This window comes from Streptomyces sp. NPDC107654, assembly GCF_055639035.1.
Genome location: NZ_JBVKBI010000011.1, coordinates 56,168 through 168,445, shown reverse-complemented (window position 1 = coordinate 168,445; position 112,278 = coordinate 56,168). Strand labels below are relative to the sequence as shown.

Here is a 112,278-nt window from a genome sequence, read left to right as displayed (position 1 = left end):
CTCGCGCCGCAGTACCGCCTCGTCCAGAACGGCGCTGAGCACCAGCGGCGGGTCCGAACGGAGCACGTCCTGCCGGGCGAGCCGCACCTCCACCAGCGTGTCCAGGCGGTCCTCGTCCAGGTCCTTCACCGCCGCCCGGGTCACCGCGCGGGCGTACTCGGCCGTCTGGAGCAGTCCCGGCACGACCGTGGTCTCCAGGGTGCGCATCGCGCCGGCCTGCGACTCCAGACTGATGAAGTCGCGGTACGTGGGCGGCAGCACCCCGCGGTAGGCGTGCCACCAGCGGTGCCGGCCGCCCGCGTCCTCCGCCCCGGCCAGCATCAGCAGCAACTCGCGCAGATGTCCGTCCCGGACCCCGTAGGCGTCCAGCAGTAATTCCAGATCCGCCGCTTTCACGCCGCTGGAACCGGTCTCGATGCGGCTGACCTTCGACTGGTGCCAGCCGACCAGCCGTGCGGCCTCACCGCTCGTGAGCCCGGCGCCGGTACGCAGCATGCGCAGTTCGGCGCCCAGTTTGCGGCGCCGCACCGCCGGACCGTTCTGCATGGGCTTCTCCTTACTCCTTCCGGGCCGCCCCAATACGGTCTCCCGTCGCAGAGTTCACCGCTTCGAGCGACAGATATATGCATATCTTGGTGGATCGCCCACCGTGACCGGCCCGTTGGTGGCAGTCTGGCGAACAAGCACCAGTCCGGGACCGTACTCGAACCCCCCGCCGCCTGTCGGACCGCGGTCCCGTGGGAAAGGGACGACGTCGCCATGGCAGACCACCTGGAAGCATCCGTCACTCTGCCGAGCGATCCCGCCTCGGTCTCCGCCGCCCGCTCCTACGTCGTCGGCACCCTCGCGGAGTGGGGTCTGCCGTCGGACACCGAGACGGCCGACGCCGTCCGGCTCATCGTCTCCGAACTCGCCACGAACGCCGTGCAGCACACCTTCGGCCAGTCACCCACCTTCACGGTCGACATCGCGCTGCACCATGACGAACACCTGCGCATCGGCGTCACGGACAGCCACCCCCGCTTCCCGAAGAGACTGCCCGCCGCCGTCCAGCAGGACAACGGTCGCGGCATGGTCATCATCCGCTGGCTCACCGCGGAGTGCGGCGGCAGACTCCGCATCCGCCCCACCCGCGAGGGCGGCAAGACGGTCTCCATCGAACTCCCCTGGACCATCCCGGCCGCCCCGGTCCCGGCGGGCCGGCCGGAGCAGTGACCCTCCCGCACGGGGCCACGCCGGTGCTTCGAGGCCCCACCGGACACGTCGCGCACGGCACTTTCCCCGAGGCCTCGGCCCGGGCCGGCAACCGGTGGCCCGCGCACCGGCGCGCTCAGCCGCCCGTGCTCCTCCCCGCCCGCCCGAACGCCCCCCGCAGCAGCGCCCGGAAGGCGTCCGCCGCCGGATTCGTCTCGTCCGCCCGGTACGCCACCGAGATCGTGCGCCGCAGCCGCCCGCCCTCCAGCGGCCGTACCCCGACCGGCGTCGTCGCGGTCCGCGCCACCATCTCCGGTACGACGGCCACCCCCAGCCCGGCACTGACCAGCGCGCACACCACTGCGTAACCGGGGGTCGGCACCAGCAGCGCCGGTGTGGCACCCGCCTCGGCGAGCAGGGCCTCGATCTCCCGCCGGGCCGCATGGTGCGGCGCCATGCTGATCAGCGGCTGTCCGGACAGCTCCGTCAGGGGCAGCCGGGCCGAGGCACTGGCGAGCGCGTGCCCCGGGGCGGTCACCGGTACCAGTTCCTCCACCAGGACCGGCTCCAGCCGCACCGCCGCCGGCACCGGGACGGGCTCCGCCGGATGGTAGGTGTGGGTGAGTGCCAGGTCCACCTCGCCGGCCGCCACCGCGATGACCCCGGACGGCGGGTCGTAGTCCGCCACCGAGAGCCGTACGTCGGGATGCGCCCGGCGGAACGCGCTCAGCGCGGGCGGCAGGAGGTGCACCCCGGCCGTCGGGAAGGTGCCGAGCCGCAGCGCGCCGCCGGTGAGACCGGTCAGCCGCGCCAGTTCGTGCCGGGCCCGCTCCAGTTCGTCCAGCACCCGGCGGGCATGGGCCACCAGAACCTCCCCGGCCTCGGTCAGCCGGGCCCCGCGATGGTGGCGCACCAGCAGCGCCGCCCCCGCCTCCCGCTCCAGCTTGGCCAGCTGCTGGGAGAGAGCGGGCGGCGTGTAGCCGAGCCGGTCCGCGGCCCGGGTGATCGAACCGGCCTCCGCGACGGCCACCAGCGCGGCGAGCCGGGTCGGGTCGTACATGCCCTCAGGCTAAAGCACTGCTTAAGGCCGACCCAGCTGATCCGAAGTACCTGCTGAAGGCTCCTCCCCGGCAGGCTGGACGGCATGGACGCACAGCTCATCGCCTTCACCGGGATCGCCGCGGCCCTGGTCGCCATGCCGGGCGCCGACTTCGCCGTGGTCGTACGCAACGCGCTCGTCTCGCGCCGGGCCGGTGCGGTCTGCGGGCTGGGCATCGCCGGCGGGCTCCTGGTGCACACCACCCTCGCGGTGGCTGGCGTCGCCGCCGTCCTGGTCGCCGTGCCCGCGCTGTTCCACGCCCTGCAGCTGCTGGGCGGCGCCTACGTGCTCCAGCTCGGCGTACGCACCCTGTGGGGGCTGCGGCGGCCCGCCCGGACGTCCGGGGGGACCACGGCCGGAGCCGCCCACCCGCTCCGGCAGGGCTTCGTCACCAACGTGCTCAACCCGAAGGCCTCGCTGACCTTCCTGAGCCTGCTGCCGCAGTTCGTGCCGGCGGGCAGTCCGGCCCTGCCGCGGACCCTGCTGCTGGCGCTGCTGTGGTTCCAGCTGGTCGCCCTGCTGGTGGAGCGCCTCGGCACCCGGCTGCGCCGGCCCCGGGCCGCCCGTGGGCTGGAGGCGGGCACCGGGGTGGCGCTGACGGTCCTGGGAGCGGCCCTGCTGCTGGAGCCGCTCCTGGCCTGAGGACGGGTCAGCTGACCCGGCCGTACCAGACGCTCCTCGTCCAGATCTTCTGCAGCCGCACCACGTCGCCGGTCTTCGGAGCGTGCCAGATCTTCCCGTGACCGGCGTAGATGCCGACGTGGTAGACGTACGAACCCGAGTGGAAGAAGACCAGGTCACCCGCCTTGCGGCTGCGGGCGGAGATGTGGTGGGTCTTGTTGTACTGCTGCGCGGCCGTGCGCGGCAGCTTCTTGCCGGCCTTCTTGTAGGAGTAGAGCGTCAGCCCCGAGCAGTCGAATCTGCGCGGCCCGGTGGCTCCCCAGGCGTAGGGGGCGCCCTTCTTGGAGGCCGCGATCCGCAGCGCTTTGGTCGCCGTGGTCGCCGCCGAGGCCTCACCCGCGAGGCCGGGCACCACGATCGAGCCGCCGACGGCGGCGAGAGTGAGAGCCGAGGCCGTGCCGGCCCGGGCCATCAGCGACGGGACACGATTGAGCGCAGTCATGCGCAACCCTTCGTCAGCCGCCTGTGAAGGATGACCTGTCGGATTCGGGCTGGCGAAGTTGCCCGGCCGCGTTGCCACGGCTTCACCCCAAGGATTGCTCGGAACCTCACGCCCGTCCGTGTCGGACGGACATCCGTTCCGGCGACCCGTCTTGCTTGGGTCCTCCACTCCTGCCGATCCACTCCGTCGACCGGTCACCCGGGCGGCGGCAGGACTCGGCGTCCGCCCGGATCGCCCCGCCGCGGTGGCGGGGGCTTGTCGTCAGACAGGGATCTTGGCTCACTCCTGTCCGAAAATCCCAACGGAACCGAGGATTTGTGGTGTTACTCACCACTCACCCGTTCGGGTGGACACTGCTCTGTTCGAGCCCCCGTCAGTTTCCCTACGTAGCCCCCGACCTGGGACGAAGCGTTGTCACGCGAGCCACGGACCCGCCTGCCGCGCAACTCGGGAGGCCCGGAAATCGATCTGGATGTACACCGGTCGGCGGTACGTCGTTCGGGCCGTTTCAACTCCCGTCCGAACGACGTCCGTCGACGCCCGGGTGTCCCGGGCCGGCCGGGTGTCCGCCTCAGCCGACGCCGTCCGGCGGGAGCGCGACGCGAGCGACCCTGCGCTCACCGTCGAGCACCCGCAGGGCCCGTGCCAGCGTGTCCCCGTGCAGCTCCGTCTCGCCCCGCTCGTGCATCAGCGCGAGCGCGTCGCGCAGCTCTGCCGCCTTGCGCACCAGGGCCTGCGCCGCGCGCAGCCCGTGGTACGTGCCCCCGGGCCGGGCCGGGTTGACGCGGCCGAGCAGGTCGACCGCCTCCAGGTAACGGTCGACCAGCTCGCCCTCGGCGCGGGTCAGGGCGGGCAGCGGCGGTAGGTCCGGCAGCACGGTCGGCTCACCTCGCGTCCGGTGCGCCGGGCGTGTCCCGGCGGCTGGGCACGATGCCGTCCACCAGACCGTAGGCGACCGCTCCGGAGGCGTCCAGGATCAGGTCACGCTCCAGGTCGGCGTCGACCTGCTCGGCCGTGCGCCCTGTGTGCCGGACGAGCATCTCGCGGAGCGTCCCGCGGGTCCGCACCAACTCCTCGGCCTGGAGGAGCAGGTCGCTGGGCTGACCGCGCACCGGCTCGGGCAGCGCGGGCTGTTCGATCACCACGCGTGCACCCGGAAGGGTGAACCGCTTGCCCGGGGCGCCGGCCGCGAGCAGCACCGCGGCCGAGGCTGCGGCCTGGCCCAGACAGTAGGTGACGACGTCACAGCTGATGTACCGCATCGTGTCGTAGATCGCCGTCATGGCGTCGAAGGAACCGCCCGGCGAGTTCACGTACAGCGTGATGTCCCGCTCGGGGGCCGCGTGTTCGAGGTACATCAGCTGGGCCGTCACGTCGGTCGCCGCCGCGGCGTCCACCGGCGTGCCGAGGAAGACGATCCGGTCCTCGAAGAGCTTCGCGTACGGATCGAGGGTACGGACGGCGCTCCCCGTGCGCTCGGTGAACTCGGGCAGGACATGCCGGGCTGCCGCTCGGTGCATGGACATACGCCTCCTCATGACGAGGCCCCCTTGGGCTCGACTTCTGTAAAAAATGTACAGGACGTACGTGACGTTATGATGGGGGTATGGCCTACGAGATTCCGGTGACGCAAGCCAGGGCTGAGCTCGCCGACCTGATCAACCGCGTGGTGTACGGCGGTGAGCGCGTCGTCGTGACCCGGCACGGCAAGCCGCTGGTCGCCCTGGTCTCGGCAGCCGATCTGGAGCGCCTCGACGCGCTGGAGGCGCCGGCCGACGAGCAGGTCGTCAGCTCGGTGTCCGCGGTCCGCGAGGCCGGTTCCGTACCCCGTGAGCAGCAGCGCTTCGGGATCGCGGCGGAGCACCGCCGGCCGGGCGCGTCCTGAGCCGTTCCCTTCGTCTGCGGGAGACCATCGGCCGGTCATGGGCCGATCAAAGTCTGGTTAACGTCGTTGAAACTCCGGCGCCCTAGCCTGCCGATCCACGTCACCAGGGGTTTTTCTGCCCGGAATGCTGTGTCTCCGGGGATTTGTCTGTGTGTTACACCTATCCCCGCCGTGGTGGCTGCGGCAACCGGACCCCGCACGGTCCGGAGCAAGGACTGTGAGGTGGGACGTGCAACTGACCCCGCACGAGCAAGAGAGGCTGCTGATCCACGTGGCGGCCGACGTGGCCGAGAAGCGCAGGGCCCGCGGGCTGCGGCTCAACCACCCGGAGGCGGTCGCCCTCATCACGTCGCACATCCTGGAGGGCGCGCGGGACGGCCGTACCGTCGCCGAACTGATGTCCTCCGGCCGCAAGATCCTGACCCGGGACGACGTGATGGACGGCGTCGCCGAGATGATCCACGACGTCCAGGTCGAGGCCACCTTCCCGGACGGCACCAAGCTCGTCACCGTCCACGAGCCGATCATCTGAGGGGGCCGCGATGATTCCCGGAGAGATCCTGTTCGCGGACGACCCCGTCGTCTGCAACGCGGGCCGTGAGGTCACCCGGCTCACCGTCCTGAACGCCGCCGACCGGCCGGTCCAGGTCGGCTCCCACTACCACTTCGCCGAGGCCAACCCCGGCCTGGAGTTCGACCGCGCCGCCGCCCGCGGCAAGCGGCTGAACGTCGCCGCCGGCACCGCCGTCCGCTTCGAGCCCGGCATCCCCGTGGAGATCGAGCTGGTGCCGCTCACCGGCGCCCGCATCGTGCCCGGGCTGCGCGGGGAGACCGGAGGCGCCCTCGATGCCTGAGATCTCCCGCGACGCCTACGCCGACCTGTTCGGCCCCACCACCGGCGACCGCATCCGGCTCGCCGACACCGACCTGCTGATCGAGATCGAGGAGGACCGCTCCGGCGGCCCCGGAAGCTCCGGCGACGAGGCGGTCTTCGGCGGCGGCAAGGTCATCCGCGAGTCCATGGGACAGTCCCGCGCCACCCGCGCCGAGGGCACCCCCGACACCGTGATCACCGGTGCCGTCGTCATCGACCACTGGGGCATCGTCAAGGCCGACGTCGGCATCCGCGACGGCCGGATCACCGCCCTCGGCAAGGCCGGCAACCCGGACACCATGGACGGCGTCCACCCCGACCTCGTCATCGGCCCCGAGACCGAGGTCATCGCGGGCAACGGGCGCCTCCTCACCGCCGGCGCCATCGACGCGCACGTCCACTTCATCTGCCCGCAGGTCGCCGACGAGGCACTGGCCTCCGGCGTCACCACCCTGGTCGGCGGCGGCACCGGCCCCGCCGAGGGCTCCAAGGCCACCACCGTCACCCCCGGCCCCTGGCACCTGGCCCGGATGCTGGAGGCGATGGAGGCCTACCCGGTCAACGTCGGCCTCCTCGGCAAGGGCAACACCGTCAGCCACGAGGCGATGCTCTCCCAGATCCGCGGCGGCGCCGTCGGCCTGAAGCTGCACGAGGACTGGGGCTCCACGCCAGCCGTCATCGACGCCGCGCTCACCGTCGCCGACCGCACCGGCGTCCAGGTCGCCATCCACACCGACACCCTGAACGAGGCGGGCTTCGTCGGCGACACCCTCGCCGCGATCGCGGGCCGGGGCATCCACTCGTACCACACCGAGGGTGCCGGCGGCGGCCACGCCCCGGACATCATGACGGTCGTCTCGCAGCCGAACGTGCTGCCCAGCTCCACCAACCCGACCCGGCCCTTCACCGTCAACACGACCGAGGAACACCTCGACATGCTGATGGTGTGCCACCACCTCAACCCGGCCGTGCCGGAGGACCTCGCCTTCGCCGAGTCCCGGATCCGCCCCTCCACCATCGGCGCGGAGGACATCCTGCACGACCTCGGCGCGATCTCGATCATCTCCTCCGATTCCCAGGCCATGGGCCGCGTCGGCGAGGTCGTCCTGCGCACCTGGCAGACCGCGCACGTCATGAAGCGCCGGCGGGGCGCCCTGCCCGGCGACGGCCGCGCCGACAACCACCGGGTACGGCGCTACGTCGCCAAGTACACGATCAACCCGGCGCTCGCCCAGGGTCTCGCCGCCGAGATCGGCTCCGTGGAGAGCGGCAAGCTCGCCGACCTGGTGCTGTGGGAGCCGGCGTTCTTCGGCGTCAAGCCGCTCCTCGTCATCAAGGGCGGGCAGATCGCGTACGCCCAGATGGGCGACGCCAACGCCTCCATCCCCACCCCGCAGCCGATCCTGCCCCGCCCGATGTACGGCGCGATCGGCCGCGCCCCGGCCGCCAACTCCGTCAACTTCGTCTCGGAGCCGGCGATCGAGGACGGGCTGCCGGAGCGGCTGGGACTCGGCAAGCGGTTCACGGCGATCGAGTCCACGCGCGCGGTCACCAAGGCCGACATGCGGGAGAACGACGCCCGGCCCGACGTCCGGATCGACCCCGACAGCTTCGCCGTGCACATCGACGGCGAACTGGTCGAGGCCGCCCCGGCCGCCGAACTGCCCATGGCCCAGCGTTACTTCCTCTTCTGAGGGCGGTGTGATGTCACGGGCGGCACTGCTGGTCCTGGCCGACGGCCGCTTCCCCGCCGGAGGACACGCGCACTCCGGCGGGGCCGAGGCGGCCGTCAAGGCGGGCCGCATCACCGACGCCGCGAGCCTGGAGGACTTCTGCCGGGGCCGGCTGCACACCGCCGGACTGGTCGCGGGCGCGCTCGCGGCCGCGGCCGTGCTCGGCGCCGACCCGGGCGAGCTGGACGCGGCGGCCGACGCCCGCACGCCGTCCCCGGCCCTGCGGGCCGTCGCGCGCCGGCTCGGCCGACAGCTGCTGCGGGCGGCGCGGGCGGCCTGGCCGTCCGCCGAACTCGACGCCGTCGCGCGGCGGTTCCCCAAGGGAGCCCACCAGCCGGTGGTCCTGGGACTCGCCGCACGGGCGGCCGGACTCGCGCCGGAGGACGCGGCCCACTGCGCGGCGTACGAGAGCGTGAGCGGGCCGGCGACGGCCACCGTGCGGTTGCTGAGCCTGGACCCGTTCGACGCGACCGCGGTGCTCGCCCGGCTGACGCCCGAGCTGGACCGCGTGGCGGACGCCGCCGTGGCGGCGGCGCGGAGCACGGCCGAGGAAGGGGTTGACGCGCTGCCGGCCGCGTCGGCCCCCGTGCTGGAGGTCATGGCCGAGGCGCACGCCGCCTGGCCGGTTCGGCTGTTCGCCTCCTGAGCCCGCCCCACCACCCGCGCACCCCACTCGCCCGGCTGAAGACCTACCGACCACAGGAGCCGTCCCCATGCACCTCGACCACCCCCACCCCGGACCCGCCGCCGTCAGCGCGGACGCACACCGCCCCGACGGCACCTGCCGCGCCCTGCGCATCGGGCTCGGCGGCCCCGTCGGATCGGGCAAGACCGCCACCGTCGCCGCGCTCTGCCGGGCGCTGCGCGACGAGCTGTCCCTCGCGGTCGTCACCAACGACATCTACACCCGCGAGGACGCCGAGTTCCTGCTCCGGGAGGCCGTGCTGCCGCCCGAGCGGATCACCGCCGTCGAGACGGGCGCCTGCCCGCACACCGCGATCCGCGACGACATCTCCGCCAACCTCGAAGCCGTCGAGGACCTGGAGGACGCGGTCGGCCCGCTGGACCTGATCCTCGTCGAGTCCGGCGGCGACAACCTCACCGCCACCTTCTCCAAGGGGCTCGTGGACGCCCAGATCTTCGTCATCGACGTGGCCGGCGGCGACGACATCCCGCGCAAGGGCGGACCCGGCGTCACCACCGCCGACCTGCTCGTCGTCAACAAGACCGACCTCGCCCCGTACGTCGGCTCCGACCTCGCCCGGATGGCCGCCGACGCCAAGGCGCAGCGGGCCGCACTTCCCGTCGTCCTCCAGTCGCTGCGCGGCGGGACCGGCGTCGCCGACGTGGCCGCCTGGGTCCGCGAACGGCTCGCCGCGTGGACGGCGTGACCGCCACCGGGGTCAGGGCCGGCGTGGGGGACGTGTCCGTCGGCGGCGCCCGGGCGGGAGTGGACGGCGTGTCCGCCTCCGGGGTCCGGGCGAGCGCCAGGATCGTCGCACGCCCCGACGGCGGCGGCGGAACGGCCCTGCCCGTCCTGGACGGCGAGGGCCCGCTGGCCCTGCGCCGCACCCGGTCCACCGGAGCCGGCGCGAAGGTCATGGTCGTCGGCGCGATGAGCGGGCCGCTCGGCGGCGACCGCTTCACGCTGTCCGCACGGGTGGAGGAGGGCGCCCGGCTGCACGTCGGCTCGGCCGCCGCCACTCTCGCCCTGCCGGGCCAGGCCGGGGGAGAGGCTCGCTACGACGTCCGGCTCGACGTGACCGCGGGCGCCGAACTGCACTGGCTGCCCGAGCAGTTGATCTCCGCCGACGGAAGCGACCTGTACGTCACCACGCGGGCCGAACTCGCCGTGGGCGCCCGCCTCGTCCTGCGCGAGGAGCAGGTCCTGGGACGGGCCGGCGAGCCCCCCGGCCGGCTCACCAGCCGCCTCACCGTGCGCGTCGCGGGCCGGACCGTACTGGACCAGGAGCTGTCCTGCGGCCCCGGAGCACCGGGCGGCTGGGACGGGCCGGCGGTGCTGGCGGGCCACCGGGCGGTCGGGCAGCTGGTCGTCGTCCGCCCCGAGTTCGCGGAGCGTGCGGTACCGGCCCGGATGCTGGGGGAGAACGCGGCCCTGATACCGCTGGCCGGTCCGGCCGTTCTGGTCAGCGCCGTCGCGTCCGACGCCCTGCGTCTGCGACGGCTCCTGGACGAGGCGCTCGCCGGGCTCGACTGAGGCGGACGGGCGGTTCGCGGCTCGAACATGATCATCCGGTTATCGGATTGGTAAAGAAGACCGGCAAACCCTGTTCCCCGTGCGCCCACAGCCGAGAGGATCCCCGCCTGACAACTCACAGCGAGGTACGGGGAGGGGCCCCACTTGAGGGAGAACAGTCCGAAGAGCCGCCTGCTGGCGCTCGGTTCGGCCGGAGCACTCGTCACCGCCACCCTGATCGCCGGCGTCGTGTCGGCGCCCACGGCCGGCGCCGTCGGCCGCACCGCGCCGGACCGCGAGGCCAAGGGTGCGGAGATTGCCGCCGCCCGCGCCGCCAAGGCCGGCGTCAAGTGGCAGGACTGCCCGGACGACTGGGGGCTGGAGAAGCCCATCCAGTGCGGCTGGGTCAGCGTGCCGCTCGACTACGCCCACCCCTACGGCAAGCAGATCAAGCTCGCCGTGGACCGCATCGGCAACACCGGCACCAAGAAGGAGCGCCAGGGCGCGCTCGTCTACAACCCGGGCGGCCCCGGAGGCTCCGGCCTGCGCTTCCCGCGCCGGGTCACCACCAAGAACGCCGTCTGGGCGAACGTGGCCAAGGCCTACGACTTCGTCGGCTTCGACCCGCGCGGTGTCGGCCACTCGGCGCCCATCTCCTGCATCGACCCGCAGGAGTTCGTCAAGGCGCCCAAGATGGACCCGGTGCCGGACAGCCGGGCCGACAAGACCGCGCAGCGCAAGCTGGCCCGCGCCTACGCGGACGGCTGCGCCGAGCGCAGCGGCCGGATGCTGCCGCACATGACCACGCCGAACACCGCCCGCGACCTGGACGTCATCCGTGCCGCCCTGGGCGAGAGGAAGCTCAACTACCTCGGCGTCTCCTACGGCACCTACCTCGGCGCCGTCTACGGCACCCTCTTCCCGGGCCACCTGCGCCGCATGGTCGTCGACAGCGTGGTCAACCCCTCGCGGGAGAACATCTGGTACCAGGCCAACCTGGACCAGGACGTCGCCTTCGAGGGCCGCTGGAAGGACTGGCAGGACTGGGTCGCCGCCAACGACGCCGCCTTCCACCTCGGCACCACCCGCGCCGCCGTCCAGGCCAAGTGGCTGGACCTGCGGGCCACCGCGAAGAAGCACCCGATCGGCGGGGTCGTCGGCCCGGCCGAGCTGATCTCCTTCTTCCAGAGCGCGCCGTACTACGACTCCTCGTGGGTGCCGGTCGCCACCGTCTTCAGCAAGTACGTCGCCGGTGACACCCAGGCGCTGGTCGACGCGGCCGCCCCGGACCTGTCGGACACCGCGGGCAACATCTCCGCGGAGAACAGCAACGCCGTCTACACGGCCGTCGAGTGCGCCGACGCCAAGTGGCCCACCAGCTGGCGGAAGTGGGACCGGGACAACACCCGGCTCGACAAGAACTACCCGTTCCTGACCTGGGCCAACGCCTGGATGAACCTGCCGTGCGCCACCTGGTCGGCCAAGCAGCACACCCCGGTCGAGGTCGGGACCCACAAGGGCCTGCCCCAGGTCCTGATCGTGCAGTCCACCCGTGACGCCGCCACCCCGTACGACGGCGCCGTCGAACTGCACAAGCGCTTCAAGGGCTCCCGCCTGATCACCGAGAAGGACGCGGGCTCCCATGGTGTGACCGGCCTCGTCAACCCGTGCATCAACCAGCGCGTCGACGCCTACCTGCTCGACGGCACGCTGGACGGCAGGGACGTGACCTGCGCCCCGCACGCCACGCCCAAGCCGTAACCGCACCGGTACGGTGACGAGGGGCGGCCGGACTCTCCCGGCCGCCCCTCTCCCGCGCGCCCGCCAGGCCGCCAGCGCAGCGTCCTTGTGGACGGCAGGGATCAGGCGAACGGCGCCCGCGGGAACCTCCGTTCCCTCGCCCGCTGCTCCGCCGCGTGCCGTTCCTTGACGACCGACGCGTACTCGTCGACGTACTCCTGCCCGGACAGCGTCAGGATCGCGTGGACGATCTCGTCGGTGACCGCCCGCAGCACGGCCTTCTCGTTCTCCATGCCGGCAAAGCGGGAGAAGTCCAGAGGCTCGCCGAAGCGGATGGTCACCGGGCGGATCCGGGGGACGACCTTGCCGGGCGGCTGGGCCTCGAACGTGCCGATCATCGCGCAGGGCACCACCGGCACCCCCGCCGTCAGGGCCATGACGGCGACCCCGACCTTGCCCTTGTACAGCCTGCCGTCGTGCGAACGCGTGCCCTCCGGGTAGATGCCGAGCAGCTCCCCCCTGCGCAGCACTGCGAGCCCCTCGCGGATGGCGGCCTGCCCCGCCTCCTTGCCCGAGCGGTCCACCGGGATCTGACCGGCGCTGCGGAAGAAGAACGCGGTGAGCCGGCCCTTCACCCCCGGCCCGGTGAAGTACTCCGCCTTGGCGAGGAAGGTGATGCGGCGTCTGAGGATCGCCGGCATCAGGAAGTGGTCGGAGAAGGACAGGTGGTTCCCGGCGACGATGGCCGGCCCCGACGCGGGCACGTGCTCCAGGCCCTCGATCCGGGGACGGAAGACCAGTCTGAGCGGCGGCCCCAGGAACACGTACTTGAGCAGGTAGTAGAACACGGCTCGTTCCTCACTCCAGCAGGTCCGCTGCTGGCCAGGATGTGCGCAGGTCAACGCATGGATTCACCAAGTGGGACCAGGTGCATCTGCAGTCATCTGTAACCACGTTCGGCAGTACTCATGCTGACTCATCGCCGAGTTCGCTGATTCTCCGTCAGTCGGCGGCTGCCGCTCAGAGCCTGTGCGGCAGTGGTCGACGTCGCATACGTTCAGCGTGGGCGGGCCGGTGCGGCCCTCGAAGCTCCGCCCTCGGCTGCGGACTCACGCCGTAACCATGTGCCCTTGCAGCCCCTTCCGCTGACAGGCGTCCCGCACAGGCGTCGGCCGGAGCGGCGGACCATCGGTGATGCGAGAAGCGGGCAGCTCCCGCCTCGTGCTCAATTACTCTCTATGACTATGGAGTTACCCGAGCAGCGTGCTCTCGAGGCGAGCAGCGCCGAGGTCTGCGACGATGCCGCGGAGGCGGTGGCCGGGATCACCGGTCTGGTGCTGACGGCGACGGGGTGGGCACGTGTGAGGCGTGCGCTCGACCGGATGGAGAGGGCGGTCGAGTCGGGGAGCGCGGACGTTCTGAACGCCGCGACGGCACAGCTGGAGCTCGCAACGCCCGCGCGGATCCGAACACTGCTCGGCGAGGAGGGGGAGCCGGCCCCGCACGACGTGGTCGAACGGGCCAACCGGCTGGTACACGCGCTGCGCAGCGAAGCCGGGGACGGCGATCGCGTGGAGGGTGAGCCGACCGGTGACGGCCCTCACTGACCAGTCCCTCGTCGTCCATCTGTTCATCGCCACCACCGGACGGCGTGCCGCTGTGTCGTACCGGCGGCTGCGCGAGGTGTGGGAGGCGTTCGGAACGGATCTCGGTATGACGCGACCCGTAGCGGCGACCGGACTGCCCGACGTGCTCCCCGAAGAGCTGACCGATCTACCTGCGACTGCGGAACTGGGGGCGCGGCGCAGCCGCGACGGTTTGTCGCAGGCGATCCTGCGACGTCACCATGACCTGTTGTGCCTGTCGGTGGCACTCTCGCCCCCTGCGGCTGCCGAGGCGTCGTGGGCGGAATGGGATCGGCGATGGGCGCAGGTCGTGGGTACGACGGGAGACTGGGCCCTCGGCGAGGCACGGCTGCTCGTCGCCTACCGTGCCGCGATGGACGAGACCCCGGTGGACGAGACCCCGGTGGACGTCCGGCTGATGGAGGAGTCGATCCGGTCGGCGTTGTCGTGTGTGGATCCGCTGCCGCGGCTGGGGCCCGTTGTCGGCGTGGTCCGCCCGCCGGTCACCGTGTGGGAAGCGGGCGACAGCTCCGAGACCCGGCAGCTACGCCGGTTCGTCGCTGTTGCCGTCGACCGTGGGAGCGAGCCGCAGGAGGCCGAGCGCTGGCTGTGGAGCCAGGGGGGCAGCGCACCACCGTCGTTCGTCCGGTATCTCGCGAACGCGGCCAAGCTTCGATACCAGATCAGGGTTCACGCGGCCGACGAGAGGGACGCGGGCTCCGACGTGGGGGCGATCGTGGACGCTGCGCTGGCGGTTCTGGACAGGTCCTCGACGGCCGGCGAGGACCAGCCGGACGCACGCGGTGAGGAATTGGCCGTGTGGCGTCACCGGCTGCTGGCGCTGACCGCCGGCTCCGCCGGGCTCACCCAGCGGATCACCCGCTTGAGGGAGATGCACGCCACCGCACAGATCGCCGAGGCCAATATCCGTTCCCTGAGGGACGATGCCGGGGTGCCCGCCGATGCGCCCGGCGTGTTCGCGGAGGACAGCGCTCTGGCCGGCCGATTCATCCAGCGCCTGGCCGACGAACTGGTCTACCTGGAAGCGGACCGGGAACGTGCGCGAGATGCGCTGGCGGCCGTGGCGGCCGAGGCGGAGCATGCCGTGCAGCGTCGCCGGGAGATCTCCCAGGAACGGGCCGACACCCTCCAGCGGCGGCAGAGCGAGACGAATCTGATGCAGACGGCCCTACTCGGCGCCGTGCTGATGGTCCTGGCCGCCGCGCAGACCTTCGAGTACCGGATCCCCCTGCTGCCCAGACCCGCGATTCCCGCCCTCATCGCACTGCTCGGCGCGGCCGCCCTCCTGTTGGGCAGCATCGTGCTGTGGCTCGTTGTCCCGTCACAGACCGCCGGACAGGGCCGGGGACGGAGGCGGGTCGGCGCTGTGTTCGCCGGCCTGGTCGGCGCCGCCGCAGGCTGGCTGGCCGTCACCGTGTTCGTGTACGCAGTCACCGGCAGGGCCTCGCCGGTCGCGCTGACGCTGGCTGTGGCAGTGCCTGCATGCGGTTGTGCTTGCTTCATCATGCACCGCCACCTGGGCGATGACCGGGATTGACCGGTGGCGAACGAATTCGGCGGAGAGACCCTGGTTCGCCCAGCCAGGTACTGACGATGTCCTGCTGAGTGTGGGGAGGGAGAAGCATGCGGGAGGAGCGTGCTGCGGCCGTAGCCGCGCGTGTGCGCCGATTCGAGACGGATCGGGACCTGTCGGCGGTACTGGACCCAGAGGCGCTGGCCGATGCGCGCCGACTCGCTGAAGCCTTGCGGGACGACGAGGTCGGTGAGCACAGGGCCACGCTCGGTTCCCTGTACTGGTACAGGTCGTGGGCGCTGCAGTGGGAGGGCCGCCCGAACGACGAGGAAATCAAGGCGGCGGTACAAATCCTTGTGCCGTGTTTCGTGGCGGGCGGCATATCGCTGCCCGAGCTCTTGCTGCCTCTGATCGCCCGTGCCGCCGTCCCCGTCGCGCTGGCCATGCTCCGTCAAATGCGGGAAGAAGCGGGCCCCGATCTGTGCGCCACCGTCCCGGGCCTGTGGGGCCGTATTGTGGAAGCCACGCCCCCCATAGTCGCCGCATCCCGTGCCTTCAGCTTGGCCAAGCTCAGTGAAGCTCTACTGCTGCGCTTCAAGAAGGAGGGAGCGAAGCCCGATCTCGAGGCAGCGGTCGCCGTCGCCCGGGAAGCCGTGCAGCAGGTCGACTCCGAGGATCCGAGCCGTGCGTGGTACCTGCACACTCTGGGCGAGGCGCTGCGGGCACGGCACCAGGACACGGACGACCCGAACGTACTCGGCGAGGCAGTCACCCTCTTCCGCCAAGCCGTACGGACCGCGCATCCCGACGACCCGGGCCAGGTGATGTACCGGGCCTATCTGGCGGACTCCCTGCTGGAACAGTTCCGCAAAAGCAGGACGACGGAGCACCTCGACGAGGCCATTGAGGCGCACGCACTGGCAGTGCACCCCGCACACCACGACCATCAGGATCCAGAGCGGGCGTGGTTGCTGGGCAACCTCGGCACTCTCCTACGGGAACGCTTCGAACGCACCGGGGAGCCCGGGTATCTCCACGAGGCCGTCGCGGCGAGTCGCAAGGCCCTGGAGGCTGCCCCCGACAACGCCCTCCTCCGGGCGGCTGTCCTGTCGAATCTGGGTTCATCCCTTCGGAACCAGTTCGGAATCACCGGTCAGCAGGAACTTCTCGACGAGGCCGTCCTCCTGCTGCGCGAGGCGGTGAGCCTGACTCCACGTGAAGACGCCGGCCGAGTCGTATTCCTCTCCAACCTGGGGGCAGCGCTCGGAGACCGGTTCGTACGCACTGGCGCGCAGACCGACCTCCACGAAGCGATCGAACTCACGCGCGAGGCCGTCCAGCGTGCTGTGCCGTCGGACAGGGACGAGCCGGAAGCGAGTGTGCGCTGGGCCAACCTGAGCGGTCTTCTGAGGAGGCGTTTCGAGCGCTTCGGTGATGCGGCGGACCTGGACGAATCGATCGCCGCCGGTCGGCGAGCCGTGGGCTTCACCCCCGACGATCACCCCAACCGGGCTATGAACCTTTCCGCTCTGGCAGCCGCTCTCGGTTATCAGGCCGACACATCCACCAGCCGACCGCCCCACCTGGAGGAACTGGTCGACACATGTCGCCAAGCCCTTCGCGCGGCGCCTCGCGGCCACCCGCTCCACGTCCTGTGCCTCTCCAATCTCAGTGACGCCCTCCGCCTCCAGCATCAGCGCACCGGCGGGGACACCGGAACCCTGAACGAAGCAGTCGATACGGCCCGAGCGGCAGTCCAGGCCGGATCCGAAACCGATCCCTACAGGGTCGTTCACCAGTACAACCTGGGACGGGCTCTTTGGGCTCGCGCTCACGCAAGCGCGGACGCCGCGGACCTGGACGCGGCGACAGAGGCTTACGCCGCCGCCGCGTCGAACGCCGCCGGCGCGCCCACCTGGAGGATCGGCGCAGCGGGTTCGGCCGCGAAACTGGCCCAGGAACAGGGTGACACCCGCTACGCCGCCGAGCTCCTGGAGAACGCCGTGCGTCTGCTTCCGGACACCGTCCCGCGCCGACTCGCTCGTGCCGACCAGCAGCACGCCTTGAGAAGCCTCTCGGGATTGGCTGGCGATGCCGCTGCCCTCGCTCTGGCCGCCCATGGCCAATCCGGCGCCGCACGGGCGCTGGGGCTGCTGGAGCAAGGCAGAACAGTGCTGCTCAGTCAGGCACTTGACAGCCGCAGTGACCTGACCGACCTGCGGCAGCGCCATCCCGCTCTGGCAGCCCGCTATGCGGAGTTGCGCGACCGGCTGCACGCCTTTGGGGCTCCCGCGCACTTCGGCAGCGCGTGGCCGGCAACGAACTCACCGACGCACGTGCTCCTCGACAGGCACGGACTCTCCACCCAGTTCGCCGAGACCGTCGACGAGATTCGAGGGCTCGACGACTTCCACACCTTCCATCTCCCGCCCAGCACAGAGCAGCTCGTGCAGGAGGCGTATGACGGTCCCGTCGCGGTGCTCAACGTCAGTTCGCATCGCAGCGACGCCATTCTTGTGCGGACACGAGGAATCACCAGCGTCGAGCTGCCCTCGCTCACTGTGGAAAGCGTCAGTGAAAAGCTCTCCCAGTTCCACAAGTCGCTTGCCGACGTCAACGATCCCGGCCTTGGAGAAGAGGAACAGGATCGTGCACAGGGCGCGCTGCACGATGTCCTGGAATGGCTGTGGGAAGCGGCTGCCGAACCTGTCCTCGAAGGACTGGAGATCCGCGGACCATCCTCGGAGGGAGCGGTTTTGCCGCGGATGTGGTGGGTCCTCGCAGGCCCGCTCGGCCTACTGCCCATCCACGCTGCCGGACGCCACCGGCAAAGGACCGGCCACACTGTCATGGACCGCGTCGTCTCTTCCTACACTCCGACGATCCGCGCCCTGAGCCACGCGCGACGAGCGACCCCGCCAACGACTTCTCCGGGCAAAGCGCTGATTGTGGCCATGTCGAACACACCCGGGGCTCGCCCGCTGCCCTACGTACGCAGCGAGGTCGAGAGCATCGCAAGGCGACTGCCTGAGCACGTCGTCCTCACGGACGATCCAGACACCAGCGCGGAGCGAACATACGGTGCATTGGCCACCGCGGCCAATGTCTTCTCTCACCTGGCCGACTGCACCATCGCACATTTCGCCTGCCACGCTGTCAGCGATGCCGCGGACCCTTCTCGCAGTGGCCTGTTGCTCCACGACCACCGTGAGACACCGATGTCCGTCGCCGATCTCGCCTCGGCCAGTCTGGACCACGCTCGACTGGCCTATCTGTCGGCGTGCCGGACCGCGATCACGGCAGATTTCCGCCTTGTGGACGAGGCGATCCACCTCACTTCCGCGTTCCAACTCGCCGGGTTCCGTCACGTGATCGGTACTCTCTGGGAAGTGAACGACAGGCTGGCCGCCCGAGTCTCGGACCGCTTCTACGCCAGTCTGCTGGACCTTACGGACAGGATTGAAGACGACAGGGTCGCCTCCGCGTTGCACCACACGATGCGCGCGCAACGCGATAGATACGTCGGTACGCCGTCTCTGTGGGCAGCCCATGTCCATGTCGGGCCGTGACCCACTCTGCGCGCTCCCGGACATGTGTGGTTCTCCGGCGAAGCGGTGAGTCCAAGCCGACGGCGAATCAGGGGCCCTTCGAGCGCATCCGGCCGGTTCACGCCCGCTCCGCCGCGTCGACGAGTTCAGGCGGAGTTCGCGTCCTCGCGGGTGCCCGTGCGGCCGGGCGCGGCGGGTGCGGTGGGCTCGTGGAGGGCGGCGTCCGCCGTGGGGAAGACGGGGAGCAGGGGGTTCAGGCCGAGGATGTCCCACACGTGCCGGTAGTGCTCGTTGAGAGCGGCGAGACGCAGGCTGCCGGCGCGGTCCTCGAGTGTGTGCCACAGCGTGATGAGCATACTGACACCCGACGAGTCGAGATACTCGAGCCGGAACGCGTCCAGCACCAGGGTGGTGCACCCCTGCCTGATCAGGTCCTCGCATTGGGCAGCGGCGAGTGGGGCGGTGTCGTAGTCGATCTCCGCCGGCAGTTGTGCGACTGTCGCGTTCTCGCCTTGCATCCGCACGGTGAGCATGGGTGAAGTGCTCCCATCTTGACCGTTTGTCTCGTCCAGTCCCGTATGGGTACCGTCCTACGCCTACCCACCGCCCCGCCGGCCACGCGCCAGGGGTGTCGGGGCGCCGTAGGGACCCGGACGGCACCGGCGGATCACTCGGACAGCGCGGTGTGCAACCGTATCGCCGTGCCCTCGTGCGTCCTCGCTCCACGTCCGCAGCACACCCTGACCGCGGCCGTGGCGGATGCTGATGGTGGCCCATTCGGTGGCGGCGAGGTGCAGCTCGCGCGGGCGCCGGCCCGTCAGGCCGTGCTGTTCGGCGCAGGCGGCGATCTCCTCGCGCACGGCGGACAGATCACCCTTGGAGTAGGTGAACACGTCGTACGGATCACAGGGGGCGGTGAGAGGCGAGAACGCGAACGGTGCCCCGGGGTCGTACGTCTCGCACGGTACCGTCCGGCCGCCCTCGCGCAGCTCGGGGTGGCAGTCGGCCATCAGCGCGAGCAGCCACTTGTGGTAGCGCAGTTCCTGCGCCTCGGCCCGGCTGCGGACCGAGTCCCAGGGCGATTCGCCGATCCCGCGGACGGGCCGGCCTTCCGAGGCGTACTCCTGGAGCCGCGGCGGTCAGCCGACCCGGTTGGTGCGCCACCCGGCTCGTGTCGACGGAGCGCACGGCGTCGTCCTGGCGGATCCCGGCGCGCAGCAGGAGCCAGTGGGCATGCACGCACGCGATCTGCTGGAGGTCGCAGTGCGCGGCGCTTTCACCTCCCCTTCCCGACCTCCTCACCCCGCTCTGCCGGCAGACCGTGAGGCCAGGGTCCGCAGAATCGCGCTCCGCCCGCGGTCCGGCACCGTCCACAGCGTCTGTCCCCGCACCCTCCACCGCTCCAGCAGGGCGTTGGCCGCGAGGAAACCGCTCGTCGCCGCCCGCTCCATGAGCGCCACGGGCAGACCGGTGCGGACCAGGTCGCCGGCCACGACCAGTCGGGGGTGCGGGGTGCGGACGGTGGGACGGTCGCCGTACCCGCCGACCGGGAACAGGGGACAGTCCGCGTGCCACTCGTGGCGGGCGTCGACGACCGTGGCGGCGCGGGTCTCCGGATAGACGCGGTGCAGTTGGCCGACGAGACGCTCCTGTTCGGCCTCCCGGACCGATCCGGACGGTACGGCGTAGGCGTGCAGCTCGACCACGGAGCCGCCGGTGCGTGCGCTCCAGCGGGCCGCCTCGTCCTCGTAGCGTTCCAGCACGCTGATGTTGTCGAGGGTGCCGAAGCCGCTGGTACCGAGGAAGCCGGGGCGGTCCGGCGCGACGGGCCGGTCCAGCCACAGGCGGCTCACCAGGAAGGGCGGGGCGGTGCGCAGCCGTCCGATCCGCTCGCGCCAGGCCGTGTCGCCCAGCTGCCCGCAGCGCTCGACCAGTGAGCGCAGGCCCGCGCAGTCCAGGGCCAGGACGACCCCGTCGTGGCGCCGCTCCTCCCGGCCGGAGGCGACCAGCAGCCCGCCGTCCGGAACGGGCGCGACGTGCTCGACGGCCGTGCCGGTGCGCACCTCCGCGCCGTGCCGGGCCAGGTAGCCGGCGAGCGGGTCCCACAGGGCGGGGAACGGGGAGCGGGGCACGTCGAACAGCAGCCCTTCGGCGGAACCGAGGAAGTAGATGTGGAACATCAGCGCCATCTCGGCCGCCGACAGCTCCCGCGGGTCGGCGAAGAAGCTCCGGGAGAACACCTCGAAGGCCAGGTGACGGGCGTTCTCGGGGAAGCGTACGGCGTTCAGGAAGGCGTGGGCGCTGGTGCCGTCCAGACGCTCGTACACCTCCGGCACCCGCACGTCGAGCAGCGGCAGGGCCGCCAGCGGGTCCATCGCGCGCAGGTCCGCGAGCCGGAAGGAGGGACTGAGGGCGACGAAGCCGAGCGCGCTGAGCGGCGGGGTGCGCGGGACGTGCCGGAAGCTGTCGCGCAGACCGCCGGCGTGGAGCAGCGGGTAGTCCGGGAGGGCGGCGAGCCGTTCGAGGCCGGGGTCGGTCCGGCGCAGCAGTCCGCGCAGGTTGTAGTACTGGCGGAAGAACGCGTGGAAGCCGCGGCTCATGGTCACCGTGGTGCCGTCACCCAGTTCGGTCGGCCATCCGCCCACCCGTCCGCCGAGGTACGGCTGTTTCTCGTACACGGTGACGGCCACCCCCCGCTCGGCCAGCACGGTGGCGGCGGCCAGGCCGGCGATGCCCGCGCCGACCACCGCCACCGACGGCGGGGTTCCCCGCACCCGGGAAGCGGCGGGCCTGGCGGGCAGGATCCGGGCCCGGCGGTCGCGTCCCCGGCGCGCGCCGTCCTGCCGCGGGGTCCTCACGCCCCCTCCTCGGGGCCGTCCGGCCGGCGGGCGACGAAGGTGTGGGTGATGCCCGTCTGCCAGCCCGGCAGCGGTACGGCGCGCACCTGGTCGAACCCGGCCTCGGCGAGCCGCCGCGTGAAGCGTCCGGCCGTGTCGAACTCGACGACGCTGCGCCACAGGTGCCGGTACAGCGGCCCGTCCCCGAGCAGGGTCGCCACGGGCTGTACGACACCGCGGCACACCAGCGCCCAGACCGCGCGGTCGGCGCGGCGCCCGCCGAGGGTGTACTCGTGCACCCCGAGCCGGCCGCCCGGCCGCAGCAGCCCGCGCACGGTGGCGAGGACGGCGTCGGGGTCGGTGACGTTGCGCAGGAGGTAGGCGGCGAACACCGCGTCGAAGGGGCCACGCACCCCGGCCTCGGACAGCCGTTCGGCGGGGGCGTGCACGAAGGTCACCCCGTCCGCCCAGGGCTTGGCGGCGGCCCGCCGCAGCATGCCGGCCGAGGCGTCCACGGCCGTGATCGCGGCGGCGGGCAGGACGGAACGCAGGGCGGCGGTGGAGGCGCCGGTCCCGCAGCCGAGGTCGAGCAGGCGCAGCCCCTGCCCCTGCCCCGGCAGGCGGAGCCGGCGCACCGAGCGGCGCAGGTGGGCGTGGTAGCCGGGGTTGGCGGCCACGAGTGTGTCGTAGGTGCGGGAGGCGTGGTCGAAGGCGGCGGCGAGGTGCTCGTCGCGCAGCAGCGTCATGCGGTCTCCGTCGGGGGGAGGTGCGAGGCGGCGGGAAGGGCCGGGGGATGCGGGGGCGTGGGCAGGTCGAAGGGGCGGCGGGGCAGGCGGGGCAGCTCCAGCGCGGAACGCAGCATGGGTCCGACGGGCGTGCGCAGGCCGATGCCCAGGTCCTCGTCCAGGCGGGTGCTCCCGTCGAGGAAGCGCAGCAGCCGTGCCATGGGCACACGGGCGAACAGGCGGCCGAAGAGCTCGGGACCGTCGGCCCGGCCGCTGTCCAGGGCGCGGAGCAGAACGGCGTCCATGGCACGCGAGCGCGCCCGATGGGCGGCGGGCGGCACCGGGCGTCGCCCACGGCGCAGGGCGTCGGCGACGGCCCTGGTCTGACGCTGCAGGCCGGCGAAGGTGTAACCGGTGGCGGGGCGGGTCGCCCCGCCGGCGGCGCCGATGCGGAAGACCGAGGCCCCGGTCTGCCGCGGGACCGGCGCGTCGGTCATCGGGATCACGCCGGTCTCCCTGGCCAGGACCTGCCGGTCGCCGAGCCGCAGCACCTCGTCGGCGTAGTGCCGTACGGCGGCCTCGTACTGGTCCCCCGGGAGCGTGTGCGGGGAGAACTCGGTGTACTCGACGAGCGCCTCGCACGGGCCGGTCGGCAGGACGTAGCCGAAGGACAGGCCGTGGGCGGGCTGCGGGGTGCGGAAGTCCATCAGCTCTGCCGTGGCCGGGTCGAACGCGGGCCGGGCCGTACGCACGAACCAGCCGTGGAAGTGCTGCAGCAGGACGGTGCGCGCGGCCGGGAGGCTGCCGAGAGGGCGGGAGTCGAGTACCCAGCGGGCACTGAGCACCCGCACCCGGCCGTCCGGGTCCCTCAGATGGACGTGCGCCCCGCCGGGCACGTCCTCGACCGCTTCGACGGTCGCTTCGAGGCGCCGGACGTTGGGGGCGCGGGCCAGGTCCCGGAGGACCATGCGCTCGAAGTCGTCCGAACGGATCATGCGGTACGTCAGAGGGGTGATGTCCCCCTCGACCGGGGCGCCGGTGCGCGGGCGCACCCTGAGCCGCTGCCACTGGGCCCGCACCACCGCGTCGAACCGTCCCGGTCCCGCCGCCCAGTAGCACCAGGTACGCGGTGGCGGCCGCAGCGGGCCGGGCGGCGCGTCCACCAGGACGACGGACGGTGTCCGCAGGCCGGGAACGCCCCCGGCGAGCCGGTGGGCCAGCGACAGCCCGGCCGCGCCCGCGCCCACGATGGCCACGTCCGCTTCGGGCACGGCGTCTCCCTTCGTACGGCGGTGAGATGGGCCGGCGGGCCCGGTGCCCGCTCTCGGTTGCCCCGGTCCGGTCTTCCGGAGTCTTTACCCCGGCGGATGCAGGGCACCCCCTGACGGCGAGCGGTCGGACGCCGGGTGCAGCACGGTGGAGGGGGCGGATCCCCGGTGGTCCCCGCGATCGAGTGGGGCGTTCGCGCATCCGTCCGAGCCGCCCGGGCGGAAGCAGTCGGGTGACGGGAACGACGGACACGGAGACGACGGAGGGAACCGGGATGCGTCCCACCCAGGCGAAGGACCACCCCGCGGCCTCGCCGCCGCGGCCGGTCGCGGCGGCGCCCGGCGCGGCGTTTCCGCGCAGGCCGGTGACCGGCGGAGGGGAGGGCCATGAGGGGGCGGAGGCGGGCCCCGTGAGGAGGGGGCCGTTTGTGGACGGGGCCGTCGAGGTGCGGGGGATCGACGTGCCGGTGACGGGCGGCGGGGAGGGTCATGACGGGACGGAGACGGGCCACGCGGGGAGCGGGCCGTTTGTGGACGGGGCCGTCGAGGTGCGGGGGATCGACGCCGACGTGCCCGGTGCCGTCGGCCGGATGCTCGACGAGGTGCTGCGGGAGCGGCTGCGCCGCGCACGGCTGGCGGATCCCCTGTTCGCGGAGGACGTGGCCGAACGGGTGGCGCGCTTCACCCTCCGGGGTGGCAAGCGCACCCGCGCGCGGCTGGTGTGGTGGGCCATGCGGGCCTGCGCCGGCCGGGACCCCGCCGCCGCGGCGGCGGCCCTGCGGATCGCGGGCGCCCTGGAACTGCTCCAGACGTGCGCGCTCGTCCAGGACGACGTGATGGACCGGGCCGTCCTGCGCCGGGGCCGGCCCACGCTGCACACGGATCTGACGGCCGGCCACGCCGACCGGGTGGGGCCCGAGCGGGCCCGGAGGTTCGGGCAGTCGGCGGCGGTGCTCGCCGGGGACCTGGCGCTCGCCTGGGCCGACGATCTGCTGGCGGAGACACCGATGGCGGCATGGACCGGGGTGGTGGTGCGGCGGCTGTGGAGCGACATGCGCACGGAGATGGTGGCGGGCCAGTACCTGGACGTGCAGGGCGAGGTCACCGCGGCCTGGTCCCTGCCCCGCGTGCTGCGCGCCGCCCGCCTGAAGAGCGCCCTGTACTCGGTCGAGCGGCCCCTCGCGCTGGGAGCCGCCGTGGCCGGCGCGGACGACGCGACGCTGCGCCGGCTGTGCGACGCCGGACGCTGCGTGGGCCTGGCGTTCCAGTTGCGCGACGACCTGGACGACGTCTTCGGCGATCCGGGGGAGACCGGCAAGACGCCCGGCGGGGACATCCGGGAGGGCAAGCCCACCTATCTGGCCGCGGTCGCCCGCGCGCGGGCCGAGGCCGCCGGCGACAGCGCCGCGCTCGCCGTGCTGGACCGGCGGCTCGGTGACGCGACCCTCACCGGGCGTGCGCTGGACGAGGTGCGGGAGGTGCTGGTCGCGACGGGCGCCCGCGCCACCGTGGAGACCAAGATCGACCGGCTTGCCGCGCAGGGACTGCGGCACTTCGACGGCGCGGCCCTCGATCCGGAGGGCGCCGGCCCGCTGCGCGCCCTGCTGCTCACGACGGCCGGGGTGCGGCCGGGCGGGGCACGGTCGGGCGGGGCGCCGTCGGCCGGGACACAGCAGCGCGGGGCGCGGCCGGGCGCGGAGGCCGCCGTGCGTCCGGGGCCCGTACCCGAGCCGTACGCCACACCGGCCCACGGCGGCGCGGGAGGCGGCCGGTGACCCGCGCCCTGCCCGGTCCCACGGACCACGTGGTGGTGGTCGGCGCCGGACTCGCCGGGCTGTCGGCGGCGTTGCACCTGCTGGGCGCCGGACGCCGGGTCACCGTGGTCGAACGGGACGAGCTGCCCGGCGGCCGCGCCGGACGCGTCGACCTGGCCGGGTACCGGATCGACACCGGACCCACCGTGCTGACCATGCCCGACCTCGCCGAGGAGGCGTTCGCCGCCGTCGGCGACAGCCTCTACGACCGGGTCGAACTGATCCCCCTGCACCCGGCCTACCGGGCCTGCTTCGCGGACGGCAGCAGCCTCGACGTGCACACCGGCGCGGACGCGATGGCCGCGGAGGTGGAGCGGTTCGCCGGGCCGGCCGAGGCGGCGGGCTACCGGCGGCTGCGCGACTGGCTCCAGCGGCTGTACCGGGCCCAGATGCGCCGGTTCGTCGACGCCAACTTCGACTCGCCGCTCGGCCTGCTCAACGCCGATCTCGCCCGGCTGGCCGCCCTCGGCGGCTTCGGCCGGCTGGACGCCCGGATCGGCCGGTTCCTCGGCGACGAGCGGCTGCGCCGGGTGTTCTCCTTCCAGGCCCTGTACGCGGGTGTGCCCCCGGCGCGGGCACTGGCCGCCTATGCGGTCATCGCCTACATGGACACCGTCGCCGGCGTGTACTTCCCCCGGGGCGGCATGCACGCCCTGCCGCGGGCGATGGCGGACGCCGCCGCCGCGGCCGGTGCCGATCTGCGGTTCGGTCAGCGGGTGACCCGTCTGGAGCGGTCGGGCGAGCGCGTGACGGCCGTCGTCACGGACGCCGACCGCATCCCCTGCGACGCGGTCGTCCTCACCCCGGACCTGCCCGTCGCCTACCGGCTGCTCGGCCGCCGGCCGCGCAGACCGCTCCGGCTGCGCCACTCGCCCTCCGCGGTGGTGCTGCACGCCGGCACCGACCGCACGTGGCCCCGGCTCGCCCACCACACGATCTCCTTCGGCGCGGCGTGGCACTCGACGTTCGACGAACTCACCCGCGCCGGGCGGCTGATGAGCGACCCGTCCCTGCTCGTCACCCGCCCCACCGCCACCGACCCCACCCTCGCGCCGCCGGGCCGCCACCTGCACTACATCCTCGCCCCCTGCCCCAACACCGACATCGGCCCGGACCCGACGGCCTGGTCCGACCTCGGCCCGCGCTACCGGGACATGCTGCTGCGGGAACTGGAGCGGCGCGGTCTGGACGGCATCGGAGCCGCTGTCGAGCAGGAGTGTCTGGTCACCCCGGCCGACTGGCATGCCCAGGGACACGCCGCCGGAACCCCCTTCTCGGCCGCCCACACCTTCGCGCAGACCGGGCCGTTCCGGCCGCGCAACCTGGTGCGCGGCACAGAGAACGCGGTCCTGGCCGGCTGCGGCACCACACCGGGTGTCGGCGTGCCGACCGTGCTGCTGTCGGGGAAGCTGGCCGCGGCCCGCGTCACGGGGCCGCCCGGGCGGGGGAGCGCCCGCGCACGCCCCTCCACCCCCCTCGGACGGACCCGCGCCGCGGCTCCCTCCGTCTCCCCGGCTCCCGCCCCGCACGCGCACCGAGCCGCCGGACCGGAGTCGGCGGCCGGACCGGAGCCGACGGCCGGACCGCGGGCGCACGGGACACCGCGCACCCGTGCCGCCGCCGCGCGGGAGTCGTCGGTCCGCCCGCCGGTTTCCCCGGTCGCCGCGGGGGAGTCGTCGGTCCGCCCGCCGGATTCCCCGGCCGCCGCGAGGCGGCCCGCACCGCAGCACCCGCCGGCCGGCCCCACGGCCCCCGAGACCGAAGGCAGGGCAGGATGACCGTTCGAGAACTGGACGCGGCGGGGATCACCGATCCGGCGTTGCGCGCTGCCTACCGCCACTGCCGCGACCTCAACGCCCGGCACGGCAGGACCTACTTCCTCGCCACGCGGCTGCTGCCCGTGGAGCGCCGGCCCGCCGTGCACGCGCTGTACGGCTTCGCCCGCTGGGCCGACGACATCGTCGACTCCCTGGCTCCCGGTGCCGGAACGGAGGCGCGGGCGCGGGCACTGACCCGGCTCCAGGCGGAGATGGAGGAGGGGCTGCGGCGGGGCCGGGGCGCGGAGCCCGTCGTACACGCCCTCGCCGACACGGCCCGCCGCTACGCCATCGACCACGCCCACTTCCGGGACTTCATGACCGCGATGCGCTCCGACCTGAACGTGACGGCGTATCCCACCTACGCCGACCTGAACGCGTACATGCACGGCTCGGCCGCGGTGATCGGGCTCCAGATGCTGCCGGTGCTGGGCACGGTGGTGCCGCGGGAGGAGGCCGAGCCGTACGCCGCGGCGCTCGGCGTCGCCTTCCAGCTGAGCAACTTCCTGCGGGACGTCGGCGAGGACCTGGACCGCGGGCGCGTCTACCTGCCCGCCGATCTGCTCGGCGGGCACGGTGTCGACCGGGAGCTGCTGCTCTGGAGCCGTACGACGGGCCGCCCGGACCGCCGTGTCGTCGCCGCCCTCCGGGAGTTCGAGGCACTGACCCGAGGGGTGTACCGGGAGGCGGTGCCCGGTATCGAGCTGCTCGAACCGGTGGCGCGGCCCTGCATCCGCACCGCGGCCGTCCTGTACGGCGGCATCCTCGACGCCGTCGCCCGCGACGGCTGGTCCGTGCTGCACCGGCGGTCGGTCGTACGGCGCCGGCGCAGGGCCGTGGTCGCCGCCGACGGGCTGGCCCGGGTGGCGGCGGCCCGGCTGCGCGCGCGGTCCGGTCCCGGACACCGGCCGGCCGCCCGCGCCGGTGCCCTGTCCGTGGCCGCGCTCTCGCCGGCGGGGGCCGTCCGCTCACCCGAGGAGGTGGCGTGAACCGCCGTCGTCCGCCGCTGTCCCTGCGCCGGCACGCCGTGCCCTGGGAGAACCAGCGGCCCACCTGGCGCGAGGCGCGGCCCGCGGTGATCGCCGCGGCCCTGAAACGGGCGCAGGCCCGCCCGTCCGGGAACTGGTACGTCGTCGGCGCCTCCCGCGCCCTGCGCGGGGACGGCAAGCTGGCCCTGACCGTGGCGGGGCAGGAGGTCGTGGTCTGGCGGGGGCCCGGCGGCCGCCTCGTCGGCGGACCGGGGATCTGCCCGCACCTGGGGGCGCCGCTGCGGGACAGTCCGGTGCGCTGCGGCACGCTGGTGTGCCACTGGCACGGACTGGCCCTGGACGGCGCCCCGTACGCGGGCTGGTCGCCGCTGCCCGTGCACGACGACGGGGTACTGGTGTGGGTACGGCTGGACGCGGTGGGGGGCGAGGAGCCGCTGGACGCACCGGTCGTACCGCTGCGGCCCCGGCCCGCGCGCGCCCTGACGGCCGTCTACACCGGTACGGGTCGCTGCGAGCCCGAGGACGTGGTGGCCAACCGGCTCGATCCGTGGCACGGAGCGTGGTTCCACCCGTACTCGTTCGTCGACCTGACGGTGGTGGACGTACCCGGCCCGGACGGCGCGGAGGACGAGAGCCGGGACGCCCTGACCGTCGACGTGTCCTTCAAGGTGGCGGGCCGGCTGGTGGTGCCGGTCCGCGCGGTCTTCACCGCGCCCGAGCCCCGCACGGTCGTCATGCGCATCACCGCGGGCGAGGGCGTGGGCTCCGTCGTGGAGACGCATGTGACACCGCTCGGTGCCGACCGGACGGGCCGGCCGCGGACCGCCGTCGTCGAGGCGGTGGTGGCAGCCTCCCACCGTCCCGGCTTCGCCGCCGCCCGCCGGGCCGCACCGCTGCTGCGCCCTGTGATGCGGGCCGCGGCCGGGCGGCTGTGGCGGGACGACCTGGCCTATGCCGAGCGCCGCTGGCAGCTGCGGTCCACGGGCCGCTTCCCCGGCTGAAAGGGGAAACGGGCGTTCCCGTGGCCGTCCTCGCACCGGGGAGTTCACCGGCCCAGGAAAGCGCGGCGGATGGCCCTGCGCTGGCTCGCGGTCGTGTCGCCCCAGACACCGTCCGTCTCGCCGTGGCGGACGGCCCAGTCGCGGCAGGCGACCAGCACGGAACACCGTCGGCACATCGCGCGGGCGGGCGCCGTGGCGGCGTCCGTCTCCGTGACGGGGAAGAACAGCTCCGGGTCCTCGCCGGCACAGAGCGCCCGTACACGCCAGTCGGGTTCGGGATTCGGGGACGCCGGTGAACGCGTCATGTCGCACCTCCGCGGGCGGGACAGGGCATCGGTGTCACCGCGGCAGGAAAGCCACGGTCCCGGCAGAGGCGGACGCCATGCTAACGCCGCACGGCCAAGGAAGGCCATAGCCGACTTTCGCGGACATACCGGTCGTGATCGCCAGGCGGTCCGGGACCGAACGGGGGACTGCCGGCGCCACACCGCATCCGTCACCGGCGTACGGGGTGAATCCATCCGAGAGTGACCTCACCGGAAGCGGAAGTGAGCCCCATGCAGACCTCGGTCGTCGTCTTCACCTGCGATCTGCGCCTGTCGGACCATCCTCCGCTGCGCGCGGCCGTGCACGGAGGCGGCCGGGTGGTACCGCTGTTCGTGCGCGACCCCGCCGTGGACAGAGCCGGTTTCGCCGCGCCCAACCGGCTGGCGTTCCTCGCCGACTGCCTGCGGGACCTGGACGCCCGGCTGCGGGAGCGGGGCGGCCGGCTGGTGCTGCGCGAGGGCGACACGGTCACCGAGGTGTGCCGGGTGGCCGCCGAGACGGACGCCGACGAGGTGCACATCGCGGGCGACGTCAGCGCGTTCGCGCACGCACGCGAACGGCGGCTGCGGCGGGCGCTGGAGGCCGACGGGCGGCGCCTGTACGTCCACGAGACGGTGAGCACCGCCGTGGCACCGGGCGCGGTGACCCCGGCCTCCTCCGACCACTTCGCGGTGTTCACCCCGTACTACCGCTGCTGGTCCGCGCAGGGCATGCGGGCCGTACTGGACGCGCCGCGGGCGATCACCGTGCCGCAGGAGGCGGGCTCCGCCCCGCTGCCGGAGCGCGGCGACGTGAGCGGTGTGTCGCCGGGGCTGTGCGCGGGCGGAGAGACGGTGGGCCGGCGCCTGCTCACCGCGTGGCTGCGGTCGGGCGTGGACGCCTACGAGGAACGGCACGACGACCTGGCGGGCGACGCCACCTCCCGGCTCTCCCCCCACCTGCACTTCGGCACGTTGTCACCCGTGGAGGTGGTGCACCGGGCCCGCGGGGCCGGCGGCGCGGGCCCGGAGGCGTTCGTACGGCAGCTCGCCTGGCGCGACTTCAACCGGCAGCTGCTCGCCGCACGCCCCGACGCCGCCGCACACGACTACCGCACCCACGGCGACCGGTGGCGCCGCGGCAAGGACGCGGAGGCGGACACCGAGGCGTGGCGGCAGGGCCGTACCGGCTACCCGGTGGTGGACGCGGCGATGCGGCAGCTGCGCCACGAGGGCTGGATGCACAACCGGGGCCGGCTGCTGTCGGCCAGCTTCCTCAGCAAGACGCTGTACGTCGACTGGCGGGTGGGCGCCCGGCACTTCCTCGACCTGCTGGTCGACGGCGACATGGCGAACAACCAGATGAACTGGCAGTGGATGGCCGGCACGGGCACCGACACCCGGCCCTACCGCGTCCTCAACCCCGTCACCCAGGGCAAGCGGTACGACCCGGACGGGACGTACGTGCGGCGCTGGGTGGAGGAACTGGCGGACGTGGCGGGCGGAGCCGTGCACGAACCGTGGAAGCTTCCCGCACCGGTGCGCTCCGGCACCGGTTATCCCGAGCCGATCGTGACCCTGGCGGAGGGCCTGGACCGCTTCAAACGAGCCCGGGGACGGGCGTGACGCCCCGAGAGCGCGTCCGCCGGGCCGCCGCCCGCCCGCACGACACCCCGCAGGCGTACGCCACCCCCTCAGCGCACGGAAGGCACCCCCCATGCCCACCGCACACTGGATCTTCGGAGACCAGCTCGGCCCGCACTTCCTCACCCCGGCCGGCGAGGACGGGCCCGACCGGGGGGCGCCCGTGGTGATGGTCGAGGCCAGGTCGGTCTTCCGGCGGCGCCGCTTCCACCGCGCCAAGGCGCACCTGGTGCTGTCCGCGATGCGGCACCGCGCGGCGGAACTGGGCGAGCGCGTCACCTACGTACGGGCCGACACCTACCGCGAGGGCCTGCGCCGCGCGGTCGGCGGCGCGCCGGTCACGGTGTGCCACCCCACCTCGTACGCGGCCCTGCGGCTGGTGCGGTCCCTGCCGGCGGTCCGGGTGCTGCCCGCCCGGGGCTTCCTGGTGGCGCACGCGGAGTTCGCCGGCTGGGCCGAGGGGCGCGGCGGACGGCGGCTGCTCCAGGAGGACTTCTACCACTGGGTGCGCCGGCAGCACGACCTGCTGATGGAGGCCGGTCACCCGGCCGGGGGCCGGTTCAACCACGACCACGCCAACCGCGAGCCCCCGCCGGCCGGGGCTCCGGAGCTGGACGTGCCGGCACCGTACCGGCCGCGGGAGGACGAGATCGACGCCGAGGTGCGCGACGACCTCGACCGGTGGGAACGCGAGGACGGGGTGCGGTTCGTCGGCAGGGACGGACCCCGCCGCTTCCCCGCGACCCGGCGGGAGGCCCTGTCGGCCCTGCGCCGGTTCACGGAGCACCGGCTGGCCTCCTTCGGGCCGTACGAGGACGCGATGCTCGCCGGTGACCCGGTGATGAGCCACAGCCTGCTGTCGTCCTCGCTGAACCTGGGGCTGCTGCACCCGGCGGAGTGCGTGGAGCGGGCCGAGCACGCCTGGCGGACGGGCGCCGTGCCGGTGAACAGCGCGGAGGGCTTCGTGCGGCAGGTCGCGGGGTGGCGGGAGTACGTGTGGCAGCTGTACTGGCACTTCGGCGAGGCCTACCGGCAGGGCAACGCGCTCGGGCACACGGAGAGCCTGCCCGAGTACTTCGCCGAGCTGGACGCGGACGCCGTCACCGCCCGCTGCCTGGCCACCGTGCTCGCCCAGGTGCGCGACACGGGGTGGACGCACCACATCCCCCGCCTGATGGTGCTGGGCGGTCACGCGCTGCAGCGCGGCTGGGACCCGGTCGCGGTGACCGACTGGTTCCACCGCTGCTTCGTCGACGGCTACGACTGGGTGATGGTGCCGAACGTGGTGGGCATGTCCCAGTACGCGGACGGCGGCCGGATGACCACCAAGCCCTACACGTCGGGCGGCGCCTACATCCACCGCATGAGCGACCTGTGCGCCGGCTGCGCCTACCGGCCCTCCGACCGCACCGGCCCGCGCGCCTGCCCCTACACCGCCGGGTACTGGGCCTTCCTGCACCGGCACCGGCGGCTGCTGGCCGGGAACACCCGCATGCGGCGTGCGGTACAGGGTCTGGACCGGCTCGGCGACCTCGACGAGGTGCTGCGGCAGGAGCGGCGGCGCGCACAGGGGACGCCGTGAACCTGCGGTGCGGGGGAGGCCGGGTGCGGCCCCGGCTCACCCCGTCGTGCACAGCGCGCGCAACGCCTCCACCGCCTGTGCCAGCCCGGTGGGCCTGAGCACGCCGGCGGGCCGGGACCGGCTCCAGCCGGGGCCGCCCAGCAGCACCGCCGGACCGCGCCGCGTCCCCTGCATGCCCCAGCGCAGACCGGCGACGTGCCGGGCCAGGGCGGGGGCCGCGCGGGCGCTCTCCTGGGCCCACAGCACGACCGCGACCGGGCCGAGCCGGCGCACCGCCGCGTCCAGCGCCTCGACGGGCAACGCGGCTCCCATCATGCGCACCGGCACCCCCTCCCGCACGAGCGCCGCGTGCAGGGCCTCCAGGGGCAGGGTGTGCTGTTCGCCGGGGACACAGGCCAGCAGGACGCAGCCGGCCCCGGGGGAGGAGACGGCCGGAGCGGGCGGTGCGCTGCGGCGCAGCACGGTGGAGACGTGCCAGGCGAGCAGGTGCTCCACCTCCACGTACTGGTCGCCGGAGGAGGCCCAGCGGCGTCCCACGGCGTGCAGGGTGGGGACCATCACCTCCTGCCAGGCGACCACGAGGCCGTACTGCTCGACGGCGGCGACGAGCTGCTTCTCCAGCGCCGGGGCGTCCAGTCGTACGGCGGCGCGCGCCAGGCCCCGGCACTCCAGACGCACGTCACCGAGGGGCAGCGCACCGGCGGCCCGCGACCTGACCGCGGGAGCCGGGGACGGCGCGGCGGTGGCGGCCTCCGCCGCGACGGGCGGCCCCGCGGCGGACGCACGGGCGGCGCGGGCCGCCTCCGCCGGCGGAATCCCGGTCGCCGTCAGCCGGCACATCTCCTCGACCGTCGCCACGTCCGCCGCGGACCAGCGTCGGTGGCCGCCCCCGGTGCGTGCGGCCGGCCCGATGCCGTAGCGGCGGTCCCACGAGCGCAGGGTCATCGGCGACACGCCGAGGCGGCGGGCCAGCACGCCGGTGGTCAGCCCGGCGCCGGCCGGTACGGCGGGCGGCCCGGGGGCCGGCTGGGCATCGGAGTTCACGGCGGTCACGTGGTCCTCTTCCGTCAAGTGCGCTCACTCCGTGGCATCGGGGTCCAGGCTCCGCCCCAGACGCAGCAGGCCGCGCCGGGTGTGGCTCTTGACCGTACCCAGCGGCCAGCCGGTGACGTGGGCGATCTGGGTCTGGGTCAGGTCTCCGTAGAAGGCCAGGCACAGCACCCGCCGCTGCGCCTCGGGCAGGCGACGCAGTTCCCGCGTCAGGTGGACGCGGTCCAGCACGGCGTCCTGCGCGTACGACGTCTCCGGCGAGGGGGGCGACTCGCGCGCCGTCGCCGCGGCGACGTCCGTGCGCCGGGTGCGGGCGGACAGAGCGTCGGCGATCTTGCGCCGGGTGATGCCCACGAGCCAGGCGGGCAGCGGTCCACGGCCGGGACGGTAGCCCCGGCGTCCGCGCCAGGCCGCGAGGAAGACGGTCTGGGTGACGTCCTCGGCCTCCGCGCCGTCGCCCAGGGACTGCCGCGCCAGGGACAGCACGAGTGGGGCCCAGCGGCGGTAGACCGCCTCCACGCCGTCCTCGTCGCCGGCCGCGAACCGCGAGGCCAGCTCTTCCTCCTGGTGCGCGACGGGCACGGGCTCGGATCCGGTCACAGCGAGTGCGGTCATGGCCTGCTCCCTTGTCCGGGGTGGCTCCCCGTCAGACGGCCACGGTCCGTCCGGCACCGCTGCGACGGCAACTCGCATCGACTGTGCATCGACCTGCACACGCGGAGAGCGTGGGTTCCGGCGGTCGCGGCCGCGACCGCCGGAGGGGGTTCCCGCTCCGGTGCGCCCTGCGCGGCGGCCGATCCCCGCCCCCGTACGATGTCCCCCGATGACCGGCATCCGAGCGCACACCCCGCGACCGCCCCGGCGGCGGCGCCGCGCGCTGCTCGTGCTGGCCGTGCTGGCCGGGCTGCTCGGCATGCACGCCCTCGCGCCAGGCGGGGGTATGGGACACGCCGGACACCCCCGGGCCGCGCACGGTGCGGTCGCCGTCACCGCGCCGGACGACTGTCCGGGCGGAGCCGGTCACTGCGGCGGACACCGGCTGCACCACGCCGACCCCAGCTGCGCCTCGGGTGCGCCGGACGGCGGTCCGCAGCTGCCCGCGCCGGCCCCCGGCCCGGTGACCGCTCCCGCGCCGGCCCCTTGTCCGCGCTCCGGTCCGGCCACGGCACCGGACAGCGCCCGCGCCCCGCCCGACCTCGCCGAACTCCAGATCCTGCGGATCTAGAGGCCGCCCCGGCCGTCCGCCCCGCCCTGCGCGGTGCGGCGGTCGTGCTCACGCGTGCCCACATCCCCGGAGAACGACAGGAGTTCCCCGCATGACCTTCCGTACCCTGACCCGCCGTGCCGTCCTCGCCACGGTCGCCGTGACCGGCGCCCTCGTCCTGGCCGCGTGCGGCAGCGGCAGCGGCAGCGACAGCGCTCACCCCGCCCACGGCGCGCCGGCCGGCGCGAGCGCGTCGGCCGGCGCGCACAACGCGCAGGACGTCGCCTTCGCACAGGGCATGATCCCGCACCACCAGCAGGCCCTGGAGATGGCGGGACTCGCCGACGGCCGGGCCGCCTCGGCCGAGGTGAAGGACCTCGCCGCGCGCATCGAGAAGGCACAGGACCCGGAGATCCGCACCATGACCGGCTGGCTGAAGTCCTGGGGCGAGGACGTCCCCATGGCCGGCATGGACCACTCCGGCCACGCCGGCATGTCCGGGACGTCCGAGTCGTCGGGCATGCCCGGGATGATGAGCGAGGCCGACATGGCGGCCCTGGAGAAGGCCCGGGGCGAGGACTTCGACACCCGGTTCCTGACCCTGATGGTCGAGCACCACCAGGGCGCCGTCACGATGGCCACCACCGAGAGGGACAAGGGCCGTTACGGCGCCGCCACGGCCATGGCCGACGGCATCGTCACCGCGCAGAACGCCGAGATCAAGGAGATGGAGAAGCTCCTCGGCGAGAAGTGACGCACGCGGCGGGCGGGGGCCGGTCGTCCCACCGGCCCCCGCCCGCCGTCCCCCGGACCAGTACCCTCCCGGTCCCTCAGACCAGCACCTTCTCCAGCGCGGCCAGCGCCGACCGCAGCTCCTCCGCCGTGATGGTCAGCGGCGGCGCCAGCCGGATCGTGGAGCCGTGGGTGTCCTTGACCAGGATCCCCTCGCGCATCAGGCGCTCACTGACCTCCCGGCCGGTGCCGAGCGCCGGGTCGACGTCCACGCCGGCCCACAGCCCGCGCGAACGGAACCCGGTCACGCCCCTGCCCACCAGTTCGGTCAGCCCGTCCCGCAGGACCACCCCCAGTTCGGCCGCCCGGCGCTGGAACTCACCGGTCTCCAGCAGCTCGACCACGGCCGTGCCGACCGCCGCCGCGAGCGGGTTGCCGCCGAACGTCGAGCCGTGCTCACCGGGGTGCAGCACCCCCAGCACCTCGCGCCGGGCGACCACCGCCGACACCGGCACGATGCCGCCGCCCAGCGCCTTGCCGAGCAGCAGCACGTCCGGGACGACGCCCTCGTGCTCGACGGCGAGGGTACGGCCCGTGCGGCCGAGGCCCGACTGGATCTCGTCCGCGATGAACAGGCACCCCTTGCGGCGGGTCAGCTCGCGCACCCCGGCGAGATAGCCCTCGTCCGGGATGACCACCCCGGCCTCGCCCTGGACCGGCTCGATCAGCACCGCCGCCGTGGTGTCGTCCACGGCCTCCTCCAGCGCGGCCAGGTCGTTGTACGGCACGACCCGGAAGCCGGGCGTGAAGGGGCCGAAGCCGGAGCGGGCCGTCTCGTCCGTGGAGAAGCTGACGATGGTCGTCGTGCGGCCGTGGAAGTTCTCCGCCGCGACCACGATCGTCGCCCGGTCGGCCGGGACGCCCTTCACGTCGTACGCCCACTTGCGGGCCACCTTGATGCCGCTCTCCACCGCCTCCGCGCCGGTGTTCATCGGCAGCACCATGTCCAGGCCGGTCAGCGCTGTCAGCCGCTCGGCGAACTCGGCGAGCCGGTCGTTGTGGAAGGCGCGGGAGGTCAGCGTCAGCTGGTCGAGCTGGCGGTGGGCCGCCTCGATCAGCGCCGGGTGCCGGTGGCCGAAGTTGAGCGCCGAGTAGCCGGCCAGCATGTCGAGGTAGCGGTTGCCCTCGACGTCCTCCACCCAGGTGCCCTCGGCGCGGGCCACGACGACGGGCAGCGGGTGGTAGTTGTGCGCGAGAACCGGCTCCTCCGCGCGGATCAGCTCGTCGGACGTACGGGTGCGCGCGGGTGCGGTCATCAGCGGATCTCCTGGGTGCAGCACTTGATGCCGCCGCCGGCCTTGTGGAACTCGGACAGGTCGACGGGGACGGGGACGTAACCGTGGCCGGCGAGGCGCTCGGCCAGCGCCTCGGCCCGGGGGGCGATGAAGACGTGCCGGCCGTCGGAGACGGAGTTCAGGCCGAACGCCATGGCGTCCTCGCGGGTGGCGAGCACCGCGTCCGGGTACAGGCGCCGCAGCACCTCCCGGCTGCCCGGCGAGAACGCCTCCGGGTAGTAGCAGACGTTGTCGTCGTCGAGGACGAACAGCGCGGTGTCCAGGTGGTAGAAGTACGGGTCCACCAGGGTCAGGCCGATCACCGGGTGGCCGAGGAACTCCTGCGCCTCCCGGTGGGCCTCGCGGGTGGTGCGGAACCCGGTGCCGGCGAGCACGTACCGGCCCGTCCACACCAGGTCGCCCTCGCCCTCGGTCACCGACTCGGGACGGTACACGTCGTAGCCCGCCGCCTTGAACCAGGTGTCGTAGTGCACCGACTCCGGGCGCCGCTCCGGGGCGTGGAACAGCGAGCCGAACACCCGGCCGCCGACGACGAAGGCCGCGTTCGCGGCGAACACCATGTCCGGGAGGTCCGGGACCGGATCGACCGTGTCGACGGTGTGGCCGTGGGCCCGGTAGGCGCGGATCAGCGCCTGCCACTGCTCCTGGGCCAGGTCCACGTCGACCGGCTTGTCGGGATGCATCCAGGGGTTGATCGCGTACTGCACGGCGAAGTGCCTGGGTTCGCAGACCAGGAAGCGCCGGGAACGCGGCACACGGTTGTCGGGCACAGAGGGTTTCCTCCGCTTTCCTGTGTGTCACTGAGGGGTGCCACCACGGTAGGAAGAGAGGAAGACGGACGACAAGCGAGAATGGCTGCGCGGACGCGCAGCATCGCTGCGTTCTCGGCGCAGGTCACGCAGGACTCCTGCGCATGACCGGGCTCACTGGGGGGCCGGATGGGTGGCGCCCGCCTCCGGGCTTTCCGGGAGCAGATGGGACAGCACCATCACGCTGATCGTCTTCCGGATGAACGGCTCGGCGCGGATCCGCTCCAGCACCTCCTCGAAGTGCTCCACGTCCCGGGCGCGCACGTGCAGCAGCGCGTCGGCGCCGCCGGTGACGGTCATCGCCGCCGCGATCTCCGGGTGGTTGCGGACGACCTCCGCCAGCCGCCGGGGCGGCGCCGCGCCCTCGCAGTAGACCTCGACGTACGCCTCGGTGCGCCAGCCCAGCGCCGACGGCTTGACCGTGGCCGTGAACCCGGTGATCACCCCGGTCTCGCGCAGCCGGTCCACACGCCGTTTCACCGCCGTCGCGGACAGCCCGATCACCGCTCCGATCTCGGCGAAGCTGGTGCGGGCGTTCGCCATGAGCGCGGTGATGATCTTGCCGTCGAGGTCGTCGAAGGACGCAGCCCTGCTGTTCATGCGGGCACTGTAATCAGCCAGGCCCGCGGGAGCGGTGCTACGCCTGGGTGACCACCAGGGCGAGGGTCAGCAGCCCCAGCACCACCCACCCGAACCACAGCCAGCCGTTGCTGCCGAGCGCGACCGTGTAGGCGGTCACGAGGACCAGGCCGCCGACCGTGAGCGCCCCCATCGCCTTGGTGGAACCGTTCGTGGAACCGGGCATCGCGACACCCTCCTCTGGTCCGTCTGAGACCATGGTGCCCCCGTTCGGGCCAGGAGGGGACCGGTACGACTAGCCTTCGCGTGCGTTCAGCGAGGCCAGATAGGCGTTGTACGCCTCCAGCTCGGTGTCGCCGTCCCGGTCGGCGGCCCGGTCCTTGCGCTTGGCCTGCCGCTGTTCGGAGCGGTACCACTGGAACAGCAGGGCGATCAGCACCAGCACCGACGGGATCTCGCTGAACGCCCAGGCGATGCCGCCGGCCGCGCTCTGGTCGGACAGCGCCTCGATGCCGAGGGAGGCGGGCGGGTCCCGGAAGGTGTCCACCATCGGCGTCGACGCCATCATCAGCGCGATGCCGAAGAACGCGTGGAACGGCATGCCCGCGAACAGTTCCAGCATCCGCATCAGGTGACCGGGCCGGTGCGGGCCCGGGTCGACCCCGATGATCGGCCAGAAGAACACCACGCCGACCGCGAGGAAGTGCACCATCATCGCGATGTGCCCGGCCCTGGAGCCCATCAGGAAGTCGAACAGCGGGGTGAAGTACAGGGCGTACAGGCTCGCGATGAACAGCGGGATGGTGAACGCCGGGTGGGTGACGACCCGCATGTACCGGCTGTGCAGCAGCATCAGCAGCAGCTCGCGCGGGCCCCTGCGGCCCTTCCCGGCGGCCGGCAGCGCGCGCAGCGCCAGGGTGACCGGGGCGCCGAGCAGGATCAGGATCGGCGACAGCATGCTGATCACCATGTGCTGCACCATGTGCACGCTGAACATGACCATGCCGTAGTCGTTCAGCTTGGTGCACATCATCAGCGCGATGGTGAGCACGCCGACGACGTACGAGACGGTACGGCTCACCGGCCAGGCGTCCCCGCGCCGCCGCAGCCGCACGACGCCCCAGGCGTACAGGGCGAGACCGGCCAGGCAGGCGATGAGGAAGAAGGGGTCGGCCGACCACGCGAGCCCTCGCCCCAGCGTGAACGGCGGCAGATCCATGGTCATGCCGTGCCCGCTGTGATCCATCCGCCGGCTCCTGTTTCGTGGGGGTTGTGCGAGTTGTCCGCCCCCAAGAGTAGAACCGCCCCCGGTCAGGGCCGTGACCGGGGGCGGGTTGTTCTCGGGTGAACTACAGGACGCACTCCGCCTCGTCGTACCGCTCCGCCGGAACGGTCTTCAGCGTCTCGACCGCCTCCGCCAGCGACACCATCACGATGTCGGTGCCGCGCAGGGCGGTCATCATGCCGAACTCGCCCCGGTGCACGGCCTCCACCGCGTGCCAGCCGAAACGGGTCGCCAGCACACGGTCGTACGCGGTCGGCGTGCCGCCCCGCTGCACGTGTCCGAGGATCACCGGACGGGCCTCCTTGCCGAGCCGCTGCTCCAGCTCGACCGAGAGCTGCCGGGCGATGCCGGCGAAGCGCTCGTGACCGTAGATGTCCTTGCCGCCCTCGTCGAACTCCATGGAACCGGGCTTCGGCTTGGCGCCCTCCGCGGCGACCACGATGGCGAACCGCTTGCCCGCCTCGAACCGCTCGCCGACCTTCCGGGTCAGCTCCTCGATGTCGAAGGGCCGCTCGGGCACGACGACGGCGTGGGCGCCGGCGGCCATGCCGGAGTGCAGCGCGATCCAGCCGGTGTGCCGGCCCATGACCTCCACGATCAGCACCCGCTGGTGCGACTCGGCGGTGGTCTTCAGCCGGTCCAGGGCCTCGGTCGCCACGGTCACCGCGGTGTCGAAGCCGAAGGTGACATCGGTGACGGCGATGTCGTTGTCGATGGTCTTGGGCACGCCCACGATGGGCAGCCCGCTGTCCGACAGCAGCCGGGCCGCCTTCAGCGTGCCCTCACCGCCGATCGGGATGATCGCGTCCAGGCCCAGTTCCCGGACGTGCCCCCTGGCCCGCTCCACGCCGTCCCGCAGGTGCTCCGGGCGGACCCGGGAGGAGCCGAGGATGGTGCCGCCGCGGGCCAGGATGCCGCCCACGGCGTCCAGGTCGAGCTTGAGGTAGTCGCACTCCAGGAGGCCCTTCCAGCCGTCCCGGAAGCCGATGACCTCGTCGCCGTGGTCGACGACGGCACGGTGCACGACGGACCGGATGACGGCGTTCAGGCCGGGGCAGTCGCCGCCGGACGTGAGGACACCAATGCGCATAGCCCGAATACCTTCTCAACGTGGGCCGGGTAGACCGGACCACGTTGTCCGGCGGGATTCCCGGCCACCCTACCGGCGTGAGGGGGTGGCTCCGTAGCGGGCGTCCGCCTGCTGGACGCGTCCGCACATGTGAGCGGACGGACCGTCAGGCGGGCCCGCCACGAGCCTGCCGGACCACGCTGAAATCCCGGTGACACCCGGGTGACGCGCAGCGGCCCGCGTGGTGGTTCCACGCGGGCCGCCGGGCGGTGGTGCTACGCCGGCTGCTGCGCGGCGGTGATGCGCTCGTTGCGCAGCGCCTCGTACCAGCGGTCGTCGATCGGCGGCAGCGCGTTGACGTCCAGCGCCAGCTTCAGCAGCAGATCGGCGATGAGCGGGTTGCGGGCGAGCACCGGCCCGTGCATGTACGTGCCGAAGACGGTCCCGTTGTAGGCGCCCTCGGTGCCGTCGCCGGTGCCGTTGCCGTTGCCGACCAGCACCCGCGCGAGGGGCCGGGCGGTGGGGCCGAGGTGGGTGACGCCCTGGTGGTTCTCGAAGCCGGTCAGCTGGGGCAGGCCCAGTTGCGGGTCGACGTCGGCCAGCACGTCGCCGACGCACCGCTCCTTCTCGCCGCGCACCGAGACCACGTCGAGCAGGCCGAGGCCGGGCTCGCGCTGGCCGAGGTCGTTGATGAACTCGTGGCCGAGGATCTGGTAGCCGGCGCAGACGGAGAAGACGATCGCGCCGTTCTCCACCGCCCGGTGCAGATGGCCGTCACGGCGCAGCCGCTCGGCGGCGAGCCGCTGCGGACGGTCCTCGCCGCCACCGATCAGGTAGATGTCGCCGGAGGTCGGGATCGGCTGGTCGCTGCGGACGTCCAGCCGGGCCACGTCCAGGCCGCGCTGCCGGGCCCGGCGCTCCACGACGAGGGCGTTGCCCTGGTCGCCGTAGGTGCTCAGCAGGTCCGGGTAGATCCACACCAGCCGTAGTTGGTTGTCGCTCATGAGGTGCTCGCCCTTCCTGTTCAGTTGCCGACGCGGCGGCGCAGGTCCTGGAACGCGGTGTAGTTCGCGATGACCTCGATCCGGCCGGGCGGGCACATCTGCACGGCCTGGTCGAGGTTGTCGCAGACCTGGAAGTGCTGGTTGGCGACCTCCAGGCGGACGGCGAGGTCCAGCTTCCGGTCTCCGACGACGAAGATCGGGTGGCCGGTCAGCCGCGTGTAGTCGACGTCCCACAGCCAGGAGGTGTCGGTGCCGTCGGCGGAGCGGGCGTTCACGGAGAGGATCACCGGCGCGGGCGCCGGGTCGATCAGCGAGAACGTCTCCAGCCAGCCGGCCGGGTTCTTGGCGAGCAGCAGCCTGAGGTCGCGGTTCTGGAACTGGACGACGTCGTACCGGCCGGCCACCGCCTGCACCTGGTACATCCGCTCCAGGGCGACCTGCGGCGGCACGCCGAAGACGGCGGCGACGGCCGCGGAGGAGGCGGCGTTGGCCTTGTTGGCGCGGCCGGGCAGCTGCAGGTGGATCGGCCAGGCCGAGCCGTGCGGGTCGAGGACGTGGTCGCCGGACAGCGCCCAGGTCGGCGTGGGCCGCCGGAACCCGCACTCGCCGCAGAACCAGTCGTCGCCCGGGCGCTGCATCACGCCACCGCACGACGGGCAGGACCAGGCGTCCTCCTGCCACATCTGACCGGCCGCGACCCAGACGACGTTGGGGGAGGAGGACGCGGCCCACACGACCAGCGGGTCGTCGCAGTTGGCGACGATCACGGCCTTGGAGCCGGCCAGGCCCTCGCGCCAGTTCTCGGCGAGCATGCGGGTCTCGGCCGCGCGGTCCAGCTGGTCGCGGGAGAGGTTCAGCAGCGCGATGCACTTCGGGGACGTGTCCCGGGCCACACCGGCCAGGTACTTCTCGTCGACCTCGATGACGCCGAACTTCGACTCCGTACCGCCCGCCAGCGCCGAGGTGATGCCGGCCGGCATGTTGGCGCCGAGCGCGTTCGACACGACCGGGCCCGCGGCGCGCAGCGCCTCGGCGATCAGCCGGGTGGTCGTGGTCTTGCCGTTGGTGGCGGAGACCAGGACGACGTCCAGGTTCTGGGCGAGCCGCCCGAGCAGATCGGGGTCGAGTTTCAGCGCGACCCGGCCACCGATCACCGACCCGCTGCCGCGTCCCGCGGCCCGCGATGCCGCAGCGACCGCCTTGCCCGCGGTCACGGCCAGCTTGGCCCGCGGCGAGAGCGGGTCCGAGTTGCCTGCCATCAGTTCTCGATCCTCCTTGCGTACGCGCCGCCGCCTGGGGCCATCCGGCTACGTGGTGTGAACCTCAGCCTATCGAGATCCATTCGCACACCCGAATCCCGGCCCACGCCTCCGGCGCCGGGCATGAGCGATACGAACCGTACCCTTGCCGCCATGCGACACGGTTCCATTCCGGGCGCCCACGGGCGCGTCCGGCCTCTCACCCTGCTCGGCGACGCGGCGCTGCACGCGCCCTGTCGGGACGTCACGGACTTCGGCCCCTCTCTCGCGGCCCTCGTGGAGGACCTGTTCGCCACGATGTACGCGGCGCAGGGGGTGGGGCTGGCCGCCAACCAGATCGGGGTGGATCTGCGGGTGTTCGTCTACGACTGTCCGGACGACGAGGACGTGCGTCACCTCGGTCACCTCGTGAACCCGCGTCTGGTCGAGGCCGACGGCGTGGTCGTCCGGGGCCCGGAGGGCTGCCTGTCCCTGCCGGGGCTGGAGGCCGGGACCGAGCGCCACGACCACGCGGTGGTGGAGGGCTTCACGGTGACCGGCGACCCGGTCACCGTCCACGGCACCGGCTTCTTCGCCCGGTGCCTGCAGCACGAGTGCGACCATCTGGAGGGCCGCGTGTACGCGGACCATCTCACGGGCTGGCGCGGGCGCAGACTGGCGCGGCAGATCGACCGGGCCCCGTGGCGCAGGTGAGGGGATCCGCCCGCGGGGCGCGGGGAGCCGCGCGCCCGGCCGCCGCCGGCCCGCACCCGGAGGGCGAGGATCAGAAGCCCGGGCCCCCGACCCGGTCCCCCGCGGCCGCGAGCCGGCCCCACAGCAGGTCGGCCAGTGACCGCACCAACTCCGCACGCGAGCACGGCCGTTCTCCGAGCCACCAGTCCCCGGCGGCATGCATCATCCCGACGATCCCGTGCCCCCAGACCCGGGCGAGCTGCTGGCTCTCCGGACCGAGGTCCACCCGCTCCTCGATGACCTGGGCCAGCTCCTCGCCCATCCTGCGCAGCAGCGGCGCGGAGTGCTTGCCGACGTCGAATCCCTGGTCGCCCCCCGTGCTCCCCTCGGCCGGGTGCATGAGGAAGCGGTACACCTGGGGCCGTGCCTCGATCGCGGCGAGGTAGGTCTCCAGCGTGGACTCGACCCGCTCGCGGCGGTCGGCGGGAGCGTCCAGCGCGGCCCGCAGCGACGCCAGCAAGGCGTCGGTGTGCCGCTTGGCCAAGGCTGCGTAAAGGCCGCCCTTGTCGCCGAAGTGCCGGTAGAGGATCGGCTTGGTGATACCCGCCTCCGCCGCGATCGCGTTCATCGACGCCTGCGGGCCGTCGCGCAGCACCACCCGGTCGGCGGCCTCCAGCAGCTCGCGCCGTCGGCGGTCGGCGGACCGCTGCTGATCGGTCCGCTGCGTGGTGTCCATGTGCTCTCCCCACCCGTGCTGATTCGGTGACGCCTGCGCAAACTAGCACTGACCGCCCCTCTGACATCGAACGGGATGCCGAGGCGTCATCAGCGGTTGACTTTTCCTACCGATGAGTAACAGACTCGGGTTACCGTAAGTAACATCGCACCACCGCCGCTGGAGGGGACATGGCCGAGTTCACCATGGAGCTGAACGACGAACAGAGGGAAGTGCGCGACTGGCTCCATGGCTTCGCCGCGGACGTGATCCGCCCGGCGGCGGCCGAGTGGGACGAACGCGAGGAGACTCCCTGGCCGGTCATCCAGGAGGCCGCGAAGGTCGGCATCTACTCCCTCGACTTCTACGCGCAGCAGTACTTCGACCCCACCGGCCTCGGCATACCGATGGCCATGGAGGAGCTGTTCTGGGGCGACGCGGGCATCGCCCTCTCCATTGTGGGCACCGGCCTCGCCGCCGTGGGCGTGCTCGCCAACGGAACCGAGGAACAGATCGGCACCTGGATCCCGCAGATGTACGGCGACCAGAACGACGTCAAGGTCGCCGCGTTCTGCTCCTCCGAGCCCGACGCCGGCTCCGACGTCGCCTCCATGCGCACGCGTGCCGTGTACGACGAGGCCAAGGACGAGTGGGTGATCAACGGCACGAAGACCTGGGCGACCAACGGCGGCATCGCCAACGTCCACGTCGTCGTCGCGGTGGTCGACCCGGAGCTGGGCTCCAAGGGCCACGCCTCCTTCATCGTCCCGCCGGGGACGGCCGGCCTGTCCCAGGGCCAGAAGTTCAAGAAGCACGGCATCCGCGCCTCCCACACCGCCGAGGTCATCCTCGACAACGTCCGGGTGCCCGGCTCCTGCCTGCTCGGCGGCAAGCAGAAGCTGGACGAGCGGCTCGCCCGCGCCCGTGAGAAGGCCAAGGCGGGCGGCGAGCGCGTCAAGAACGCGGCGATGGCCACCTTCGAGGCGTCCCGCCCGGCGGTCGGCGCCATGGCGGTCGGCACCGCCCGGGCCGCGTACGAGGTCGCCCTCGACTACGCCATGACCCGGGAGCAGTTCGGCCGCCCCATCATCGACAACCAGGGCGTCGCCTTCCAGCTGGCGGACATGCGCACCCGGATCGACGCCGCCCGCCTGCTGGTGTGGCGCGCCTCCTGGATGGCGGTCAACGGCAAGCCGTTCACCGCGGCCGAGGGTTCCATGTCGAAGCTCTTCGCCAGCGAGGCCGCCAAGAAGGTCACGGCCCAGGCCGTCCAGATCCTCGGCGGCAACGGGTACACCCGTGAGTACCCGGTGGAGCGCATGCACCGGGACGCCGCGATCTACACCATTTTCGAGGGCACGAGCGAGATCCAGCGGCTCGTCATCGCCCGCACCCTGTCCGGGATGCCGATCCGCTAGGGGGCGCCGCGGACCCGGGGGCCGATTGCCACGGTCCCCGGGGCTCACCGGTGCCTGAGCGGTGTGAGCTGCTCGATGTCGTACTTCGCCCGCAGGGCCTCGATGGCCTCCTGGTCCGGCGGGCCGCCCTGGCCGAGGATCTCCAGCAGCTCCTCGAAGTACCGCTCGTGATCCGGCGGCGGGGACGCCTGGAAGAACATCCTCGCCGGCGACTCCGTCGGGTTGGCGAAGGCGTGGGGACAGCCCGGTGGTACGACGATGACCGTGCCCGGCGTCGCCCGGACCACCCTGCTGCCCGAACGCGACTCCCACTTCCGCCAGTTGTCGGGGGTCCGGACGCGGGGCTCGAAGGCGAGGACGTCCAGCTCGCCGTCGAGGACGTAGAACAGCTCCTCGCTGCGCGTGTGCACATGGGCGCCCACGTCGAAGCCGGGCGGTACCTCCACCTCGAAGGTGGAGGCCATCCGCGAGTGGGTGCCGGTGACCTTGAACGTCACCCGCTGCGCCGGCGTCTCCACGACCCGGCCTGCGCCCGGCGGCACATACAGTCCCTCGGTCTCCGTCATGATCCCCTCACCAGGTCACCGGAAGGGACTCGGGTCCCCGGATCAACGCGCCCCGGTGGAAGGGGACCTGATCCGGCGGTACGGCCAGCCGCAGGCCCGGCACCCGGTCCAGCAGAGCGTCCATCAGGAGTTCCTCCTCCAGCCGGGCGAGCATGCCGCCGGGGCAGTAGTGCGGACCGAAGCCGAACGCCACGTGGGGGTTCGGGCTGCGGGTGAAGTCGATGGCGTCCGGGTCGGGGAAGACGTCCGGGTCCCGGTTGGCGGCCAGGTAGGAGACGTAGACCGCGTCGCCCGCACGGATGCGGACGCCCCCGATCTCCGTCTCCTCCAGCGCGATCCGGCACAGGCCGACCGCGTTGCGGTGCGGGATCCAGCGCAGGAGTTCCTCGATCGCCCGCCGCCGGAGCCCGGGTTCCGCGCGCAGCCGCCGCACCAGGTCGGGGCGGGTGAGCAGCAGGTGGAACATCTGCCCGCTGTTGTTGGTGACCGCCTCGCCGCCGATCTGCAGCAGCACGGCGAGGCCGACGGCCTCCTCCAGCGTGACCTCGCCCCGGCCCGCGGCGGCGCCGAGGAGCGAGGTGACGTCCTCGCCGGTGCTGTGCTCGCGCAGCCCGATCAGATCGGAGAAGTAGGCGCTCATCTCCCGCTTCGCCGTCTCGCTGACCTCCCTGCCGTGCGCGGAGGACAGGATCAGCTGGGTCCAGGCGTGCATGCCGTGCCGGTCACGGGCCGGGACGCCCATCAGCTCGCAGATCACCGCGATCGGGAACGGGCCGAGCACCGCGCTGGTGAGGTCCGCGGGCGGCCCCGCCCGCAGCAGGTCGTCCACCAGCTCGTCCAGCATGCCGCGGGCCCTGGCCCGTACCCGCTCCACCCCCTTCGCCGTGAAGGCGGCGGCGACCGAGCTGCGCAGCCGGGTGTGGTCGGGCGGATCGAGGAAGCCGACCGCGCCCCGCTCGGGGATGAAGTGCGGGGCGAGCCGGGTGACCGGCCTGCCGATGACCGCCGAGCGGCTGAAGCAGGGGTCGTTGACCACCCTCCGCACGTCCTCGTACCGGGTGACCAGCCAGGCCCAGCCCTCGCCGTTGGGCAGCTGGACCCGGGTGACCGGGCCCTCGGCCATCAGCTCCGCCAGGACCGGGTCGAACTCGGTCCCCGTGAGGTCGAGCGCCGGCCAGTGCCGGACCGGGGGCAGGGGCCCGGTGAGGGTGGCCTCCTCGATCATCAGGCGTTCCCGTCCCCGTTGACCCAGCGGCCCACCGTCATCTCGGCGGTGATGCCGGGGCCGAATCCGGCGAGCAGACCGCGTGCCCGGTCCTCGGCGCCGCCCTCGTCGAACAGCCGGCGCAGCGCGTCCAGGACGACGCCGCTGGCGATGTTGCCGTACTCGGTGAGCGTGGCCCGGCTGAACCGGAAGGCGTGCGGGTCGACCTGCAGGAACTTGCTGAGGTCGTCGAGTATGCGGGGGCCGCCCGCGTGGATGATGTAGAAGTCCAGGTCGGACGCGTCCCAGCCGTGCGTGCCGGCCAGGTCCTTCAGCGCCGGGGCGAGCGGCTCCATGGTCGCGGGCACCCTCTTGTCCAGCAGGAAGTGGAAGCCGGTCGCCCGGACGTCGTAGGCGATCCAGTCCTCGGTCTTCGGGATGAGGTAGGAGCCGTTGCGCTCCAGGCTGACCCCCGTGCCGCCGCGCCCGCGCACCACGGCGGCGGCGATGCCGTCGCCGAACAGGCCGTTGGAGAGCAGCGAGCCGACGCCGAGGTCGGTGGGCTGGTAGCACAGCGAGCAGAACTCGCAGGCCACGATCAGCGCGTTGGCGTGCGGGTAGGCCGAGCAGAAGTCGTGCGCCCGGTTGATCGCCGCACCGCCGGCGGCACAGCCCAGCTGGGCGATCGGAAGCTGGCGGGTGGTGCTGTCGAAGTCCATCTCGTTGATCAGCCACGCGGTGAGCGACGGCATCATGAAGCCGGTGCACGACACGTAGATGATCACGTCGATGTCGCTGGTGAGGAGCTCCGCGTCGTCCAGGGCGCGCTGGATGACCGCGGGGACGCGGGCCTTCGCCTCGGCCTCGTAGAGCTTGTTGCGCTCCTCGAAGCCCGGGTGCTTCAGGGTCTCCTCGATGGGCTGCACGATGTGCCGCGTCCTGACGCCGGTGTTCTCGATCAGCCTCAGCGCCAGCGGCAGTTGGGGGTGGTCCGCGTGACGGGAACGCGCCAGCTCCAGCGTCTCCTCCATCGTGATCACGTGCTCCGGGACCGACACCGAGGGTCTGCACAAAGTCGCCATGAACCGTCCCTGCTTTCCGCTGTCCGGAAGGTGGTCCACACCTCTGGGGTGCTCCACCCACCGTCACCCGGGAGGACGACGATCTCGCGCTGGGTTACTCCGAACCGGGGACCCCGGGGTCAGGCTCGCAGGGCGATTCATGCCCCCGGACGAGGGAAAACGCGGTGCCGGCCGTTACGGCGCCCCACTGCTGTGCGCGATGCACGCCACGTCGATCCGGTCGGCGAGCTTCGCCAGCTCGATCGTCAGCGCCGCGACCGTGTCCTCGTCCAGTCCCTGCTCCCCGGCCTCGACGAGATGCAGCCATCGCGCACCCACGGTCCGCAACAACTTGCTCACGTCGGCCGCGGAGACCTGCAGCACACCGCGGTCGTCGACGATCAGAGGCAGGGTCACTTCGCGGTTCACAAAACGGGATGGTAGCCGCGCGGTGCTCACGCACCCTGCCAAACCGTGGTGATGTTGCAGAACTCCCGGATTCCGTGCCCGGACAGCTCACGCCCGTACCCCGACCGCTTCACACCGCCGAACGGGAACGCCGGGTGGGAGGCGGTCATCCCGTTGACGTAGACGGCGCCGGCCTCCAGGTCCCGCGCGAACCGCTCCACCTCGTTCTCGTCCCGCGTCCACACGTTCGAACTCAGCCCGAACGGTGTGTCGTTGGCGATCAGCACCGCCTCGTCCAGGTCGTCCGCCCGGTACAGCGTGGCGACCGGCCCGAACGCCTCCTCGCGGTGGATGCGCATCTCGCGGGTGATGCCGGCGAGGACGGTCGGCGGGTAGTACCAGCCGGGGCCGTCCGGCCGCTGTCCGCCGCACAGCACCCGTGCCCCGCTCCGCCGGGCGTCGTCCACCAGCTCCTCCAGGTCGTCGCGGCCCCGCTCGCTGGCGAGCGGCCCGATCTCGGTGTCCTCCGCCAGCGGGTCGCCGGTCCTGAGAGCCCGCATGCCCGCGACGAACCTCTCGGCGAAGGCGTCGTAGACGTCGGTGTGCACGATGAACCGCTTGGCGGCGATGCAGGACTGCCCGTTGTTCTGCACCCGCGCGGTCACCGCGACCTCGGCGGCGCGGTCCACGTCGGCGGACGGCATGACGACGTAGGGATCGCTGCCGCCCAGCTCCAGCACCGTCTTCTTGACCATCTCCCCGGCGGTGGACGCGACCGCCCGGCCAGCCGGCTCGCTGCCGGTCAGGGTGGCCGCCTTCACGCGTTCGTCGCGCAGGACGTCGTCCACCGCGCCCGACCCGATCAGCAGCGTCTGGAAGCAGCCCTCCGGGAAGCCCGCCCGGTGGAACAGGTCCTCCAGGTACAGCGCGGTCTGCGGGACGTTGGAGGCGTGCTTGAGCAGGCCCACGTTGCCCGCCATCAGCGCCGGTGCGGCGAACCGGACCACCTGCCACAGGGGGAAGTTCCACGGCATCACGGCGAGCACCGGGCCGAGCGGCCGGTAGCGGACCCGGACCCGGGAGGCGCCGGAGTCGTTCACGTCGGCCTCGGCCGGTTCCTCGTCGGCCAGCAGCCCCTCGGCGCGCTCCGCGTACCAGCGCATCGCCTTGGCGCACTTCGCGGCCTCCGCGCGGGCCTGCGTGACCGGCTTGCCCATCTCGGTGGTCATGATCCGGCCGATCTCCCGCCGGTCCTCGTCCAGCAGGTCGGCGGCCTTGTTCAGCAGTCGGGCGCGGTCGGCGAAGGAGGTCGTCCGGTACGTGCGGAAGGTGGCCTCGGCGAGTTCGAGCCGGCGTTCCAGCTCGTCCTCGTCCATCGGCTCGTACGTCTTGAGTGTCTCGCCGTTCGCCGGGTTCACCGTCGCGATGGGCATGGCTGACCTCCCTGGGAGCGGGCTTGTCTCGACCTTCGCGCGCGGCCCGGCAGGGCGCAACGCGACAGGCGCTCGGGCGTTTCAGCCCGAGTGCTCCGCCAGCCGGTCGAGAAACGCGGCCTGGGCCGTGACGATCACCGCACGGGCCCGGTCCAGACCGAACCACGCCACCCGGTCCAGCTCCGGGAACTCCCGCGTCCGGCCGGAGCGCGGCGGCCACTCCATGGTGAACGTCCCCGGGGTGATCGTCTCCGGGTCGAGGTCCGCCGCCACCGCCCAGGCCGTGACGATCTTGCCGTTGCGCTGCACGACCTCGCCCAGCGGTACGGCCTCCCCGTCGGGCGGTGCCAGCCCCAGCTCCTCCCGGAACTCCCGCCGGGCCGCCTCCCAGGCGGGCTCGGCCGGGTCGTACTCGCCCTTCGGCACGGTCCAGGCGCCCGCGTCCTTCTTCGCCCAGAGCGGGCCGCCCATATGGCCGAGCAATACCTCCAGCCCCTGAGCGGTGTGCCGGAACAACAGCAGTCCCGCGCTGCGCTTCGTCGTCCGCACCGTCACGGCGTGACCTCCGGGTGGGCTGCCAGCAGGGCCTCCACGGTATCGGCCTCCTCGGGGCGCTTGTCCTCGCGGTAGCGGACCACACGGGCGAAGCGGAGGGTGACACCGGCCGGGTAGCGGGTGGAGCGCTGGAGTCCGTCGTAGGCGATCTCCACGACGAGTTCGGGGCGGACCCGGACCACCCAGCCGTCGTCCTCGACCGCCAGCTCCCGGAGCCGCTCGGTCTGCCAGGCGAGCATCGCGTCGGTCATGCCCTTGAAGGTCTTGCCGAGCATCGCGAAGCCGCCGTCCGGGGTGCGGGCGCCGAGGTGGAGGTTGGACAGTTTGCCGGTGCGGCGGCCGTGACCCCACTCGGCGGCCAGCACCACGAGGTCGAGGGTGTGCACGGGCTTGACCTTCAGCCAGGAGGCGCCGCGCCGTCCCGCGCTGTAGGGCGCGTCCAGCGCCTTGACCACCACGCCCTCGTGGCCCCGGGCCAGGGTCTCGGCGAGGAACCGTTCCGCCTCCGGGATGTCCGCCGGGCCCGAGGTCACCGTGCGCCGCACCCGCATCGGCTCGGGCACCAGCCGGGCCAGCTCCGCGTGCCGCTCGGCGAACGGCAGGTCGAGCAGGTCGCGGCCGTCGACGGAGAGGGCGTCGAAGAAGACGGGGGAGACCGGCACCTCCTCCGCCGCCTTCACCACATCGGTCCGGGAGCCCACCCGGCCCGCCGTCTCCTGGAAGGAGCGGGGCCGGCCCGTCGCGTCCAAGGAGATCACCTCCCCGTCCAGGATGAACCGCTCGCCCCGCAAGCCCCGCGCGGCGGCGGTCACTTCGGGCAGCCGGTCGGTGATGTCGTCCAGTGTGCGGGTGTGCACCCGTACGGTGTCGCCGTCCCGGTGCACCTGGACCCGGATGCCGTCCAGCTTCTCCTCCACCGCACAGGCGCCCAGCTTCTCCACCGCCTCAGCGACCGAGGAGGCGCTGTGCGCCAGCATCGGCAGCACCGGCCGGCCCACGGTGAGCCGGAACCGCTCCAGCGCCGCGGGCCCCTCGCCCAGCAGGGCCCCGGCCACCGTCTGCAGCGAGCCCGCGAGCATCACGGCCCGCCGTACGTCCGCCGGGTCCGCGCCGGTCGCCTGGGCGAGGCCCTCCACCGCGACCGCGTCCAGGGCGCCCTGCCGGACCTCGCCGGTGAGCAGGCCGAGCAGGAACCGCTGCTCCTCCTCGGTCGCCGCGCCCATCAGCTCGCCGACGATCCGGGCCCGCTCCGCCTGCGACCCGGGTCCGGACACCTTGCCCAGCTCGGTGAGCCGGGCGTCGACCTCCCGCACGGTCAGGGAGGGCTCACCGGCCGGCGGGACCCGGCGGCCCAGCACCTTCCAGCCGACGCCGAGCCGGCCCTGCGGCAGCCGTCCGGCCAGATAGGGGATGACGATCGGCACGTCGTCCGCCTCCGCGTCCCGGAACAACTCCGCGAGCAGCGCGGTCTTCCGGGTCCTGGCCGCTGTCGCGGCGACCTCCCGGGACACCTGGGCCAGCCGGGTCAGCAGCATGCAGCCCATAGTGCATCAGCCCCCCGCCGGATGCGCGGCTCCTCACGTGCGGGTGCGTCGTGGCCGCTCACCCGGCACCCCGCGCCTTCCGGGCGCTGTCGTCGAGGTCGGCCATCAGCAGCTCGCCGTTGATCGCCGCGCCCGCCCGGTAACCCCGGCTGGCCGCGTTGACCACCTGCTCCGCGAAACCGCTCGCGTTGCCCGCCGCCCACAGGCCCGGCACGCTCGTCAGGCCCCGTTCGTCGATCACCGGGTAGCTGCCGAACGGGGTCTTGCGCAGCTCCGCGCCCAGCCGGACGAGCAGGTCGTTGCGGGGGACGGCGCGCGGGGCGGCGTACAGGACCGCGCGGGCGTGGACCCTGCCGTCGGCCAGCCTGACCCCGGTGAGCCGGTCGTCGGTGACCACGACGTCCGTCACCTCGCCGGGGACCACCGTGACCCCGGCGGCGGCCAGTCTGCGCAGGTCCTCGTCCGTCAGCTCCGACTCGCTCACCTCGTGCAGGAAGAGGCGCACGTCGTTCGACCACCGGGTGACCATCAGCGCCTGGTGCACGCTGAGCGCGGAGGTGGCGAGGACGCCGGTCGGCAGGTCGCGGAACTCCCAGCCGTGGCAGTACGGGCAGTGCAGCACGTCCCTGCCGAACCGCTCGGCGAGGCCCGGGACCGGCGGCAGCTCGTCCCGGAGCCCGGTGGCGACCACGAGCTGCCGGGCCCGCACGGTCCGGCCGCCGGCGAGCACGACGGTGAAATCGCCGCCCCGGTCCCTGCTCCCGGCCCCGTCCCGGTCCGCGTCCCTGGTGGCGTCCACCACCCGGTCCCGGACCAGCTCCACCCCGTACCGGGCGATCTCCTCCCGGCCGACGGCCAGGAACTCGGCCGGGGACATGCCGTCCCGGGACAGATACCCCTGCATGTGCGCGGCCGGCGCGTTGCGCGGCTCGCCCGCGTCGACGACCAGGGTGCGGCGCCGTGCCCGGCCCAGGACCAGCGCGGCGGACAGGCCGGCGGCCCCGCCGCCGACGACGACAACTTCGTACCTGGTGTTCTCGGTCATGAGACGACGGTCGCCCGCGGCTGCGGGATTGACAAACGTAGTTGCCGTTCCTGCAATAGAAAGCATGAGCACAGACGACGTACTGGCGGACGTGGGTCCGAGACTGCGCCGCGTCCGCAAGGAGCGGGAGGTGACCCTGGCCGCGCTGTCCGAGGCCACCGGCATCTCCGTGAGCACCCTGTCCCGGCTGGAGTCCGGCCTGCGCAGGCCCAGCCTGGAACTGCTGCTGCCGATCGCCCAGGCCCACCAGGTGCCGCTGGACGAACTGGTCGGGGCGCCGCCGGTCGGCGACCCCCGGGTGCGGGCCAAGCCGATCGTGCGGCACGGGCGCACCATGTACCCGCTGACCCGCCAGCCGGGCGGGCTCCAGGCCTACAAGGTGATCGAGCCGCAGCGGACCACGGAGCCCGATCCGCGGACCCACGAGGGGTACGAGTGGCTGTACGTCCTCTCCGGGCGGCTGCGGCTCGTGCTCGGACAGCACGACGTCGTGCTGTCGGCGGGCGAGGCGGCCGAGTTCGACACACGGGTGCCGCACTGGTTCGGGTCGGCGGGGGAGGGGCCGGTGGAGTTCCTGAGCCTGTTCGGTCCCCAGGGGGAGCGGATGCACGTGCGGGCGCGACCCGCCCGTGCGTGACCCACGCGACTGTTCCCTGATCGGCAAGCGACCGCTTAGTATGCGGGGGACCCCGGTCCGGCGAAGCAGTCGCGTGGAGGCACCGCATGCAGGCATGGCAAGTGCACGAGAACGGCGAGCCGAGCGAGGTGATGCGGCTCCATGACGTCGAGCGGCCCACACCCGGCGACGGCCAGGTCCTGCTCAGGGTGCGCGCCGCCAACGTCAACTTCCCGGACGCGCTGCTGTGCCGGGGGCAGTACCAGATCCGGCCCCCGCTGCCCTTCACCCCGGGCGTGGAGATCTGCGGCGAGACCGAGGACGGCCGCCGGGTGATCGCCAACCCCGCGCTGCCCCACGGCGGCTTCGCCGAATACGCCCTCGCCGACGCCCGGACCCTGCTGCCCGCCCCCGAGGCGCTGGACGACGCCGAGGCCGCCGCCCTGCACATCGGCTACCAGACGGGCTGGTTCGGCCTGCACCGCCGGGCCCGCCTGGAAGCGGGGGAGACCCTGCTCGTGCACGCCGCCGCCGGAGGCGTGGGCAGCGCCGCCGTCCAGCTCGGCAAGGCGGCCGGCGCCACGGTCATCGGCGTCGTCGGCGGCGCGCGGAAGGCCGCCGTCGCCCGGGAACTGGGCTGCGACGTGGTGATCGACCGGCGCGCCGAGGACGTCGTCGCCGCCGTGAAGGAGGCCACCGGCGGACGCGGAGCCGACGTGATCTACGACCCCGTCGGCGGCGACGCCTACGCCCAGTCCGCCAAAGTGGTCGCCTTCGAGGGCCGGATCGTCGTCGTCGGCTTCGCCGGCGGCACCATCCCCAGCCCGGCCCTCAACCACGCCCTGGTGAAGAACTACTCGATCCTCGGCCTGCACTGGGGCCTGTACAACACCAAGAACCCGGGGCTCGTCCGGCACTGTCACGAGCAGCTCACCGAACTGGCCGCCCGGGGCGCCGTCAAGCCGCTGGTGAGCGAGCGCGTCCCGCTGAAGGGAGCCGCGGACGCCGTGCAGAAGGTGGCGGACGGCCTGTCCACCGGCCGGATCGCCGTACTCCCGGAGGAGGCAGCATGACCGACGCCGAAGAACTGCGCCGCCGCACCCGCGAGCTGCTCGCGCAGGTCCCGCCCGCGAGCACCGACCGCCTGGACTTCCTCCGCGCCCGCTTCGACGCGGGCCTCGCCTGGGTGCACTACCCGGAGGGCCTCGGCGGCCTCGGCGCCCCGCGCTCGCTCCAGGCCGTGGTGGACGCCGAGCTGGAGGCCGCCGGCGCCCCCGACAACGACCCCCGGCGCATCGGCATCGGCCTCGGCATGGCCGCGCCGACGATCCTGAAGTACGGCACCGAGGAGCAGAAGCGGCGCTATCTGCGGCCCCTGTGGACCGGGGAGGAGGTCTGGTGCCAGCTGTTCAGCGAACCCGGCGCCGGCTCCGACCTGGCCGCGCTCGGCACCCGGGCGGTACGGGACGGGGACGGCTGGGTCGTCAACGGGCAGAAGGTGTGGACCTCCAGCGCCCATCTCGCCCGCTGGGCCATCCTCATCGCCCGCACCGACCCGGACGTGCCCAAGCACCAGGGCATCACCTACTTCGTCTGCGACATGACCGACCCCGGCGTCGAGGTCCGGCCGCTGCGCCAGATCACCGGCGAGGCGGAGTTCAACGAGGTCTTCCTCACCGACGTCCGCATCCCCGACGACCGCCGGCTCGGCGAGGCCGGCGACGGCTGGCGGGTCGCGCAGACCACGCTGAACAACGAACGCGTCGCCATCGGCGGCATGGCCCTGCCCCGCGAGGGCGGCATGATCGGCCCGGTCGCCGCGACCTGGCGCGAACGCCCCGAACTGCGCACCCACGAGCTGCACCAGCGGCTGCTGAAGCTGTGGGTCGAGGCCGAGGTCGCCCGCCTCACCGGCGAACGCCTGCGCCAGCAGCTCGCCCTCGGCCAGCCCGGCCCCGAGGGCGCCGGCATGAAGCTCGGCTTCGCCCGCCTCAACCAGGAGATCAGCGGCCTGGAGGTCGAACTCCTCGGCGAGGAGGGCCTGTTGTACGAGGACTGGACCATGCGCCGCCCCGAGCTGGTCGACTTCACCGGACGCGACGCCGGATACCGGTATCTGCGCTCCAAGGGCAACAGCATCGAGGGCGGGACCAGCGAGGTCCTGCTGAACATCGTCGCCGAGCGCGTCCTGGGCCTGCCCGCCGAGCCGCGCACCGACAAGGACGTCGCCTGGAAGGACCTCGCCCGATGACGGATCTGCTGTACTCCGAGGAGGAAGAGGCGCTGCGGGCCGCCGTCCGCGACCTGCTCACGGACCACTGCGCGGCGGCCGACGTGATCGCCCGCGGCGAGTCGGACGCCCCGCACGACCTCGCCCTGTGGAAGCTGCTCGCCGAGGGCATGGGCCTGGCCGGGCTGCTGGTGCCCGAGGAGCGGGGCGGCCAGGGCGCGACCCACCGCGAGGCCGCCGTCGTCCTGGAGGAGCTGGGACGGGCGGTCGCTCCGGTGCCCTACCTGACCAGCGCGGTCGTGGCCACCGAGGCCCTGCTCGCCTGCGACGAGGGGGAGCTGCTGGGGCGACTGGCCTCCGGGCGCACCATCGGCGTGCTCGCGGTCGCCCTGCACACCGCCCCGGGTGCCGGCGCCCAGGCCGTGCGCGTGGAGAACGGCCGCCTGCACGGTGAGCTGACCGGCATCGCGGACGCGGCCGTCGCCGACGTGCTGCTCGTCCCGGCCGACGACGGTGGCCTGTACGCCGTCACCGCCGATGCCGTGACCGTCACCCCGCAGGTCTCCCTGGACCTGACCCGCCCGTTGGCGAGGGTACGGCTGGAGGGCGCTCCCGGCCGCCGGGTCGGCGACGCCGGGTCCGCCGTACGCCGGGCCCTGCGCGCCGCCGCCGGACTGCTCGCGTCCGAGCAACTGGGCGTGGCGGAATGGGCGTTGACGGAGACGGTCCGGTACCTGAAGGAGCGCAAGCAGTTCAACCGGCCGGTCGGCGGCTTCCAGGCGCTCAAGCACCGGCTCGCCCAGCTGTGGCTGGAGGTGGTCAACCTCCGGGCCGCCGCCCGCGCCGCGGCCGACGCGCTCACCACCGGCGAGGACGCGGAGGTCTCGGTCGCCGTCGCGCAGGCGTACGCGGCGCCCGTGGCCGTCCACGTCACCGAGGAGGCGCTCCAGCTCCACGGCGGCATCGGCATGACCTGGGAGCACCCGGTCCACCTGTACCTGAAGCGGGCCAAGGCGGACTCGATCGCCTACGGCACGGCGGGTGCCCATCGCCATGCGCTGGCCACGCTGGTCGATCTCCAGGGGCCCTGACTCCCCGCGGCCACAGGTGAACAGAGGGACAACTCCCCGTCGGCCGGGGCCGATCGGCGGTGTGCCGCGCGCATACTCCCTTCGGTCCCGTCCGGCATTCCCAGGGAGGCAGTGCATGGCCCTCACCACCCGTCGCAGCGCCCTCACCACCCTCGGCGCCGCCCTCGTCGGCAGCCTCGCCCTGCCCGCGCAGGGCGCGTCGGCCGGGGAGCGGACGCGCCGCCCACGTCCGCTGTGGCACGCCCACGCCCACAACGACTACGCGCACCCGCGGCCCCTCCACGACGCCCTCGACCACCGCTTCGGCAGCGTCGAAGCCGACGTCTTCCTCGTCGGCGACCAACTCCTCGTCGGCCACGAGGCGTCCGGCCTCGACCCGTCCCGCACCCTCGAATCCCTCTACCTGGAACCCCTCGCCGCCCGCGTCAGGGCGCAGCACGGCTCGGTCTACCGGGGCGCACGCCGGCCGCTGCAACTCCTCGTCGACATCAAGACCGAGGGCTCCTCGACGTACCGCGCACTCGACCGCCGCCTGCGCCGCCACCCCCACCTGTTCACCCGGTACGCGCACGGCCGTGTCCATCCCGGCCCGGTCACCGTCGTCGTCTCCGGCGACCGGGCGGCCCGCACCCCGATGGAGGCACAGACCCAGCGCCGCGCCTTCTACGACGGCCGGCTCGGCGACCTCGACGGCCCCGCCCCGGCCTCCCTCATCCCGCTGATCAGCGACAACTGGACGCAGTACTTCGGCTGGACCGGCGCGGGAACCTTCCCGGACGCCGAACGGCAGAAACTGCGCGGCATCACCGCCGCCGCCCACGCGCGCGGACGGCGAGTCCGCTTCTGGGCCACTCCCGACACCGCGGGCCCGGCCCGGGACGCGCTGTGGAGCGAGCTGCTCGCCGCCGGGGTCGACCACCTCAACACCGACGACCTCGCCGGCCTGGCGGCCTTCCTCGACGCCCGCCCCCGCGCGTAAGACCACACGATCGGGGGACATGTCAGCAGCCCGGACGAACCCTCCGCTACGCCACACTTGCGGCCGAACGCCGCACACGGGGCGTGGCGGAGGAGGGTTCCCGATGGCCGTTTCCATCTCTGTGGTGCTGCTGCTTCTGATCCTGGCCGTGATCTTCATTCGCAACTGCTCGCTGAAGATCTCCCATGCCCTGGTCTGCCTGCTGCTCGGCTTCTACCTCGCCAGCACCAGCGTGGCGCCCACCATCCACAGCGGGCTCACCGCGACCGCCGACCTGGTCAGCAGCCTGCGGCCCTGACGCAACGGGTGCGTCACTCCGCGGAGAAGACGCCGATGCCGTTGGGCACCGGGCGCTCGGCGCCGCCGCTCGGGTGGTTGCGCACCGTCACGGCGGTGGCGCCGGTGCCACGGGTGACCAGTTCCGTCGAGCCGCCGCCGTCGAGGTTGAAGGCGTCGGTGGCCCCCAGCGACCGCATGGTCTCCGCCTCCTCCGCGACGGTCAGTCCGGTGCGGTAGGCGGCGGAACCGTCCAGCGCGAGGAGCAGCAGCCGCCGGCCGCCGTCCTTGAAGCCGACGACCGTGCGCACCGCCGACGTCCTGTCGTCCAGGCCGGGGAGTGGGGTGCCGTCGCGCAGGACCGGGAAGCCGCCGATCGCGAACGTGTACGGCACCCCCGACGAGGCCGCCGCCAGGGAGTGCGTGACGTCCACCCGGTCACCGACCGACAGCTTGCGCAGCTTCCGCGCGCCCTCCTCACGGCCCAGCAGGACCGTCGTGTCCGCCGGGATCGTGCCGCTGCCCGGGGCGTCCGAGGCGGAGACCACCCGGCCGCCGCGCACCTTCACCTCGTAGGTGTCGCTGCTGCACGGCGCCGACCGCTGGGTGTCGGTGCCGCAGACGGCCCGCACCCGGGAGGCGCTGCCCCAGCGGGCGGTGAAGGCGCCGACGGAGTCCACCGGCAGCGCGTACTGGTTGAGGCCCTTCAACGGCAGCTTCCCGTCCGGTGTGCCGACCGAACCGGAGAGGGTGAGGCGGTCCAGACGGGCCCGCCGGTCGGTGCCCACACCCAGCACGTCCCGGGTGCTGGTGCCCGGGGGGAGGGCGGGACCGAACCGCTGGCCCTTCGGCACCGCCCCCTTGAGCACCTGCCCGTCCGCCACGGCCGGTCCGACGGAGGCGCCGGTGGCCTGCACGCCCGGGTGCTGCGTCTCGGTGATGTCGAAGAAGTCCCCGTTCACCCCGGCGACCGCCCCGGCCGAGTCCGCCAGCCGGGAGACCGTCGACCGGGCCGCCACCGCGTCCGGGTACAGCAGGTCGACGCTGACGTGCGAGTCGGAGAGGTCCACCGTGACCAGGTGGGCGCGGGTCTTCCCGGCCGCCGCCGTGAGGTCGAAGTGCCGGTAGGTGACGCCCGGCGCGAGCCGCCTGCCCGCGGGTGCGGCACCGGCCGGTGCCGCACCCGCCAGGGCCGTGCCGGTCAGCACACCGAACGCCGTGGCCACCGTGAGAACCGCTCTGCCCGCTGCCGAACGCCTGCGACGTCTGGTCACCGTGCCCCCTGATGTTTCGTCAACTGTCCTGTCCGCAGGGGCAGTGGACCAGAATCGGGCGGCGAGGGGGCCGACTAGGCGTCGACGACGCGAGAACGGGTGAGAAAACGCACCCCCTCGGGTGCTTCCAGCGAGAATCCGCTGCCGCGTCCCGGAACGACGTCCACGATCAGCCGGGTGTGGCTCCACGCCTGGTACTGGCTGCGCGACATCCAGAACGTGACGGGCTCGGGCACACCCGCCACCGTCAGCTCCGCCAGCAGCACGTCCGAGCCACCGGTGCGGAACTCGCCGTCCGGATAGCACATCGGGGCGCTGCCGTCGCAGCAGCCGCCGGACTGGTGGAACATCAGCGGCCCGTGCTCGGTACGCAGGCGGCGCACCAGCTCGGCGGCCTCGGGCGTGAGTTCGACCCGGGGGATCTCCTCTTCCATGGCACCGTCCTGGACAGCCGGGGTGTCGGTCCGCTCCAGTCTCACGGATGGTCACGAACCCGTCCAGAACGCCTCCTTGCCCGGCCGGACACGCTGCCGGGGCCGAGGGGGGACAATGGAGGCGTGAGCCCCGCCTTCCCGATCCTGCCCGAGCCGTACTTCGTCCCCGCCGGCGAGCATCCGCTGTGGGAGGAGGCGCTGGCCGCGGTCAACCGCGACCTGGCGGCTGCCCTGCCCGGGCAGAGCCCGCTGCGCCTCCTCGCCTACCCGGCCGAGGGCGACGAGCCCGAACAGGTCTACGTCGCGCTGGCGAACGGCGACGCGCACGGCAACTCCCTGGAGCCGGCCGGCTCGGCCGCCGAAGCGCTGCCGGCCGTCGCCGAGGCCGCCCAGGACACGGTCATGGAGTGCCTGTGGCAGGTGTGGCCGGTCTGTACCCTGCACGGACTCGGGATGCACGTGGCCGAGGAGGCCGGACGCCCGGTGTGGAGGTGCGCCGGCGGGGGCGCGCGGCGGGAACCGGCCCATGTCCGGGCGGCGGTGGGGGAGCTCGACACGGTGCACCGGCCCCGGCGCCCGAACCGCAAGCGCCGCACGGCCCGCACACCGCGCCGGGCCGACTGAGCCCGGCCGGAGTGCCCTGCGATCATCGGGGGATGCGGGATTTCGACGAGCTGACCCAGGTGGACGACCCGGCCTGGCCGGAGCTGCAGCAGGCGTTCACGACCGCCGCCGTACCCGTCCGGGTGCTGCCCGCCGACCCCGACGAGGGGCGCAGCTGCCTGCTCCGGCTCCAGGTCACCACGCGGTCGGTGCTCGGCGCGCTCACCCTGCACTGCGGCGGCCTCGTCCTGGACGACGGCTGGCTGCGGGTGTACGGCGCCGGCTCCGCGGCCGTCGGACTGCCGAGCCTCGGGCGGGTCAACGGGTTCCCCGACGAGTCCGACGCCCCCTGGCACCCGGCGGCCGGGCTCGTCGTCGGCCATGACGTGCTCGGCGGAGTGTTCTGCCTCAACGGCTCCGACCCCGTGGGCGGCGGCCGCCCCGGCGCCCCGGGTCAGCTGACCTACTTCGCGCCCGACACCCTGGCCTGGGAGGCGCTGGACATCGGCCACTCGGCCTGGATCGACTGGCTGCTGTCCGGCGGGACGGAGCGGTTCTACGCGGGCCTGCGCTGGCCGGGCTGGCGTGCGGAGGCGGCGGCCCTGCACGTGTCCCAGGGCATCAGCGTCGTCCCGTTCCTGTGGTCCAGGGAGGCCCGCGAGGATCTCGCCGCCACCAGCAGACGAGCCGTCCCACTGCACGAAGTGGTGGGCGTGTCCGCCGACTTCGCCCGACAACTCGGCTCGGCGGAGCCCGGGTTCCTTGGACTCCTCGGGCCCTTCGGCGAGGGCTGAGCCCGGGTTCCTGGGATTCCGCGGGCGTGAAGCCGTCCTTGGACGGCATGATCGACACATTGACTCATCGACATTGGCGCCGCTTGGCTCGGCCCTCGGACTGCCGCGGCGAGCCGGCGCAGGCCGGTCCCGACCGACGACCTGCCGCGGGTGCCGGACCCCGACCGGCGGGGCTGCCGCTGCTGGTCACGGCGTCGGCGGGGGCGGGGCACGCGCCGGGCGGCGGAGCGTGGCGCGCTCAGTCCGAGGAGTCGCGGCGCCTCCGGCGGGCGCGGAGGGCCTCCGGGAGCAGTGGCAGCAGCGACACCACGACCACCACGGCGACCAGCGGCAGCAGGTAGTCGTCGATGTGCGGAACCGAGGCGCCCAGCGTGTATCCGGCGAGCACCAGCGTCTGCGACCACAGCACCCCGCCGACCGTCTGCCAGAGGGTGAAGGCCCGGGCGGGCACGCCCAGAGCCCCCGCCACCGGGTGCAGCACCGTCCGCAGCAGCGGCACGAACCGGCCGATCACCAGCGCCTTGCCGTAGCCGTAGCGCGACAGCAGCCGCTCCGCCCGCGCCACCGCGCTCCGCACCCGGTCGCCGGAGGAGCGCGCGAGCAGCGCCCGGCCGCCGTGCCGTCCGATGAGATAGCCCACCTGGCCGCCCGCCACCGCCCCGACCGCGGCGCACACCAGCACCTGCCACAGCGCCAGCCGCGGCGGCTGCTGGACACTGCCCGCGCACAGCACCCCGGCCGGGAACAGCAGCGTGTCACCGGGCAGGAAGAAGCCCACGACCAGCAGGCCCGACTCGGCGAAGACCACCGCCAGGACGCCCAGCGCGCCGAAGGCGGCGAGCACCGAGGCGCTGTCCATCGGGTTGACGGCGAGCACCGGCCGGACCTCCTGGCCTCCTCAGGGAACCTGTCCGCTCCCCAGCATCGCGTGCCGGGCGCCCCCGTGCGCGCCGGTCGGTCGAACGAGGGCCGCCCGCGCCGGGTCAGTACCCGACCCGGAACGTCGCGTCCTGCCGGTCGGTGGCCGTGGAGATCGGGTCGATCCGCAGGACGTAGTCGGAGTGGCGCAGGTAGCGGGTGGGGTTGTTGTAGGAACGGAACGACGACCAGCTCGCGTCCGCGAGGCCCGCCGTCCGCTGGAAGGTGGCGTCCGCCGCGAACGTCGACGTGCCGTCGTCGACGTCCAGACGGAGCTGGTAGTCGTAGTGGCGCAGGTAGCGGGTCGGGTGGCTGACCGACCGGAACGACACCGCGCCGCTGTCGGCGAGGCCGGGCACCAGCTGCCACAGCGAGTCGGTGTACGGGTCGAAGGGGTACGCGTCGATCCGGCCGGCGTAGTTCGCGTGACGGACGTAACGCGACGGGTGGTTGTACGACTTCAGTCGGTTCCAGGTGGGGACGCCCCACCGGGCGACGAGGTTGTCGTACTCCGTGGTGCTGAGGGCCGTGATCCCGCAGTGCTTGGAGTTGACCGGCTGGGTGTAGGCCTTCTGGTCGAGTGGGGTCCAGGTGCCGGAGGCGAGGTCGCCGGTCTGCCAGGCGTAGAAGACACCGTTGGGGGTGTAGGTGTCTCCCCACAGGTACCAGTTTCCGGCCGCGGGGGACCTGACCAGGGTGGGCGCCTCGGTGCCGCCGTGGGCGACCGCGGTGCCGAACTCCCGGAAACTGCCCGGCTCGAGGCTGGTGGAGCGGGCGCCGGCCAGGGTCTGGTCCTTCTTGAAGTAGAGGTAGTTGACCCCGTCCACCCCCACAGCCATGTCGCCGTCGATCACGTCGTAGCCGGGGTCGAAGAAGACCTGCGGGGCGGAGGCGGTGACGAAGTCGGTGGTGTGGTTCACCATGATCACGTTGTGCCCGCTGGAGCCGACCGCCGAGTAGATGAGCGCGTACTGTCCTCGTCCCGCGTCCCAGAACGCCTCCGGGGCCCAGGCGTGGGTGTTCAGGCCGTGCACCTTCAGCCGGTGGTAGCCGGTGAAGGTCCGCAGGTCGGGTGAGTGCCACACGTGCACGTACTGGCTGACGTAACTCCAGTCCGTGCCCTTCAGGTCGGTGGCCAGGACGACGAACGTGCCGTCCTGCTTGCGCAGGACGAACGGGTCCCGCAGCCCGAGCGCGCCCTCGGTGGGGGTGACGACGGGATCGTTCTGGTTCAGCGGCATCCAGTGGAGCGAGTCCGTGCTGACGGCCAGGTGGAGGCCGTAGTCGGTGCCGGTGCCGTTCGGTGACTCGGTGAAGTAGGCCATGGCGTACGCCGTGCCGGCGGCGTGGGCGGTTCCGGCGCCGGCGCCCAGCGCGCCGGTGACGGCGAGGGGCGTGGCGGCGGCCACACCGAGGAAGGAGCGGCGGGAGAGACGGGGACCGGACGTCATACGTGCTCCAGGGGCGTCGAAGCGATCGGTATTTCGAACGTGGTTCGGTTCTCCGGTCGGACGGTAGAGGAGTGGTCATGGCCCCGTCAATGAGTCGGCCGCGGAGAGGCTCGGCGCTGCCGGGGCGAAGACCGCGCCGTCCTGCTCGAAAGCGACGACGCGCCTGCCGGCATACCCTCCCGGTCAGGCGCGTCGTCGGTCACCGTGTCTAGAAGAAGCCCAGCTTCCTCGGCGAGTACGACACCAGCAGGTTCTTGGTCTGCTGGTAGTGCTCCAGCATCATCTTGTGCGTCTCGCGGCCGATCCCGGACTGCTTGTAGCCGCCGAACGCCGCGTGCGCGGGGTAGGCGTGGTAGCAGTTGGTCCACACACGGCCCGCCTGGATCGCGCGGCCGGCGCGGTAGGCGGTGTTGATGTCCCGGGTCCACACCCCCGCGCCCAGGCCGTACAGCGTGTCGTTGGCAGTCTTGATCGCGTCGTCGAAGTCGTCGAAGGAGGTCACCGAGACCACGGGACCGAAGATCTCCTCCTGGAAGATCCGCATGCGGTTGTCGCCCTCGAAGATGGTCGGCTGGACGTAGTAACCCCCCTTCAACTCGCCGTCGTACTCGACGCGCTCACCGCCCGTGAGGACCCTCGCTCCCTCCTGTCGGCCGATGTCCAGGTAGGAGAGGATCTTCTCCAGCTGGTCGTTGGAGGCCTGCGCGCCGATCATCGTGCCGGTGTCCAGCGGGTGGCCCGGCTTGATGCGCCGGGTGCGTTCGACAGCCGCCTCCAGGAACTCCGCGTAGCGGCCGCGCTGGATGAGCGCCCGGGACGGGCAGGTGCAGACCTCGCCCTGGTTGAGCGCGAACATCGTGAAGCCTTCGAGCGCCTTGTCGCGGAATTCGTCGTCGTGCGCCCACACGTCGTCGAAGAAGATGTTCGGCGACTTACCCCCGAGTTCCAGGGTGACCGGCTTGATGTTCTCCGAGGCGTACTGCATGATCAGCCGCCCGGTCGTGGTCTCCCCGGTGAACGCGACCTTCGCCACCCGTGGGCTCGACGCCAGCGGCTTGCCCGCCTCCACACCGAAGCCGTTGACGATGTTCAGCACGCCCGGCGGCAGCAGGTCCGCGATCAGACTCAGCCAGTAGTGGATGGAGGCCGGGGTCTGCTCGGCCGGCTTGAGGACCACCGCGTTCCCCGCGGCCAGCGCCGGCGCCAGCTTCCAGGCCGCCATCAGGATCGGGAAGTTCCACGGGATGATCTGCGCGACGACTCCGAGAGGCTCGTGGAAGTGGTACGCCACCGTGTCGTCGTCCAGCTCGCCCAGCGAACCCTCCTGCGCCCGGATCGCCCCCGCGAAGTAGCGGAAGTGATCGATCGCGAGCGGGATGTCGGCCGCCAGCGTCTCCCGCACCGGCTTGCCGTTCTCCCAGCTCTCGGCCACCGCCAGCGGTTCCAGATACGCCTCCATCCGGTCGGCGATCCTCAGCAGGACGTCGGACCGCTCCGCCACCGGCGTACGACCCCACCCGGGCGCCGCCTCGTGCGCCGCGTCCAGCGCCCGCTCCACGTCCTCCGCGGTACCCCGGGCGATCTCCGTGAAGGGCTGCCCGTTGACCGGCGACGGATTCTCGAAGTACTGCCCGCGCGCGGGCGGCACGTAGGAGCCGCCGATGAAGTGGTCGTAGCGCGCCTGGTAGGAGACGATCGAGCCCTCGGTGCCCGGAGCCGCGTAGCGAGTCATCCTGGTCTGCCTCCCGGTGCAGCGCTGCCCGCCGTTGGGCAGCTCTCGCCGCGAGGCTAGGCGGGCGGACGTTGCAAGTACGTTGCACCGCGGGCCCGCGCCGGTGCCCGCCCGGCCGGTACCGCCAGCTCGGCCTCCAGCGCGGCGAGCCGGGCACGGACCGGTGCCGTCGGACGCACCACGGCGAGGGCCCGCCACACCTCGATGTCCTCCTCGCCCCACGGCGCGTGCGCCCAGTCCGCCAGCAGGTCGGGATCGCGGTGCGCGATCAGTGCCGTGCGCAGCGCACCCGCGAGCCGCTCCCGCAGCCGGACGATCGCCGGGGCCTGAGAACCGGGCAGCAGGGGCCCGGCGTACGCCTTCACCGCCGCGGTGAGCCCGCCCGTCTCCAGCCGCCGCTCGACCACGGTGACGTCCGACTCGACCGCGGCCGTCAGCCGGTACGGCCGTGAGGCGAGCAGCTCCGGCCCCAGCAGCCTGCGCAGCCGGGCCAGCTCCGCCCGCAACGTCACCGGGGTCACCGACTCGTCCGCGTACAGCGCGCACAGCAGCTCGTCCCCGCTCAGGCCCTCGGGATGGCGCGACAGCAGCACGAGGATCTCGCTGCGCCGGCGGCTGAGCCTGATCCTCCCTCCTTCCACGGCGAGTTCGGCCTCGTCCCGGCCCAGCGCGCTGAGCAGCGGCCCCTCCCCGGCGCAGCCCGGCGGGGCGAGAAGGGCGAGCTGTGCCTCGGCCGCCCGAGCCACCGCCTGCACGAAACCGAGGCTGTGCGGATGGGCGAGTCCGTCCCCGCCGGTGATGTCCACGGCTCCGAGCACCCGTCCGGTGCGCGGATCGTGCACCGGAGCGGCGGCACACGTCCACGGCTGCACCCGCCGTATGAAGTGCTCGGCGGCGAACACCTGCACGGGCCGGTCCACGGCCACCGCGGTGCCCGGCGCGTTGGTGCCGACCGCGCTCTCCGACCAGCGGGCCCCCGGGACGAAGTTCATCCGGTCCGCGCGGCGCCGGGTCGCCGCATGCCCCTCCACCCACAGCAGTCTGCCGTGCGCGTCGCACACCGCCAGCAGATGCTCCCCGTCGGCCGCGAACGTGCCCATCAGCTCCCGGAACAGGGGCATCACCTGGGCCAGGGGGTGCTCCGCGCGGTAGGCGCCGAGGTCGCCGTCGGTCAGTTCCACACAGGCGGTGCCGTCCGGCCCGACACCCGCCCGCGCGCTGCGCCGCCACGACTCCGCCACCACCGGCCGCACCGGGCGCGGCACCGTCCCCACCGTGGTGAACGTCTCGTGCGCACGGCGCAGCGCCCGGACCCGCTCGGCGGGGTCGGCCCCGGGCTCCAGGGCAACCCACGGATCGGTCAACTCGGCCTCCCCGGACGGTGGAACGGCGGTGCCACGGCGGCCCCGACCATCGTCACCCCGCGTGTTCGCGGGAACAACCGGTGGGACAAGCCACTCCTCTCGGTCAGGCGAAGTTGACCAGTCTGATGTAGCGCACCCAGTCCCAGTGCGGCCCCGGGTCGGTGTGGTCGGTGCCGGGCACCTCGTAGTGGCCGATGATGTGCTCCCTGTCCCGTGGGATGCCGTACGCCGTGCAGATCGCCGCCGTGAGCTTCGCCGACTCCTCGTAGAGGGCGTCGGTGAAGTAGGCGGGCTGGTCCACCCAGCCCTCGTGCTCGACGCCGATACTGCGTGTGTTGTAGGACCAGTTACCGGCGTGCCAGGCGATGTCGGCTTCATGCACGCACTGGGCGACATGCCCGTCCGCCGAGCGGACCAGATAGTGCGCGGAGACCTTCTTCTGCGGATTGGCGAAGATCGCCAGCGCGTCGGCGTACGTCTCCTGCGTGACGTGGATGATCACACGGTCGATGGCGTAGTCGCCGGGCCGGCCGGCCACCGTGTAGTTGGAGCCGCTCGCCGGCCGCCACTCGGCGAGCGGGTAGTCGACGAACCCGGTCTGAGCACCGGCACGCGGGTCGGGAAGCAGGGCGTAGGGGACGGCGGCGAGCGCCGCGCCCTTCAGCAGCCGTCGCCGGCTGAGCCGCGGTGCGGTCCGGTCTTTGTCCATGGCGGGATGCCTTTCGGTAAGCCTTTTCGGGGTGCCTTTTCGGGTGCCTTTCGGAATGTCCTTCGGGGTGCGTTCGCCAGGCCGCCGCGGATGCCCTGCGGGTGACGTGGGGCTGTCTTCGTGTGGCCGTGGCGGTGCTTCGTGAGCTCTTGACGGTGCGTTCGTGAGCTCTTGACGGTGCGTTCGTCAGCCCTTGACGGTGCGTTCCTGAGACCTTGGCGTGCGTTCGCTTCGACCTTGACGGTGCGTTGTGATGCCTTCGGAAGGCCGTTGCGATGCTTCGGAAGTCGTCGGGGAGCGGCGGCTGTACGGCGCAGGGATCGGCGGAGACGTCAGCCGCACAGGACCCGCGCCGTCTCCCGCAGCCGTGCGTGCACACCGCGGTACGTCTCCCGGGCGGGCAGCCACTCCTTGCGGAGCTTGGCCACGCACGTGTAGTTGGTGTCGCACACGTTGGCCAACGGCGACTCGACGGCCTGGGTCGCGAACTGGTACGCGTCCAGCTCACTGAACCCGTAGTCGCGCACCAGCCACCGCACGAGGTCGAGCTGGGATATCCGGAACGCGTCCTCCAGCGGGCGGGCCGATCCGGTCGAGACGATGTGCGTGTCCGACTCAAGCCGGGGCCACGGCGTGGCGACGTCCTTGAGGAGGTCTACGACCACCACCGTGTTCATCGCGCACTCCACGGCCACCCCGCAGGTCTCGCCCTCCCCCTGCCGGGCATGCCCGTCGCCCAGGCTGAGCAGGGCGCCCTCGACGTTGACGCCCAGGTAGCAGGTGACGCCGGCCCGCATCTCGGGCGTGTCCATGTTTCCGCCGTGCGCGTCCGGCACCAGGGCCGAGCGCACCTCCAGGTTGGCCGGTGCCACGCCCACCGTGCCGTGCATCGGATCCAGGGGCAGCTCCACCCGGATGTCGCTGTCCCGCGCCTCGAACAGGGCGGTCCGCCGAGCCCGGTCCAATTGCCAGATCCAGACGCGCTCCGGCAGCGGTGGCTGCAACGTGGCCGTGGTGTGGGTGGAGGTGAGGGCGCCGAAGAGGGGGACGGTCGTGGACGCCGCCCAGTCGCGGGCCGGTTCGATCGACACGAAGTGCACGGCCACGGTGTCGCCGGGCTCGGCGCCCTCGATGTGGAAGGGGCCGGTCTGCGGATTGAGGTAGGGGAACTCGCACACCTCGGACACGAGGTCCTTCTCGGAGCGGACCCGGCCGGCGAAGCAGTCCTCCGTGTACAGGTCGAGGACGGTGCCCGGAGCGATCCGTGCCAGGGGTGCTGCTCCGCCGAACGTCCAGGCGTACTGGTCGGGTTCCGGACGCACGGTGAGGATACGGGGCTCGGCCATCGTGGGGTGGCTCCCTTCATGGGGCGGGTCGTCAGATCGGTGGACCGGGTCGGCCGGTGTCGTGGAGCCGACCGGCCAGGGCGGTGACTGGGGTTGGTTGAGCGCTGGTGTGCTGGTCGAGGCGGTGGGCGCGGTTGGTCGATGAGGTGAGGGGAGTTGGCCGAGGCGGCGACTGGGGGGCTGGTCGTGGTGGTGACGGGGGTTGACCGAGGGCGCGACCGGGTGCTGGCCGGGGCGGGTCGGCCTGGCTCCGGAACGAGGCCGGACGCGGTGTGGACGGCCCCGCTGTGACCGCTGCTCAGCCAGGCACGCTCCCGCTCTGCCCTCGGCGGGTCAGCGCGGGACGGTCCCGCTCTGCCGGTCGGCGCCGGGGTCGTACGCGTCGAGGTGCACCCGCGCGGTCTCGGCTATGCGCTCGGGATGCCGTCGTACGAGCACCAGCAGGACGAGCACGCCCACCCCCATCCAGACGCTGACGACCGGGCCGGCGTAGGACACCGGAGCCGTCAGTTCCGTCACGAAGTCGAACACCGGGAGGCCGGCGGCCGTCAGCAGGGCGGGGATGAAAGCGGTGATGCCCAGCACCGGGAACAGCAGGTGCCGTACCGGCTTGAAGACGGCCCGGCCACGGCGCAGGAAGTGCCCGGTGCAGGAGAGGTTCACGACGATGTAGACGCCGACGACGACCGTGACGATCACCGTGGCGAGAAGCAGGAACGCGGTCACGGGGTCGTAGGCGAAGCCGAGTCCCAGCACTGCCGTGACGGCCACGACGGTCTGCACGGCGATGCCGGCCACGGGGGAGCGGTGCCGGGGGTGGAGCGTGGCGAGCAGGCCGGGCAGGACTCGGATGCGGGCCAGGGCGAAGGCGGTGCGGGTCGAGACGTTCGCGCACGCGTTGGCGTTCGCGACAGTGGAGTTGACCACCGCGAGGAACACCAGCACCCAGAACAGACCGAAGGAGGCCCGGGCGACGCCCTCCCAGGAGGCCGCGCCCGAGGCACCGAACTCGGCGAACCGGTCGGGGCCGTAGTAGACGCTCATCGCATAGGTCGTGAGCACATAGAACAGGCCGATGCCGAGGGCCGCGCCCAGGACCGCGCGGTGCATGGTCCGTCGTGGGTCGCGGGTCTCCTCGGCGAGCGGCGCCGCCGCCTCGAACCCGGCGAACGCCAGCACCGTGTACACGGACCCGGCGAACACCCCGGCGGCCCCCGTGTATCCGTCGGCGGTGTGCGCCGTGCCGAACACCGACACGGTGTTCGCGCTGCCCGCCTTGCCGATGAGCAGCACCGCGAACACGAGGAGGACGAGGATCTCGAAGACACCGAGGACGGTGCCGAAGCGGGCCGAGGCACGGACGCCGAGGTAGCCGGCCACGGCGATCACCGCGGTTCCCGCCAGTGCCCACGGCCACCACAGGTCCGCGGGATACGCGGGCCACTCCTCGTGCAGCGTGGCCGCCGCCGTGAAGCCCAGTTGCAGGAGCAGCAGTGGTGGCACCAGCATCTCCACGAAGACGTAGGCCCACCCGACGAGGAAGCCGACGGCCGGGTGCAGGCCCCGGGCCGCGTATGTCGCCACCGAGCCCGCCGCGGGCAGCTCGCGGGCCAGTTCCGCCACACAGGAGGCGGTGAACAGGCAGGCCACCATGGCGACCAGTACCGCCAGGGGAAGGCTGCCGCCCGCGAAGGCGGCGCCGGACGGAATCGACGCGGCCACCGCGGCGGCCGGCGCCATCGCCGTGATGCTCTGGAACAGCACCTCCCGCAACCCGATCGCGTCGCGCCGCAGTGCCCCGGTCGGCTCCTCGTTCATGTGCTCCCCCTGGTGCGTGTCAGTCCGCTGCCACCTGCCGCCTGCGCGTTTCCCTCATTCCGCGAGCGCCCGCCGCCCGGCCGTGCGTGACGAGCCGTCCGCCGTGCCATGAAGCCCGTCGGCGATATCGACGGCTGCCGACGGAGCATGACGGGGTGTCGGCCGTACATGTCTGGCTGTCGGTCGTTCGTGACGGTCCGTCGGCTGCGCCCCGCGTGAATCACGGTACGGCTCGGGCCGGTTGGGCAGAAGGGCGTGCCGCGGTTCCGTGGACAAGTCGTGGCCTGTGGATAACTTGACCACCCGATCGGGCGAAGCACGGGACCGTGGGGGCACGGCCTCGGCGCGCGGCGAGCCGGTCGCTCAGGACCGTTCCGCCACCATCGCCGGGTCGTCCAGCACCGCTCGTACGACGGAGTGGGCGGCACCCAGCAGGGGGCCCTGCGGGCCCAGCGCGGACACCGCCAACGGGCAGGCCGGGCCCGCCGTGCGGCCCGCCAGCTCCGCCTCGAGCGACGGCAGCAGCCAGGGGGAGAGGCCGGCCAGGGCCCCGCCCAGGACCACGGTCTCGGGGTCGAGGAGGTTCACCGCCCCGGTCAGGGCGATCCCGAGCGCCGTACCTGCGTCCCGCAGAGCCGCCCGTACCCCCTCGTCGCCGGCCTCCGCGCGCTCCGCGAGCAGGCCCACCAGATCCTCGCGCGGCTCCAGCCCGGCCGCGCGCAGTACCGCGTCCTCACCCGCGTACTGTTCCAGGCAGCCCCGGCCGCCGCACGGGCAGGCGGGACCGTCCGGCCGTACGGGCACATGGCCCAGCTCGCCCGCGAATCCCCGGGTCCCCCGCAGCAGTGTGCCGTCGACGACCACGGCCGCACCGATGCCGATCTCGGCCGACACGTGCAGGAAGTCACCGGGGGTGCCGGCACCGAGCCACAACTCGGCCAGCGCTCCGAAATTGGCCTCGTTGTCCACGGTCAGCGGCCAGTCGCCGGGGAGCAGGGGGCCGAGGTCGGTGTCGTGCCAGTCGAGGTTCGGGGCCCGTACGACGGTCCGTCCGTCCCGGGCCACCAGACCGGGCACGGCGACCGCGAGCCCGGCGGGCCAGAGCCCCGCCCGTTCCGCCTCCGCGACGACCCGGCGGATCAGCTCCGTCAGCTCCTCGATCACGGGCCCGGCCGCCCGGCCGCGGTTGGCGCCGTGCCGTACGGCCCGCGCCCGGACCTCGCCGCGCAGGTCGACCGCGCACACCGCGAGATGGCCGACGCCGATCTCCGCGCCGATCCCGGCCGGACCCCGGCCGCTGACCGCGAGCGCCGATCCGGGGCGTCCCACCCGGCCCGGCCGCTCGGGGCCCAGTTCCTCCAGCAGCCCCCAGCGGATCAGCTCGTCCACCAACGTCGACACGGCCGCCCGGGTCAGCCCGATCCGTGAGGCGACCGCGGCCCGGGACAGTGAGCCCTCGGCGCTGACGGCGTGCAGCACCCGGGCGAGGTTGCGCCGGCGCATGCCCTGCTGGGTGTCCGGCAGGGAGCGCCCGGCGCCCGGCGGACGCGCCTCGTGCAGCGGTGCGGTCATGCCTCCGTCAATCCTCGGTGTCTGCCGCCCGGCTGGAGGCGGGCGGCCTGGTCACTGGGTGTTCGGGTCCCGCTCCAGCAGCGGGGCCGCGTCGGAGAGTACCCCGGTGATCCGGTCGAGCGTCGCGGAGTCCCGTTCCACGGCCTCCAGGACCGGGCCCGCGGCCGTGTTCCAGCGGCGGGCCACTCCCGCCGGGTCCTCGCCGGTCAACAGCCCGGCCGCCTGTGCCGCCGCGCCCAGGGCGACCAGTTCCCTGGCCTCCGGCACCTGGACGGGCCGGCCCGACAGCCGGCGCACCGTCTGCTGCCAGGCCGTCCCCTGGGCCCCTCCGCCGATCAGGAGCAGCGGGGTGCCGCGGTCCGCGTCCTCGTCGAGGACCAGGTCGAGGGCGCCGAGCAGTGCGTGCACCGCGCCGTCGTAGGCCGCCTGCAGCAGCTGGCCGGCGGTGGTGTCGTGGCGCAGCCCGTGCAGCAGTCCGGAGGCGTGCGGCAGGTTCGGGGTGCGCTCGCCGTCCAGGTACGGCAGGAGGGTCACCGAGCCGCCGGGTTCCACGGCCTCCCGGTCCAGGCCCAGCAGGGCGGCGACGCGGTCCACCGCGAGGGTGCAGTTCAGGGTGCAGGCGAGCGGCAGCCAGTCCCCGCGCGCGTCGGCGAAGCCCGCCACTGTGCCGGTCGGGTCGGTGGGGCGGCGCCTGGAGACGGCGTAGACGGTACCGGAGGTGCCGAGGCTCAGCACCGGGGTGCCGGGCCTGAGGCCGAGGCCCAGCGCCGCCGCCGCGTTGTCGCCGGTGCCCGGAGCCACCAGCGTGCCCTTGGAGAACGGCAGGTCGTGGCTGTCGCGTACGGTGCCGGCGACCTCGCCGGGCCGCACCACCCGGGGCAGCAGCGCCGGGTCGAGTCCGACGTGCGCGAGGGTCTCCTCGTCGTACGCCTCCGTCCCGGACGCCCACCAGCCGGTGCCGGAGGCATCGCCGCGGTCGGTCGTGCCCTGCCCGGTCAGGCGCTCGGTGAGGTAGTCGTGGGGGAGGCGTACCGCCCGGGTCGCGCGCACCGCCTCCGGCTCGTGCTCGGCGAGCCACGCCCACTTGGTCACCGTGAAGGACGCCCCGGGCACGCTGCCGGTGCGTTCGGCCCAGGCCTTCGGGCCGCCCAGCTCCTCCACCAGACGGCGGGCCTGCGGTGCCGAGCGGACGTCGTTCCACAGCAGCGCCGGACGTACCGGCTCGCCGTGCTCGTCGAGGGTGACCAGGCCGTGCTGCTGGCCGCCGATCGACACCGCCGCCGCCTCGTGCGCCGCGTCACCGCACTGGCGCAGTGCCGCGCACAGGGCGTCCCACCACTGACGCGGATCACTCTCACGGCCCGCTCCGGAGGTCACGGAGTGCGGGGCCTGGCCGCTCGCCACCACCTGACCGGTGGTCGCGTCGACGACCAGCGCCTTTGTGGACTGGGTGGACGTGTCCACCCCGACGACGAGCGGACCCTCGGCTGCTGACATCGGGCTCTCCCTCTTCCGCGGCTCCGCGGGACGTGCGGTGGGCTGTCGAAGACACCTTGCTGTCGAAGACATCTTGTCTCTTCCCAGCGGTGCGTCCGCATACTAATTTGTAAACCGCCATGACGAATAGTCGTACGCAGCAAGGAGCCACGGCATGAGCTACCAGCCCACCCCCGAGGACAGGTTCACCTTCGGCCTGTGGACCGTCGGCTGGCAGGGAAGGGACCCGTTCGGCGACGCCACCCGCCGTGCCCTCGACCCGGTCGAGACGGTGCAGCGCCTGGCCGGGCTCGGCGCCCACGGAGTGACCTTCCACGACGACGACCTGATCCCCTTCGGCTCCTCGGACACCGAGCGCGAGTCGCACGTCAAGCGGTTCCGGCAGGCCCTGGACGCCGCCGGCATGACCGTCCCGATGGCCACCACCAACCTCTTCACCCACCCCGTCTTCAAGGACGGCGCGTTCACCGCCAACGACCGCGACGTGCGTCGTTACGCCCTGCGCAAGACGATCCGCAACATCGACCTGGCGGCCGAGCTCGGCGCCAGGACGTACGTCGCGTGGGGTGGTCGCGAGGGCGCCGAGTCCGGGGCCGCCAAGGACGTACGAGACGCCCTGGACCGGATGAAGGAGGCCTTCGACCTGCTGGGCGAGTACGTCGTCTCCCAGGGGTACGACCTGCGGTTCGCCATCGAGCCCAAGCCGAACGAGCCCCGCGGCGACATCCTGCTGCCCACCGTCGGGCACGCGCTGGCCTTCATCGAACGCCTGGAGCGGCCCGAGCTGTACGGCGTCAACCCGGAGGTCGGCCACGAGCAGATGGCCGGCCTGAACTTCCCGCACGGCATCGCGCAGGCCCTGTGGGCGGGCAAGCTCTTCCACATCGACCTCAACGGCCAGTCCGGGATCAAATACGACCAGGACCTGCGGTTCGGCGCGGGCGACCTGCGGGCCGCCTTCTGGCTCGTCGACCTCCTGGAGAGCGCCGGTTACGAAGGGCCCCGCCACTTCGACTTCAAGCCGCCGCGGACCGAGGACCTCGACGGCGTATGGGCCTCCGCGGCCGGCTGCATGCGCAACTACCTCATTCTCAAAGAGCGTTCGGCCGCCTTCCGCGCGGACCCGGAGGTGCAGGAGGCGCTGCGCGCCTCAAGACTCGACGAGCTGGCCCAGCCGACCGCGGCCGACGGCCTGCAGGCCCTGCTCTCCGACCGCGCGGCCTTCGAGGACTTCGACGTCGAGGCGGCCGCCGCGCGCGGCATGGCCTTCGAACGCCTCGACCAGCTGGCGATGGACCACCTGCTGGGGGCGCGGGGCTGACCGCACGCGCGCGTGGCGGGCGAAACGTCCCCACGCGCGCGGTAGGAGGCGGAAGCGGAGGGCATGTACATGCTCCCAGTTTCTTGATCATGCTTGAATTCACCCCGCGTTCACATCCGCGCACAGGTGCGGAGCGTTCACAAGGGATCAAGCATGATCAAGCGAATACGGCTGGTGCTGGCGGCGGTGCTCACCGCCGTCGGCGCCGTTGTGACGCTGGCCGCACCGTCAGCCGCGGCCGACACCGCGGTGCCCCCGTCGTCCGCGGGCCAGCGGTGGGCGCTGAAGGTCGACGGCTACTACGTGTCCGTCTCCGCGGGGCCGAACGGTGACATGAAACTGAGGGCCGACCCGGACGCCACCGAGGCCAAGGGGTGGGAGTTGTTCACCCTGCACACCGACTATGTGGCGGAGGTGAAGAAGTACGGGACGACGGTCAGCTTCCGCTCCGAGGCCACGGGCAACTACGTCACGGCGGAGGACGACGCCAGCGGGTCCCTGCTGCGCACCCGGGGGACGGCCACCGGATCCTGGGAACGCTTCAAGCTGACGCCGCTGTCCGGCGGCGCGTTCGGACTGCTGGCCCACAACGGCAAGTACGTGGCCGCGGAACTCGGCAGCTACCCCGACTACGGACTGCTGCGCGCGCGGACGTCCGTCTCCGATCCCGCCGGCCTCGGTTCCTGGGAGCGCTTCACCCTGGAGCGGATCGGCCCGGAGGGCGCCTACACCGCGAACATGCCCGCGCCCACCGCCCAGGCGCCGCGGGCGCGCGACGTCGTCTCCTGGAACGTCTGCGCCAACAACAACCCCGACCCCGACTGCGATCTGGAGTACGCCCCGCCCGCGACCGTAGCGGACGACGTCTCTGCCGCTCTCCACGCCGCCATGGGCACCCGGCGGCCTGACGCGATCTTCTTCCAGGAAATCTGCGAGAAGTCCGCGAAACCCCTGGAGCTGAAACTCGAAAGCTGGGCCGGCCCCTTGGACGTGCGGTTCATGCCGACGTACTACAAGGTGGCCACCGCATCCGACGGCACGGTCGTCCGAGCCCAGAAGAACTGCTCGGACGGCACCGACCACGTCGACCGAGGAGCCTTCGGCATCGCCCTTGCCGTGCCTGACAGCAACACCTGGTACCAGGGCACCGTCCTGCCGTCACCGAACGGCAAGGAGCAGCGCCCCATGCTCTGCGCGGTCGTGCCGGCCGAGGGATCCGCGTACTGCAACGCCCACTTCAGCAGCGGTCCCTACACCGACGCCAACGGCAACCCGGCCGGCGACGACACCGACCCCGACAACCCCGTCCGCCCCAAGCAGGCCGCGACGATGCGCGAGAACGTCGACACCCTCACGGCCGGCGGTTACACCACGTACTACGGCGGCGATCTCAACACCACCACGAAGGACGTCGGCTACCTCGACAGCCTCTACCTCGCCCACCAGGAGTGCGGGCAGCCGACTCCCACCTCACCGCACACCGGCGCCGCCACGGACGGCGGCAACAAGATCGACTACATCTTCGGCCCGCAGGGACGCACGTACGCGTGCCGAGTCGTCGACGGCGGTCTGTCCGACCACAGAATGATCAATCTGACGACCTCCTGACCCGTCTCATCGGGGGGCGCCGGTTCGGTGGGTTGTCGGTTCGGTGAGTTGTGGTCCGGAGGGTTGTCGGTCCGGTGGATCGTCTGGCCGGTCGGCCGTCCGTCCGATCGGCCCTCTGCTCGGTCGGCCGTCCGTCCGGTAGGCCGTCCGTCCGGGCGGTGCGGCCCGCCGGACCCGATCACAGCTTCCCGGGCAGGCGGACGTACACCACCGTCGTCCGGACCCCGCTGTCGACCAGGCGGCCCTGGGCGTCGAAGGCGCCCGCCCCGTCGGTCATCCCGAAGTCGTCGTCGTTGACGAGCGCGAGCGTGTCGTGGTCCACGCGCGCGATGCCCTCGATCTTCCCGGGCACCCCGGCGACCTCGCCCAGGTCCACCACGAGCCGCTTGGACAGCACCGGCACCCCCGCGGTCGCCGGGTCGGCCAGCCGCTCCATCGAGGGCGACGTCGTGTCGTCGTCCCACGGACCGCCGAGGATGTCGGACCTGTCGCGCAGCCTGACCAGCTGCAAGCGAGCCGCCCTGTCGGTGCGCTCCTCGACGGGCAGCCGGTCGCGGCCGACCGCCACCACCGACGAGATCTTCAGCTCGGAGATGTCGTCCTCGCCCGGGTCGACCACGCCGACGGGGTCGAAGCGGTAGGCGCACTCGGCCGTGACGGCCTTCTCACGCGGCGAGAAGCGCAGCAGACGCGTGGTGCGCGAGACATCCCCGGCGTCCGCGTCCGGCAGCGACAGCGGGCTCTGCAGGGCCATCACCTGATCACCGCCGGGAAGCCGCGCCAGCCCCTCGAACCCGCGGTTCGTCCTGCGGCGCAGCGGAATCGACGGCAGCGCCTCCACCACCGGGTAGTCCGCGCCGGTCAGAGCCGGCCCCTTGGGCACATAGCGAGTGAGCACCCGCCCGCGCGCGGAGACGTGCACGAGGGACAGCCCGTACTCGTCGACGAGCCACGAACTGCCGTCCCCGGCTCGCACGATGCTCTCGGTGTCCGGGCCGTTCGGGTCGTAGGACAGCGGCGTGCCCGCGTCGTAGGTGTACGGCGCCTCGTCCCGGCCCTTCTGGTTCGGCAGCCCGGTGACGGCCTTTCCGGAGGAGGCTCAGCGCGATCGCGTCCATGACCTCGACCGTGTCCCCGGAGACCCGGATCCTGACGATCGCGGGGTCGAATCCCGGCACCGGGAAGGTCCGGCGCTTCTTGCCGTCCACCTCGATCCGGCCGTTGGGGCCGCGGTCGGTCACCGTCCAGTACTCGCCCCTGCGTTCCGCCGGGTAGATGTCGCTGCCGATGCCGCCGAGCTTCACCCCGTGGTCGTCGGCCACGCTGCCGGGCAGCACGCGTTGCTGAACGCGCCCAGCGGAACCTCGCTGAGGGTCGCCGTACGGACGACGCGGGCGTCCCCGGACGGTGCCGCCACGGCCGTTCCCGCGGCCACCAGGGCGGCGGCCAGGGCCAGGGGAAGCCCCGTGGCGAGGGTACGGGGGACGCGGCGCCGTCCGGCGGCGTGCGGTGACTTCGGGCCTCCGGAGACAACGTCGTGGGCTGCGGCCACCCTTGGCTCCTCGGAGGAACGCCGTACGACGGTCGGGTGAACGGCCGGCGTCCGCCGTTCATCGGCTCGAGCCGGTCCCTGATGGCGGCCGGTCAGGATCGCCGAGGCTCGGCCGTGCCGGGCCGCGCCGAGGCCAGTGCGGTCGCGGGATCGGGATCCGCCCCGCCCGACGGCACCCACTGGCCTCCCTCCTCGCGATACGGCCACCAGTGACCCTCACCGTCGAGCCTCAGCTGAACGCCTTCCTCCGCGACGGTCCACCGGTTGCCGCCGCGGTGGAACACCGGCCGCTCGTCCGCCTCCCAGGCCCCTTCCAGAGCCGCACGCGCGCGTGCGAGCGCCGCGCCCTCCATCTCCCGCTCCCCGTCGAGCACGGTCAGCGCCACCGCACCCCCGAGCCGCCAGGCGCGCACGGCCGCCGAGAGCCCGTCAGGGCCACGTCCCGACCCGATGGCGAGCCGCTCTGCGGCGTCGGGGGGAGTCGGCCCACAGGCGAGCCGTACGGCGTCCTGAGCGGCCGTCAGGCAGTCCTCCGCCTGCACGCCGCCGCCCAGGATCGCGGCCAGCAGCCGGGAGGCCTGCACAGCGGTGCGGCCGGCCAGGTGCTCCAGCGCCGCAACGTCGATTCCGGGCGCCGGCACGGAGCCGGTGGTGAGGGACGGCGGCGTGCCGGGCGCCCGCGGAAGCCCGGGCACCTCCGGCAGGGGCGGCAGGATGTCGCCGGCCGCCCACGCCTCGGCCGCGTCGACTCCGTCGGCCGCGGGCGTCACCGCGGACGGCTCGGCGGCGCCGCGGACGTGCAGCTCCGTCAGGAAGGCGTCTTCCTCCCGCCCCCGCAACAGCAGCAGCAGGAACGGGTCCTCGTCCAGCAGCCGGGCCACCTGGATGCACAGCGCCGCCGTGTGTCCGCAGTGGTCCCAGGCCTCGCAGTCGCACTCCGGTTCCAGGTCGCCGATGCCCGGCAGGAGTTCGATCCCGGCCAGCGCCGCGTCCTCGACCAGATGCGGCGGAAGCTCCCGGTCGAGCAGCGCGGCCATGTGTCCGGACCGCTCCACCACGAGATCCTGGAACCGCGCCCACTCCCCGTCGGACAGCTCCGGCAGCAGGACGTCGGCCCGGTGGGCCGCACCTGCGGGGTCGCGCACGACGGCCGTGACCCGGCCAGGGCGCACGGTCACCGCGCCGACACCGCCCGCGCGCGCGAGCCGGCGTCCCGTCTTGACCGCCGCCGTCTCCAGGGCCGCGTCCTCCAGCGCCTGCAGCCAGCCGCGCCCCCACCAGCTCTGCGCGATTGCCCGCCCGCGCGCGGGCGGCAGCGCTGCGAACGTCCGCTCCGCCCGGCCGTCCCCGTCATGGTCCCCGTCGTGGTCGTGAGTCATCGTGCCTCCCCGCGCAGTTCCACCAGTGCGGCCAGTTCCTCGTTCGACAGCTCCGTCAGAGCCGCCTCGCCGGTGCCGAGCACGGCGTCGGCCAGCTCCCGCTTGCGGCCCAGCATCTCCGCGATGCGGTCCTCCAGGGTCCCCTCCGTGATCAGCCGGTGCACCTGGACGGGACGGGTCTGCCCGATGCGGTACGCACGGTCGGTGGCCTGTGCCTCCACCGCCGGGTTCCACCAGCGGTCGTAGTGCACGACGTGCTCGGCGCGGGTGAGGTTCAAGCCCGTTCCGGCGGCCTTCAGCGACAGCAGGAACACCGGCGCCTCGCCCGCCTGGAAGCGCCGTACCAGGGCCTCCCGCTGGGCGACCGGCGTTCCGCCGTGCAGGAGCAGCGACGGCACCCCGCGGTCCGCCAGATGCCGTTCGAGCAGCCGGGCCATGCGCACGTACTGGGTGAAGACCAGCACGCCCGAACCCTCCGCGAGGATGGTGCCGAGCAGTTCGTCCAGCAGCTCCAGCTTCCCCGAGCGCCCCGCGAGCCGCGTATTCTCCTCTCTCAGGAACTGCGCCGGGTGGTTGCAGATCTGCTTCAGGCCGGTCAGCAACCGCACGATCAGGCCCCGCCGTTCCATGTTGCCGGCGGCCGCAATCCGGTCCAGCGTCTGGCGCACCAACGCCTCGTACAGCCCCGCCTGTTCCGAGGTGAGCGCCACCGGGTGATCGGTTTCGGTCTTCGGTGGAAGCTCGGGGGCGATACCCGGGTCGGACTTGCGCCGACGCAGCAGAAACGGTTCGACCAGCCGGGCGAGCCGTTGTGCGGCGACGGGGTCCCGGCCGCCCTCGACGGGCTGCGCGTAGCGCGCGCGGAATTCGCCGAGCCCGCCGAGCAGGCCCGGGGTCGACCAGTCGAGGATCGCCCACAGCTCCGTGAGGTTGTTCTCCACCGGAGTACCGGTGAGCGCCACGCGCGCGCGTGAGCCGATCGTGCGCAGAGCCCGCGCGGTCGCGGAGTAAGGGTTCTTCACGTGCTGGGCCTCGTCGGCCACGAGCATCCCCCAGGAGACACCGGCCAGCCGCGCGGCGTCCATGCGCATCGTCCCGTACGTCGTGAGGACGAACTCCCCGTCCGCCGGAGACCCGAGCGCGCGCCCTGCTCCGTGGAACCGGCGCACCGGCGTGCCGGGAGCGAACCGCTCGATCTCGCGCTGCCAGTTGCCGAGCAGCGAGGCCGGGCAGACGACGAGCGTGGGTCCGGCCGCCGAGGTGTCCGTCTGTCGGTGCAGGTGCAGTGCGATCAAGGTGATCGTCTTGCCGAGACCCATGTCGTCGGCCAGGCAGCAGCCCAGACCGAGGGATGTGGTCCGGGCCAGCCAGTCGAGGCCCCGCAGCTGGTAGTCCCGCAGGGTCGCGGCCAGGCCCGGTGGCTGCCCGACAGGGTCCGCCGGCTCACCGACCCTGAGCCGTTCCCGCAGACCCGCCAGCCAGCCGGTGGGCCGTACGTCCACCTGTCGGCCGTCGACCTCCGCCGAACCCGTCAGCGCCGCGGCCAGCGCCTCGACGGGAGCGAGGGTGCGGTCCCGCTCCGACCGGGCGCGCTTCGCCTCCCGCGGATCGACCAGGGCCCACCCGTCGCGCAGCCGCACCAGAGGACGCCTGGCCTCCGCCAGCCGGTCCAGCTCGTTCCGTGACAACTCCCGCCCGCCCAGGTCGAACCACCAGCGGAACGAGACCCCCGCGTCCGCGGAGAGGTACGACGGCGCGGTTGCCACACTGGGCGAGGCGGCGCCGTCGTCCGCTGGGCCGATGGCCGCGTGCGCGGTCAGGCCGCGCACCAGGCGCTTGGGCCAGTGCACATCGACTCCCACGGTGGCCAGCGCCCGCGCGCCCTCGCCCAGCAGGTCGGCCAGTTCCTCGTCGGCCACGTCCATGGCGTCGGGCACGGCGGCGGACAGCAGAGGCGCCAACGGCGGCCAGGCCCGGGCGGCGCGGCGCAGCGCCAGCAACGCGTCGGCACGCGCGCGGGGAGCGGACGCCACGTGCCCGGCCTCCGCACCGGTCCACAGGCCGGCGGCATCCATGACGTCCCCCGAACCGCTCTGGCCGTGCACCTGGAGCACAGCGCGGAAGCGGACCGGGGCGCCGTCCCCGGGCGTGACGCAGTCGAGACCGGAGGCCTCCACGCGCAGCGACAGCCGCACCCCCGCGTCATGCCCGGCGGCGATGTCGTCGGCCCACGCCCGCAGCACCGGCAGACGCTGCGGCTCGGGCGCCGCGTACGCGGGGCCGCCGGTCAGCAGCGGGGCGGCGGGGGAACGGGGGAGCACGTCGGCGACCGCGTCGAGGAAGGCCAGCAGCAGCCGCTGCGGGTCGGGCAGCAGCAGCGGCCCGTCTCCCGGGAGCGGCACCGCGTGTGCCTCCGGAGGCATGGCCGCGGCGAGTTCCCTGACCAGCTCGGCGTCCCCGGCGGACAGCGGGCCCACGCGCCAGGCGTCGTGGTCGCCCGGGGACAGGCCCGGCAGGAGCAGACCCCGCGCCAGGAAGGTCAGGCCCAGTTCGTACGCGGTCCGCCAGAAGGCAGCGGCCCGCTGTTCTCCCGGCAGCGCACGCGCCCGCGTGAGAAGCGGAAGGGCAGTGCGGACCGGGAGCAGGAGCACGGGCAGCGGGACGCGTTCGACGCCGCCGTCCGCAGCGGGCACCGCGAACTCCAGATCGGCCGGTGAGCCGTCCGCACATGCGGGCGGGGTTCCGCCGTCCGGTCTCCAGAAACCGATCCGGCCCTCCCGCGCCGGGTCGGACGGGAGGAAAACGACGGAGCAGCGGGCCAGTTCGGACGGGTCGGGGGGTGGTGCCGAGGGAATGGTCTGCACTGCTCTACCGCACTCCTCAAACTTGACTACTCGACCGGAGTCGCCGAGGGTACAGCACGAAGTCCCCCACCACTGTTGAGCGTTGGGGCCGGGCGAGGGGGACACGGGCGGACGCCCAGCTTCCGGATACCTGGGTCACGCCGGGCCGGGGCGACCGGCCGGAGCCGTGAGGAAGAGACCACACGCCTGCCCGGCGCGACGAGAACACGGCCCTGCAACCGTGCCAGACGGGCGGATGTTCGCGCGCTCGCGGCCTGTGCCAGGTCGGCTGCGCGATCCGCACGGCCGGCCGGTCTCCCGGCGCGAGCGCCTGGGAGTGCGGTCCGGTCCGGTGCGGTGGTGGTCGTTCGCCGCGCGACCGGCGCAGGGCGGGATCCTCCGGAGGCCACCGCCGCCCGGCTTCCTGGGCCCGTCCCGGACCGTCGGCGCAGCGCAGCCGGCGCCCCGGCCCGTGCGTCTCCGACCTGGCCCCGCCTCCGGCCTCGCCCCTCGGGCGGAACCCCTACGGGCAGGCCTCAGGGATGTCTCAGGGTGGGGACCCGGAACCGCGGCTCGCGGCAGGCCGTTCTCAGATCAGGAAGCGGCGGTGGCCGCGGAGGAGGCGACGCTCGTGTCCATGAATTCCAAGATCACCGCAGGAGCCACGGCGGCCGGGCTGATCCTGCTGGTATGGCTGACCGGCTGGGTGGCCCTCCTGCTCATCGTGGGAGTCCCACTGGTGGCGTACCTCGCGCTGGACCCCTCACAACGCCGCCGGCTGCGCCGGGCCGGACGCAAGCAGATCGGCCGCTGAGGCGCCGCCCCGGGACGTGCGGGCCGGCCGTGCGGGCGATGCGGACCGCGCCCTGTCCTGGGGCGCGACGCGCGCGGTACGGCTCCTGGAGCGGCACGGGAGGCTTCGCCCGGTCGCTCCGGCTCACAGGGGCCGTACGGCCAGCTTGTCGAGCGCGTCCAGCAGTCCCGGCAGCTCAGGGCCCCGGCCCACCGGCAGGACCTCACCGGGTTCCTCGTCGAGCAGGACGAACGCGATGTCGTCGGTACGGGCCACGATCGACCAGCCGGGACCGTCGGCGCGCAGGGTGCGAGCCTCGCCCGGGGCGAACGACGAACGCACCCGACCGAGCGGCGGAGGCGAGTCGACGTAGGCGCGCGCCTCCGCGAGCACCCGGCGGACACCGCTGTGGCCGCCGGACGCAGCGCGCTCGGTCCCCTCCGCGGCCTTTGGTGCCGACCCGGCGACCTGTGCGGCCTTCACCGGCTCACCCGGCGCGGGGAAGTCGGCGTCATCGATCTGCTCCCGCCAGGCCGCCCACTGCAACGCGATCTCGTCGGCGCCCAGCCGACGCTGGGCCGGTCCCCAGGACGCGGTGTCCGGAGGGCTCAGCGCCGGCCGGTCCGCCTCCTCGGCAGGCGGGTCGTGCGGAGCCGGTACGCCCGGTGCCGCCACAGCGACGGCCAGGGGCCACCCCGGCAGGGCGGTCACGACCGCACTCTCGTCCGGTGACAGCTCGTACTCCATGCCGCAGTCCCAGGAGGCGATCGCCACGGCGACCAGCGAGACGTCGTCGATGACGACCGTCCAGCGAGCGCCGTCCCCGTCCTGGCCCAGCACCAGGCCGTACCCGTCGGCGCGCGGCGCGAGGTCCAGCGCCGCACACGCCTCCGGGTAGTCGTCGCCCAGCACGCTCGGAAACTGCGCCGGCGTCAGCAGCACCGCCGTCAGCACGTACAGCGCATCGTCCGCGGCGGCGACGGCCTCATCGTCCGTCCCGGCCATCCCTGCCTCCCCAGTGGTCGTCCATCGGCGCGCACCCTAGTGCGAGCGGAGCCCGCTTGTCACGACCGCGCGCACCACGCGGAGCTGCAGGTTTCCACCTGGACAGGGGCGAAACGGCCACATCTGGAGAGGAGAGTTCCGCTCATGCGGCGGGCAGTCCGAGAAGGGCCCGGGCGACCTCGTCGGGCGACTCGTCCCGCTGCCGGGCCAGCGCCACCACCGCCCGGCAGGCCAGCTCGCTCACGCCGAAGGAGAGCGCCTCCGGCGACACCCAGGCCGCCGCCTCCTCGATCCGGTCCTGGTCGTCCTCCGCCCGGGCGGCCACATAGACCGCCGCGGCTTCGAACAAGTTGTGCGCGCGCCGCTCCGAAGCACCCACGGGGCGTGCGGGTTCGGAGGTGCGGAGCCTGCCTGCGTACCTGCGGATCGTGTCGAACACACCGATCACCTTCTCCCCGGACGAAGTCACCACTGATCGCCCATCTGCTGCTTCACAACGTAGAGTTGGAGATCCGGTATCAGAAGGGGGACGACGCGGTGAAGCGGTTCGAGCAGCTGGACCGGATCCGCCGGCTGGACCCGGTGGCGGACGCGCTGGAGATCTACCGGATCAGCGTGGCGTACGAGTTTCCCTGGGACTACACCCGGGCCCTGGAACTGGCGCTGTACCGCACCTACGCGGTGCCCGGCATCGGCCGGCTGCTCGCGCGGACGGCGGAGCTGACCGAGCACACGCAGAAGCGGTACGACGACACCGTGCTGCTTCTCGACACCGTCGTGGAACACGGCTTCACCGCGGAGCAGGGACGCACCGCCATCCGCCGCATCAATCAGATGCACCGCAGCTACGACATCAGCGACGACGACATGCGGTACGTGCTGAGCACGTTCGTGGTGATGCCCCGGCGCTGGATCGACGCCTACGGCTGGCGTCGGCTGTCCCCCCGCACGTACGCGGAGTTCGAAGCCCTGCTCGACAGCTACGAGGAAGCCCACTTCGGCTGGGACGAGGAGGCCCGGCGTGTCTCCGACGCCACCCTGGACCTGATGGCCTCCTGGTACCCGCGTCCGCTCGCACCGGTACTGCGGACGGCGACGCTCGCCCTGCTCGACGAGCCGCTGCTGCGCGCGTTCCGCTACGCGCGCCCCGGCGCCGCCACCTCCGCGCTGGTGCGCCGCGCCGTGCGGACGCGCGGCCGGCTCGTCCGGCTGCTGCCGCCGCGCCGCAGCCCGCATTTCGCCCGCCAGAACTGGGAGATCAAGGGCTACCCGAACGGCTACCGCGTAGCCGACCTGGGCACCCGGCCCGTCCCCGGGCTGCGCGGCTGCCCGGTGCGGCACCGGGACGTCTCAGCGGCCGACCCCGTCGAGTGACGCCAGGGTGTCGCGCAGCCAGGCCAGTTCGGCCCGGCTCGTGGCACGCGCGATGGTGAGGACACCGCGCCGGAACGGATCGTCCAGCTCCTCGGCGGAGAGCGGCCGGTCGCCCTCGTAGAAGAAGCTCGCCGGCTCCTCCAGGAAGGCCAGCCGGCGCCGCAGCACGGCCGCCTGTGCGGCGGGGTCCGCCAGGTGCCGCAGGAACGCCAGCAGTGTGAACCAGTGGTTCTCGTCGGTGATCTCGCGCTGTGCGGGCTCGGCCAGCCGGCGCTTCAACTCGCGTCCGCCCTCCTCGGTCAGCCGCAGCACATGGCGCGGCGCGGCGACGGCACCGGGCTCGGTCGCCCGTACCAGCAGGCCGGCCTTCTCCAACCGCTTGATCGCCGGGTACAGCGTGCTCTCGGCGACCGGGCGCACATGTCCGGTGAGCGCCGCGATGTGGCGCCGCAGGACGTAGCCGTGCAGCGGGGCGTCGTACAGGAAACCGAGGATGGCGAGTTCGAGCATGACCGCATTGTCCAACAGGGGTACCTCGTGACGCCAATACTGTCTTGACGGCATACCTCGGTATCGATGTATTGTGCGGCGTCACCGAACACAGGGAGGGGCACGATGCAGCAGGCCGCGTTCGACAGCAGGGGGAGCCACATCCGGTGGACCGAGGTGCCTGGGGCGGAACCTGCCCGGGTGTACCTGCACGGGCTGGGGGCGATGTCCGCCGTGTACCACGCCCACATCGCCGCCCGGCCCGAACTCGTGGGCCGGCGCAGCCTCTTCGTGGACCTGCCCGGTCACGGTACGAGCGACCGGCCCCGGGACTTCGGGTACACGCTGGAGGATCACGCCGACGCGGTCGCGGCCGCGCTGGACGCGGCCGGAGTCACCGGTGCCGAACTGATCGCGCACAGCATGGGCGGCTCGGTGGCCGTCGTCCTTGCCCACCGGCGGCCCGAACTCGTCTCCCGGCTGGTGCTGACGGAGGCCAACCTGGACGCCTTTCCGCCGTCGACCGCCGCCAGCAGCGGAATCGCCGCCTATGAAGAGGACGAGTTCGTCGAGAAGCAGTACGCGCGCGTGCTGGAGGCGGTCGGCCCGCTGTGGGCGGCGACCATGCGGCTGGCCGACCCGCGCGCCCTGCACCGCAGCGCCGTCGGTCTGCGCAAGGGCTCGGACCCCGTGATGCGTACGCTCCTGGAAGGGCTGCCCATCGACCGTGTCTTCCTCCAGGGCGAGCACAGCGGCGCACTCGCGGGCCGGGAGCGTCTGGAAGCCGCCGGGGTGCGTGTGGTGACGGTGCCCGGCGCCGGGCACAACGTCATGTTCGACAACCCCGACGTCTTCGCGGCAGCCGTCGCCGGGACGGACTGACCCGGCCCCGCGGTCAGCCCTCGCGCACGGCGAGCGCGAGGAAGCGGGCGTCCTCGTCGACGTACGAGGTCATGCGCCAGCCCGAACGGGCCAGCATTGGACCGAGGTTGGCCTCGGCCCGCAGGTCGTCGGGGGCGATACGGCGGCCCTGACGCGCGGCCAGCGCCGCGCGGCCGATGGGGTGGAAGAGCGCGAGGGAGCCGCCCGGCCGTACCCCGCGTGCCAGTTCCCGGAGGTTGTCCACGGGGCGTGGCAGGTGGGCGATCAGGCCGGCTGCGAACACGGCGTCCAGGCTCCCCGAGCGCAGCGGCAGCGCGGAGACGTCAGCGAGCAGCAGCCGCCCGTGACGGTCCCTGCCCGCCCGTACGGCCGCCTGGAGCATGGCCGGGGTCAGATCGGCGCCCAGCACCACCCCGGAAGGCCCCACAGCGGTGCGCAGCGCCGGCAGGGCGCGACCCGTGCCGCAGCCCGCGTCCAGCACGCGGTCCCCCTCCCGCAGCCGTAGGTCGGCCACGGCGGCGGCGTAGGCCGGGCCGTCGTCCGGGAACCGGGTGTCCCAGTCGGCGGCGCGGGCGGTGAAGAACTCCTGGACGTGTGTGTGGTCGTCGTTCATGTTCCGCATGATTCCTCACCGTCACGAGGGGTGCCTCTGTGCGCATGTTCGAGCGGGACGCGATCGTTCCGCTGCAACCGTGCGCCAGATTCAGGCAGTTTTCGAAATGCGCCCCCTTTGTGCGCCCGTGCCGCCGCTAGCGTCCCGGGGCCATGGGACACCTGGACCACGCAGCCTTCGGTTGGCTGACCCCCGTGCTGTCATACGTGATGGCCTGCATAGGCGCCGCACTCGGACTGCGCTGCACCGTCCGCGCGCTCGCCACCACCGGCCGTTCGCGCCGCAACTGGCTCGTCACCGCCGCCTCCGCGATCGGGACGGGCATCTGGACCATGCACTTCGTGGCCATGCTCGGCTTCCGCGTCAGCGGCAGCGACATCCGTTACAACGTGCCGCTGACCATCCTCAGCCTCCTTGTCGCCATGGTCGTCGTCTGCGCCGGCGTCTTCGCCGTCGGCTACAGCCGCGACCGGGGCCGGGCGCTCCTCCTCGGCGGGCTCACCACCGGACTGGGCGTGGCCAGCATGCACTACCTGGGCATGGCGGCGGTCCGGCTGCACGGGGACGTCAGGTACGACCCCGTCCTCGTCGGACTGTCGGTACTGATCGCCGTCGTCGCGGCGACCGCGGCCCTGTGGGCCGGACTCAACATCAAGTCCCCCCTCGCGGTCACCGTCGCCTCCCTCGTCATGGGAGCGGCCGTCACCAGCATGCACTACACCGGGATGTTCGCGGTGAGCGTGCGTGTGGACCCCTCAGGTGACGCCCTGCCCGGGGCCACGGCGATGCAGTTCATCTTCCCCCTCGCCGTCGGCCTCGGGTCCTACCTGTTCATCACCTCGGCCTTCGTCGCCCTCTCGCCCTCCGCCGACGAACGCGAGGCGTCGGCCTCCGCCCAGCGGCCCGTCGAGAGCGTCGCCCGCTAGCGGGGCCCGGCCCCCGACGCACCGACCCCGTCCCGAACGAGGAGGCCATGCGCCCACCCCGTACCCCCGAGCGAGCCGCCGCCCCCGAGCACCGCCCCCGCGGCCGCCGCGCACACGCCGGACCACCCGCCGAGGAGGGCACCGCCCACCCGCTCCGCACACCGCTCGCTCCGGCACGCGCGCGTGGAGGCCGCCGGCACCTGCGACCGCGGACCGTGCGCGCCAAGGTGGTCAGCCTCCTGATGGTGCCCGTGGTCTCCCTCCTCGCCCTCTGGGCGTACGCCACCGTCAGCACCGCCCAGGACGTCGCCCGGCTGCGCCAGTCACAGCGGGTCGATGCCGAACTGCGCACCCCGGTGGCCGTCGCCGTCACCGCACTGCAGGCCGAGCGCACCGCGGCCGTGCGCTACGCCACCGACCCGCGCGCCGGGAACGACGGCGACCTCGAAGCCCTCGCGGCCCGCACCGACCGTGCCATGGCCGCACTCAGGCTCGGCCGCCACAGCACGGTCGCCGACAGCCAGGAACTGCCCGCCGGCGTCTCCGGCCGCCTCGACGCCTTCGTCGCCGGTGCCGAACGCCTCCGGACCCTGCGGGCAGCCGTACGGGAGCACAAGGCAGGCTGGGACGACACGTACACCCGCTACACGAAGACCATCGCCGCGGCCTTCGCCGTGGACGGCGCCCTGACCGGCGTCCAGCAGGCGGACGTCGCCTCCGACGCGCGCGTGCTGCTCGAATTCTCCCGCGCCGCCGAGGCCCTGGCCCAGGAGGACGCGCTGCTGGGCAGCGCACGCACCGCAGGAGCCCTGCGGGGGGAGCGGCTACGGCTCTTCAGCGCCGCCGTGGCCACGCGCCGTACCCTCACCGACACCGCCGTCGCCGACCTCCCCGCCGCCCAGCGCGCCGCCTGGCAGGACCTGGCGCACAGCGGGCCCTCCGCCGACCTGGGCGCCGCCGAGGACGAGCTGCTCGCCGCGGGACCGGGCGCCCGACCGGCCACCGCGGCACCGCGGGCCGCCTGGAGCGCCGCACACGCGCGCGTACAGGACGGCATGCGGACCATCGCGGCGGCCACCGGCCGTGCCGTCGCCGGCCGTGCCGACCCGGTCGCTCGCGGCCTGCTCAGTCCCGCGGGCGCCGCCGTTCTCCTCGGGCTCGCAGCCGTCGCCGCCTCCCTCGTCATCTCCGTCCGCATCGGGCGCGCCCTGGTGGTCGAACTCGTGAGCCTGCGCAACGACGCGCTCGAGATCGCCCGCCGCAAACTCCCGGAAGCGATGAGGAAACTGCGTGCCGGCGAGGAGATCGACATCCAGGCCGAGGCGCCCGCCGGACCACCCGCCGAGGACGAGACCGCTCAGGTCGGGGAAGCCCTGACCACCGTGCACCGGGCGGCGCTCCGCGCGGCCGTGGAGCGCGCCGAGCTGGCCGGCGGCATCTCCGGGGTCTTCGTGAACCTGGCCCGTCGCAGCCAGGTCCTGGTCCATCGCCAGCTCAGCCTGCTGGACAGCATGGAGCGGCGCTCCGACGACCCGGACGAACTGAGCGACCTGTTCCGACTGGACCACCTCACCACCCGGATGCGGCGCCACGCCGAGAGCCTGATCATCCTCTCCGGCGCCGCACCCGGCCGGGCCTGGCGCATGCCGGTGTCGCTGACGAACGTCGTACGCGCCGCCGTCTCGGAAGTCGAGGACTACGCGCGCGTGGAGGTGCGCCAGTTCCCCGAGGCCCACGTCATCGGGGCGGCCGTCGCCGACCTCACCCACCTGCTCGCCGAACTCGTGGAGAACGCCGCACAGTTCTCGCCGCCCCACACGCGTGTGCGGGTCACCGGCGAACCGGTCGGCAACGGCTACGCCCTGGAGATCGAGGACCGGGGACTCGGCATGGGCGCCGAGACCCTCGCCGACGCCAACCGGCGCATCGAACAGGCCGAGGCGCTCGACCTCTTCGACAGCGACCGGCTCGGACTCTTCGTGGTCAGCAGACTCGCCTCCCGGCACGACATCAAGGTGCACCTGCGGACCTCCCCGTACGGAGGCACCACCGCCGTGATCCTGGTGCCGACCGCCCTGCTGCACGGCGGCTCGGCAGAACGCTTCTCCCACGAGGGCGCCCAAGCCCGGCACGACCAGGAGCGCGCCTACACGCGCGTGCCCGGCACGGCCTCGCCACAGGAGGCCGTCGTCGCCACACGGCCGGACCGGCCCGCCCTGGCGGCCACCGCACCCGGCGCGCACGGCACCGCGCGGTTCCCCGGTCCGCAGGGCACCGCACAGACCCCTGGGGCGCACGGCACTACGCAGGTCCCCGGCGTGCACGGCACGGTGCGGCCCACCGGCGCGCGCGGCACCGGAACGGCAGCCGGCCCCCAGATCACCCGGCCGTTTCCCGTCCGGGACGACACGGGTCCGGTGGACGGCCGCCAGGACTCCGCCCACGAACCCCCGCCGCCCGGTGTCACCGCCTTGCGCCTGCACCGCCCGCCCGACGACTCCGACTCCTCCGACGTCCTCCCGCGCCGGGTGCGTCAGGCGAACCTCGCCCCCCAACTGCGCCACCAGCGGTCCCAAGAGCCGGCTCCGCAGGCGGACCGGCGCGGCGACGACCGGCGCACCCCCGAACTCGTCCGGGACCGCATGGCGGCATACCGCGACGGCTGGACGCGCGGCGGTGGCAGGCAGCCCGGCCGCGGGGCCGCCCCCGAACCCGATACGGGCAGGCACAGCACCGAAGGAGACCCGGCATGATCCAGGACCCGAACCAGAGGGCCGGCCGGCGAGCCGGCGAACTGGACTGGCTGCTCGACGACCTGGTCACGCGCGTGCGCGAGGTGCGGCACGCCGTCGTACTGTCCAACGACGGCCTGGCGGTCGGTGCCTCCACCGGGCTCGTGCGGGAGGACGCCGAGCATCTCGCCGCCGTGGCATCCGGATTCAACAGCCTCGCGAAGGGTGCCGGACGGCACTTCGGAGCGGGCGGGGTCCGCCAGACGATGGTGGAGATGGACGACGCGTTCCTCTTCGTGGCCGCCGCCGGTGACGGCTCGTGCCTCGCCCTGCTCACCGCGGTCACGGCCGACATCGGGCTGGTCGCCTACGAGATGGCCCGTCTGGTCAAACGCGTCGGTGAGCACCTCTACACGCCACCGCGCGTCGCTGCGCAGCCACCCGCCGCCGGATGAACCGGAAGGCCGCACCGATGACCGAGAACCCGCCCGGCCCCCGCGAGCGGGGCAGCCAGTGGTACGACGGCGAGGCCGGGCCACTGGTCCGTCCGTACGCCATGACCGGTGGCCGCACCCAGCCGGGGCCCTCGGGCGTGCGCTTCGACCTGATCGCGCTCGTCACCCTGGCCCCCGCCGCACCGGCGCTGGACGACGACACCGCGCTCGGCCCCGAGCACCGTACCCTGATCGCCCTGTGCCGCCCGGAGACCCAGTCCGTCGCCGAACTCGCCGCGGACGCGGATCTACCGGTCGGCGTGGTCAGGGTGCTCCTTGGGGACCTCCTGGAACTCGGCTGCGTGACCATCAGCCGCCCTGTGCCCCCGGCGCACCTGCCGGACGAACGGATACTGCGCGAGGTCATCGAGGGATTGCGGGCGCTGTAGATGAGCGTTCAGGAAACGCCACCCAGTGTGTGTATTTCGGTCGCATTCGATGCACTTCGGCCCAACCGCCCGGACAGGCCTCGCTGTGGTCATGCTGCTGGTTTCACCCCGGAGCACGCGGACGCCGGCCGCGACCGGCCCTCCCGAGAGAAGTGATCATGGTCCCCGAGCACTCCGACGCCGCCGGCGACGCCTCCGCGCTGGCGCTGAAGATACTGGTCGCCGGTGGTTTCGGCGTGGGCAAGACGACCCTGGTGGGGGCCGTCAGCGAGATCCGGCCACTGCGCACCGAGGAACTCCTCAGCGAAGCGGGCCAGTCGGTGGACGACACCGACGGCGTGGACCACAAGGTCACCACGACCGTGGCCATGGACTTCGGCCGCATCACGATCCGCTCCGGCCTGTCGCTCTACCTCTTCGGCACCCCCGGACAGGACCGCTTCTGGTTCCTGTGGGACGAACTCGCCCAGGGAGCCCTCGGCGCCGTTGTCCTCGCGGACACCCGACGGCTGGAGGACTGCTTTCCCGCCGTCGACTACTTCGAGCACCGACGCATCCCGTTCGTGGTGGCAGTCAACTGCTTCGCGGGAGCCCGCGGGTTCGGCGCCCACGACGTCTCCCGGGCACTCGACCTCGACCACGGCACCCCCGTGGTGCTGTGCGACGCGCGCGACCGCGACTCCGGCAAGGAAGTACTGATCCGGCTGGTCGAGTACGCCGGAAGGATGCACACGGCCCGGCTCCTGGACTCGGTCGGCTGAGCCGGCTGCTCAGGCCGCGACGTCCCGCATGGCCAGCACGTGGTCGACGGTGACACGGACGAGGAGTTCCCCTGGTACGCCGTTGCGGGCGCCGTACTCCTCGGCGCGGTCCTCGCCCATGTACCGGGCGGCGATGCGGGCCGCCCACAGCCGTAGGTCGGCCATGTCCTCCGACAGCCGGGCGCGACCCTTCAGCACGGTGAAGTGGAACGGCGGACGGTCGTCGTCCACGCACAGCGCGACCCGGCCGTCCCGGGCCAGATTGCGCCCCTTCACCGTCTCCTTGCCGGTGGTGAACACCAGGTCGTCCCCGTCCAGCAGGAACCAGATCGGCGCCACGTGCGGGCTCCCGTCGGCGCGGACGGTGCACAACTTGCCGGTGCGGGTGCCGTCCGAGACGAACACCCGCCATTCCTCATCGGTCATCTTCTCTGCCATGGGCCCATCCTGCTTGCCCGCACGCCGGTCGTGGGGAAGGCTGGCGGGGAGTTCCTCCAGCCAGGGGGAGACGTCACACGGGGAGACGGAGATGGCGCAGAACCAGGGTCTCGGCTGGCTCCTGGACGATCTGACCGAGCGGGTGGACCACGTACGCCACGCGCTGGTCCTGTCGAACGACGGGCTGGTCACCGCCGCGAGCACCGGCCTACGCCGGGAGGACGCCGAGCATCTGGCGGCCGTGGCGTCCGGACTGCACAGCCTGGCGAAGGGCTCGGGACGCCACTTCGGCGCCGGCCGGGTACGCCAGACCATGATCGAGTACGACGACGCCGTGCTGTTCGTGACCGCCGCCGGCACCGGCAGCTGTCTGTGCGTGCTCAGCGGGGCGCAGACCGACATCGGCCAGATCGCCTACGAGATGACACTGCTCGTCAACCGGGTCGGCGAGCACCTCGGTGTCGACGTCAGGCAGCCCGAGCGAAGTCGTCTGTCGGACGACGCCTGACCAGCGTCTCTTCCTGCACCGGCGCAGTTATCCACAGGCCTGCCGGGCGGGGAGGCGGACCGGCTACGGTGTGTGCACGGCGACCGCACAGGGCGTGAGCCACGGACTCCACGGGGGAGTGCGACCATGTCGGCAGGCACCTTCGGACCATCCCGCGCCAGCACCTGCACGCCGAGCCGTGCCGCTCGCGAACTGGGCCTCAAGCGCAGCGAGTTCGACCTCGCCGTGCATCTCGGCCGCATCCGGACCGTGCCCGACGAGGGCGGGGGAGGGGGCCGGCGCGTGGAGCGCGCGGAGATCGACCGCCTCCGCGCCGAGGACGGTTTCCCGCAATCCCTGCGCGAGCGGGTGCAGGTCGTCGGTACGGCCGAGGGTGCCGCCCTGATGGCCATCCCGGCCGGCCGGTTCAGCCGGCTTGCCCGCCTGGGCCTGCTCGTGCCGGTCACGTTCTACCTCAATCGCTACCGTGCGGTGGTCTGGCTCTATCTGGCGGAAGAGCTGCGCCACTTCGCGGCCGCGGCGGACAACGCGCACCTGCTCAAAGGGCGTACGCCGGAGACCCTGCGGAGCCAGCTGCAGGCGGGAGTGGATCTGCGGGCTCGCAACTGGCGCGGACGCCATCTCGGATTCCTGCTGCGGCAGGCGGAGGACCCGTGGGCCCGCGCCGGAGCCGTGGCCGCCCTCCTCGCGCCCGTCGAGGTCGCCGACATCGTCAAGGACCCGTACGAGCGCGGCCACCTGTACCGGTTCCGGCCCGTGCCACCCGGGCGCGGCGTTCCCGGTTCCCCCGCCGCGCACCTTGCCGAGCAGATCATGACGGCACAGGACGCGGACGAGATCGGCTGGCTGCGCAGCGACCTGGCGCGCTCGGTCGTGGAGGCCCGCGAGGAGTCACCCGCACCGCGCCCGTCCGCCCACCGCGTACCGCCGGCGATCCGGAGGCCTGCGCGGCCCATCCCGCCGATGGCACGGACGGTCACCGGGCTGCTGGAAGAACCGCCGGTCAGCCGGCCCACGGGCGGAGCGATCCCGGAATCGGCGGCATGGTCCCCGGAGCCGTCCGCGCGGCCCGCCAGGCCGGAGACACCGCCGCGGGAGTCGGCAACGCGTCTCCCGGAGTGGCCGGTGCGGGAAGTCGACGTGCTGGCTCGGGACCTGCGGTCGCCGGCACGAACCCGGAAGCCGGCGGCCCCGCTCCTGGGACCGCCAACGCAGTCCGGGGAATCTCCGGGCCTGCTCCCGCAGCCCGTGATGCCGACTGCGGAGTCGCCTGGAAGGCGCCCCGAGCTGGTGGTGCGGCCTTCGCAGCCGTGCGTGAGGCGCCCCGAGGCCGTGACGCGACCGGCGCCGCGCCCCGTCCCCCGGCAGCATGATCCCGCACAGCCCGCTCCGCCGCGCACGTCCCGTGGTCTGCGGTCCTGGCTGCGGCGGAGAGCCGCGCGCTCGGCACGACCGGCGGGACTCTGAGCCCCCGCCCCCGCCCCCGGCCTCGGTCGCCGGCCCTGGGCACTACAGGGCCCTGAACAGGCCTTCCTGCACGACCGAGACGAGCAGCCGTCCCCGCAGGTCGTAGATGCGCCCGCGGGCCAGCCCGCGCCCGCCGGTGGCGATCGGCGACTCCTGGTCGTACAGGAACCACTCGTCCGCGCGGAACGGCCGGTGGAACCACATGGCGTGGTCCAGGGAGGCCATGTCGAAGCTCCGCGGTCCCCACAGCGGTTCCACCGGGATGCGTACCGCGTCCAGGAGGGTCATGTCACTGGCGTAGGTCAGCGCGCAGGTGTGGACCAGCGGGTCGTCACCGAGCGGTCCGACCGCGCGCATCCACACGGCGCTGCGCGGCTCGGCGCCGTCGATGTCCTCGGCGTCCCAGCGCAGCCGGTCGACGTACCGGATGTCGAACGGCTGGCGGCGCGCCATCCGCTCCAACTGCTCCGGAAGCGCCCCGAGATGCTTGCGGACCTCCTCCGTGACCGTCGGCAGCGACTCGGGATCCGGCACCTCACGGGCCGGCGGCAGCTGGTGCTCGAACGGTCCTTCCTCAGGCTTGTGAAAGGAGGCGGTCAGATTGAAGATCGTGCGGCCCTGCTGCACGGCCGTGACCCGGCGCGTCGTGAAGGAGCGTCCGTCGCGGACCCGTTCCACCTGGTACACGATGGGCACGCCCGGCCGTCCCGGGCGCAGGAAGTACGCGTGCAGTGAGTGCACCGGGCGTTCGCCGTCCGTGGTGCGGCCGGCCGCGACGAGCGCTTGGCCGGCCACCTGGCCGCCGAAGACCCGCTGCAGGGACTCCTGCGGGCTGCGGCCACGGAAGATGTTGACCTCGATCTGCTCCAGGTCGAGCAGGTCGACCAGTCTCTCGGCCGGATTCGTCATCGGCGGGACTCTCCTTGGCTCAGCACGGGTCGCGAACGGCTCACAGCTGGCCCACGTCGGTCACGCGGACGACCGCGCGGCCCTCGGCGTCGGAGGCCGCGAGGTCGATCTCCGCGCTGATGCCCCAGTCGTGGTCGCCGTTCGGGTCGGCGAAGATCTGGCGGACCCGCCAGAGGCCGTTCTCCGGCTCCTGGTTGATGACGAGCAGCTTGGGCCCGCGGGCGTCGGGACCGGTGCCGAGGTCGTCGTACTCGTCCCAGTACTTGTCCATCGCCTCGCCCCAGGCCTCGGCGTCCCAGCCGGACTCGGCGTCCAGCTCGCCCAGCTCCTCGACCTGGTCCAGGGCGGCCAGTTCGACGCGGCGGAACATGGCGTTGCGGACCAGGACGCGGAAGGCGCGGGCGTTGGTGGTGACCGGCTTGACCTCGTCGGCCTTCTCCTGGGCCTCCTCGGCGGTCATCACCTCCGGGTTGGCGAGCTGCTCCCACTCGTCCAGCAGGCTGGAGTCCACCTGGCGCACCATCTCGCCCAGCCACTCGATCAGGTCCTGCAGGTCCTCGGACTTGAGGTCGTCCGGGATGGTGTGGTCCAGGGTCTTGTACGCGCTGGCGAGGTAGCGCAGCACGATGCCCTCGGTGCGGGCCAGCTCGTAGAAGGACACCAGCTCCGTGAAGGACAGCGCCCGCTCGTACATGTCCCGGATCACCGACTTGGGCGACAGCGGGTGGTCGCCGACCCACGGGTGGCTCTTGCGGTAGGTGTTGTACGCGTGGAAGAGCAGCTCTTCCAGCGGCTTCGGGTACGTGATGTCCTGGAGGCGCTCCATGCGCTCCTCGTACTCGACGCCGTCCGCCTTCATCGCGGCAACCGCCTCGCCGCGCGCCTTGTTCTGCTGGGCGACGAGGATCTGCCGCGGGTCGTCCAGGGTGGACTCGACCACGGAGACCATGTCGAGTGCGTAGGACGGCGACTCGGGATCGAGGAGTTCGAACGCGGCGAGGGCGAACGTGGACAGCGGCTGGTTCAGCGCGAAGTCCTGCTGGAGGTCGACCGTGAGCCGGACGATGCGGCCCTCGGCGTCCGGCCTGTCGAGCTTCTCCACGATCCCGCCGTCCAGCAGGGAACGGTAGATCGCGATCGCCCGGCGGATGTGCCTCAGCTGCTGCCTGCGCGGCTCGTGGTTGTCCTCCAGGAGGTGGCGCATCGCCTCGAACGCGTTGCCCGGGCGGGCGATCACCGACAGCAGCATCGTGTGCGTCACCCGGAACCGCGAGGTCAGCGGCTCCGGCTCCGACTCGATCAGCTTCTGGAAGGTGTTCTCCGTCCAGCCGACGAAGCCCTCCGGTGCCTTCTTGCGGACCACCTTGCGCCGCTTCTTGGGGTCGTCGCCCGCCTTCGCCAGCGCCTTCTCGTTCTCGATGACGTGCTCCGGCGCCTGCGCCACCACGAGTCCCGCGGTGTCGAAACCGGCCCGGCCGGCCCGGCCCGCGATCTGGTGGAACTCCCGGGCCCGCAGGGTGCGCACCCGGCTGCCGTCGTACTTGGTGAGGGCCGTGAACAGCACCGTGCGGATGGGCACGTTGACGCCCACGCCGAGCGTGTCCGTGCCGCAGATGACCTTCAGCAGACCGGCCTGGGCGAGCTTCTCCACCAGGCGCCGGTACTTGGGCAGCATGCCGGCGTGGTGCACGCCGATGCCGTGCCGGACGTAGCGGGAGAGGTTCCGGCCGAACTTGGTGGTGAAGCGGAAGTTGCCGATCAGCTCGGCGATCCGGTCCTTCTCCTCGCGCGTGCACATGTTGATGCTCATCAGTGCCTGCGCCCGTTCCACGGCCTGCGCCTGCGTGAAGTGCACGATGTACACCGGGGCCTGCTTCGTCTCCAGCAGTTCGGTGAGCGTCTCGGTGAGCGGGGTCAGCTTGTACTCGTAGGAGAGGGGCACCGGTCGGGTCGCCGAGCGGACCACCGAGGTGGGACGGCCGGTGCGGCGGGTGAGATCCTTCTCGAAGAAGGACACATCGCCCAGAGTGGCCGACATCAGGATGAACTGCGCCTGCGGCAGCTCCAGCAACGGGATCTGCCAGGCCCACCCGCGGTCGCCCTCGGCGTAGAAGTGGAACTCGTCCATGACGACCTGGCCCACGTCCGCGTTCCTGCCGTCGCGCAGCGCGATGGAGGCCAGCACCTCGGCGGTGCAGCAGATCACGGGCGCGTCGGCGTTCACGGAGGCGTCACCGGTGAGCATGCCGACGTTCTCGGTGCCGAAGAGCTTGCACAGCTCGAAGAACTTCTCCGACACCAGGGCCTTGATCGGCGCCGTGTAGAAGGTGACCTCGTCCCGGGCCAGCGCGGCGAAGTGCGCGCCCGCGGCGATCATGCTCTTGCCGGAGCCGGTGGGCGTCGAGACGATCACGTTCGCCCCCGAGACCGCCTCGATCAGCGCCTCCTCCTGGTGCGGATAGAGGGTGAGGCCGCGCTCCTGCGCCCAGGACTCGAAGGCCTCGTACAGGGCGTCGGGGTCGGCGGTCGGCGGCAGCTGATCGATGAGGGTCACGCCCCCATCTTGCCTGGCCTTCGGCCCGAGCGGGGAATCGGCTGGGGGTACGAAGATCACGACCGCTACGCTGTGTCGCCGACGCAGCGTCAGCGCACCGGGTCAACTGGACAGCGGCACATGAGGAATGGGGCGGGAAGCGGCCATGATGGGACCAGCACACTCACTGTCGGGGGCCGCGGCCTGGCTCGGCGTCGGAGCCGCCGCCGCGGCGGCCGGGCACCCGATGCCCTGGCCGGTCCTCCTCTCCGGTGCGCTGATCTGCGCCGGCGCCGCGCTCGCCCCGGACCTCGACCACAAGGCCGCCACCATCTCCCGGGCCTTCGGGCCGGTCTCCCGCTGGATCTGCGAGATCGTGGACAAGCTGTCCTACGCCGTCTACAAGGCGACCAGGAAGCAGGGCGACCCGCGCCGCTCCGGCGGGCACCGCACGCTGACGCACACCTGGGTGTGGGCGGTCCTGATCGGGGCCGGCTGCTCCGCCGCGGCGATCACCGGGGGCCGCTGGGCGGTGCTGGCGATCCTGTTCGTGCACATGGTGCTCGCGATCGAAGGCCTGCTGTGGCGGGCGGCGCGGGGCTCCAGCAGCGATGTCCTGGTCTGGTTGCTGGCGGCGACCAGCGCCTGGATTCTCGCGGGAGTGCTGGACAAGCCGGGCCACGGCTCGGACTGGCTGTTCACCGCGCCGGGGCAGGAGTACCTGTGGCTCGGGCTGCCGATCGTACTGGGCGCGCTGGTCCACGACATCGGGGACGCGTTGACCGTGTCCGGCTGCCCGATCCTGTGGCCGATCCCGGTGGGCCGCAAGCGCTGGTATCCGCTGGGGCCGCCCAAGGCGCTGCGGTTCCGGGCGGGCAGCTGGGTCGAGCTGAAGGTGCTGATGCCGGTGTTCATGCTGCTCGGAGGAGTGGGCTGCGCCGCGGCGCTCAACGTGATCTGAGGAACACCCCGGGATCAGGTGGCCTCGCCCGCGTCCCCGGCGCCGTACCGGCGCTCGAAGCGGGCGATGCGGCCCTCGGTGTCGACCGTGCGGGCCTTGCCCGTGTAGAAGGGGTGGCTCTCCGAGGAGATCTCCACGTCGATCACCGGGTAGGTCTCCCCGTCGTCCCACTCGATGGTCTGCTCGCTCCGGGCGGTGGACCGGGTCAGGAACGCGTAGCCGGCGGCGCGGTCGCGGAAGACCACGGAGTGGTAGTCGGGGTGCTTGTCCTGCTGCATCGCGGCTCCTCGTACGGGGCGGTCGGGTCGGGCGGATCGGCTCGGTCCGGCTCAGCCGGGGAGGGAGTCCTCGTCGACGATGTGCATCGCTGCCTCCTCGGCGGAGGCGGCGGCACCGTCGATGCCGACGTCGGTGGCCACGAGGGCGGCCTCCTCGTCCTCGTGCGCGCCCTCGTCGGGAGCCACCAGCCGGCCGGAGCGGAGGTGCCCGACCTCGTTGTCGAGGGGTTCCCCGTCGGTACTCGCACAGTCGCCGATGCCGTCGCCGTCGGGCGCGTCGAGGTCCGGCAGCTCCTCGGTGAGCCGCTGGTCGAGGGTCTCGCCCGCCTTGCGTTCGGCCGCCGTCACGCCGGTGTGTTCGACCGCCCAGGGCCGTTCGGGAGGGGACCAACCGCGATCGAGGGGGTCGGCGATGCCGTCGAAGTCCAGTGTGTCCTCGACGTCGAGCACCCCCGAGTCCTCCCGGATCTCCGAGGAATCGGGCTGGTAGACGTCGTCCCCCCAACCGTCGGCGCTGTCCACGACTACCTCCAGGTGGTGAGGACGGCCGGGTACCGCCCCAGCGGGCGGCGGGCCGTCGGCACCCAGGGCACCGGGGCACTCGCCTGGAACCGCCGGCTCCCGGCCGCACCCCGAGCTGGTGCCGCTCTCCAGCCTTCCACCCCGGCTCGCCACCGCGCAACGCCACGGGTCCCGGCGCGGCAGGCCCCCCGCCCTGCCACACCAACCACGGCCCAGCGGCACCTGGCCCCGGTGCAGGCCCCGGTCCGGCCGGCACCGGCACCCGCCTGCGCGTTCCGGCGCCGCCACCGGAGACACCCCGTGGCCGGCCACCCGGCGGCCCCCGACCGATCCTCATCGGCATCGGCGACCGGACCCAGACGGTGTGGCCCTCCCTGGCCAGGCAGCGCAAGCCCTCGGCTCCCCTGCCGCAGGTTTGCCCCGCCCCACCGCCCGCCCGCGGCCCTCCGCGGCACCGTCGCCCGACCGCCGGCCACGGGAGCCCCCGCACCGCGCCGCCGTAGTCACCGCGCTCCCCGGCTCACACCGGGCGCCGTCACCCGTGCCAGGACCGCCACAGTGCCGCGTACGCGCCCCCCGCTGCGACCAGCTCGTCATGGCTGCCCAGCTCGCTGATCCGGCCGTTCTCCACGACGGCGATCACGTCGGCGTCGTGGGCGGTGTGCAGCCGGTGGGCGATGGCGACCACGGTGCGGCCGTCGAGGACCCGTGCCAGGGAGCGTTCCAGGTGGCGGGCCGCGCGCGGGTCGAGCAGCGAGGTCGCCTCGTCCAGGACCAGCGTGTGCGGATCGGCCAGCACCAGCCGGGCCAGCGCGATCTGCTGTGCCTGCGCCGGGGTCAGCGCCAGGCCGCCGGAGCCCACCTCGGTGTCCAGGCCCTCGTCCAGTGCCCGCGCCCACCCGTCCGCGTCGACCGCGCCCAGAGCGGCCCACAGCTCGGCGTCCGGGGCGGTGGCTCGGGCGAGCCGGAGGTTGTCGCGCAGGGACCCCACGAAGACGTGGTGCTCCTGGTTGACGAGGGCGACGTGCGTGCGGACGCGCTCCGCGGGCATCCGGGACAGCTCCGCCCCGCCCAGGGTGATCCGGCCGTCCCGGGGCGCGTAGATCCCGGCGAGCAGCCGGCCCAGGGTGGACTTGCCCGCGCCCGACGGGCCGACCAGGGCCAGCCGGGTGCCCGGCGCGACCTCCAGGGAGACCTTGCGCAGCACGTCGACACCCTCGCGGTAGCCGAAGTGCACCCGGTCGGCGTGCACGTCCCGCCCGTCGGGAGCGAGCGAGGCGTCCCCGGCGTCCGGCTCGATGTCCCGCACACCGACCAGGCGGCCCAGCGACACCTGGGCGACCTGCACCTCGTCGTACCAGCGCAGGATCAGGTTCACCGGATCGACCAGCATCTGCGCGATGAGCGCACCGGTGGTCAGTCGGCCCACTCCGAGCCAGCCGTGGAGGACGAGGACCCCGCCGACCATCAGCACCGAGCCGAGCACGAGGAGGTGGACGGCGTTGACGACCGGGAAGAGCACGGAGCGGAGCCAGAGGGTGTACCGCTCCCACGCGACCCACTGCGCGATCCGCCGTTCCGACAGGGCCACGCGGCGGGCGCCGAGGCGGTGCGCCTCGATGGTGTGGCCCGCGTCCACGGTCTCGGCGAGCGCGGCGGCGACGGCGGCGTAGCCGGCGGCCTCCGAGCGGTAGCCGGACGGGGCCCGTTTGAAGTACCAGCGGCAGCCGGTCACCAGGACCGGCAGGGCGAGCAGCACGGCGGCGGCCAGCGGCGGCGCCGTCACGACCAGTCCACCGAGCAGCAGCAGGGCCCACACCACACCGATGGCCAGCTGCGGCACGGCCTCGCGCATGGCGTTGGCCAGGCGGTCGATGTCGGTGGTGATGCGGGAGAGCAGGTCGCCGGTGCCCGCCCGCTCCAGCACACCCGGCGGCAGCCCGACGGACCGCACGAGGAAGTCCTCGCGCAGGTCGGCCAGCATCCGCTCGCCGAGTATCGCGCCCCGCAGCCGCACCTGCCGTACGAAGACGGCCTGCACGGCCAGCGCGAGCACGAACAGCCCGGCGGTCAGGCCCAGGTGGAGCTCCCGGGCCTCGTCCGTCACCCGTTCGACCAGGCCGCCGAGCAGGTACGGGCCCGCCATGGAGGCGACCACGGCCACCGTGTTGACGGTGATGAGCAGCAGGAAGGCCCGCCGGTGCCGCCGGAACAGCTCGGTGACGTAGGCGCGTACGGTCGCGGGGGCGCCGACAGGCAGGGTGGTGGCGGTCGTCGGGGCCGCCGGGTCGTACGCCGGCGGCGCAACGCCGATCATGCGCTCTCCTCGATCTCTTCCAGCTCCTGGAGCGCGTCCAGCAGCAAGTCCTCGTCGGCCGCGGCCAGTTCCTCTTCGGTCTCCCGGGTCACCACGGCCCGGTACCGCGGCTCGCCGTCGACCAGTTCCCGGTGCGTGCCGACCGCCACGACCTCGCCCTCGTGCACCAGCACCACCTGGTCCGCGCGGTCGAGCAGCAGGGGAGAGGAGGTGAACACCACGGTCGTCCGCCCCGACCGCAGCCGGCGCAGCCCGTCCGCGATCCGGGCCTCGGTGTGCGAGTCGACGGCGGAGGTCGGCTCGTCCAGCACCAGCACCTCCGGATCGGTGATCAGCGACCTGGCCAGGGCGAGCCGCTGGCGCTGGCCGCCGGACAGGGACCGCCCGCGCTCGGTGATGCGGGCGTCCATCGGATCGGCGGCGTCCAGCGAACCCTGCACCAGCGCGTCCAGCACGTCCTCGCACCGGGCCGCCGCCAGCGCGTCCGCGGGCCGCACGGCTCCGGAGGCGGGCACGTCGAGCAGGTCGCGCAGTGTGCCGGAGAGCAGCACCGGGTCCTTGTCCTGGACGAGGACGGCGGTGCGGGCGGTGTCGAGGGGGAGTTCGTCCAGGGGGACCCCGCCGAGCAGCACCGACCGGTCCGGCTCCGAGGGGTGGCCGCCCAGCCGCTCGGCCAGCCTGCCCGCCGCGTCCGGGTCGCCGCACACCACGGCGGTGAGCCGGCCGGCGGGAGCGAGCAGACCGGTCGCGGGGTCGTACACGTCACCGTCCGGGGCGTCGGCCTCGCGGGTTCCGTCGGTGGCCGTGGACCGCTCCAGCGACAGCACCCGTGCGGCGCGTTTGGCCGAGGGGCGGGAGAAGGAGTACGCCATGGCGATCTCCTCGAAGTGCCGCAGCGGGTAGTTGAGGACCATGACCGCGCTGTAGACGGTGACGAGTTCACCGACCGTGATCCGGCCCTGGCGGGCCAGGTCGATGCCGTGCCAGACGACGGCGATCAGCAGCAGTCCGGGCAGCAGCACCTGTACGGCGGAGATCAGCGACCACATGCGCGCGCTGCGCACGGCGGCGTGCCGTACCTCCTGCGAGGCCTGGCGGTAGCGGTCCAGGAACAGTTCCTCGCCCCCGATGCCGCGCAGCACCCGCAGTCCGGCGACGGTGTCGGAGGCCAGCTCGGTGGCCCGGCCGGCCTTCTCGCGCTGCACGTCGGCGCGGCGCGTCGCGCGGGGCAGCAGCGGCAGGACCGCGAGGGCCACGGCGGGCAGGCCCACGGCGACGATCACGCCGAGCGCGGGCTGGTACACGAGCAGGCCGACGCAGACGACCACGACGGTCAGCGCGGCGGCCGTGAAACGGGAGACGGCCTCGACGAACCAGCCGATCTTCTCCACGTCACCGGTGGAGACGGCCACCACCTCACCGGCCGCCACCCGCCGGGTCAGCGCGGAACCCAGGTGGGCGGCCTTGCGGGCCAGGAGTTGCTGGACGCGGGCGGCGGCGGTGATCCAGTTGGTGATGGCGGCCCGGTGCAGGAAGGTGTCACCGAGCGCGATCCCCGTACCGCAGACCAGCATCAGACCACCCGTCAGGGCGAGCCGGCCGCCGGAGCGGTCGACGGCCGCCTGTACGGCGAGACCGACACAGAAGGGCAGCGCGGAGACGGACACGAAGTGCAGCAGGCCCCAGGCGAGCGACTTCAGCTGTCCGCCCAGCTGGTTGCGCCAGAGCCACCACAGGAATCGGGGACCCGAACGCACGTCGGGCACGCCCGGATCGGGATACGGAAGGTCTTGTATCTGCATGACGTCCCAGTGGCTCGTGTCATAGGGGCGGGAAGGGCCGGGAAGCCGCGGTGCACGGCAACAAGCCGTGAAAGGTTCGCGTCGCGGAGTGGTGGATTTCAAACGGTTTTCCTTGACGGCCCCCGAAAGCCGCCGACTTCCGGACACGGCCCTGATCACCCGGCTCGCCCCGCCTCCCGCCCCGCCCGTCAAGCCTGGACAACCACGTCACTCGGCACGGTCACTGCCCGAACGTTCACCCAGTCAGCCGGTTTGGTGATGGCAGCATGGAGGTGTGCAGATCGACAGTGCGCGGCGCCGGACGGTCGCCGGGGTGGCGGCCCTCGGCGCCCTCCTCGCGACGCTCTCCGCCTGCGGCACCACCGCCCCCGCTCCCGCTCACGGCGCGCGCGGTGCCGAGCGGGCCTCCACCGCGCCGTCCGCCCCCACGACCGACCCGACCCGCATCCCGGGTGTCGGCGACCGCCTGTACCGGCGGATACCCGTCGGCTCCCGCCAGGTCGTCGCCGTGTACGGCGAGGGCCGGGACTCGGCGGACTCCCTGGTCGTGCTGTACACCCGTCAGGGCGCGCACTGGCACCCGATGGCGAGATGGGCCGCCCACAACGGGCGCCGCGGCTGGACCGCGCACCATCACGAGGGCGACGCGCGCAGCCCGGTCGGCGTGTTCACCCTCACCGACGCCGGCGGCGTGCTCGCCGACCCGGGCACCCGGCTGCCCTACGACCGGAACGAGGGCGCCTACGCACCGCCCGCCGAGTGGGACGAGGCGCACCAGCACGACTTCGACTACGTCATCGCCATCGACTACAACCGCGTCAAGGGCACCCCGCCGCGCGACGCCACCCGCCCGTGGGGAACGGAGAAGGGGGGCGGCATCTGGTTGCACCTGGACCATGGCAGCGGCACTTCGGCCTGTGTCAGCGTCTCCCGGAAGGCCATGGAGTTCCTGCTGCGCACGCTGGACCCGGCGCACGACCCTGTCGTGGTGATGGGGGACAGAACGAGCCTGAGGGCGTAGCGGAGCGAGGACGGGCCGAGCCTGGGAGTCGGGCGGAGCGAGGACGCCGGGACACACACCTCCCGCCCCGCCGCCCGCTCCCGGCCACCGGGAAATCCGCCCCCCCCCGCCACCCCGGCCCGGCGCGGCCGGCCCTCGCGAGGCCACCGCTCGGCGGCCCGGCACGGTCCTCCGGTGTTCCGCGGAGGTTAGCCCCCATGGTGCCCCGGCGTTCCGATGAGGTCACCTCCCGGTCTGGAGGCCCGGCGCCCCCGCGGTGGTGGAGGAGCCGACCACGTCCACGTCGCTGGCCCGGACGTACGCGAGCCGGTGGCCGAACTGGATCTCGTAGTACCGCTCCCGGCCCCACACCACCGGGTTGGGCGTGTCGCTGAAGGACTTGGCGGTGTAGGAGCTGCCGACGCCGGCCTGTGTCACGTACCGCTGCCCGGCCAGGAAGCCGTAGGGCAGCGGTGACTCGGCCGGCTCGTCCACGTCGTCCGGGAAGGCCTCCTCCTCCGGGAGGGCACGCCCGTACACCGGGATCTCGTCCAGGCCCTCCTTCGGCGTGACCATGCGCCCGGCCGCACCGACGGCCGTCGGCTTGTTCCGGGGGTTCTTGAACCAGGCCTTGTGCCCCTGGAACCAGATCGCCGTCCAGTCGCCGCGGCGGTCGGCGACGGCGAAGGTCTGCCCGGTGGAGACGCGCGAGCCCAGGTCGTTGACGTCCTGGGTGGAGTCGTCGCCGTCCGGCTTGCGGCCCGGGTCCTGGATCAGCGGGGACTTCTCGTCCGGTTCGGTGTACAGCCGGACGGCGCTGGAGCCGTGCGGCCGACACGGTGAACCACTGCCGGTGCAGCCCGTGAACGACGGTTTGTGCGCGGCGTAGTCCGGCAGGATGGTCACCATGTCGCTGTCGGGTCCCGCCGTCGCGCGCAGCGGCGCGCCGAGGAGGTCGAAATAGTGCCGCCAGTCCCAGAAGGGGCCGGGATCGTCGTGCATGTCGGGGATGGTGTCGGCGGTCGGAGCCGGCACGTTGTCGTGGCCGAAGATGTGCTGCCGGTCGAGCGGGATGGAGTACTTCTTCGCCAGGTATTTCACCAGGCGCGCCGAGGCCCGGTACATCTGTTCCGTGTACCAGGTGCCCGGGTGGGTGAGGAACCCCTCGTGCTCGATGCCGATCGAGCGGGCGTTCACGAACTGGCTGCCGGAGTGCCAGGCCTCGTCCTTGGTCTTGATGTGCTGGGTGACGTGGCCGTCGCTGGAGCGGATCGAGTAGTGCCACGAGGATTCCGTCGGATCCTGCACCGTCTGGAACATGCTCTGCAGGTCCGCCTCGGTGTCGTGGATGACGATGTACTCGATCGGCTGGTCCCTGGGCCGGTCGGCGAGGTCGTGGTTGCCGTACGAGCTGTCGTCGATCTCCTCGTACGGCGCGCCGAGCCAGTCACAGGCCAGTTCCGCGGGGCACTCCGCCAGCTTGGACCGCTGCGGGTTCGGCTGGCCGGCGGTGCGGGGGTGCGGCCGCACCCGGGGGCTGGGGGACAGGGCGACGTCCTGTCCCTCCGCGGTGGTGCGGTGCGCTCCCCGGCGGATCAGGGCGAAGACGTCGTCGGCGTACGAGGCGGCTGACGTGACGTCACGGTTGCCCGGGAAGCGTGCCACCGCCTCCCACCAGTCCCCCGGATCGGCGCTGAGGGGCTTGCCGAGCCGTCGTTGCGTCTCGGCCAGGATCGCGGCTCCGCCGCGTACGTTGGCGACGGCGTCCGTGCGCAGACGTCCGGCCGGGGCCTTGATCAGGCGTGCCGCGTGCTGCAGGTCCGCGGGCTGTACGGCGCGGTGGGCCGGTGTGTCCGCGGCGGCGGAGTCCCCCGCCGCACCCGTGAGCTGCCGGCCCTGGGCGCCGAGCGGTGGTTGCGGGGCGGGCGGCGGGACCGCGGTCTTGACGCGGTCGGTGTCCACCAGGTGCATCGGTCCGAAGCCGCCCGAGACGCTGGGCGCGCCCGGGTGCGTGTCCCAGCGTGACTGCATGTAGGAGACGCTCATGAGCACACTGCGCGGCACGTGGAACTCGCGCGCGGCGTCCGTGAAGGCGTCCTGCAGACGCCGGTCCGCCGCCTCGTCGGCGCCGGACATCGGGAGGATCAGCAGTGGCGGCAGGAGTGCCGCCCCCGCGATCACACAAGCCGCGCGGCGGCACCTCCGGATGGCACCGGGGACATGTGCAGAAACATTTCTTCTCATCGCAGAGGCTCTCCCAACCACGCTCGATCGCAACCAGGGCAAAGGAGTTGCCCGTGGTGCCACCCCTTGTACGTTTCCGTGCCCCGGGCGTCGTGTCGTGGCGAGCGTCACCGGGGTGGACCAGCGGCCCGGCAGAGGCCACCCGGTCGGCGGCAGTGGCTCGGCTGCCTGGGGCAACCACGCGCGACCGGATGCGGCTCAGTCCTCCACCGGGTCCACCTGCCAGTCGGGGTGGCCCGGCATGGGCGGGGTGTGGGGGCCGTGGAGCCAGGGTTTCAGAAACGGCGTCAGGTCCTCTCCGGCGACCCGGGACGCGAGCGCGACGAAGTCCCGGGTGCCGGCCGCGCGCCCCCGGTACTCGGTCACCCAGGTGCGCTCGATCCGCTCGAAGGCCTCCTCGCCGACCTTCTCCCGCAGCGCGAAGAGCACCAGCGCCGAACCGTCGTAGCGCATCACCTTGAAGAGGGTCTCCGCGGTGGGCTCGGCGGGCGCCCCTTCGTCGTGCCGCCACTGGTCGTGCTGCTCGTACGCCTCCCGCATCGCGGACTCCAGGCTCACGCCGCCGTGCTCGGCGGAGTACAGCCGTTCGTAGAAGCGGGCGTGACCCTCGCTCAGCCACAGGTCGGACCAGCGGCGGATGGCGACGCTGTCACCCGTCCAATGGTGCGTCAGCTCGTGGACGAGATTGCGTTCGGCGTCGACCCGGTCACCCAGCAGGTCGTCCCGCGGTACGACGGAGAGCGACTGGGTCTCCAGGGCCACCGGCAGGTCGGTGTCGCCGACCAGCACCCCGTAGCGGAGGAAGGGGTACGGGCCGAGCCGCCGTTCCAGCCACGCCAGGTGCTCCGGCGTCAGCGAGCGGTACTCCTCGGTGCCGGTGACCAGCCCGTCGGCGACCACGTCCCGGACGGGCAGCCCGCCCGGGCCCCTGCTGTCGGCGAACGTGAACCTCCCGATCGCCAGCTGCACCAGCTGAGCGGCGACCGGCTGCTCGGAGTCGTAGGTCCACCGGGTGCGGCCGTCGGGCCGCCGGACGGTGGAGACGAGCCGCCCGTTGGCCACCGCGCTGAGCCCCGGTGGGGTGGTGATGTGGAAGGTGACCGGTGCCCGCAGGCTCGGGTGGTCGTCGGACGGGAAGATCATCTTGGCCCCGTCGGGCTGCGCGCAGACCATGGTGCCGTCGGCGGTGGGGACCCAGCCGTAGTCCTGGATCGCGTCGTCGCGGTGCCGGCTCTGTGCCGGGTCGGCGGTGTAGGCGACCTGGACGGTGAAGGCGCCGCCGCGGGGGATGGGGCGTACCGGAGTGACGACGAGTTCGTCCCCGTCGCGCCGGGCGGTGGCCGGTGCGCCGTCGACGGTGACGCGGTGCAGGGTGTTGCCCGCGAAGTCGAGGTCGAAGCGGGACAGAGCCTGGGTGGCAGTGGCACTGAGGGTGGTGGACGCCTCGAAGGGGGTGTGCGGTGCCCGCCAGTCGAAGTCCAGTGTGTAACGGCGGACGGTGTAGCCGCCGTTGCCGGCGAGCGGCATCAGCGGGTCGCCGATGCCGGGCGCGCCGGGGGCCGGGGCCGGGCCCGTCGAGGCGGCGGGACCGGGCGCGGGTGAGCCGTCGGTCTCGTGCGGCAGCAGGCCGGCGACGAGGGCGGCACCGGTCACCGCGCCCGTGCCGGCCACGGCGAGGGCGAGGGTGCGGGCCGCGCGGCGGGAGAGTGACCCCTTTGCGATCTCCATAAGCGCACTATGCCAGCATGATCCGCTTATATCACTAAATACCCGTTCATTGTGCGGCGTCCGGCGCGTGCGGCGGCCGTACGCATCGCGCCGTTCTGTCGAGGCGTCATTGCGGGGCGGGCCGTCTCCCCGTTAGAACACCGGCCATGAGAAGACCGATGGTCATGTCCATGCTCGCGGGGGCGACCCTCCTGGTGAGCGCGTTCTTCGGCACGGGGACTCCGGTGGCCCACGCCGCCGAGGTGCCTGCCGAGTTCGGCACCGACTGGCACGACCCGGTGACCGCGGCCCCGCCCGTCGACCGGCCGGACGCCAGGTCCTGCCAGGTCACCCTCGCCGACGTACGGTTCCGCGACTTCACGCCCTACCGGGGCGCGTACGTGCCGCCCGGGGACTGCGGCGGGCGCTGGAGCAAGGTCGTGCTGCGCCTCGACGGCAAGGTGAAGGGCCGTCAGTACGACCGGCTCGGCTATCTGCACGTCGGCGGCGTGGAGATCCTGCGCACCTCCACGCCGGAGCCCTCGCCCGACGGCATCGAGTGGCACGTGGAGAAGGACGTCACCCGCTACAGCGACACCTTCCGCCGCTCCCAGGACGTCGAGATGCTGATCGGCAACGTGGTGGACGACACGTACACCGGTGTCATCGACGTCCACGTCACCCTCACCTTCTACGCCGGCCGCCCCGCGGCCCCCGCCCCCGACCACGTCCTCACGCTCGCCGACACGCCCGCCGGTACGACGCTGACCACCCCGCGCAACAGCGAACGGATCGTCGCCGAGGTGTACGCGACCGGTTCGGGCGGGGGCTGCGAGGAGTTCTGGTACCTGACCGTGGCGGACCCGGCGCCCTACTCCTGCAAGTCCGACCGCGGGCCCTACCGCGAGGTGCGGATCAGCGTCGACGGCCGGCTCGCCGGCATCGCCGCCCCGTTCCCGAACGTGTGGACGGGCGGCTGGTCCAACCCCTTCCTGTGGTACGTCGTCCCGGCCCCGCGCGCCTTCGACGTCCGGCCCGTCGAGTACGACCTCACCCCCTTCGCCGGCCTCCTCAACGACGGGCGCCCGCACCGCGTGGAGGTGTCCGTCGCCGGTGTGCCCGCGGGACAGTCGGGCTGGAGCACCCCGGTGAACGTCCTGGTCTGGCGGGACCCGCACCGCGCCCACGTCCCCGGCGCGCTCACCGAGGACGAGGCGACCGATCTCGCCGACTCCTCCACCTTCACCCCCGGCGCGGAGAACCGGGCGCACACCGAGGCGGGGCACCGGCTCACCGTCTCCGGGTACCTCGACACCTCGCACGGGCGCGTGACCACCACCGTCACGCGGGCGCTCGCCAACACCTCCGACCACCGCTGGACCGACGGCGAGGACACGGACGCACTCGACGCGAACTGGACCGACGACGAGACGGTCAGGACCGCCGGCCACGGCCCCGCGCGGACGACGCGGACGCACCGGACGTACACCGTGAACGGCGCCGTCACCCTCGGCTCCGACAAGCGGCTGCGCACCGTGCTGACCCTCGGCGACCGGGCGCAGTCGGTGACCCGCGAGGGCGGCCGGCGCACCGTGTGGTCGCGGCTGGACGACACCTACAGCGGCGACGCCGCGTACACGACCGATGTGCCGCGGGACCGGCGGCACGCGGTCGGCACCTCGACCGAGCGCTACCGCCTCCTCGGCTCGGACGGCTGCTACGACCGTCTGCTGACCACGGTTCAGGGGATGCTGACGGAGGACCGCCGCCGCTGCTGAGCCGGGCGGCGAGAGGGACGCCTGACAGCGCGCACCTCGCCGGGGACGCGCCCTTACGGTCGAGCCGGTCAAACCGGTCGCGCCGGTCCGGCGCCCGTGCCGGTCAGCAGCGCTGGGCCGCGTCCCCGTCGATCAGGGTGTCCAGCAGCACGCCGAGCACCTGGCGCTCCTTCTCGGTCAGGGGCGCCAGTATCTCCTCGGCGGCGGAGTGGCGGGCGCCGCGCAGTTCGCGCAGGGCCGCGCGCCCCTCGTCCGTCAGCTCGATCCGGGTCACGCGCCGGTTCGCCGGATCCGCCACCCGCCGCACCTTCCCGCTCGCCTCCAGCCCGTCGACCAGCGTCGTCACCGCCCGGGGCACGACCTCCAGGCGCTCGGCCAGGTCGGCCATGCGCGGAGGCGAGGCGTAGTGCGCGAGGGTCCGCAGCAGCCGGGACTGGGCCGGGGTGAC

102 protein-coding genes, 3 pseudogenes and 1 riboswitch (2 of these 106 only partly in view) are annotated in these 112,278 nt (G+C 72.9%); of the genes and pseudogenes, 46 read left to right on the top strand and 59 right to left on the bottom strand.

Features of this window, described 5'->3' with window-relative positions:
* A protein-coding gene (locus ACZ7N4_RS21320) for a helix-turn-helix domain-containing protein (protein WP_471359897.1) crosses the window boundary here: on the bottom strand, nt 1-546 show its 5' portion. Its footprint begins 315 nt before the window's first position; only the first 546 of its 861 coding nucleotides appear in the window; it begins with the start codon at nt 544-546; its stop codon lies off the left edge, out of view.
* Nucleotides 547-759: 213 nt separating this feature from the next.
* On the opposite strand from ACZ7N4_RS21320, the gene ACZ7N4_RS21315 reads away from it, so the two are divergent.
* Nucleotides 760-1,215 carry an ATP-binding protein gene (locus ACZ7N4_RS21315; protein WP_471359895.1) on the top strand — a complete coding sequence of 152 codons (456 nt, stop codon included), beginning with the start codon at nt 760-762 and terminating at the stop codon, nt 1,213-1,215.
* A 115-nt stretch (nt 1,216-1,330) separates the two neighbouring features.
* Here ACZ7N4_RS21315 and ACZ7N4_RS21310 read toward each other — a convergent pair whose 3' ends face one another.
* A complete protein-coding gene (locus ACZ7N4_RS21310; RefSeq protein ID WP_471359893.1) occupies nt 1,331-2,254 on the bottom strand; it encodes a LysR family transcriptional regulator in 924 nt (307 codons plus the stop codon).
* Nucleotides 2,255-2,338: 84 nt separating this feature from the next.
* Between ACZ7N4_RS21310 and ACZ7N4_RS21305 the strand changes: the two genes are divergently transcribed.
* Nucleotides 2,339-2,935, top strand: a complete 597-nt coding sequence (locus tag ACZ7N4_RS21305) for a LysE family translocator (RefSeq protein ID WP_471359891.1) — start codon at nt 2,339-2,341, stop codon at nt 2,933-2,935.
* 7 nt (nt 2,936-2,942) lie between these two features.
* Here ACZ7N4_RS21305 and ACZ7N4_RS21300 read toward each other — a convergent pair whose 3' ends face one another.
* The 3 genes from ACZ7N4_RS21300 to ACZ7N4_RS21290 all read right to left on the bottom strand — a co-directional run bounded on the left by ACZ7N4_RS21300 (nt 2,943) and on the right by ACZ7N4_RS21290 (nt 4,936).
* On the bottom strand, nt 2,943-3,416 hold the full coding sequence (locus ACZ7N4_RS21300) for a C40 family peptidase (RefSeq protein WP_471359889.1): 474 nt from the start codon (nt 3,414-3,416) through the stop codon (nt 2,943-2,945).
* 3 nt (nt 3,417-3,419) lie between these two features.
* Nucleotides 3,420-3,570: riboswitch (cyclic di-AMP (ydaO/yuaA leader) on the bottom strand.
* A 417-nt stretch (nt 3,571-3,987) separates the two neighbouring features.
* Nucleotides 3,988-4,293: a hypothetical protein gene (locus ACZ7N4_RS21295; RefSeq protein ID WP_471359888.1), complete on the bottom strand. Its 306-nt coding sequence runs from the start codon at nt 4,291-4,293 to the stop codon at nt 3,988-3,990.
* 7 nt (nt 4,294-4,300) lie between these two features.
* Entirely contained in the window at nt 4,301-4,936 is a 636-nt protein-coding gene (locus ACZ7N4_RS21290; RefSeq protein ID WP_471359886.1) for an ATP-dependent Clp protease proteolytic subunit, read from the bottom strand.
* 86 nt (nt 4,937-5,022) lie between these two features.
* Between ACZ7N4_RS21290 and ACZ7N4_RS21285 the strand changes: the two genes are divergently transcribed.
* From ACZ7N4_RS21285 to ACZ7N4_RS21250, 8 genes are all read left to right on the top strand, one after another.
* Nucleotides 5,023-5,301, top strand: coding sequence for a type II toxin-antitoxin system Phd/YefM family antitoxin (locus tag ACZ7N4_RS21285; protein ID WP_471359884.1), 279 nt, complete (start codon nt 5,023-5,025; stop codon nt 5,299-5,301).
* 229 nt (nt 5,302-5,530) lie between these two features.
* Nucleotides 5,531-5,833, top strand: coding sequence for an urease subunit gamma (locus tag ACZ7N4_RS21280; RefSeq protein WP_059248006.1), 303 nt, complete (start codon nt 5,531-5,533; stop codon nt 5,831-5,833).
* A 10-nt stretch (nt 5,834-5,843) separates the two neighbouring features.
* Nucleotides 5,844-6,155: an urease subunit beta gene (locus ACZ7N4_RS21275; protein ID WP_225828975.1), complete on the top strand. Its 312-nt coding sequence runs from the start codon at nt 5,844-5,846 to the stop codon at nt 6,153-6,155.
* Nucleotides 6,148-7,869: an urease subunit alpha gene (locus tag ACZ7N4_RS21270; RefSeq protein WP_471359882.1), complete on the top strand. Its 1,722-nt coding sequence runs from the start codon at nt 6,148-6,150 to the stop codon at nt 7,867-7,869. Before ACZ7N4_RS21275 ends, ACZ7N4_RS21270 begins: the two co-directional genes overlap by 8 nt.
* A 10-nt stretch (nt 7,870-7,879) precedes the next feature.
* Nucleotides 7,880-8,554: an urease accessory protein UreF gene (locus tag ACZ7N4_RS21265; RefSeq protein WP_471359880.1), complete on the top strand. Its 675-nt coding sequence runs from the start codon at nt 7,880-7,882 to the stop codon at nt 8,552-8,554.
* Nucleotides 8,555-8,621: 67 nt separating this feature from the next.
* Entirely contained in the window at nt 8,622-9,299 is a 678-nt protein-coding gene (gene ureG / locus ACZ7N4_RS21260) for an urease accessory protein UreG (protein ID WP_471359879.1), read from the top strand.
* 68 nt (nt 9,300-9,367) lie between these two features.
* Nucleotides 9,368-10,126, top strand: coding sequence for an urease accessory protein UreD (locus ACZ7N4_RS21255; protein ID WP_471360031.1), 759 nt, complete (start codon nt 9,368-9,370; stop codon nt 10,124-10,126).
* Between the two features lie 144 nt (nt 10,127-10,270).
* Nucleotides 10,271-11,866, top strand: a complete 1,596-nt coding sequence (locus ACZ7N4_RS21250; RefSeq protein ID WP_471359877.1) for an alpha/beta hydrolase — start codon at nt 10,271-10,273, stop codon at nt 11,864-11,866.
* 101 nt (nt 11,867-11,967) lie between these two features.
* Here ACZ7N4_RS21250 and ACZ7N4_RS21245 read toward each other — a convergent pair whose 3' ends face one another.
* Entirely contained in the window at nt 11,968-12,693 is a 726-nt protein-coding gene (locus ACZ7N4_RS21245) for a lysophospholipid acyltransferase family protein (protein ID WP_471359875.1), read from the bottom strand.
* 396 nt (nt 12,694-13,089) lie between these two features.
* Between ACZ7N4_RS21245 and ACZ7N4_RS21240 the strand changes: the two genes are divergently transcribed.
* From ACZ7N4_RS21240 to ACZ7N4_RS21230, 3 genes are all read left to right on the top strand, one after another.
* The gene (locus ACZ7N4_RS21240) at nt 13,090-13,452 is read left to right on the top strand and encodes a CATRA system-associated protein (RefSeq protein ID WP_471359873.1); all 363 of its coding nucleotides are present in this window, start codon (nt 13,090-13,092) and stop codon (nt 13,450-13,452) included.
* A complete protein-coding gene (locus tag ACZ7N4_RS21235; protein WP_471359872.1) occupies nt 13,436-15,028 on the top strand; it encodes a CATRA conflict system CASPASE/TPR repeat-associated protein in 1,593 nt (530 codons plus the stop codon). The genes ACZ7N4_RS21240 and ACZ7N4_RS21235 overlap by 17 nt, the downstream gene beginning before the upstream one ends.
* A gap of 86 nt (nt 15,029-15,114) precedes the next feature.
* On the top strand, nt 15,115-18,573 hold the full coding sequence (locus tag ACZ7N4_RS21230) for a CHAT domain-containing tetratricopeptide repeat protein (RefSeq protein WP_471359871.1): 3,459 nt from the start codon (nt 15,115-15,117) through the stop codon (nt 18,571-18,573).
* A 125-nt stretch (nt 18,574-18,698) separates the two neighbouring features.
* Here ACZ7N4_RS21230 and ACZ7N4_RS21225 read toward each other — a convergent pair whose 3' ends face one another.
* The 5 genes from ACZ7N4_RS21225 to ACZ7N4_RS21205 all read right to left on the bottom strand — a co-directional run bounded on the left by ACZ7N4_RS21225 (nt 18,699) and on the right by ACZ7N4_RS21205 (nt 23,385).
* Complete coding sequence (locus ACZ7N4_RS21225) at nt 18,699-19,085, bottom strand: STAS domain-containing protein (protein WP_471359870.1); 387 nt, start codon at nt 19,083-19,085, stop codon at nt 18,699-18,701.
* A gap of 63 nt (nt 19,086-19,148) precedes the next feature.
* Nucleotides 19,149-19,562: a hypothetical protein gene (locus tag ACZ7N4_RS21220; protein WP_471359869.1), complete on the bottom strand. Its 414-nt coding sequence runs from the start codon at nt 19,560-19,562 to the stop codon at nt 19,149-19,151.
* Between the two features lie 288 nt (nt 19,563-19,850).
* Complete coding sequence (locus ACZ7N4_RS21215) at nt 19,851-21,410, bottom strand: FAD-dependent oxidoreductase (protein ID WP_471359868.1); 1,560 nt, start codon at nt 21,408-21,410, stop codon at nt 19,851-19,853.
* Entirely contained in the window at nt 21,407-22,135 is a 729-nt protein-coding gene (locus ACZ7N4_RS21210) for a class I SAM-dependent methyltransferase (RefSeq protein WP_471359867.1), read from the bottom strand. The genes ACZ7N4_RS21215 and ACZ7N4_RS21210 overlap by 4 nt, the downstream gene beginning before the upstream one ends.
* Nucleotides 22,132-23,385 (bottom strand): lycopene cyclase family protein, encoded by a 1,254-nt coding sequence (locus tag ACZ7N4_RS21205; RefSeq protein WP_471359866.1) that lies wholly within the window; start codon nt 23,383-23,385, stop codon nt 22,132-22,134. The genes ACZ7N4_RS21210 and ACZ7N4_RS21205 overlap by 4 nt, the downstream gene beginning before the upstream one ends.
* A 272-nt stretch (nt 23,386-23,657) precedes the next feature.
* Between ACZ7N4_RS21205 and ACZ7N4_RS21200 the strand changes: the two genes are divergently transcribed.
* The 4 genes and pseudogenes from ACZ7N4_RS21200 to ACZ7N4_RS21185 all read left to right on the top strand — a co-directional run bounded on the left by ACZ7N4_RS21200 (nt 23,658) and on the right by ACZ7N4_RS21185 (nt 29,003).
* Nucleotides 23,658-25,157 carry a polyprenyl synthetase family protein gene (locus ACZ7N4_RS21200; RefSeq protein ID WP_471359865.1) on the top strand — a complete coding sequence of 500 codons (1,500 nt, stop codon included), beginning with the start codon at nt 23,658-23,660 and terminating at the stop codon, nt 25,155-25,157.
* Nucleotides 25,154-26,692 (top strand): annotated as a pseudogene (crtI, locus tag ACZ7N4_RS21195) (phytoene desaturase family protein); the annotation flags it as partial. The gene ACZ7N4_RS21200 and the pseudogene crtI, both read left to right, overlap by 4 nt.
* Before the next feature lie 278 nt (nt 26,693-26,970).
* The gene (locus ACZ7N4_RS21190; RefSeq protein WP_471359864.1) at nt 26,971-28,002 is read left to right on the top strand and encodes a phytoene/squalene synthase family protein; all 1,032 of its coding nucleotides are present in this window, start codon (nt 26,971-26,973) and stop codon (nt 28,000-28,002) included.
* A complete protein-coding gene (locus ACZ7N4_RS21185) occupies nt 27,999-29,003 on the top strand; it encodes a DUF5914 domain-containing protein (RefSeq protein WP_471359863.1) in 1,005 nt (334 codons plus the stop codon). The genes ACZ7N4_RS21190 and ACZ7N4_RS21185 overlap by 4 nt, the downstream gene beginning before the upstream one ends.
* A gap of 44 nt (nt 29,004-29,047) precedes the next feature.
* Here ACZ7N4_RS21185 and ACZ7N4_RS21180 read toward each other — a convergent pair whose 3' ends face one another.
* Nucleotides 29,048-29,308 (bottom strand): WhiB family transcriptional regulator, encoded by a 261-nt coding sequence (locus ACZ7N4_RS21180; protein ID WP_471359862.1) that lies wholly within the window; start codon nt 29,306-29,308, stop codon nt 29,048-29,050.
* Between the two features lie 252 nt (nt 29,309-29,560).
* Between ACZ7N4_RS21180 and ACZ7N4_RS21175 the strand changes: the two genes are divergently transcribed.
* Nucleotides 29,561-30,934: a cryptochrome/photolyase family protein gene (locus tag ACZ7N4_RS21175; RefSeq protein WP_471359861.1), complete on the top strand. Its 1,374-nt coding sequence runs from the start codon at nt 29,561-29,563 to the stop codon at nt 30,932-30,934.
* Between the two features lie 91 nt (nt 30,935-31,025).
* The gene (locus tag ACZ7N4_RS21170; protein ID WP_471359860.1) at nt 31,026-32,534 is read left to right on the top strand and encodes a cryptochrome/photolyase family protein; all 1,509 of its coding nucleotides are present in this window, start codon (nt 31,026-31,028) and stop codon (nt 32,532-32,534) included.
* 36 nt (nt 32,535-32,570) lie between these two features.
* Here ACZ7N4_RS21170 and ACZ7N4_RS21165 read toward each other — a convergent pair whose 3' ends face one another.
* Together ACZ7N4_RS21165 and ACZ7N4_RS21160 are read right to left on the bottom strand one after the other, a co-directional pair.
* Entirely contained in the window at nt 32,571-33,578 is a 1,008-nt protein-coding gene (locus ACZ7N4_RS21165; RefSeq protein WP_471360029.1) for a MerR family transcriptional regulator, read from the bottom strand.
* A 33-nt stretch (nt 33,579-33,611) separates the two neighbouring features.
* Nucleotides 33,612-34,199, bottom strand: a complete 588-nt coding sequence (locus tag ACZ7N4_RS21160) for an RNA polymerase sigma factor (protein ID WP_471359859.1) — start codon at nt 34,197-34,199, stop codon at nt 33,612-33,614.
* 208 nt (nt 34,200-34,407) lie between these two features.
* On the opposite strand from ACZ7N4_RS21160, the gene ACZ7N4_RS21155 reads away from it, so the two are divergent.
* Both ACZ7N4_RS21155 and ACZ7N4_RS21150 read left to right on the top strand, forming a co-directional pair.
* On the top strand, nt 34,408-34,809 hold the full coding sequence (locus ACZ7N4_RS21155) for a DUF6153 family protein (protein WP_471359858.1): 402 nt from the start codon (nt 34,408-34,410) through the stop codon (nt 34,807-34,809).
* A gap of 91 nt (nt 34,810-34,900) precedes the next feature.
* Nucleotides 34,901-35,542: a DUF305 domain-containing protein gene (locus tag ACZ7N4_RS21150; protein WP_471359857.1), complete on the top strand. Its 642-nt coding sequence runs from the start codon at nt 34,901-34,903 to the stop codon at nt 35,540-35,542.
* Nucleotides 35,543-35,618: 76 nt separating this feature from the next.
* Here the strand turns inward: ACZ7N4_RS21150 and rocD are convergent, their stop codons facing one another.
* From rocD to ACZ7N4_RS21110, 8 genes are all read right to left on the bottom strand, one after another.
* Nucleotides 35,619-36,836: an ornithine--oxo-acid transaminase gene (gene rocD, locus ACZ7N4_RS21145; protein ID WP_471359856.1), complete on the bottom strand. Its 1,218-nt coding sequence runs from the start codon at nt 36,834-36,836 to the stop codon at nt 35,619-35,621.
* On the bottom strand, nt 36,836-37,645 hold the full coding sequence (gene ddaH / locus ACZ7N4_RS21140; protein ID WP_471359855.1) for a dimethylargininase: 810 nt from the start codon (nt 37,643-37,645) through the stop codon (nt 36,836-36,838). The genes rocD and ddaH overlap by 1 nt, the downstream gene beginning before the upstream one ends.
* Nucleotides 37,646-37,798: 153 nt before the next feature.
* On the bottom strand, nt 37,799-38,284 hold the full coding sequence (locus ACZ7N4_RS21135) for an Lrp/AsnC family transcriptional regulator (protein WP_471359854.1): 486 nt from the start codon (nt 38,282-38,284) through the stop codon (nt 37,799-37,801).
* A 37-nt stretch (nt 38,285-38,321) separates the two neighbouring features.
* The gene (locus tag ACZ7N4_RS21130; RefSeq protein ID WP_356148704.1) at nt 38,322-38,489 is read right to left on the bottom strand and encodes a hypothetical protein; all 168 of its coding nucleotides are present in this window, start codon (nt 38,487-38,489) and stop codon (nt 38,322-38,324) included.
* Between the two features lie 69 nt (nt 38,490-38,558).
* Entirely contained in the window at nt 38,559-39,509 is a 951-nt protein-coding gene (locus tag ACZ7N4_RS21125) for a cytochrome c oxidase assembly protein (protein ID WP_471359853.1), read from the bottom strand.
* 103 nt (nt 39,510-39,612) lie between these two features.
* Nucleotides 39,613-40,638, bottom strand: a complete 1,026-nt coding sequence (locus ACZ7N4_RS21120) for a 6-phosphofructokinase (RefSeq protein WP_471359852.1) — start codon at nt 40,636-40,638, stop codon at nt 39,613-39,615.
* 254 nt (nt 40,639-40,892) lie between these two features.
* On the bottom strand, nt 40,893-41,621 hold the full coding sequence (locus ACZ7N4_RS21115; RefSeq protein WP_356148695.1) for a type 1 glutamine amidotransferase: 729 nt from the start codon (nt 41,619-41,621) through the stop codon (nt 40,893-40,895).
* 20 nt (nt 41,622-41,641) lie between these two features.
* Entirely contained in the window at nt 41,642-42,880 is a 1,239-nt protein-coding gene (locus tag ACZ7N4_RS21110) for a DUF1727 domain-containing protein (RefSeq protein WP_471359851.1), read from the bottom strand.
* Nucleotides 42,881-43,033: 153 nt separating this feature from the next.
* Between ACZ7N4_RS21110 and def the strand changes: the two genes are divergently transcribed.
* Nucleotides 43,034-43,573: a peptide deformylase gene (gene def, locus ACZ7N4_RS21105; protein ID WP_471359850.1), complete on the top strand. Its 540-nt coding sequence runs from the start codon at nt 43,034-43,036 to the stop codon at nt 43,571-43,573.
* Between the two features lie 70 nt (nt 43,574-43,643).
* Here def and ACZ7N4_RS21100 read toward each other — a convergent pair whose 3' ends face one another.
* Entirely contained in the window at nt 43,644-44,288 is a 645-nt protein-coding gene (locus ACZ7N4_RS21100) for a TetR/AcrR family transcriptional regulator (protein WP_471359849.1), read from the bottom strand.
* A gap of 170 nt (nt 44,289-44,458) precedes the next feature.
* Here ACZ7N4_RS21100 and ACZ7N4_RS21095 point away from each other — a divergent pair, with 170 nt between their 5' ends.
* The gene (locus tag ACZ7N4_RS21095) at nt 44,459-45,685 is read left to right on the top strand and encodes an acyl-CoA dehydrogenase family protein (RefSeq protein WP_471359848.1); all 1,227 of its coding nucleotides are present in this window, start codon (nt 44,459-44,461) and stop codon (nt 45,683-45,685) included.
* Nucleotides 45,686-45,729: 44 nt separating this feature from the next.
* Here ACZ7N4_RS21095 and ACZ7N4_RS21090 read toward each other — a convergent pair whose 3' ends face one another.
* From ACZ7N4_RS21090 to ACZ7N4_RS21055, 8 genes are all read right to left on the bottom strand, one after another.
* A complete protein-coding gene (locus ACZ7N4_RS21090; protein WP_471359847.1) occupies nt 45,730-46,251 on the bottom strand; it encodes a cupin domain-containing protein in 522 nt (173 codons plus the stop codon).
* A gap of 7 nt (nt 46,252-46,258) precedes the next feature.
* Nucleotides 46,259-47,476 carry a cytochrome P450 gene (locus ACZ7N4_RS21085; protein ID WP_471359846.1) on the bottom strand — a complete coding sequence of 406 codons (1,218 nt, stop codon included), beginning with the start codon at nt 47,474-47,476 and terminating at the stop codon, nt 46,259-46,261.
* Nucleotides 47,476-48,537 carry a type III polyketide synthase gene (locus tag ACZ7N4_RS21080; protein WP_471359845.1) on the bottom strand — a complete coding sequence of 354 codons (1,062 nt, stop codon included), beginning with the start codon at nt 48,535-48,537 and terminating at the stop codon, nt 47,476-47,478. Before ACZ7N4_RS21080 ends, ACZ7N4_RS21085 begins: the two co-directional genes overlap by 1 nt.
* A gap of 174 nt (nt 48,538-48,711) precedes the next feature.
* The gene (locus tag ACZ7N4_RS21075) at nt 48,712-48,945 is read right to left on the bottom strand and encodes a DUF6213 family protein (protein ID WP_471359844.1); all 234 of its coding nucleotides are present in this window, start codon (nt 48,943-48,945) and stop codon (nt 48,712-48,714) included.
* 26 nt (nt 48,946-48,971) lie between these two features.
* Nucleotides 48,972-50,357 carry an NADP-dependent succinic semialdehyde dehydrogenase gene (locus ACZ7N4_RS21070; protein ID WP_471359843.1) on the bottom strand — a complete coding sequence of 462 codons (1,386 nt, stop codon included), beginning with the start codon at nt 50,355-50,357 and terminating at the stop codon, nt 48,972-48,974.
* An 81-nt stretch (nt 50,358-50,438) separates the two neighbouring features.
* Nucleotides 50,439-50,912 (bottom strand): NUDIX hydrolase, encoded by a 474-nt coding sequence (locus tag ACZ7N4_RS21065; protein WP_467926331.1) that lies wholly within the window; start codon nt 50,910-50,912, stop codon nt 50,439-50,441.
* On the bottom strand, nt 50,909-52,447 hold the full coding sequence (locus ACZ7N4_RS21060) for an ATP-dependent DNA ligase (RefSeq protein ID WP_471359842.1): 1,539 nt from the start codon (nt 52,445-52,447) through the stop codon (nt 50,909-50,911). Before ACZ7N4_RS21060 ends, ACZ7N4_RS21065 begins: the two co-directional genes overlap by 4 nt.
* 67 nt (nt 52,448-52,514) lie before the next feature.
* On the bottom strand, nt 52,515-53,501 hold the full coding sequence (locus tag ACZ7N4_RS21055) for an NAD(P)/FAD-dependent oxidoreductase (protein WP_471359841.1): 987 nt from the start codon (nt 53,499-53,501) through the stop codon (nt 52,515-52,517).
* Between the two features lie 64 nt (nt 53,502-53,565).
* Here ACZ7N4_RS21055 and ACZ7N4_RS21050 point away from each other — a divergent pair, with 64 nt between their 5' ends.
* From ACZ7N4_RS21050 to ACZ7N4_RS21025, 6 genes are all read left to right on the top strand, one after another.
* Nucleotides 53,566-54,138, top strand: a complete 573-nt coding sequence (locus ACZ7N4_RS21050; protein ID WP_471359840.1) for a helix-turn-helix domain-containing protein — start codon at nt 53,566-53,568, stop codon at nt 54,136-54,138.
* 86 nt (nt 54,139-54,224) lie between these two features.
* Complete coding sequence (locus ACZ7N4_RS21045) at nt 54,225-55,190, top strand: NADPH:quinone oxidoreductase family protein (protein WP_471359839.1); 966 nt, start codon at nt 54,225-54,227, stop codon at nt 55,188-55,190.
* Nucleotides 55,187-56,368 carry an acyl-CoA dehydrogenase family protein gene (locus ACZ7N4_RS21040; protein WP_471359838.1) on the top strand — a complete coding sequence of 394 codons (1,182 nt, stop codon included), beginning with the start codon at nt 55,187-55,189 and terminating at the stop codon, nt 56,366-56,368. Before ACZ7N4_RS21045 ends, ACZ7N4_RS21040 begins: the two co-directional genes overlap by 4 nt.
* Complete coding sequence (locus ACZ7N4_RS21035) at nt 56,365-57,438, top strand: acyl-CoA dehydrogenase family protein (protein ID WP_471359837.1); 1,074 nt, start codon at nt 56,365-56,367, stop codon at nt 57,436-57,438. The genes ACZ7N4_RS21040 and ACZ7N4_RS21035 overlap by 4 nt, the downstream gene beginning before the upstream one ends.
* A gap of 115 nt (nt 57,439-57,553) precedes the next feature.
* Complete coding sequence (locus ACZ7N4_RS21030) at nt 57,554-58,417, top strand: phosphatidylinositol-specific phospholipase C/glycerophosphodiester phosphodiesterase family protein (RefSeq protein WP_471359836.1); 864 nt, start codon at nt 57,554-57,556, stop codon at nt 58,415-58,417.
* Nucleotides 58,418-58,520: 103 nt separating this feature from the next.
* Nucleotides 58,521-58,715 (top strand): hypothetical protein, encoded by a 195-nt coding sequence (locus ACZ7N4_RS21025; RefSeq protein ID WP_208030819.1) that lies wholly within the window; start codon nt 58,521-58,523, stop codon nt 58,713-58,715.
* Nucleotides 58,716-58,728: 13 nt separating this feature from the next.
* On the opposite strand, the gene ACZ7N4_RS21020 is transcribed toward ACZ7N4_RS21025, so the two are convergent.
* Nucleotides 58,729-59,919, bottom strand: coding sequence for a phosphodiester glycosidase family protein (locus ACZ7N4_RS21020; protein WP_471359835.1), 1,191 nt, complete (start codon nt 59,917-59,919; stop codon nt 58,729-58,731).
* 122 nt (nt 59,920-60,041) lie between these two features.
* Nucleotides 60,042-60,401 (bottom strand): DUF779 domain-containing protein, encoded by a 360-nt coding sequence (locus tag ACZ7N4_RS21015; RefSeq protein ID WP_471359834.1) that lies wholly within the window; start codon nt 60,399-60,401, stop codon nt 60,042-60,044.
* A 123-nt stretch (nt 60,402-60,524) separates the two neighbouring features.
* Here ACZ7N4_RS21015 and ACZ7N4_RS21010 point away from each other — a divergent pair, with 123 nt between their 5' ends.
* Together ACZ7N4_RS21010 and ACZ7N4_RS21005 are read left to right on the top strand one after the other, a co-directional pair.
* Complete coding sequence (locus ACZ7N4_RS21010; protein WP_471359833.1) at nt 60,525-61,025, top strand: hypothetical protein; 501 nt, start codon at nt 60,525-60,527, stop codon at nt 61,023-61,025.
* A gap of 32 nt (nt 61,026-61,057) precedes the next feature.
* Nucleotides 61,058-61,798, top strand: a complete 741-nt coding sequence (locus tag ACZ7N4_RS21005; RefSeq protein ID WP_471359832.1) for a DUF2625 family protein — start codon at nt 61,058-61,060, stop codon at nt 61,796-61,798.
* A gap of 238 nt (nt 61,799-62,036) precedes the next feature.
* Here the strand turns inward: ACZ7N4_RS21005 and ACZ7N4_RS21000 are convergent, their stop codons facing one another.
* From ACZ7N4_RS21000 to xylB, 9 genes are all read right to left on the bottom strand, one after another.
* Entirely contained in the window at nt 62,037-62,675 is a 639-nt protein-coding gene (locus ACZ7N4_RS21000) for a DedA family protein (RefSeq protein ID WP_471359831.1), read from the bottom strand.
* A 106-nt stretch (nt 62,676-62,781) separates the two neighbouring features.
* Complete coding sequence (locus ACZ7N4_RS20995; RefSeq protein ID WP_471359830.1) at nt 62,782-64,167, bottom strand: glycoside hydrolase family 43 protein; 1,386 nt, start codon at nt 64,165-64,167, stop codon at nt 62,782-62,784.
* A gap of 208 nt (nt 64,168-64,375) precedes the next feature.
* Entirely contained in the window at nt 64,376-65,899 is a 1,524-nt protein-coding gene (exaC, locus tag ACZ7N4_RS20990) for an acetaldehyde dehydrogenase ExaC (protein WP_471359829.1), read from the bottom strand.
* 56 nt (nt 65,900-65,955) lie between these two features.
* Nucleotides 65,956-67,263, bottom strand: coding sequence for a GAF domain-containing protein (locus ACZ7N4_RS20985; RefSeq protein WP_471359828.1), 1,308 nt, complete (start codon nt 67,261-67,263; stop codon nt 65,956-65,958).
* 103 nt (nt 67,264-67,366) lie between these two features.
* Entirely contained in the window at nt 67,367-67,972 is a 606-nt protein-coding gene (locus tag ACZ7N4_RS20980; RefSeq protein ID WP_471359827.1) for an N-acetylmuramoyl-L-alanine amidase, read from the bottom strand.
* Nucleotides 67,973-68,304: 332 nt separating this feature from the next.
* Nucleotides 68,305-69,318, bottom strand: coding sequence for an acetamidase/formamidase family protein (locus ACZ7N4_RS20975; protein ID WP_471359826.1), 1,014 nt, complete (start codon nt 69,316-69,318; stop codon nt 68,305-68,307).
* A gap of 333 nt (nt 69,319-69,651) precedes the next feature.
* The gene (locus ACZ7N4_RS20970) at nt 69,652-71,136 is read right to left on the bottom strand and encodes an APC family permease (RefSeq protein ID WP_471359825.1); all 1,485 of its coding nucleotides are present in this window, start codon (nt 71,134-71,136) and stop codon (nt 69,652-69,654) included.
* Nucleotides 71,137-71,499: 363 nt separating this feature from the next.
* The gene (locus tag ACZ7N4_RS20965) at nt 71,500-72,708 is read right to left on the bottom strand and encodes an ROK family protein (RefSeq protein ID WP_471359824.1); all 1,209 of its coding nucleotides are present in this window, start codon (nt 72,706-72,708) and stop codon (nt 71,500-71,502) included.
* 51 nt (nt 72,709-72,759) lie between these two features.
* Entirely contained in the window at nt 72,760-74,205 is a 1,446-nt protein-coding gene (xylB, locus tag ACZ7N4_RS20960; protein ID WP_471359823.1) for a xylulokinase, read from the bottom strand.
* A 154-nt stretch (nt 74,206-74,359) separates the two neighbouring features.
* Here xylB and xylA point away from each other — a divergent pair, with 154 nt between their 5' ends.
* Entirely contained in the window at nt 74,360-75,526 is a 1,167-nt protein-coding gene (xylA, locus tag ACZ7N4_RS20955) for a xylose isomerase (protein WP_471359822.1), read from the top strand.
* A gap of 153 nt (nt 75,527-75,679) precedes the next feature.
* Complete coding sequence (locus ACZ7N4_RS20950) at nt 75,680-77,134, top strand: fascin domain-containing protein (protein WP_471359821.1); 1,455 nt, start codon at nt 75,680-75,682, stop codon at nt 77,132-77,134.
* 178 nt (nt 77,135-77,312) lie between these two features.
* Here ACZ7N4_RS20950 and ACZ7N4_RS20945 read toward each other — a convergent pair.
* The 3 genes and pseudogenes from ACZ7N4_RS20945 to ACZ7N4_RS20935 form a co-directional block, all read right to left on the bottom strand.
* Nucleotides 77,313-78,686: pseudogene (locus ACZ7N4_RS20945) on the bottom strand (esterase-like activity of phytase family protein).
* A 92-nt stretch (nt 78,687-78,778) separates the two neighbouring features.
* A complete protein-coding gene (locus ACZ7N4_RS20940; RefSeq protein ID WP_471359820.1) occupies nt 78,779-80,065 on the bottom strand; it encodes an SWIM zinc finger family protein in 1,287 nt (428 codons plus the stop codon).
* Nucleotides 80,062-82,929: a DEAD/DEAH box helicase gene (locus ACZ7N4_RS20935; RefSeq protein ID WP_471359819.1), complete on the bottom strand. Its 2,868-nt coding sequence runs from the start codon at nt 82,927-82,929 to the stop codon at nt 80,062-80,064. Before ACZ7N4_RS20935 ends, ACZ7N4_RS20940 begins: the two co-directional genes overlap by 4 nt.
* 610 nt (nt 82,930-83,539) lie before the next feature.
* Here ACZ7N4_RS20935 and ACZ7N4_RS20930 point away from each other — a divergent pair.
* Complete coding sequence (locus ACZ7N4_RS20930) at nt 83,540-83,722, top strand: hypothetical protein (protein ID WP_471359818.1); 183 nt, start codon at nt 83,540-83,542, stop codon at nt 83,720-83,722.
* A gap of 123 nt (nt 83,723-83,845) precedes the next feature.
* Here ACZ7N4_RS20930 and ACZ7N4_RS20925 read toward each other — a convergent pair whose 3' ends face one another.
* Nucleotides 83,846-84,706 (bottom strand): hypothetical protein, encoded by an 861-nt coding sequence (locus tag ACZ7N4_RS20925; protein WP_471359817.1) that lies wholly within the window; start codon nt 84,704-84,706, stop codon nt 83,846-83,848.
* A gap of 142 nt (nt 84,707-84,848) precedes the next feature.
* On the bottom strand, nt 84,849-85,145 hold the full coding sequence (locus tag ACZ7N4_RS20920; protein ID WP_471359816.1) for a hypothetical protein: 297 nt from the start codon (nt 85,143-85,145) through the stop codon (nt 84,849-84,851).
* A gap of 98 nt (nt 85,146-85,243) precedes the next feature.
* On the opposite strand from ACZ7N4_RS20920, the gene ACZ7N4_RS20915 reads away from it, so the two are divergent.
* Nucleotides 85,244-86,080 carry an oxygenase MpaB family protein gene (locus tag ACZ7N4_RS20915; protein ID WP_471360028.1) on the top strand — a complete coding sequence of 279 codons (837 nt, stop codon included), beginning with the start codon at nt 85,244-85,246 and terminating at the stop codon, nt 86,078-86,080.
* Here the strand turns inward: ACZ7N4_RS20915 and ACZ7N4_RS20910 are convergent.
* Nucleotides 86,057-86,590 (bottom strand): PadR family transcriptional regulator, encoded by a 534-nt coding sequence (locus ACZ7N4_RS20910; RefSeq protein WP_467926294.1) that lies wholly within the window; start codon nt 86,588-86,590, stop codon nt 86,057-86,059. The two genes, ACZ7N4_RS20915 and ACZ7N4_RS20910, sit on opposite strands and share 24 nt — an antisense overlap.
* 105 nt (nt 86,591-86,695) lie before the next feature.
* Between ACZ7N4_RS20910 and ACZ7N4_RS20905 the strand changes: the two genes are divergently transcribed.
* A complete protein-coding gene (locus ACZ7N4_RS20905; protein ID WP_471359815.1) occupies nt 86,696-87,451 on the top strand; it encodes an alpha/beta fold hydrolase in 756 nt (251 codons plus the stop codon).
* Between the two features lie 13 nt (nt 87,452-87,464).
* Here ACZ7N4_RS20905 and ACZ7N4_RS20900 read toward each other — a convergent pair whose 3' ends face one another.
* Nucleotides 87,465-88,064, bottom strand: coding sequence for a class I SAM-dependent methyltransferase (locus tag ACZ7N4_RS20900; protein ID WP_471359814.1), 600 nt, complete (start codon nt 88,062-88,064; stop codon nt 87,465-87,467).
* Between the two features lie 152 nt (nt 88,065-88,216).
* Here ACZ7N4_RS20900 and ACZ7N4_RS20895 point away from each other — a divergent pair, with 152 nt between their 5' ends.
* The 5 genes from ACZ7N4_RS20895 (at nt 88,217) to ACZ7N4_RS20875 (ending at nt 93,366) form a co-directional block, all read left to right on the top strand.
* Nucleotides 88,217-88,990: an MHYT domain-containing protein gene (locus tag ACZ7N4_RS20895; RefSeq protein WP_471359813.1), complete on the top strand. Its 774-nt coding sequence runs from the start codon at nt 88,217-88,219 to the stop codon at nt 88,988-88,990.
* A 47-nt stretch (nt 88,991-89,037) separates the two neighbouring features.
* Nucleotides 89,038-91,743: a sensor histidine kinase gene (locus ACZ7N4_RS20890; RefSeq protein ID WP_471359812.1), complete on the top strand. Its 2,706-nt coding sequence runs from the start codon at nt 89,038-89,040 to the stop codon at nt 91,741-91,743.
* Nucleotides 91,740-92,177 (top strand): roadblock/LC7 domain-containing protein, encoded by a 438-nt coding sequence (locus ACZ7N4_RS20885; protein WP_471359811.1) that lies wholly within the window; start codon nt 91,740-91,742, stop codon nt 92,175-92,177. Before ACZ7N4_RS20890 ends, ACZ7N4_RS20885 begins: the two co-directional genes overlap by 4 nt.
* A 17-nt stretch (nt 92,178-92,194) precedes the next feature.
* A complete protein-coding gene (locus ACZ7N4_RS20880) occupies nt 92,195-92,605 on the top strand; it encodes a DUF742 domain-containing protein (RefSeq protein WP_471359810.1) in 411 nt (136 codons plus the stop codon).
* Between the two features lie 158 nt (nt 92,606-92,763).
* Nucleotides 92,764-93,366, top strand: a complete 603-nt coding sequence (locus tag ACZ7N4_RS20875; RefSeq protein ID WP_471359809.1) for a GTP-binding protein — start codon at nt 92,764-92,766, stop codon at nt 93,364-93,366.
* 9 nt (nt 93,367-93,375) lie between these two features.
* On the opposite strand, the gene ACZ7N4_RS20870 is transcribed toward ACZ7N4_RS20875, so the two are convergent.
* A complete protein-coding gene (locus ACZ7N4_RS20870) occupies nt 93,376-93,804 on the bottom strand; it encodes a PPOX class F420-dependent oxidoreductase (RefSeq protein WP_471359808.1) in 429 nt (142 codons plus the stop codon).
* 91 nt (nt 93,805-93,895) lie between these two features.
* Between ACZ7N4_RS20870 and ACZ7N4_RS20865 the strand changes: the two genes are divergently transcribed.
* On the top strand, nt 93,896-94,312 hold the full coding sequence (locus ACZ7N4_RS20865; RefSeq protein ID WP_471359807.1) for a roadblock/LC7 domain-containing protein: 417 nt from the start codon (nt 93,896-93,898) through the stop codon (nt 94,310-94,312).
* A 126-nt stretch (nt 94,313-94,438) separates the two neighbouring features.
* Nucleotides 94,439-95,275 (top strand): annotated as a pseudogene (locus ACZ7N4_RS20860) (DUF6397 family protein); the annotation flags it as partial.
* A gap of 546 nt (nt 95,276-95,821) precedes the next feature.
* On the opposite strand, the gene ACZ7N4_RS20855 reads toward ACZ7N4_RS20860, so the two are convergent.
* Nucleotides 95,822-96,688 (bottom strand): acyl-CoA thioesterase, encoded by an 867-nt coding sequence (locus ACZ7N4_RS20855; protein ID WP_471359806.1) that lies wholly within the window; start codon nt 96,686-96,688, stop codon nt 95,822-95,824.
* 40 nt (nt 96,689-96,728) lie between these two features.
* Nucleotides 96,729-99,242 carry a DEAD/DEAH box helicase gene (locus tag ACZ7N4_RS20850; protein WP_471359805.1) on the bottom strand — a complete coding sequence of 838 codons (2,514 nt, stop codon included), beginning with the start codon at nt 99,240-99,242 and terminating at the stop codon, nt 96,729-96,731.
* Between the two features lie 145 nt (nt 99,243-99,387).
* On the opposite strand from ACZ7N4_RS20850, the gene ACZ7N4_RS20845 reads away from it, so the two are divergent.
* Nucleotides 99,388-100,182 (top strand): metal-dependent hydrolase, encoded by a 795-nt coding sequence (locus tag ACZ7N4_RS20845; RefSeq protein ID WP_471359804.1) that lies wholly within the window; start codon nt 99,388-99,390, stop codon nt 100,180-100,182.
* Nucleotides 100,183-100,196: 14 nt separating this feature from the next.
* Here the strand turns inward: ACZ7N4_RS20845 and ACZ7N4_RS20840 are convergent, their stop codons facing one another.
* From ACZ7N4_RS20840 to ACZ7N4_RS20825, 4 genes are all read right to left on the bottom strand, one after another.
* The gene (locus tag ACZ7N4_RS20840) at nt 100,197-100,460 is read right to left on the bottom strand and encodes a type B 50S ribosomal protein L31 (RefSeq protein WP_189300858.1); all 264 of its coding nucleotides are present in this window, start codon (nt 100,458-100,460) and stop codon (nt 100,197-100,199) included.
* 51 nt (nt 100,461-100,511) lie between these two features.
* Nucleotides 100,512-100,982 (bottom strand): DUF5709 domain-containing protein, encoded by a 471-nt coding sequence (locus ACZ7N4_RS20835; protein WP_471359803.1) that lies wholly within the window; start codon nt 100,980-100,982, stop codon nt 100,512-100,514.
* A gap of 535 nt (nt 100,983-101,517) precedes the next feature.
* Nucleotides 101,518-103,299, bottom strand: coding sequence for an ABC transporter ATP-binding protein (locus ACZ7N4_RS20830; RefSeq protein ID WP_471359802.1), 1,782 nt, complete (start codon nt 103,297-103,299; stop codon nt 101,518-101,520).
* The gene (locus ACZ7N4_RS20825) at nt 103,296-105,101 is read right to left on the bottom strand and encodes an ABC transporter ATP-binding protein (protein WP_471359801.1); all 1,806 of its coding nucleotides are present in this window, start codon (nt 105,099-105,101) and stop codon (nt 103,296-103,298) included. The genes ACZ7N4_RS20830 and ACZ7N4_RS20825 overlap by 4 nt, the downstream gene beginning before the upstream one ends.
* A 274-nt stretch (nt 105,102-105,375) precedes the next feature.
* Here ACZ7N4_RS20825 and ACZ7N4_RS20820 point away from each other — a divergent pair, with 274 nt between their 5' ends.
* Nucleotides 105,376-106,122, top strand: a complete 747-nt coding sequence (locus tag ACZ7N4_RS20820) for a L,D-transpeptidase family protein (protein ID WP_471359800.1) — start codon at nt 105,376-105,378, stop codon at nt 106,120-106,122.
* Between the two features lie 222 nt (nt 106,123-106,344).
* Here the strand turns inward: ACZ7N4_RS20820 and ACZ7N4_RS20815 are convergent, their stop codons facing one another.
* Together ACZ7N4_RS20815 and ACZ7N4_RS20810 are read right to left on the bottom strand one after the other, a co-directional pair.
* Entirely contained in the window at nt 106,345-108,237 is a 1,893-nt protein-coding gene (locus ACZ7N4_RS20815; protein ID WP_471359799.1) for an N-acetylmuramoyl-L-alanine amidase, read from the bottom strand.
* 306 nt (nt 108,238-108,543) lie between these two features.
* Nucleotides 108,544-110,073 (bottom strand): M1 family metallopeptidase, encoded by a 1,530-nt coding sequence (locus ACZ7N4_RS20810; protein ID WP_471359798.1) that lies wholly within the window; start codon nt 110,071-110,073, stop codon nt 108,544-108,546.
* A 146-nt stretch (nt 110,074-110,219) separates the two neighbouring features.
* On the opposite strand from ACZ7N4_RS20810, the gene ACZ7N4_RS20805 reads away from it, so the two are divergent.
* Entirely contained in the window at nt 110,220-111,830 is a 1,611-nt protein-coding gene (locus ACZ7N4_RS20805; RefSeq protein WP_471359797.1) for a peptide-N4-asparagine amidase, read from the top strand.
* 103 nt (nt 111,831-111,933) lie between these two features.
* Here ACZ7N4_RS20805 and ACZ7N4_RS20800 read toward each other — a convergent pair whose 3' ends face one another.
* A protein-coding gene (locus ACZ7N4_RS20800) for a MarR family winged helix-turn-helix transcriptional regulator (RefSeq protein ID WP_471359796.1) crosses the window boundary here: on the bottom strand, nt 111,934-112,278 show its 3' portion. It continues 105 nt past the right edge of the window; only the last 345 of its 450 coding nucleotides appear in the window; its start codon lies beyond the right edge, outside the window — the gene reads right to left on this strand; the stop codon is at nt 111,934-111,936.

Coding starts and splice junctions, on each gene's coding strand:
- ACZ7N4_RS21315 (WP_471359895.1), top strand. CDS start 760: ATGGCAGACCACCTGGAAGCATCCGTCACTCTGCCGAGCGATCCCGCC.
- ACZ7N4_RS21310 (WP_471359893.1), bottom strand. CDS start 2,254: ATGTACGACCCGACCCGGCTCGCCGCGCTGGTGGCCGTCGCGGAGGCC.
- ACZ7N4_RS21305 (WP_471359891.1), top strand. CDS start 2,339: ATGGACGCACAGCTCATCGCCTTCACCGGGATCGCCGCGGCCCTGGTC.
- ACZ7N4_RS21300 (WP_471359889.1), bottom strand. CDS start 3,416: ATGACTGCGCTCAATCGTGTCCCGTCGCTGATGGCCCGGGCCGGCACG.
- ACZ7N4_RS21290 (WP_471359886.1), bottom strand. CDS start 4,936: ATGCACCGAGCGGCAGCCCGGCATGTCCTGCCCGAGTTCACCGAGCGC.
- ACZ7N4_RS21285 (WP_471359884.1), top strand. CDS start 5,023: ATGGCCTACGAGATTCCGGTGACGCAAGCCAGGGCTGAGCTCGCCGAC.
- ACZ7N4_RS21275 (WP_225828975.1), top strand. CDS start 5,844: ATGATTCCCGGAGAGATCCTGTTCGCGGACGACCCCGTCGTCTGCAAC.
- ACZ7N4_RS21270 (WP_471359882.1), top strand. CDS start 6,148: ATGCCTGAGATCTCCCGCGACGCCTACGCCGACCTGTTCGGCCCCACC.
- ACZ7N4_RS21265 (WP_471359880.1), top strand. CDS start 7,880: ATGTCACGGGCGGCACTGCTGGTCCTGGCCGACGGCCGCTTCCCCGCC.
- ureG (WP_471359879.1), top strand. CDS start 8,622: ATGCACCTCGACCACCCCCACCCCGGACCCGCCGCCGTCAGCGCGGAC.
- ACZ7N4_RS21240 (WP_471359873.1), top strand. CDS start 13,090: ATGGAGTTACCCGAGCAGCGTGCTCTCGAGGCGAGCAGCGCCGAGGTC.
- ACZ7N4_RS21230 (WP_471359871.1), top strand. CDS start 15,115: ATGCGGGAGGAGCGTGCTGCGGCCGTAGCCGCGCGTGTGCGCCGATTC.
- ACZ7N4_RS21225 (WP_471359870.1), bottom strand. CDS start 19,085: ATGCTCACCGTGCGGATGCAAGGCGAGAACGCGACAGTCGCACAACTG.
- ACZ7N4_RS21220 (WP_471359869.1), bottom strand. CDS start 19,562: ATGGCCGACTGCCACCCCGAGCTGCGCGAGGGCGGCCGGACGGTACCG.
- ACZ7N4_RS21210 (WP_471359867.1), bottom strand. CDS start 22,135: ATGACGCTGCTGCGCGACGAGCACCTCGCCGCCGCCTTCGACCACGCC.
- ACZ7N4_RS21200 (WP_471359865.1), top strand. CDS start 23,658: ATGCGTCCCACCCAGGCGAAGGACCACCCCGCGGCCTCGCCGCCGCGG.
- ACZ7N4_RS21190 (WP_471359864.1), top strand. CDS start 26,971: ATGACCGTTCGAGAACTGGACGCGGCGGGGATCACCGATCCGGCGTTG.
- ACZ7N4_RS21180 (WP_471359862.1), bottom strand. CDS start 29,308: ATGACGCGTTCACCGGCGTCCCCGAATCCCGAACCCGACTGGCGTGTA.
- ACZ7N4_RS21175 (WP_471359861.1), top strand. CDS start 29,561: ATGCAGACCTCGGTCGTCGTCTTCACCTGCGATCTGCGCCTGTCGGAC.
- ACZ7N4_RS21170 (WP_471359860.1), top strand. CDS start 31,026: ATGCCCACCGCACACTGGATCTTCGGAGACCAGCTCGGCCCGCACTTC.
- ACZ7N4_RS21160 (WP_471359859.1), bottom strand. CDS start 34,199: ATGACCGCACTCGCTGTGACCGGATCCGAGCCCGTGCCCGTCGCGCAC.
- ACZ7N4_RS21155 (WP_471359858.1), top strand. CDS start 34,408: ATGACCGGCATCCGAGCGCACACCCCGCGACCGCCCCGGCGGCGGCGC.
- ACZ7N4_RS21150 (WP_471359857.1), top strand. CDS start 34,901: ATGACCTTCCGTACCCTGACCCGCCGTGCCGTCCTCGCCACGGTCGCC.
- rocD (WP_471359856.1), bottom strand. CDS start 36,836: ATGACCGCACCCGCGCGCACCCGTACGTCCGACGAGCTGATCCGCGCG.
- ACZ7N4_RS21135 (WP_471359854.1), bottom strand. CDS start 38,284: ATGAACAGCAGGGCTGCGTCCTTCGACGACCTCGACGGCAAGATCATC.
- ACZ7N4_RS21130 (WP_356148704.1), bottom strand. CDS start 38,489: ATGCCCGGTTCCACGAACGGTTCCACCAAGGCGATGGGGGCGCTCACG.
- ACZ7N4_RS21125 (WP_471359853.1), bottom strand. CDS start 39,509: ATGGATCACAGCGGGCACGGCATGACCATGGATCTGCCGCCGTTCACG.
- ACZ7N4_RS21120 (WP_471359852.1), bottom strand. CDS start 40,638: ATGCGCATTGGTGTCCTCACGTCCGGCGGCGACTGCCCCGGCCTGAAC.
- ACZ7N4_RS21115 (WP_356148695.1), bottom strand. CDS start 41,621: ATGAGCGACAACCAACTACGGCTGGTGTGGATCTACCCGGACCTGCTG.
- ACZ7N4_RS21110 (WP_471359851.1), bottom strand. CDS start 42,880: ATGGCAGGCAACTCGGACCCGCTCTCGCCGCGGGCCAAGCTGGCCGTG.
- def (WP_471359850.1), top strand. CDS start 43,034: ATGCGACACGGTTCCATTCCGGGCGCCCACGGGCGCGTCCGGCCTCTC.
- ACZ7N4_RS21100 (WP_471359849.1), bottom strand. CDS start 44,288: ATGGACACCACGCAGCGGACCGATCAGCAGCGGTCCGCCGACCGCCGA.
- ACZ7N4_RS21095 (WP_471359848.1), top strand. CDS start 44,459: ATGGCCGAGTTCACCATGGAGCTGAACGACGAACAGAGGGAAGTGCGC.
- ACZ7N4_RS21090 (WP_471359847.1), bottom strand. CDS start 46,251: ATGACGGAGACCGAGGGACTGTATGTGCCGCCGGGCGCAGGCCGGGTC.
- ACZ7N4_RS21085 (WP_471359846.1), bottom strand. CDS start 47,476: ATGATCGAGGAGGCCACCCTCACCGGGCCCCTGCCCCCGGTCCGGCAC.
- ACZ7N4_RS21080 (WP_471359845.1), bottom strand. CDS start 48,537: ATGGCGACTTTGTGCAGACCCTCGGTGTCGGTCCCGGAGCACGTGATC.
- ACZ7N4_RS21070 (WP_471359843.1), bottom strand. CDS start 50,357: ATGCCCATCGCGACGGTGAACCCGGCGAACGGCGAGACACTCAAGACG.
- ACZ7N4_RS21060 (WP_471359842.1), bottom strand. CDS start 52,447: ATGCTGCTGACCCGGCTGGCCCAGGTGTCCCGGGAGGTCGCCGCGACA.
- ACZ7N4_RS21055 (WP_471359841.1), bottom strand. CDS start 53,501: ATGACCGAGAACACCAGGTACGAAGTTGTCGTCGTCGGCGGCGGGGCC.
- ACZ7N4_RS21050 (WP_471359840.1), top strand. CDS start 53,566: ATGAGCACAGACGACGTACTGGCGGACGTGGGTCCGAGACTGCGCCGC.
- ACZ7N4_RS21045 (WP_471359839.1), top strand. CDS start 54,225: ATGCAGGCATGGCAAGTGCACGAGAACGGCGAGCCGAGCGAGGTGATG.
- ACZ7N4_RS21040 (WP_471359838.1), top strand. CDS start 55,187: ATGACCGACGCCGAAGAACTGCGCCGCCGCACCCGCGAGCTGCTCGCG.
- ACZ7N4_RS21035 (WP_471359837.1), top strand. CDS start 56,365: ATGACGGATCTGCTGTACTCCGAGGAGGAAGAGGCGCTGCGGGCCGCC.
- ACZ7N4_RS21030 (WP_471359836.1), top strand. CDS start 57,554: ATGGCCCTCACCACCCGTCGCAGCGCCCTCACCACCCTCGGCGCCGCC.
- ACZ7N4_RS21025 (WP_208030819.1), top strand. CDS start 58,521: ATGGCCGTTTCCATCTCTGTGGTGCTGCTGCTTCTGATCCTGGCCGTG.
- ACZ7N4_RS21015 (WP_471359834.1), bottom strand. CDS start 60,401: ATGGAAGAGGAGATCCCCCGGGTCGAACTCACGCCCGAGGCCGCCGAG.
- ACZ7N4_RS21005 (WP_471359832.1), top strand. CDS start 61,058: ATGCGGGATTTCGACGAGCTGACCCAGGTGGACGACCCGGCCTGGCCG.
- ACZ7N4_RS20995 (WP_471359830.1), bottom strand. CDS start 64,167: ATGACGTCCGGTCCCCGTCTCTCCCGCCGCTCCTTCCTCGGTGTGGCC.
- exaC (WP_471359829.1), bottom strand. CDS start 65,899: ATGACTCGCTACGCGGCTCCGGGCACCGAGGGCTCGATCGTCTCCTAC.
- ACZ7N4_RS20980 (WP_471359827.1), bottom strand. CDS start 67,972: ATGGACAAAGACCGGACCGCACCGCGGCTCAGCCGGCGACGGCTGCTG.
- ACZ7N4_RS20975 (WP_471359826.1), bottom strand. CDS start 69,318: ATGGCCGAGCCCCGTATCCTCACCGTGCGTCCGGAACCCGACCAGTAC.
- ACZ7N4_RS20970 (WP_471359825.1), bottom strand. CDS start 71,136: ATGAACGAGGAGCCGACCGGGGCACTGCGGCGCGACGCGATCGGGTTG.
- ACZ7N4_RS20965 (WP_471359824.1), bottom strand. CDS start 72,708: ATGACCGCACCGCTGCACGAGGCGCGTCCGCCGGGCGCCGGGCGCTCC.
- xylB (WP_471359823.1), bottom strand. CDS start 74,205: ATGTCAGCAGCCGAGGGTCCGCTCGTCGTCGGGGTGGACACGTCCACC.
- xylA (WP_471359822.1), top strand. CDS start 74,360: ATGAGCTACCAGCCCACCCCCGAGGACAGGTTCACCTTCGGCCTGTGG.
- ACZ7N4_RS20950 (WP_471359821.1), top strand. CDS start 75,680: ATGATCAAGCGAATACGGCTGGTGCTGGCGGCGGTGCTCACCGCCGTC.
- ACZ7N4_RS20940 (WP_471359820.1), bottom strand. CDS start 80,065: ATGACTCACGACCACGACGGGGACCATGACGGGGACGGCCGGGCGGAG.
- ACZ7N4_RS20925 (WP_471359817.1), bottom strand. CDS start 84,706: ATGGCCGGGACGGACGATGAGGCCGTCGCCGCCGCGGACGATGCGCTG.
- ACZ7N4_RS20910 (WP_467926294.1), bottom strand. CDS start 86,590: ATGCTCGAACTCGCCATCCTCGGTTTCCTGTACGACGCCCCGCTGCAC.
- ACZ7N4_RS20905 (WP_471359815.1), top strand. CDS start 86,696: ATGCAGCAGGCCGCGTTCGACAGCAGGGGGAGCCACATCCGGTGGACC.
- ACZ7N4_RS20900 (WP_471359814.1), bottom strand. CDS start 88,064: ATGAACGACGACCACACACACGTCCAGGAGTTCTTCACCGCCCGCGCC.
- ACZ7N4_RS20895 (WP_471359813.1), top strand. CDS start 88,217: ATGGGACACCTGGACCACGCAGCCTTCGGTTGGCTGACCCCCGTGCTG.
- ACZ7N4_RS20890 (WP_471359812.1), top strand. CDS start 89,038: ATGCGCCCACCCCGTACCCCCGAGCGAGCCGCCGCCCCCGAGCACCGC.
- ACZ7N4_RS20885 (WP_471359811.1), top strand. CDS start 91,740: ATGATCCAGGACCCGAACCAGAGGGCCGGCCGGCGAGCCGGCGAACTG.
- ACZ7N4_RS20880 (WP_471359810.1), top strand. CDS start 92,195: ATGACCGAGAACCCGCCCGGCCCCCGCGAGCGGGGCAGCCAGTGGTAC.
- ACZ7N4_RS20875 (WP_471359809.1), top strand. CDS start 92,764: ATGGTCCCCGAGCACTCCGACGCCGCCGGCGACGCCTCCGCGCTGGCG.
- ACZ7N4_RS20870 (WP_471359808.1), bottom strand. CDS start 93,804: ATGGCAGAGAAGATGACCGATGAGGAATGGCGGGTGTTCGTCTCGGAC.
- ACZ7N4_RS20865 (WP_471359807.1), top strand. CDS start 93,896: ATGGCGCAGAACCAGGGTCTCGGCTGGCTCCTGGACGATCTGACCGAG.
- ACZ7N4_RS20855 (WP_471359806.1), bottom strand. CDS start 96,688: ATGACGAATCCGGCCGAGAGACTGGTCGACCTGCTCGACCTGGAGCAG.
- ACZ7N4_RS20845 (WP_471359804.1), top strand. CDS start 99,388: ATGATGGGACCAGCACACTCACTGTCGGGGGCCGCGGCCTGGCTCGGC.
- ACZ7N4_RS20840 (WP_189300858.1), bottom strand. CDS start 100,460: ATGCAGCAGGACAAGCACCCCGACTACCACTCCGTGGTCTTCCGCGAC.
- ACZ7N4_RS20830 (WP_471359802.1), bottom strand. CDS start 103,299: ATGATCGGCGTTGCGCCGCCGGCGTACGACCCGGCGGCCCCGACGACC.
- ACZ7N4_RS20825 (WP_471359801.1), bottom strand. CDS start 105,101: ATGCAGATACAAGACCTTCCGTATCCCGATCCGGGCGTGCCCGACGTG.
- ACZ7N4_RS20815 (WP_471359799.1), bottom strand. CDS start 108,237: ATGTCCGGCGCCGACGAGGCGGCGGACCGGCGTCTGCAGGACGCCTTC.
- ACZ7N4_RS20810 (WP_471359798.1), bottom strand. CDS start 110,073: ATGGAGATCGCAAAGGGGTCACTCTCCCGCCGCGCGGCCCGCACCCTC.
- ACZ7N4_RS20805 (WP_471359797.1), top strand. CDS start 110,220: ATGAGAAGACCGATGGTCATGTCCATGCTCGCGGGGGCGACCCTCCTG.